The organism is Paenibacillus sp. CH40, assembly GCF_024213605.1.
Lineage (GTDB): Bacteria > Bacillota > Bacilli > Paenibacillales > Paenibacillaceae > Paenibacillus > Paenibacillus polymyxa_B.
In genome coordinates, this window is the sequence record NZ_JANAVQ010000001.1 from 865,074 (window position 1) to 980,416 (window position 115,343).

Here is a 115,343-nt window from a genome sequence, read left to right on the forward strand (position 1 = left end):
AATCAAACCGAATTAGGAATAAGGACAAATTCAGAACGATTTATGGTGATTGCTAGGAAGTAAAACATAAAGGGATACCCGTTTTTGGGTATCCTTTTTTAAGTTTGATGGAATGAGTGAATAAAGATTTTCAGCATCTCCCTCGCTAAATGGCAGATCCATTGGGAATTATGAGACATAATACCCTTCACACTGTTTATAAAATAAACCTGAATCAGTTGCACTAACTTTCACAATGAAAAATTTTCCTTTAGTAAACAGTTCTGAAATTGTCTTTAAATTTGATATAAACAATGTGTCGTTTCTTGTCGATATAGTATCTAATATAAAGAGAACTGAGGAGCGAATATATGAAATTTAACATTCGAACAAAATTGATATTGGGTTTTCTTGCGGTAATAATATTATTGATTGTCATTAGTACAACATCTATCTCAAAAATGAAAAATTTAGGCGACACTTCGATGGCAATTGATAGCCATTGGATGCCAAGTGTGACCATCCTGGGGACCCTAAATGGTGATATATCTGATGTAGAGCGGATTTCATTAAACATTATTGTAGAGCGTGACCCAGAGGAAATGAAGAAGGTTCAGGCCGAATATGATAAGGTTTTAAAAAAGGTTGAGGACGGCCGAAAAACATACGAAAACTTAATTGCTACCCCTAAAGAACGTGAAATGTATGAAGAATTCTCCAAGAATTATACGGAGTATTTGAATAAGTTGCCAGAAATGATTGAAGCGGGGAAAGCTAATGATTACACTCAATCAAGCATCCTTCATCAAGAGTCCTATAAGTTATGGTATAGTTCAAACGATATGATCAGTCAGCTCATTAAATTGAATGCAGATGGATCTAAACAGACTACGAAGGAAGCTGTTGACAACTTTATTTCAGGGAGACAATTGGTCATCGTTTTGAGTATAGCAGCCGTTATATTAGCATTGATCATGGCAATCATCATAGCCCAAATTATTTCTAAACCTATCTTGCGAATCAGTCGTGCTGCTGAAAGTATTGCATCGGGTGATCTTACAAGTGAGGCTATCATTGTGAAGGGCAAGGACGAGATCAGTACGTTGGCACATTCCTTCAATGTCATGGTTGAGAACCTTCGTGAACTGATTCAATCTGTGAGTAAGACGACTGAGTTGGTAACCACTTCCTCAGAAGAATTGACGGCCAGCGCAGAGCAAAATAGCCAAGCGTCTGCACAAATAACCGAAACGGTGCAAGAAGTAGCTACTGGAACAGGAGACCAGGTAGATATGGTGACGAAATCGTCCCAAGCTATTGAGGAAATGTCTATCGGTGTTGAGCAAATCGCCATCCGCGCGCAAAATGTATTCGCATCTGCGCAAGATGCGGCCCATAAATCGGCTGAAGGTAACCAGATGATTCAACAGGCAGTTACGCAGATGAATGCCGTAAATGATTCGATGAATGGATTGGCAGATCTCATGGCTGGATTGGGAGAGCGCTCAGACGAAATTGGCAAGATCATTGATGTTATCACCAATATTTCTAGTCAGACCAACCTTCTTGCCTTGAACGCTGCGATTGAAGCGGCCCGTGCAGGAGAACATGGTCGCGGATTTGCTGTAGTTGCAGGCGAAGTTCGCAAGTTGGCTGAACAATCGGCACATTCTGCTCAACAAATTACGGAGCTTGTGGGATTGATTCAAAAGGATACTACCCATGCTATTGAGGCGGTAGCGTCCAACGGGAAGGATGTCATGACAGGTCGTGAAGTTGTACAAAATGCAGGCGCATCCTTTGAATTAATTCAGGAAACTGTAAATAAAGTGGCCAGTGAAATTGAAGAGGTTTCTGCCGGATCAGAACAAATGTCTGCAAGTACTGATGAGATTGTTGGTTTTGTCAGACAAATTTCAGCGATTGCTGAGGAAGCCGCAGCAGGGACACAACACGTATCTGCCGCAACTCAGGAACAGCTGGCATCCATGGAGGAAATTGCCTCTTCTGCAAGAAATCTGTCCAAAATGGCAGAAGACCTGCAAGGGCAAATTGGTAAATTCAAAGTATAATTCGTATACTGCTTTTTATGTTTCAGAGGGACTAGCTGCTCTATTGTGAGCGGCTTTTTTTCTATTTTTTATTAATATATTATGATTAAAGGGTGGAGATATGAGGAGCCTGTAATTGGAACGATATGATATAATGGTGTGAAATTCTTTGGGTTGGAGTGACATGATGGATAATAAGACTGAACTTAAAGCAAGTGAACTACGTCAGTTAGCGATAGACAAAATCATAGCTACACCATTTTTGAGTGATTTTAAATATCTGAAAAGCAGAAAAGTTTTGAAAAAAGAAACCAAGGAATTTATATTTGAAATTAGTTTTGGTGCGACTAAATATGGTGCATTAAAAGTTTATATTATCGTAGAATCCAAAAGAATAAAACAGAAGTATAGTACTGGCGCTTGTTTTCACAGTGAGTTGATTACTCTCACCAAGAAATATACGGAAAACAGGGATTACCTTGTGTCCACAGAAGCTGAAAGAGAACGAGTGATCCAAGAGATTATTGAAGATATTTACACTTTCGCGTTGCCCTTTTTCAAGCGATTTGAACATGTAGAAACACTAGCAGAACAAGTACATAAGTCAGGCTTTTTACCGCACCGCAAACGCTTTGATAAGTTTAATCCGTTAACGAAAAGATTCATTGATTTTTATTATCAAGGGGAGTAATGTAGCCATCTGGGCCATTTTTATTCTCACCATTGGGCAGTAGATAAGCATTATGATAAGGAGAACGATCTTCATAGAGGGGATATTATCGTTTTTCAAAAGGATGATGTACAATTTGTAAAACGGGTCAATGTACTCCTCAGGAAAAGATGATTTACCTAATATGCTCAGTTAGAGGCGAGTCAGATGTTGCACGGGAGGGTACGATTTTTATATGGAGACAATCGGATGAACAGCACAGAGGCTGTATACACGGGTATATTTCAATGAATAAAGCTATAGGCTAAGTCATCGCATTGAACGGGCTAGTGGTATTAACCCAATTGATTCTAAAGCAAAGGCGGGAATGAGAGCATGTGGAATAGTCTGACTTGGGTGTTCTTCGGCGTGTTGTTGGTGGCATTGGGTTGGATTGTTAAAGTAAGGCGTAGTCGCAGCAGCAACAAACAATTGAATGAACAGCGGGGCAGTAATGTCGTTGAATTTCGTCCTCGTAAGTCCGCTCGACAATCCCGTACCGGTAATGAATCTAAGTCTAAAGTGTCTTTCGGTCCACGCGCAAATACAAAATCAGCAGGTATTCAGGCCCAAACTGGATTTGGACTGTCTGACTCTATCCAGGGCACAGGCAAGCAAAAATGCTCCTTTTGTAAAAAAGAAGACAAATTAACCTTCTATGCGGATGACAATGGATCGCTGTATGGGGTATGCAAAGAGTGTAAGCATAAGGCGGAAAGACAGGATATGTTGCCACTTTAGTCTATACAGACGATTGAGGACCATCATTAAAGAATTCTTTTAATTAATAAAAACTCCCAACCGATGTAGTAAATTGGTTAGGAGTTTTTTGTTTGTATTTTACATTGTTATCTAATTTGCCTGTCAATTAGTTCCTCGAGTGCATCCGCTATGTGATCGGGTCCATAGGAGAGCTCTTCCCGGCTTAAACTCAACCAGGCATGACGCTCATCCATATCAAATGCAGTCTCAAGCCAACCAGATAACCCTCTGCCCCTGCGGTCTACTTCTACAAGCACATGCACACCCTCGGGTTCCAACTGCATAACCAGCTCCAGCTCCTCGATATCACGTGCATATTCTGATCCGGGCGTAAATTCAAATTCCTGTACGTACGGAACGCCGCGTCCCAGCTTAGGATGACGTTCGCAGGTGGAGGAGCGGAATCGGAAGCCCAACAGGTGAACCGCCTCAAACACTGTATTCATATAGGGATGTGGCTCGATTTTGAGTGAATCACGATCGGTCGGGTCCAAAGCCATGCCAATATCTAATGCTGTTTCCAGCCAGACGGGCTGTTTGGCGTGAGTAACAGGAGTTTCCAACGGCAATCTGAAGGAAAAAGGAATTTCAAGCTCCTGTCCTTGTTCTAGTTGAAAGCCGTCAGATACCTTAATCCGTGCAATGCAGCAGGTGCTGATAGTTTTTTTATCATCGTGCTCCACGATATATTCAGTCTTGAGCTCGATGTCAATTTTACCGATTTCCTGATCAATTTTGCCGCCTTTGATGCGCATGATGCCACTAAGTTCTTCCCCAGGCACATATACAGCTTGATCCACCAGCGTATCGACTTTAGCTGAACCGATTCCTGCGCTTGCTAAGATTTTGTTAAAAAAACTCATTATTCCGTCCCCCCAGATAATCTCATGGTCATGATATACAAACGAAAACTAAAAACTTGTACAGCTTAACCGGATATACGGGGCAATGGTTCGATTCGTTCCAAAAAAATGCAAGAAAAAAGTCACTGGTACTCACGTAGGCATATTGCAGCTTGTCGAGCTATCTGTCCACTAATCGCAGTTCACTTTATGAGGAGGTATAAAGCAATTTCGACAACGAGGCTCATAAGCCTCAGAGTCGCCGATCATCACAATAGGTCCCACAGTGGAAGGTTTACCATTTACCATACGTTGCGTAAATACTGCTTCCGAGCTACCGCATACAGCGCAAAAGGAAGTCAGCTTCTCGATGTCATCCGCCATGGCGAGCAGACCACCGACATAGCCGAACTCCTTGCCTCGATAATCCAGATTCAGCCCATCGGCAATTACATGCTTGCCGCAATAAGCTAGCTCTTGTACAAGCGACATAATGTGACGACTGAAAAACTGGACTTCGTCAAAGGCAACCACGTCGGCATCTTTTGTTTCTTGCAAAATACGCTGAACGAGCTCATCTGTAAGTTTTCTTGGGATAGAGATAGCGGGCAGCCGATATCCGATCCGGCTTACTATTTCGTCCTCGGCATAGCGGTTATCTTCAGCGGGTTTGTAAGCTACCACTTTACGATGCCCGTATTGGATTAGTTTTTGACAGCGGCGAATCAATTCGCCGGATTTTTCACTGAACATGGGGCCTGTAATAATCGTAATTCGTCCTGTAGGCAAAGCGAATTCCCCTCTCTGTAACATGTACATAACACTGTAAATCTTCTTCTCCGAAAGAAAACGCCATTATAGATTACCATAACCAGCCGTATACAGACTAGAGAAAATATATTGATTTTCGACATGTTTTTGTATGTCCATTCCTAAAACGTAAATGTGGTCGTCATTGCTCTGCCGCCGCGGGCATGATATGGTGAAGCGTAGTGGAATGAAGGGAAGAGTGAAAGGCATGGACGAAAAAAATACGGATTATAGTGCCAAAAAAGGAGCATTACTGGAGCAAGGGCTGATCAGCCCGCAAGCTCTAGAACTCATCACTGAGCTGGAGACAGAGCTGAACTTTCTGCGCAAGCAAAATGAATCATTTCGCAAGGCGCTGCGAGCCAAATCAGCACAAAGTCCAAGGATGTCTACCAAATTACGAGATGCACTGTATGAATGATATGGAAAGATATCTGGATTAAAGGGTTAGCTTTTTTGTTGCCTATGCCTAAACGCTATATTTTGTACAGTGAAATAAAGAGAGTACAATAAGCTATATATAATCAATTGTTAATGGAGGAGAAACATGACTATACATTGTGATGTCGCTATTTTGGGTGGAGGAACCGGGGGGTATGTAGCAGCCATTCGTGCCGCCCAGCTAGGCAAAGAAGTGGTTATCATCGAAAAGGACAAGCTTGGCGGAACCTGTCTGCACCGTGGTTGCATTCCGAGTAAGGCCTTGCTACGCAGTGCGGAAGTATATGCCACGATTAAAGAAAGTGCACAATACGGTATCGAGACATCGGGAGCACAGCTTGTATTTCCCAAGGTTCAGGAACGTAAGGAAGCCGTTGTGGAACAGCTGCATCAGGGCGTTCAATTTTTGATGCGTAAAAATAAAATTACGGTACTGAGCGGTAAGGGACGCGTGATTGGTCCGTCTATATTTTCTCCAAAAAGCGGGGCAGTTGCCGTGGAACTAGAAGATGGTGAGATGGAAACGATTGTTCCTGCACATCTCATTATTGCAACAGGATCACGCCCGCGTGTGCTGTCCGGACTAGAGCCAGATGGCGAATTTATTCTGAGCAGTGACGAAGCGTTAACGATGGAAGAGCTGCCAGCATCCCTGATTATCGTGGGCGGTGGTGTTATTGGCGTGGAGTGGGCTTCCATGCTAAATGATTTTGGCGTGGAGGTTACGGTGGTTGAAGCTGCGAATCGACTTATTCCCACTGAAGACGAAGACGTTTCGCGTGAAATGCAGCGCTTGTTAACCAAACGTGGTGTCAAGGTGCTGACGGGTTCACAAGTGCTGGCTAAAACATACGGCAAAGATGAGGAAGGTGTGCAGATTGACGTGCAAAAAGGGGAAGAAACCGAAACCCTCAGCGCTTCCAAACTGCTCATTTCTGTAGGGCGTCAGGCAAATGTGGAAAATATCGGGCTGGAAAATACGGATATCCGCGTAGAGCGTGGCTTTATCTCAGTTAATGAACATTTGCAGACGAATGAACCACATATTTACGCCATTGGGGATTGCATCGGCGGCTTACAACTGGCGCATGCAGCGAGCCATGAAGGTTTGCAGGCGGTTCATCATCTGGCAGGCGAAGATTTTCACAGTGTACCTAACCATCTGATTCCGCGGTGTATTTATACACGTCCTGAAGCCGCAAGCGTCGGCTTAACGGAGCAAGAAGCCCGCGAGCGTGGACATCAGGTGAAGACAGGGAAGTTCCCTTTTCAAGCTATCGGAAAATCGCTAGTATACGGCAGTCGGGACGGCTTCGTCAAAGTAGTGGCCGACGAGAAGACCAATGATATTCTCGGTGTACATATGATCGGTACGCATGTGACGGACCTGATCAGCGAGGCGGCTCTTGCGCAACTGCTGGATGCTACGCCGTGGGAAGTCGGACAGCTTATTCATCCGCATCCGACGTTGTCGGAGATTTTGGGAGAAGCGATGCTGGCCGTTGATGGACAGGCGATTGGCATATAAACGTTTCAAATAAATCGGTGCTTTTCTTTTTGGGGAGAAAAGGATTATAATGGGGTTAGTCAGAGTTTAGTACCAGGTTTTAAGACAAGATGGTACTAGGTACTGGAAGTAGGATGTTTGACACTTAAGGAGGTGCCTCAATGAGTTCTAAAGGCGCTGTAGACGCTGGCTTCAGACATGAACAGCTGGGACTTACTCACGGACAAGTTATTGATATGTACAGATATATGTTGCTCGCAAGAAGATTTGACGAGCGCAACATGCTCCTGCAACGGGCAGGGAAAATTAATTTCCACGTTTCTGGCATTGGACAGGAGGCGGCACAAGTAGGTGCAGCTTTCGGTCTTGACCGGGAAAAGGACTATTTTCTTCCCTATTATCGGGATTATGGATTCGTGCTTGCGGTAGGAATGACGCCGCGCGAACTGATGCTGTCGGCATTTGCTAAAGCAGATGATCCCAATAGCGGTGGTCGCCAGATGCCAGGACATTTTGGTAGTAAACGGCTGCGTATTGTGACAGGCTCCAGCCCAGTAACAACACAGGTTCCGCATGCAGTAGGTGTAGCTTTGGCTGCCAAAATGCAGAAAAAGGATTTTGTATCGTTTGTTACGTTTGGAGAAGGCTCCAGCAATCAGGGAGATTTTCACGAAGGCTGTAACTTTGCTGGTGTACAAAAGCTGCCAGTCATCATTATGTGCGAGAACAATCAATATGCGATATCGGTTCCGATTCATAAACAGTTGGCAGGCAAGGTAAGCGACCGTGCTTTGGGATATGGATTTCCAGGGATTCGAGTCGATGGTAATGATGCATTGGCGGTATATGCGGCGGTGAAGGAAGCACGCGAACGTGCTGTCCGCGGTGAAGGTCCTACGCTGATCGAAGCCATGATGTACCGACTGTCTCCTCACTCCACCTCGGATAATGATCTGGCTTATCGGACCAAGGAAGAAGTGGATGAGAACTGGGCCAAGGATGGCGTAGCCCGTATGAAAAGCTACTTGATCGAATGCGGCATTTGGGATGAGGCCAAGGATGCGGATCTGTCGGCTGAGCTGCTGCTCGAAGTCAAGGAAGCGATTGAATATGCAGATAAAGCGCCTTTTCCAAAGCCCGAAGATACGCTGCTGCATGTGTATGCAGATAGCGATGGGGAGGGCCGGTAACGATGGCGATTATGGAATATATTGATGCGATTCGTCTTGCCATGAAAGAAGAGATGGAGCAGGATGAAACGGTTTTTGTATTAGGTGAGGATGTCGGGGTGAAGGGCGGCGTCTTTACAACGACAAAGGGGCTTATGGACCAATTCGGTGAGCAACGTGTCATGGATACGCCATTGGCTGAGTCGGCTATTGCCGGGGTTGCGATTGGTGCGGCCATGTACGGAATGAAGCCGATTGCCGAAATGCAATATTCGGACTTCATGCTTCCGGCGACCAATCAGATTATTAGTGAAGCTGCTAAAATCCGCTACCGCTCTAACAACGATTGGAACTGTCCTGTGGTAATCCGCGCGCCAATCGGTGGTGGGATCTTTGGCGGTTTGTATCACTCTCAGTGTCCAGAATCGATCTTTTTTGGTACGCCGGGTTTGAAAATTGTTGCTCCCTTTACCCCTTATGACGCAAAAGGATTGCTGAAAGCAGCCATTCGTGACCCTGATCCGGTGCTGTTTTTTGAAAATAAAAAATCCTACAAGCTGATCAAGGGTGAAGTGCCTGAGGATGATTATATCGTTCCGATTGGCAAGGCTAATCTATTACGTGAGGGTGACGATATTACGGTCATCGGTTATAGCCAGCCTTTGCATTTTGTCATGCAGGCTGCTGAGGAATTGGAGAAGGAAGAAGGCATTACCGCACATGTTGTGGATTTGCGCACACTCCAACCGCTGGACCGCGAAGCCATTGTTGAGGCTGCACGACATACAGGTAAGGTATTAATCGTGCATGAGGACAACAAAACGGGCGGCATCGGTGCCGAGGTATCGGCTATTATTAATGAGGAGTGTCTGTTCGAGCTGGATGCGCCGATTGAGCGTCTATGTGCTCCTGATGTACCAGCCATGCCGATCAGTCCACCGATGGAGAAGTTTTATATGTTAAACAAGGATAAAGTTAAGGAAGCCATGCGCCGTCTTGCAATGTATTAATATAGGGCAGATTGGACGAAAGCATTCCAAAAGTATAGCGGGGGTAGCGGAAAAACGCGCCCTCCTATGATGTTAAGGAGTTGAAAAAATGTCAGACCAAACACAATGGAACGACGTGACCATGCCACAATTGGCAGAATCGCTCGTATCGGCGACAATTGCCAAATGGCTTAAACAACCTGGTGAAACGGTAGAGCAATTCGAGCCGATTTGCGAGGTTATTACAGATAAAGTGAATGCAGAAATCCCATCCACGTTGGACGGCATTATGGGTGATCTGTTGGCAGAGGAAGGTCAGACAGTAGCGGTAGGAGAGTTGATTTGCCGTATCCAGACGAAGTCGGCTGCACCTGCGGCGGCATCAGGGGCGACACCTGTTGCACCAGCATCTCAAAGTACCGTACAAACACAATCTCAGCAGAGTGCTGGATCGGATCAGTCCATGAGAGGACGTTTTTCCCCAGCGGTGCAAACCCTGGCTGCTGAGCATAATGTGGACTTAAGCCAAGTACCAGGCACGGGCATGGGGGGAAGAATTACCCGCAAAGACGTGCTGAATTATGTGCAGCAGGGCGGTTCTGCTCCTACTGGAGTATCTGGACAGCCGACTGCGACGACATCAGGACAAGGCTCTCCTTTTGCAGGAAGACAGCAGTCTGCCACTCAGCAAGGTACACCGATTCAAAATATGGACCCTGCTATTCCGGTTCGTAACAGTGGGATTCATTTGACGGAGGCTCCAAAAGCCCCTGTGATCGAAGTTGAGGGTGGCAACAATAACAGATCCGAGTATTTTATTGATGTTACACCCATTCGCAGTGCAATTGCTCGCAATATGCGACAAAGCGTTTCCGAAATTCCACATGCTTGGACGACGATTGAGGTGGATGTGACCAACCTGGTGATGCTCCGCAACAAGATCAAAAACGAATTTAAGCAAAAAGAAGGCATTAACATTACGTATCTGGCTTTCCTCATGAAAGCAGTCGTGAATGCAATCAAGGAATATCCGATTATGAATTCGGTCTGGGCAGTGGACAAAATTATCGTCAAAAGAGACATCAATATTTCGCTAGCCGTAGGTACGGAGGACTCCGTTCTAACCCCTGTTATTAAAAAAGCGGATCAGAAAAATATTGCTGGATTAGCTCGTGAAATTGACGATTTGGCACGTAAAACCCGGGAAGGCACGCTCAAACTGGACGACATGCAAGGCGGAACGTTCACTGTAAACAACACAGGCTCCTTTGGTTCAATTTTATCTTATCCGGTGATTAATTATCCGCAGGCTGCAATTCTTACCTTTGAATCCATTGTCAAAAGACCCGTGGTTATTGATGATATGATTGCGGTCCGCTCGATGGCTAATTTGTGCTTGTCGCTGGATCATCGCATTTTGGACGGGGTGATTTGCGGACGATTCTTGCAACGGGTTAAAGAAAATCTAGAAGGCTACACCTTAGATACGAAGCTGTACTAATCATCCGAACAGTGGGGGAAATGTACGGAGAGGAAGTGACAGGCCGTGAACAGACGACCGCTTGATGTAACCTATACGAATAGGATGGAATATGCCCATGCATGGGATGTCCAGAAGGAGATCGTGGGAAAGCTGGATGCAGGAGAGGCAAGAGAAACGCTTATGCTTCTCCAGCATCCGCCGACCTATACGATTGGTTCTCAGCGGCATCCTGAACATCTGCTCCTCACACCAGAGCAACTGAAGGAGCAGGGAATCAGCGTCTTTCAGATTGACCGTGGGGGAGATATTACATATCATGGGCCGGGGCAGCTTGTCGGATATCCTCTACTTATGCTCGGCAACCGGGAGGCGCTGAATCTGCACGGATACCTTCGAAGTCTGGAAGAAGTGATCATCCGGTTGTTGGCATCTTATGGAGTTGAAGGAAGCCGTAAGCCTGAATATACGGGGGTATGGATCGGGAATCTTAAAATTGCGGCCATTGGCGTCAAATTTAACAAGTGTAAGCACCGTCGGGGCTTCGTAACCAGCCATGGCTTTGCCTTTAACATCAAATCAGGGATACAGCATGAGGGCTTTGAGGGTATTGTCCCGTGCGGAATTCAGGAATACGGTGTGACATCATTGGAGGACTGCATACAGAAGCCTATATCGGTGGAGCAGATTGCGAAGGAAATTGTACCGTACTTTGAACAGCAATTTTCATTTGTTGCGCAATGGCAAACGCATTCTTTCCAATAAAGTAAGGCGGGCTATTGTGTATCTACACGGAAGCCCGCCTGTTTGCTTTACGTAACAGCTCGTCCACTTCAAGGCTTCAATAGTGCCTTAGAGCAGCCGGATACCTTGAGCGGTAATTTATTATAGTGGCATAATAAACGGCTCAATTACCATGAACAGCGTAGAACCAATCATAGCTGCGAGCATAATGTAGACGAAAAAACGAACCCATTTTTTGTTCGACATGTGTAACTCCTTTAGGATAGGTTTAAGTCATAGATAAGAACATCTATCCGTATTGTAGCGTAATCGGGAAAGAGAGGAAAGTTTAATGACAGTAAAAGTAGTAAAAGACCGAATCGTACAGGAATTTATGGAACTCGTACAGGTGGATAGCGAAACGAAAAATGAGCAGGAAATATCACGTGTTCTAAAAGAAAAGTTTAATGCACTCGGGCTGGAAGTAATGGAAGACGATTCTCGTGAAAGAACTGGACATGGCTCAGGCAATCTGATCGTCACCTGGAAAGCGGAAGGTGTAGAGCAAGCACCTAAATTGTTTTTTACCTGCCACATGGATACCGTTACTCCGGGTAAAGGCATTAAGCCACAGTTGGGTGAGGATGGCTGGATTCGTAGTGACGGTTCAACGATTCTGGGGTCTGACGACAAGGCGGGAATTGCTGCTTTGTTCGAGGCGATTCGTGTCGTGCGCGAGCAGAATATTCCCCATGGTCAAATCCAATTCGTGATTACGGCTGGCGAGGAATCTGGATTAATGGGTGCACGGGCGATGAAGCCGGAAGTGCTAGATTCTGATTTCGGATATGCTTTGGATTCAAATGGTGAGGTCGGCTCTATTTGTATAGCTGCCCCAACGCAGGCACGTATTGAAATGAAGATAACTGGGAAGTCCGCTCATGCGGGGGTAAATCCCGAAGATGGCATTAGTGCCATTCAGGTCGCTTCTAAAGCAATTTCTAAAATGAAACTAGGACGGATTGATAAGGAAACGACCGCTAACATTGGCAGTTTCGAGGGCGGCGGCGCGACAAATGTGGTATGCGATTTTGTATTGATCCGTGCAGAGGCTCGTAGTATTGTGCAAGAAAAGGTTAATCATCAAATCCAGCATATGCGTGAAGCACTGGAAACCACCACACGTGAATTTGGTGCACAGGGAGAGTTCCGCAGTGAAGTCATCTATCCGGCATTCAGCTTTACGGAGCATGATGAAGTTGTACAGGTTGCTCAGCGTGCGATTCAAAGACTGGGACTGGCAACGCCAACTTTCCATTCCGGTGGTGGCTCAGATGCTAATGTATTCAACGGGCTTGGAATTCCTACGGTGAATTTGGCTGTGGGCTACCAGAACATCCATACAACAGAGGAAAAGATTAAGGCCGATGACCTGGTGAAGGTTGCTGAAGTTGTCGTAGCTCTGATTCAAGAAACCACAAAATAAATTTGTATTATACACTTGCAACATACTGAAAAAAGGTTCAGGTTAAAGACAGGAACAGCGTTCCTTCGTCTTTAGACCTGAACCTTTTTTGGAACAGCTAGCGAAGCGATGGTGGCTGTAGGGCCATGTTCCTTTTGCCATTGACGCAAGAGTGCTTGAATCTGCCAGGCTTTACCAACGATATGGAGGGTGCTTTCAGTACGGTAGCTTTTCATTTCTGCATCTCCTCAGGACAGGAAGTTTGTTATTCTACCACCAGCATATGTACAAAGTGGACAAGTTAGACTAACTTTGGTGATAATTAATAAAGAAAGATAGATATGAAGGAGGAAACTTACCGATGAACGAGCAAACGAACGGACAATTGAACAATCCAACAAACGATGCACATCGCAAGCCTTATTCCAATCCTGCGCTGGAGGAAAAGACCGTGTCCACACAGCCTATCTTTGAGGGAAAGGTCATTACATTACAGGTAGACACGGTAGAGCTTCCCGACGGCTCCACTGGCAAGCGTGAGATCGTAAAGCATCCAGGTGCGGTGGCTGTTTTGGCACTACATGAAGGGAAAATGCTGGTCGTGGACCAGTACAGACAGGCGATGGGGCGCTGTGAGGTAGAAATTCCTGCAGGTAAGCTAGAGCGGGGTGAAGACCCGATGGAAGCAGCGGGGCGTGAGCTGAGAGAAGAGACAGGTTATACTGCTAAGTCGTTGAAGCTGCTGCACTCCTTTTATACCTCTCCTGGCTTTGCGGATGAAATCATTCATCTGTATGTGGCCGAAGAACTGGAGTTAGGTGAGATGGAACCGGATGAGGATGAATTTCTGGAGCTGTTTGAGGTGACGCTGGAAGAAGCACAGACGCTCATTCGTGAAGGACGGATTAGTGATGCTAAAACGATTCTGGCCGTCTATGCATGGCAACTCCGCCAACTTACAGGGAGCTTCTAAGCGTATGGATGAAAATATAGTAGAACTTAACGACTACTTTGCAGACTTGCATATTCATATTGGCAGGACAGAGAAGGGAAATCCGGTCAAAATTAGTGGCAGCCGCGATCTGACCTTTGCCAACATAGCTAAGGAAGCCTCCGGTCGCAAAGGAATTGGGCTGATCGGTATCATTGACTGCCATGCACCTAATGTACAGGAGGATATTCGTACCTATTTACATACGGGTGAAATGAAGGAAATCAGCGGCGGAGGTATCGCATACCGGGATACGGTCATTCTCCTTGGCACGGAGCTGGAAATACGTGCTGAAGGTCGTCCTGAGGCGCACGTACTGGCCTATTTTCCAGATCTGGCGGCGATGGAGGATTTTACCCAATGGCTGGCCCGGCATATGAAAAATGTTAATCTCAGCTCACAACGAATCTATGTACCGCCACGCGAGTTGCAACAGCAAATTTACGGACGTGGAGGCATTATGGTGCCTGCGCACGTCTTTACTCCTCATAAGGGCATATACGGCAGTTCAGCGGCTCGTATGGAGGAACTGCTGGATATGGAGCTCATCAGTGGGGTGGAGCTGGGGCTGAGCGCAGATTCGTCTATGGCCGGTTTGATTTCGGAACTGGATCGCTTCAGCTTTCTCACGAATTCAGATGCCCATTCACTTGGGAAAATCGGACGAGAATACAATAAATTATCACTGGCAAAGTCGTGTTTTGATGAATTCAGAATGGCTTTGGAGCGGCGGGAAGGACGACAGGTGCGTGCCAATTACGGATTAAATCCGAAACTGGGCAAATACCATCGTTCTTACTGTCAAAGCTGCGGTACGATTATTGACGAGCAACAGATGGCGGATGAACGTTGCCCTGACTGTGGTCATACCAAGCTTGTGCGAGGTGTGTTGGATCGAATATGGAGCATTGCCGACCGTGAGCAACCCATGATTCCGCCCCATCGTCCGCCGTACATTTACCAGATTCCACTGGAGTTTATTCCAGGTCTGGGCAAAGCCAAGCTGAACCAGCTATTGGCTGCATTTGGAACAGAAATGAATATTTTACATGAGGTTACACAGGAGGAGTTAGCAGCAGTCGTCGGAAAAGTGCTGGCAGAGCAAATTGTGCTTTCACGCGAGGGGCGACTGTCGCTTGTATCCGGTGGTGGTGGAACATACGGCAAAATAGCTAAGTCCTAGTAAAGTCTTGTCCCTCTAAAGGCATATCAGCGTCTGCTTGTTCATAACCATAAATTATCTATGCCGCTGGCCTGGCACATCATTCGTGATGTTTGATCTGCAGCGAAAGCTACCCCATTTCTAGCCATCAGCCGTCGGATTACGGTTGTTTTTTGGACAAACAAGCAGATGAAAGGGGCAGGACGCCGATGCAATGGTTTCGTCATACGTTAAAGGATCAGACGCCGTATTATGTTTTCTTGGCTGTGCTGTTTCTGGTGGGAGTCGTCTTTGGCGCACTTATGGTAAACGCGCTTTCGCTGGAGCAGTTACAGGATTTGTCCCGTTACCTGAAGGATTTTTTTGTAACGGTCAATCAAAACGAACAGGGCTTCGCTGATTCGCAGGCGGCCTCGACCTTTTGGGATAGCGTATCTTTACATCTGAAATGGGTCGGCCTAATTTGGGTGTGTGGTCTTTCGGTTATTGGTCTACCGGGCATTCTTGTATTGAATTTCCTCAAGGGTGTGCTAATCGGATTTTCAGTAGGTTATATGGTGGGGCAATATTCGTGGAAAGGACTGCTATTTTCTTTGGTTTCAGTTGCTCCCCATAACCTGCTCGTGATTCCGGTACTGCTCGTCTGCAGCGTGGCTGCGATGACTTTTTCCATCCATATGATCAAAACCAAAATACTCGCTACCCGGCCGTCAGACGGAATGCTACGTCCGTTGCTGTCTTACGCAGGATTGACTGCTGTGATGATGGTGCTTCTTATTGGTAGCGCGTCCTTTGAAACTTGGATCACCCCGGTTATGATGCAATGGGTCACTCCTATGCTGACAGCTTCCGTGTCATCTTAATCCGTTTCAAAATGTTTGACTTTATTTGTATAGACCCCCTATAATAATAGGAGTGAAAAAAGTGCAGTAGGCAGTAGCTTTGCAGGGGGAGGGAGACACATGGAAGCACGGATCGAAAAAATTAAGCAGCAACTACAATCCCAGGGCTACAAACTAACGCCTCAGCGGGAAGCCACCGTCAGAGTTTTACTTGAGAACGAAGATGATCATCTGAGTGCGGAAGATGTATTTATGCTCGTCAAAGAGAAAGCTCCCGAAATCGGTCTGGCAACCGTATACCGTACCCTAGAACTGCTAAGTGAACTGCATGTCGTGGAGAAAATTAATTTTGGTGATGGCGTTGCGCGTTATGATTTGCGCGGCGATACAACCAAACATCACCATCACCATTTGATATGTGTGCAGTGTGGCAGTGTAGATGAAATACTGGAAGATTGGCTTGGACCATTGGAGGAGCGCCTGGAACGGGAATATAATTTTACCGTAGTGGATCATCGTTTGGACTTCCACGGTATTTGTTATCGTTGTAAGGCGAAGAACGATACGACCGCTCAGAAATCTTTGGGCAAATCCAAAAAAAACAAATCTCAGGACTAAAAGCTGACTACCCAAGCTCTCACCGACGAAGATGCGTTCGGGAGAGCTTTTTTGGTTCGGGATCTGTTGTTCGGGATTAAGCGGTATAAAAAGGAATAGCTTGTCATACCCTTCCATAGAGAGTCCTAATTAGGGCCATATTCTGGGGAAAAGGCGGCTGATCCACATGGTACTATCGTTGCGGAGAGGACTAAAATGGCTGCGTTTGGTAATCTTGTTCGGGGTACTGGCATGTATGTTCTTTCTTAGCCTCAGGCTGTTTACAGATTGGATAACACCTGTAGATCATTACCGAATACCGGAAGGACATGCAGTTAAGGTATTTGGCGGACAAAAAGTAAATGAAGGGTCCGAGCATCGAATAGCAGTGTTGGAACGTTTACGTTTCTTTTACTGGTATGGTGAATAGTCTAAGTAATCGGTCTTGATGAGCTTATGAAATGAAGGCAGCACACGAAGAAGCAGACGCTGAGACTGAACCGCTGTATGCAGAACAAGGAGACTTTTGGAACTCATGAAAATGTACATTCAACCTTTCGCTCAATATATGGAAGAGGAAAAGGGTTTGTCGCGCAGCACTTTGGAAGCGTATCAACGAGACGTACAGCAGTTTGTCGAGTTCGCAGAAAGCTGTGGTATTGAGCAGCCGGATAATGTCCAACGGTCACATCTGGTACTGTATTTGGGCCATTTGAAGGAACAGGGAAAAGCTGCGGCGACGATATCACGTAGCGTCGCCTCCATTCGCTCCTTTTTTCATTTTCTTATTCGGGAGGGAATTACGATCCATGATCCGTCCGTTCTGCTGGAGTTGCCTAAAGCGACTAAAAAGAAGCCCTCGGTGCTAACGCAGGATGAGATAGAGCGTTTGCTGGCCGCGCCAGATGTGACTGCCCCGCAAGGGGTGCGAGACAAGGCGATGCTGGAGTTGTTATATGCGACGGGCATTCGCGTATCGGAGCTGATTGCCCTTAACGTGCGTGATGTGCGCACCGATCTGCGCTTTGTGCACTGTGGCGGCGAGGCAGGCAAGGAGCGTGTTGTACCGATCAGCCGTGAGGCATCACAGTGGGCACAAGCCTACATGGACGAGCAGCGTCTATTATTGCTGAGATCCGGGCAGGGTGAAGAAGCTCAGGTAGAGCAGGAAGCCATGTTCCTGAACGTATCTGGACAGCGTCTCAGTAGACAGGGCTTCTGGAAAATGATCAAGAAGTACGGCCAGGAAGCAGGCATAAGCGAGGATATCACGCCCCACACGCTGCGGCATTCCTTTGCGGTACATATGCTGGAGGGCGGAGCGGACTTACGCTCTGTACAGGAAATGCTGGGTCATGCTGATCTGTCAACGACGCAGGTATATGCGCAGACGGCAAGACGGAATATGAAGGAAGTATATGAAAAGCATCACCCGCACGGCGGCAACCGCACTTCTCATGAAAGCAAAGATCGAACGTAACGATACTTTACTTTCATAGAAAATGTGATAATGACTATAACTTTACGATTGTACAAGTCAGGAGAGATACTAATGTCAACAGCCAACCAAGCTACAATTCAGGAAGCAGCAGAATATATCCGTGCCAAAAGCGGAATACGTCCAGAGATTGGTCTTATTCTGGGATCGGGTCTCGGTATTCTGGCCGATTTAATTCAGGATGGAATTAGTATTCCTTATCAGGATATTCCCCATTTTCCTGTATCGACGGTAGAAGGTCATGAGGGAGAATTACTGTTAGGCACGATTGAAGGTCGCGCTGTTGTCATGATGAAAGGGCGCTTCCATATGTATGAGGGCTATGGCCCGCAACTGACGGCTTTCCCAGTTCGGGTGATGAAGCAATTGGGGATTCAAAGTCTGCTGGTGACGAATGCAGCAGGTGGTGTAAATACTTCCTACGAAGCAGGCGATCTGATGGTCATCTCGGATCATCTTAATCTGACAGGACAAAATCCGCTGATCGGACCGAACGATGCCGGTCTGGGCGTTCGTTTTCCAGACATGTCGGAGGCGTACAGCCGCCGCTTGCGTGAAATTGCTAAGCAAACGGCTAACCAACAGGGCTTCAGCCTGCAAGAAGGTGTATATGCTGGATTGCTGGGCCCTAACTATGAAACGCCTGCTGAAATCGTTATGCTGCGTACACTGGGCGCAGATGCGGTGGGTATGTCGACCGTATCTGAGGTTATTGTAGCCCGTCATGCAGGTATTGAGGTACTGGGCTTCTCCTGTATCACGAATATGGCCGCAGGCATTCTGGATCAACCTTTGTCCCATGGTGAAGTGATGGAGACGGCAGAGAAGGTACGTGAGCAATTTTTAAAACTTGTGCTAGCGATTATTCCACAAATGTAGATTGGGGATCATGTTCAACCGAAGCGGTGGACATATATCCCAAGAACCCCGTATCCGAACGCCTTTTGTTGGCGTGGGTACGGGGTTCTTTTTTACATACAGCGGTTGAGCTGAGTATGATCTCCTAATGAAGAGGCTGTGTGCTCAATGCAGTTGAATTCGCTTTTTCTGCTACAGCCAGTTTATGTCGTTCTTGCACCTTGATCACAATAACCATAAAAATAATCCAGTAAATAGATAGCGAGTTCAGGAAACGGCTGTCCGTTATATTGTTCAATACGATAAAAAGGAAAAAAACCGCTGCCGTCAGCCATGTATACATATCTGCTTTACCAATTCTGAATTTAAATAAAGTGGTTATGGCAAGTGTAATGGTTGCCAGTAGTCCTGTAAGGCCCACATCGATCCACAGATCTCGGAAACCGCTATGGCTGCTTGTCAGATCAAATCGAATTCCATTCGCATAGATACTGGGTCGGGCTGCCCAGTAGGAGCCGTAACCATGTCCGAACCAGTAATGGCTCTGAATAGCACCACCAATCCCCTGCCAGATTTCCGTTCTTCCAGTTAAAGTTGTTGTTTTTCCAAATTCCGACGCAATCGCATCTCCATAAGTAAAGATGAATACCAAACCCAAAAGAACGAACAAGCAGGAACAGCTAATGAAGAAACCGCGTAATGCAATGCTTCGGATTCTCTTGAATAGCAATATAAACAATATAAATACGAAGAGCGAAGATGTCAGCACCAAAGAGGTGGTAGATTGGCACTCGATGAGCAATAAGGCATTGAGTAAGATGAAGCCAATATGCAAAACTTTATGTTTACCCCTGAAAAAGTAAATAACATGTGAAACAAAACTTAACAGAGAGAGAGTTCCAAGTGTATTTTTATGACCAGAGATGCCCTTCCATAGCCCAGTATGTTCTACGCCACCATGAATAGCAAAGGAGGGAACGAGCAGAACGGCGAGTAGATTGAGTATGCTCAAAATACTTAACGTAACGACTAAGAGGCGAATGCAGCCTTGTGTTGTATAATGGGTGACCAAATAGAGTCCAAAGGTAGAGAAGGCAAGAAATTTGAGAACCATCAGCAAGGAAGAGGTCTGCTCTTGTTCAGCCCATAAACAGGAGGCAGCGATGTACAGCATGAGTAAAGTCAGCAACGGATTGTCGATTAAGGTTGCGATTAATGACTTGAGTGAAGGTAGTAGCATGGTATAGCTGAACAACAGAATAAGCAGGGAAATCGTGATAACTCTGGGGGACAAACCCTGACAAGCATAAGGAATCGAAAAAGCCAGTAAACCAGCTACGGTAAGTACATGTTTCACGATTTCACCACCTAGATACATTATGTATCTATAATATACAAAACGTATCTTCTTGTACAATAATAATAAAATATTTATTTTCATTTTTCTCAAGCCTAGAGCAAGCCCTATTGTGCATATACTCAGTCCATGCTAAGAAAATGAAGAATTCTTCGGCTTGGTTGAAAAGGAACTTTTTATGTTTTTAAACCTGGGGGTGTTCGGGTGGCGGATCATTTTACAGACCGTTTGAAGTTGAATTTGAGTGGTACAGGCAAAGACTTAACGCCGCAGCAATTAAATGAAAATTTTAAAACCATTGAAAAAGAATTCATTGAACGCAGTGTAAACGTAAGTTGGTTTGGAGCTGCTGGTGATGGTATTCAGGATGACACGGCAGCTTTGCAGGAGTTGATTAATAAGACCCCCGATTATTCCATTCTTCACATCCCCAGTGGACGGTACAAAATAACCTCTACCCTACAGATTCGCAAGCAGGGTGTGCGCATTTTTGGCATTCATAAGGGCAGATACCGACAAGGCAAAGGTGTTACGTCGATTGAATATTATGGTACGGGTCCTTGTTTTCAAATTGGAGATGAAAGTCTACCATCGTTTAGCGGATTTCAAAATGTGCAGTTTCATGACTTATCGATCCGGTACGAGGGGGCTGACAGAGCTACATTAAATAATCCGTTTTCGCAGTCGGTGAAGCGTGGATATTATGGCAAAGGTACTTTAGGTATTCAGGATTGGAAGGGCGGCGGAGTTGCCCTAGATAACGTCCTAATTGAGCATTTTGAAACGGCTTTTTGGGGCTACGAAAGTGATGTGAATTTATTTAAATGCACGGAGATTAATTACAATAAAACAGGGATTCACTTACAGAATAGAAGTTCACAGTTTACTAGCATAGCGCTTTTTACATTGGGGAACGATACGGCATTGGATCTGAACAGCTCCAACGGAGCCAGATTTTTGGCTAGCCAGCACATTAAGGATGGGAGTTCCAATGATATTCCCATTCTAATTAATGATTTTATGAACGCTGAATTTATAGGTTGCTGGTTTGAGGGACTAAGCAGAGAGCATAAGATGACAGTGCCTTCTTTTATTCAAATTGGTGCTACCAAAGAAACGAAAAATGTGGCCTTGCGTGACTCCATTTTAGCGATAGCGGACAAATTCGATGACACCCAATCCGTATGTAACTATTTTGTGGATGTGGTCATTGGCAAAAAAGTTTTGGTGGACGAGGTGGGAGGGTATCCCCGTAATCTAAAGCAGCTTATTTCTTTCTCTGGTAGCTCTTCCACACAGCAGGTGACACTTCGCTCACATTTGGATTTTAGCTATAGCAATAATCGTTATGACGAGAACAATGGGACAGGGCAGGCTTTGCTGCTGGTCGAGAAATACTCGAACAACGGGATTGAACATTTGGACGAAACCTTTGTTAAAGCCTACTTGGGAGCAAGGCAAAATCTTCCTGCAGGTAGCTGGCAGAAGGTAAAGTTCAATCAAATCAACCATGATGAGCTGATTGAATTCGACGCGGCGAATAGCCGATGGCGAGCCAAGCGAGCTGGGAAATACAGAATACAAGTTTACATTTCGACCGATCCTCAAGTGGATGGTAATCGCACACGGCTGGCACTTCACCTGAATGATGAGCAGCTTACCGGGAGCTCCGCCTATGCCTATCTCGATGATAGGGTTATCGGCGGACAGAACTATAGTGCATTGAGTGGAGCAATGGAACTTAGACTGGAAGCGAATTCTTTTATTGATATACGGGTGTTTAGTCAAAATACAATGGATATTTTACCGGGTGGCGGTATCACATATCTCACCGTAAGCCGAATTTAAACCATTATTTCACAGACGATAGATGTTCTGTCGTTTTATATATTGGAAAATGCGCACCATGCTGACTCAGCTTGGTGCTATTTGATGTTTTTGTCCATATGGAATATTTTTCTTTCATTCTGACGACAATGGTTAGCAGCACGCGAATAGGCCGGAGGGTTAAGTAAATGGGCTCCGGTGCTTTACGCCAATATGTTGAGGAGGGAACCGATTGTGAAGAAAAAAGTGGTGGCGTTCATCCTGGCTTGCCTGGTAGCCTTGACTGCCGTCCCTGTCGGCGGTTGGGCCGAAGAAAGCATACCTGAAAGCAAAACCAAAGAGGGATCAGCGGCTGAGCTAGCTCCCCAGGCTCTCTCGGCGATCCTGATGGATGCAGATACGGGCACAGTCATCTATGAAAAAAACAGTCGTGAAAAGCTTCCTCCAGCGAGCATCACCAAGATTATGACGATGTTGCTGACCATGGAGGCCATTCAGGATGGCAAGCTTAAGCTGACCGATAAAGTTCGTGCCAGCGAATATGCATCTTCAATGGGGGGCTCGCAAATTTTCTTGGAGCCGGGAGAAGAAATGACGGTCGATGAGATGCTGAAGGGAATCGCGATGGCTTCCGGCAACGACGCTTCTGTGGCGATGGCTGAGAAAATTGCAGGGTCTGAGCAGGCTTTTGTCGACATGATGAACGCCAAGGTGCAGCAGCTCGGGCTTAAGGATACCCATTTTGCCAATTGCAACGGTTTGCCTGTCGAGAATCACTATTCTTCTGCGCATGATATTGCGGTTATGAGCCGGGAGTTGTTGAAATACCCGCAAATTACGAAATATACGGGAGCCTATCAGGACTATTTGCGCAAATCCTCGGTAAAACCCTTTTGGCTGGTGAATACGAATAAGCTTGTCCGTTTCTATACTGGAGCAGACGGGCTGAAAACAGGCTATACGGGAGAAGCAAAGTTCTGTCTTTCCGCTACTGCGAAGCGTGATGGCTTGCGTGTCGTAGCTGTCGTGCTTGGGGAGCCGAATACGAAGATACGCAACAATGAAGTATCTTCCATGTTCGACTATGCGTTTTCTCAATATACAATGAAATCCATATACAAGCCGGGTGAATTGCTGGGTAGTGTAAAAGTTGAAAAAGGCGTATTGCCAGAGCTGAAAATTCAGGCTGAGCGTTCTTACAGCGTGTTGGTGAAAAAAGGTGGCAACAAACAAACGTTGCGTCATGAATTACAACTGGCCCCAAGCCTCAAAGCTCCTGTCCGGGCTGGTGACCCAATCGGTAAGCTGGTCGTCTATCAGGATGGACAACGTCTTAAGGAGTTTAATATCACTTCGCCTGTGGCTATTGAAAAGGCCGGATGGTGGAAATTGTTTAAACGTACCATGTCGAACCTATTTTCTTTGTAGATTTTACGGGGTTTTCTTCTAGTTTTGTCGGAGGGCAGGAATCGTCTGCGGCTACGTAGAAATCCTTGTCCAAGACCGGGAGGAGAGTGAGTAAGCATGAACCTGCAAATTGAAATGGAGCATCACCGGGGGGTACTGATTGTAAGGCTGTCTGGTGAGCTTGATCACCATACGTCGGACATGGTCCGTATGCAAATGGATGAGGCGATTCAGCGTCGGCAATGCGAGCATATTGTACTCAGCCTGAAAAACCTTCAGTTTATGGATAGCTCCGGCCTTGGCGTTATCTTGGGACGGTACAAACTGATCAAGCAAAAGGGCGGGAAAATGGCAGTCTGTGATGTCAATCCGCCAGTACACCGACTGCTGGATATGTCAGGGCTGTTCAAAATCATGCCCATATATGACAACGAGGGAAATGCGCTCACGGAACTGGAGGTAGTGTCATGAGAGAAGGCACGGGTAACAATTTCATGAGCTTGCAGTTTGCTGCCAAATCGGAGAATGAGGCATTTGCTCGTGTGGCTGTCGCGGCATTTATTTCCAGGCTTGATCCCACAATGGATGAGCTAAGTGATTTGAAAACCGTGGTGTCTGAAGCGGTGACAAACAGCATTATTCACGGTTATGACAGCGACCCGTCAGGTGTCGTAACGATCAAAGTCGGGATTGAAGCGGACGTGATTACGTTGGTTGTTGAGGACGCAGGCCGAGGAATTGAGGATCTGGAACTTGCCAAGCAACCTCTATATACGTCCAAACCTGAATTGGAACGCTCCGGCATGGGCTTTACGATTATGGAAAATTTCATGGATGAGTTTGAAGCAGTCAGTGAGCCGGGCGGAGGCACGTCGGTCCGGATGAAGAAAAGGATTGAATCCAAGAAAGCTTTATATAATTAGGAGTTGATCCTATGGAAGCAGGAGGAAAAAAAACTTCGCACAGCTATTTGGAGGATGCGGAAGTCAAGCGGCTTATTGCACTGAGTCAATCCGGTGATAATGAGGCTCGTGAGACACTGGTCAATAGTAATATCCGGCTCGTCTGGTCTGTCGTGCAGCGCTTTATGAACCGGGGGTATGAACCTGACGATCTTTTTCAAATTGGTTGCATCGGCTTGTTAAAATCGGTGGATAAATTCGATCTCAGCTACGAAGTCAAATTTTCAACATATGCAGTACCGATGATTATCGGTGAGATTCAACGGTTCCTGCGTGATGACGGTACACTCAAAGTTAGCCGTTCCTTGAAGGAAACGGCCAATAAGGTCCGCAAAATGAAAGACGAGCTATCCAAACGGCTCAACCGTCTGCCTACAGTCAAGGAAGTTGCTGATGAGCTGGGAGTGACACCGGAGGATGTTGTTTTTGCGCAGGAGGCCAATAAGCCGCCTACCTCCATTCACGAAACGGTGTTCGAAAATGACGGTGATCCGATTACACTTATGGATCAGATTGCTGACGAATCACAAGAAAGGTGGTTCGACAAGCTGGCACTCAATGAAGCCATTGGCGGACTATCTGAGCGGGAGCGGTTGATTGTGTACCTGCGCTATTACCGGGATCAGACTCAATCAGAGGTTGCAAGTCGGCTTGGTATTTCTCAGGTACAGGTATCACGGCTGGAAAAAAAGATTTTACAACTGATCCGCGATCAGATTGCCCAATAATAACAGTCAGGATCTTAGTGAAATCCTTATGCTTACGTATTTATAAAGGGTATTCCAAAGCCATTTTAATGGCCTGGGGTACTCTTTTTTGCGTGGGATAAAAGACAATACACAGAATAGGTTTCCTCGCTTCGTTCCATACTAATCGATAATTACGAGGATAAGGAGGGGATCGGATGACTCATAGTCCGGCTCCTACAGTAGCTCCTATTGTCTACTTGCGGCTCCGCAGCCGTGTCCGCATGATACAAGGGCAGGATTTACATTTGGGTGATGTAGCCCATCTGCTGACTAATCCTGAATGGGAAAAGGATCTGCTTGAGCTTGTTCTCAAGCGCCCGCAGCACCAGGACGGTAATCTGATACTGATAGACATGCTGCAGATCATAGCAAAAATTAGAGATCATATTCCGGGGGTCGTAGTTGAATCTCTCGGGAAGCCACATGTACTTGTGGAACTCGTGGAGAAACCCCGTAAGCCGTCCAAAATACTGTTTGTTTTGGTATGGGTGCTTCTGTTTTTTGGCTCTGCGCTGACAATTATGAATTTTCATGCCGACGTTAGCATGATGGAGGTACAGGTTCGGATTGTGGAGATGATTACGGGACATAAAGATGAACATCCGTACCTGTTTCAAATTGCTTACTCGATCGGCATCGGCTTTGGCATGATCGTTTTTTTTAATCACTTGTTCAAGAAAAATTGGAACGAGGAGCCGACGCCGCTGGAGGTGGAAATGTATCTGTACCAGGAAAATGTGGATCAGTATGTTGTGGCAGAGGAGTATGAAAAGATGGCCCGTTTGCACACAAAGGATAAGAAACCATGATATTTGTACAGGCTGCACTTCAGATTATTTTAGGTATTGCTGGGGGCCTTGCGGTGGGTAGCGGTGTAATTGCTTTTTTTATTGTGCTGGATATCATGCCGCGATTAGCACAACTCACCCGTACGTATAAAAAATCACGTGCATACGAAAAGGCAATGATTATAGGTTCAGTGCTGGGGACTGTGGTCGATTTTTGGAACATCTGCTTGCCACTACCGGGCATATTTACATGGATACCTGGGTTATTTTGCGGAGTGTTTATTGGTTTGCTCGCCGCGGCTTTAACGGAGGTATTGAATCTCCTGCCTATACTCGCCAAGCGACTCCACATGACCGTGTATATGTTTGGCCTATTAATGGCAATGGTGCTTGGCAAGGTGACGGGTTCCTTATTTGACTGGTTTGTATACAACCGTTAACAACGAAAGCGAGGGGGCAAGAAATATGGATCACAGAGCGGATCAAGAGCAACATCAAGACGGGGGAATCGGAAAGGAATATCATACTGACGGAGAAGAGTTGAGTCCATGGAAGGAAAAGCAGGCGCAGGAATCTGCACGTTTTAAACACAAAAAAGAGAGTGAGCGGTCTGATAACGTAGAGGAGTCCGTTCGCTACTGGCAGGCCGAAGATGATATATCGCCGAGGATGAAGGATAATAAGAATACACTTGAAACAGTATTAGGTTTGGGGGAGACCTTTGATGTTGTATTCAGGGAAATGACACTGGGTGGGCGTCATACCGGATATCTGTTCCTAAATACCTTTGCCAAAGATCAGATCATGCTTGAAGTGCTAAAGCGTCTCACCTATCTGACGCCGGATAATCTCTCTTCGGATGGACTACAAGCGTATTTCGAAAATTTTATTCCACATATTCAGGTGGAGAAGACAGATAAGATGTCTGTCGTCATTAACAAGGTGCTGACAGGGATGAGTGCCTTTTTCATGGAAGGCGAACGTTTTTCCCTTATTCTGGATACTCGTAATTATCCGGTGCGTAGTCCGGAGGAACCTTCTTTGGAGCGGGTTGTGCGCGGTGCCCGCGACGGGTTTACTGAAACAATGCTTACAAATGTAGGTTTGGTGCGCCGACGTTTGCGGGATCCAGGACTTAAATTTGAGGCTATGCAGGTCGGACGTCGAACCCGAACAGACGTATGTTTGGGCTACATTGACGATATTGTGGATAAGGTGATGGTGGATACTGTACGAGACAAAATTAAAAATGTTAATTTGGATGGTATTCCTCTGGCCGATAAGCAATTAGAGGAGACGATTATCAATAAAGGTTGGAATCCATATCCATTAGTACGATATTCGGAGCGACCAGATGTCGTGGCTTCGCATATTATGGAAGGAAGGCTCGTTATTTTCGTCGATACCTCACCCAGCGTGATGATCTTGCCTACCACTTTTTTTGACTTGTGTCAGCATGCAGAAGAGAATCGGCAAACTGCTTTTATGGGAAGTTATTTGCGCTGGGTACGTTTTTTAGGCATATTTGCCTCGATGTTTCTGCTTCCCATGTGGCTGCTAATGGTCATCAATCCCGAATTAAAACCGGCGTTTCTCGATTTTATCGGTCCTCAAAAGGAAGCACATCTTCCGCTGATTGCACAGTTTATCATCGTGGAACTAGGGGTCGATCTTATGCGAATGGCGGCTGTGCATACTCCGACACCACTGGCTTCCGCTATGGGCTTGATCGCAGCCATTCTGGTCGGTGACATAGCGGTTCAGACGGGACTTTTCGTGAATGAGGTCGTGCTGTATATGGCTGTCGCTGCCATAGGAATGTTCGCAACACCGAGCTACGAGCTAGGGCTGGCGAATAGACTGATTCGACTATTCCTGCTGGTTGCTGTTGCAATTTTTCACGTACCGGGCTTTGTCGTGGGTACGACACTGATCATTTTGATGCTGACGCTGCATCGGTCATATAATTCTTCGTATTTGTGGCCGTTCATTCCTTTTAATGCCAAAGCGTTAGCTTCCATCTTGTTCCGCATGCCTGTACTAGATGCACCTAACCGCCCGTCATCTAACAAAACGAGGGACAATACGCGTATGCCCCATACGGATGCCGACACAGATTCGAACTCAGGCAATGGACAGGAGCATTAATATAAATGATCTGCATAAAAATCCATTGTTCTTGATGTTTTTTTTGCTATACTGGTGTAAACATTCGATGGAATATGACTAGCTTGTTCCAGAAAGAGAGGCGCCAGAACATGTATTTGCATGGAAGCAGTAAAATTAACAGCAATGGACATTTGGAAATCGGCGGTTGTGATACAACACTTTTGAAAGAGCGTTTTGGCACACCGCTATATATTGTTGACGAACAGTTAGTCCGCCGGCGCTGCCGGGAGTATATAGAAGCTTTTCGTGAAACCGGATTGAAGTTTCAAGTCGCTTATGCAAGCAAAGCGTTTTGTGTTATGGCGATGTGCGCTTTAGCTGCTGAAGAAGGGATGTCGCTTGACGTAGTTTCCAGTGGAGAATTGTTTACTGCGCTACAAGCAGGGTTCCCGGCAGAGCGAATCCATTTCCACGGCAATAACAAAACACCGGAAGAAATTGAAATGGCGTTAGATGCGCAAATTGGCTGCTTCGTCGTCGATAGCGAAATGGAGTTGCATTTGTTGCAGGCCCTTGCCTCCGAGAAAGAACAGCAGGTGAATATCTTACTGCGGGTTACACCAGGGGTTGAGGCGCATACGCATGAATATATGGCCACAGGTCAAGAAGATTCGAAATTTGGCTTTGACATTGGAAACGGTACAGCACGCCAAGCAGTGGAACAGGCTATCAAGCTAGACCATCTTAACCTGCTGGGGGTACATTCTCATATCGGTTCGCAAATATTCGAAGTGAATGGCTTCCAAATGGCTGCTGAACGGGTTGCAGCTTTTTCCAGAGAAATTAAGGAACAGCTTCAGTTTTCTTTCAAAGTGATTAATCTGGGTGGGGGATTTGGCATACGCTACACAGAAGAGGACACACCACTGAAAGTATCAACCTATGTACAGGCTATCGGCGAAGCGGTGAAAACTTATTTTTCAGGACTTTACGATGAACTTCCAGAAATTTGGATTGAGCCGGGACGCAGTATTGTAGGCGATTCAGGCACGACCTTATATACGGTAGGAAGCATCAAGGATATTCCGCAGGTACGTAAATATGTCTCGGTAGATGGCGGGATGACAGATAATCCACGCCCTGCACTGTATCAGGCCAAGTATGAAGCGATGCTGGCTAACCGAGCGCAGGATACGAACGAAGAGACGGTGTCCATTGCGGGCAAATGCTGTGAAAGCGGCGATATGCTGATTTGGGATGTAGAGCTGCCTCGTATAAATAGCGGCGATTTGCTCGCTGTTGCCTCAACCGGAGCCTACAATTACTCCATGGCGAGTAATTATAACCGAATACGTCGACCAGCAGTTGTATTTGTCAGCAACGGTGAGGCCGAGTTGGTAGTGCGTCGGGAAACCTACGAAGATATCGTACGCAACGATGTTGTGCCACAGCGCTTGATTCGTGATCAAGCTAGTCCAGTGGTTCAGCCCAACGCCAAGATTACCGTTTCGTCCTGATTTTAGAATTGTAAGATCAAGCAGGCCATTGAGTCGGTAATAATACACCGGGGACAATGGCTCTTTTTTTGGACAAGACTTTGCTAAGCGCGGCAATTCATAGTAAACTGGAACTTGATGTTATTTAGTTCTCAAAACAGGTTGAAAAGGAGATACAAACAATGAAAAAAGGTAGAATAGATCTTGAAAACGGCGGTATCGTTGAAATTGACTTTTTCCCAGAAGAAGCTCCAAACACCGTTGCTAACTTTGAAAAGCTGGCAAACAGCGGTTACTACAACGGTTTGAGCTTCCACCGTGTCATTCCGGGCTTTGTTGCTCAAGGTGGTTGTCCAATCGGTAACGGTACAGGCGGTCCTGGTTACACGATTGACTGTGAAACAGCTACGAATACAACAAAGCATGCCAAAGGCGTTCTGTCCATGGCTCATGCAGGTCGCAACACAGGTGGCAGCCAATTTTTTATCTGCTACGCTCCACAACCACATTTAGATGGAGTACATACTGTATTTGGTAAAGTAACCAAAGGTATGGAATTCATTGATGCTGTAAAACAAGGCGACAAAATGAAAGAGGTTAAAGTATTTGACGTGTAATTTTACCGTTAATTACATGATCTTTTTCAAATAGCGTTGCACCTAAGCCGTTCTGTCTTTGGACAGGGCGGCTTTTGTTGTCTTTTGTTTGACGGTTTATTGATTTTCGCAATCACGTAGGCATTACAGTGCGTTAGATCACATTCGAAAAGTAAGTGTTGTGATAGCCTTTCGATAAGAATGCATTTTCCATTTATTTTATATGAGTATTCAAACTCAGTAAGGATTGGAAAAGAAGGGGGCTTATCACATTGTCTATTTTAACGAGCACAAATCGACTCGGATTTTTTGAAATCCGGCTGGAATCCATTGGTGGACTCGGCGCTAATCTGGCTGGCAAAATGTTGGCCGAAACCGGGGTGCTTGGTCTGGGGCTGAATGCTTCAAATTTTTCGTCCTACGGTTCGGAAAAAAAGGGAACTCCGGTTAAAAGCTTCGTCCGCTTCTGTGAGCCGGAGGTCGATATTCGGGATCACAGTCCGATTGAGCAACCGCATGTGGTAGGCATTTTCCATGAAACGTTATACAAAACGGTAAATGTAATCAGCGGACTGCCAGCGGATGGGATTGTAGTGGTTAATTCCACGCGTCCAGCAGAAGAAATACGGGCTGATTTGGGACTGGTATCCGGTACACTAGCGGTGGTGGATGCGATGGGCATCGCACTGGAAGAGCGGACCAAACTAAATACGTCCATGCTCGGTGCCTTGTTCCGTGTCTGTGATTTCCTGGACCCGGAAGCGATGAGATCGGTTATACGCAGTACCTTTGAAAAGAAAAATCCACTGTTAGTGGAACCTAATCTCCGTACGTTTAACCGGGGGTACGAGGAAATGGAACTGCACGTATATCCAGTTACTGATGACGCAGAGGATCGGGTCTTTGAACGTCCGCAGCCACTGCTGGGATACGAAACGCAACTACTGGGGGGCGTTATTGCGACTCAGGGCAACAGCATGACGAGAGATGTTAGTGGTTCACGCCAGGGGTATGTGCCTGAATATGAAGCTGATAAATGTACCCATTGTGCCAAGTGTGATTCGATTTGCCCGGATTACTGTTTTGTATGGGAAGAGCAGGCAGACAAACGCGGAAGAATGACGCCATTTTTGCAAGGGATTGATTACCAGTATTGCAAAGGATGTCTGAAATGTGTAGATATTTGCCCATCGGGGGCATTAAGCTCGCGTCGGGAGCAATGGGGATGGGCGGAACAGAATCGAGTTGCTCACCAATTTCCGGTATATGAAGGAGGGCGTGCGTAATGGCAAAACTGGAGGAAGAACTCAAACAGACAGGCGCCGCGCAAGTGACAACGTTCGAATCCGGTAATGAAATGGCAGCTACGGCGGCTGCGCAGATTAATTATCATATGATGGGATATTTCCCGATTACTCCATCTACTGAGGTAGCGCAGTATTTGGATCAGATGAGAACGAGAGGTCAGCATAATATTAAGCTGGTTGCAGCAGACGGAGAACACGGATCGGCAGGGATTTGTTATGGAGCTGCCGCAGCGGGAGCGAGGGTTGTGAACGCCACTAGTTCGCAAGGTTTCCTGTACATGCTGGAGCAGTTACCTGTTCAGTCAGGTACCCGTTTTCCAATGGTTATGAATCTGGTGACACGAGCTGTCAGTGGTCCCCTGGATATTCGCGGGGATCATTCGGACCTGTACTATGGTTTGAATACAGGCTGGGTCATTTTGACGGCAAGTACACCACAGGCTGTGTATGATATGAACATCATGGCACTAAAAATCGCAGAGCATAGCGATGTTCGGCTACCTGTAATGGTTGCATATGACGGTTTTTATACGTCCCATCAAAAACGTAAAGTGCAATATTTTGCAGATGCTGAGACCGTGCGCGGTTTTGTAGGTCCTAACCCGAACTTAAATTATCCGAATATTACTGATTTTGATCATCCTGTTACCGTAGGCGCGCATATGAACGGTGATGACCTGACGAATAATCATGTTCAGCTGTCCGAAGCACTGAAGCTGTCAGAAGGAGTATATGAGCAGGTAGCAGCAGAATATGCCGCTTTATCCGGTCGGGAATACCCGATTTTAGATCTGTATCAAATGGAGGATGCTGAGGTCGCGGTATTCCTGTTGAATTCGGCGGCTGAATCGGCTAAGGATGTGGCGGATCAACTCCGTGCGCGCGGGATTAAAGCTGGTGTGATACGTCCGAATATCATCCGACCGTTCCCAGCCGCACAACTGCGGGAAGCCTTACGTGATGTCAAGGCGCTGCTGGTAGGTGAACGTGCAGACTCGTATGGGGCAGACGGCGGGAATTTAACGCATGAAATTAAGGCGGCCTTGCAGGAGGACCCACTGAATCGGACACTCGTGTTGAGCCGTATTTTTGGCTTGGGCGGCAAGGATTTTTATGCGGAAGATGCAGAGGCGTTCTTCCAGCTTGCGATTGAGGCGGCAGAGGCTGGACGAGCGGAGAAGCCCTTTGATTATTACGGAATTAATCCGGGTTCACCGGACAAAGTGATGCCGCAAGTTATGCAGCCGCCACGTGGCAATGCATACCGTACGGGCCTCATTCAGGTTACGCCGGACGAGGCGACCGGGAAGCTCAAAGTCAAGGTGCCACCCCTGCGGTCGTTGACAACCAAACCACGCCGTCTTACACCAGGTCACGGGGCTTGCCCAGGATGTGGGGCATTGTCTGCGCTGGAACTGTTTTTCAAAGGTATTGAAGGGGATATTGTCGTGCTGTTCCAGACAGGCTGCGTTTATGTGACGACGACAGGGTATCCCTATACATCACACAAACAACCGATGATCCACAATCTTTTTCAAAACGGGGCCGCTACACTTTCAGGAGCGCTGGAAGCTTATATGGAAATGAAGCGCCGTAATGAAATTGAAATGTCGGACGATCCGACCTTTATCATGATCAGTGGTGACGGTGGGATGGATATAGGTATGGGTTCTGCGATTGGTGCGGCTCTGCGTAATCATAAGCTGATCATGTTGGAATATGATAACGAAGGGTACATGAATACAGGTTCACAGCAATCATACTCCACTCCGGTTGGTCACATGACCAGTACGTCGGGTGTAGGGAAAATGCAAAAAGGAAAGCAAGGACATCACAAGGATACCGTGCAAATCATGGCTGCTTGTAACATTCCGTATGCTTTTACAGCAGCTGAAAGTCATCCGCAGGATATGCTGCGCAAAGCAGCCAAGGCTCAATGGTATGCGAACAACGTGGGTACGGCCTATGGTAAGATCCTGTGCGCCTGCCCGCTGAATTGGAAATCCGAAGATAGACTGGGCACCAGCATTGTGGGCGCTGCAGTCGAGTCTTGTTTCTTTCCTTTGTACGAAATAGAGCAAGGCAGTACGACGATTACGTACAATCCGGAAGACAAGGGAAAACGGATTCCAGCTGCTGAATGGTTGAAATTAATGGGTAAAACGAAGCATCTTCTCAAGGAGGAGGCTACGCTGGCTACCTTTGAGCAGGAGATTGAGCGTCGCTGGACTATCCTGAAAAAGAAACATGAAATTTCAGAGCTATAATTACGTTTTTTGCATAATCATCGATTAACATTGTTAGCCGCTGTTACTGTAGTGGTTCAATCAAGATTCTTTGCGTTTATTGCGCAAAGAATCTTTTTTGTCGTTTATGGGTTGAAGCATAAAAAAACAGGTAATGATTTCCGATATAGGAGTGGAGGCCTATAAGAGGCACGTTAAAAAGTTTTCTTCTGAATTTTAAGATGCAATGAGGTGCAGGTAATGATTAAGCTGAATACAGTTGAAATAATCGAAATTATAAAGAAGCAGATCCCTAAGGTTATGAACATCAAGCCAGTGGAGCTAAAGTTTACGGATGATTTTGGACGGGCATCGTTGGCAGCGACAGAACACAAATTCACGCTGACGAACCAGCATTATTCTGCCAAGGTGATGGATTGCGTGTTAGAAACACAGGTACGCCCCATTTTAATGTGCGAAATTATTTATTTTCTGAAATGCGAGTTTATTGACGGACATGTTGATGTGCGACTGGATTATGAAGCATGTTCTGAGGAAGGACGGGGACCGGTTGCTTCAGCCGTAATTACCTTTGATCATGCAACAGAGTTGGGAGTCGAGGAACTGGCCGATCTGATTGACTTGGCGCTTCATATGAATGATAAAACCTGGTTTGAAGAACTCTCCAGCCAATATGTCAAAACCAAAGCAGGAGCTTCTATTAGATAACTTGCTTTTTTTAGAAGTCGGTGCTAATATACGTAACAAGTTTAATGTTAATTCAATTAAATAAGAGCAAGATCCTTCGGGGCGGGGCGAAATTCCCCACCGGCGGTGATGACATGTTTGTGGACCGTTTTTGTGAGAAACAGCATGACTTAGTCCGTGACCCGGATGCTGAATGATCGGCAGAAGGTGGACCTGGTGCAAATCCGGGACCGACAGTATAGTCTGGATGGGAGAAGGATACGAAGCGCATGTGCATGACGTGACATGTGCCGATTTTTAGCATACCCAATTGTGCGTACAGCTTATTTCGTTGTAGGACAGCATCGGGCGATAGCTTGCTTAAGCTTTCTTTTTGATGGGTGTTCTGAGCGTATTTGGTTGTATCCTCAGTCATGCTTTCTATTGGCAAACCTATGATTTCATGTCGTCTTAAGATGCATATGAACTGCGCTTGTATACTACAAATGTGACTCTCATCACCCCCATGACGGATTGAATCCGAACTGGGGGTTTTTTGCGCTTATAGCTGATGAATTAGGGATAAACTGAATGTAGTGGAAAGGAGTGAAGGCATGTTTACCGGATTGGTCGAGGAAGTGGGTCGCATTCAAACTATTTCCAAAAGCGGTGAAGCGATGGTGCTGGGGATTTCGGGTTCCGTGGTGTTGGGCGATTTGAAAATAGGAGACAGTGTCTCAGTGAATGGCGTTTGCCTGACGGCGATACAGATCGGTACGAAAGACTTTAAGGTTGATGTGATGCCAGAAACCTTTCGCAGCAGTAATCTGAAAGAGTTGAGATCAGGCAGCCGAGTCAACCTGGAGCGAGCGATGGCGGCGAGCGGAAGGTTCGGAGGACATATCGTGCAAGGACATGTGGACGGGACGGGAACGATTCGCGGGGTAACATCAGATCAGAATGCAGTTGTGTTCGAAATTGAGCCTAAAAATCAAACATTATTTAAATATATTCTTCTCAAAGGGTCAATCACAATTGATGGTATCAGCCTCACAGTCGCACAGCGTACGAGAGATACCTTTGCCGTATCCATTATTCCCCACACCTTATCCGAAACGGCCTTACAAGCCAAACGTGAGGGAGATACCGTCAATATCGAATGCGATATTTTGGGCAAATATGTAGAACAGCTTTTAAATTACAGAGGTGCAGCGGAGGCGGAGAGAGTAGAAGAAGCTCCTCTCAGTTTGGACTATTTGGCGAAACACGGCTTTGCCTGATATTGAAGGGTAAACCTGTTTAGGAGCATTCGTGGCACAAGACATAAGGAGGAAAGTGTTATGGATAGAGGTAGCCAAACAAGTGCAATGGCAAACGTCATAGAGCATGGCGAGTTGGAACATGACGAAGAGATTCGTTTGGATTCCATCGAAGAAGCGTTGGAGGACTTAAAAAACGGTAAAGTCGTTATTGTAGTGGATGATGAACAGCGCGAAAATGAAGGCGATTTTATCGCTTTGGCTGAAAAAGCGTCGCCTGAGGTCATTAATTTCATGATTACAGAAGGTCGTGGGTTGGTCTGTGTACCAATCACACGACAAAGAGCCGAGGCCTTGGAATTGCATCCTATGGTAGAGCAAAATACAGATTTCCACGGTACTGCCTTTACGGTATCGGTAGATCATATGGAGACAACAACGGGTATTTCAGCGGCCGAGCGCTCCTTGACTGTACGCGCCTTGGCAGACGAAGCAGTCACAGGCAGTGATTTCCGCAAGCCTGGTCACATGTTCCCGCTGATTGCTCGCGATGGTGGTGTATTGCAGCGTGCTGGTCACACTGAAGCGGCTGTTGATCTGGCCCGACTCAGTGGCTTCAAGCCTGCTGGGGTCATTTGCGAAATTATAAAGGAAGATGGCTCAATGGCCCGCTTGCCTGATCTGGCAGTGGTCGCCAAGCGACATCAATTGAAGCTGATCAGTATTCAGCATTTGGTGGACTACCGTCGTCGTTTGTCATTGTAAAAATACATCTCGGTTCCAAGTAAATCTGAAGTATTGTCCGAAGTCCCTAAATAATTAAACTAAGAGAGGTTGATTAAACATGGCACGTTTTCTAGAAGGTAATCTCGTATCGAACGGTTTAAAATATGGTATTGTGGTAGGTAGATTTAATGAGTTTATTACGAGCAAGCTGTTAAGCGGCGCAATTGACGCACTTCAACGACATGGTGCACAGGAAGATGAAATTGATGTAGCTTGGGTTCCGGGTGCATTTGAAATTTCACTGATTGCACAAAAAATGGCTGCAAGCGGTAAATATGATGCCGTAATTACGCTGGGTACGGTCATCCGTGGTTCTACTTCACATTATGATATCGTCTGCAATGAAGTGGCCAAGGGTGTGGCAGCGAGCAGCCTGAAAACGGGAGTGCCCGTTATTTTTGGTGTAGTGACTACAGAAAACATTGAACAGGCTATTGAACGAGCAGGTACGAAGGCTGGTAATAAAGGTTGGGATTCTGCATTGGCTGCGATTGAAATGGCCAATCTCGGCAAGCAATTTTAATTATAGGTATAGCTGAATAGAACGCTATAAACTGCAAGGTGAAAAAGGGATTGGATTGTTAAGCAAGGCGATGACGTATATACTACAGAAAGAGGGATTGATAACGTAGAGCATAAGTGCTATAGGGAAAGGTATTGTTGAATGATGATTGGAGTAAGGCAGGGGGAAGCACATTGACAGTCGTAAATTACAAGCTGGAAACATTCGAGGGTCCGCTGGATCTACTGTTGCATCTGATTGATAAAGCCGAGATCGACATTCAGGATATCCCGATTAGCGATATTACTGATCAGTATATGGCTTTTTTGCACAGTATGCAGGAGCTGGAACTGGACATTACGAGCGAGTTTCTGGTGATGGCGGCGACGCTCTTATCTATTAAGAGTAAATTGTTGCTTCCCAAGCCACCTGTGATGGAATATGACGATTTGGATTTTTATGAGGAAGAGGATTATGATCCACGTGAGGAACTGGTCCGCAAGCTGGTGGAGTATCGTAAATATAAAGGGATTGCTCGCCATCTAAGTGAACGTGAGTGGGAGCGGAGTCTAATTTATGGCAAGGAGCCAGAAGATCTAAGCGCATTCCTGCCTACTGAACCCGTAAATCCGGTGCATGGGCTGCATGCAAGCGATTTGGTCGCGGCCTTTCAGCGTGCTTTGCGCAAAGCAGAACGACGTACGACGGTAACTCGTGTTCATCGGGACGAAATTTCAGTCAAGGACCGTATCCGGCAAGTTATCGGAGCTTTAGAGATGGTGGGGAATGGAGGGCGTCTGCTGTTCTCCAAGCTGATGCATGAGGATATGTATCGGCATGAAGTGGTTGTGACCTTTTTGGCTATCCTTGAACTGATGAAAATGAAACAAATTTTCTGTTATCAGGAGAAGCTTTTCGATGATATTGTAATGGAGTGGAGAGGGGATTTACGGGTTAATGGATTATCTGAAGCTGAAATCAATTATTGAGGGACTGCTGTTTCTCGCAGGAGAGGAAGGGTTGTCCACCAAGCAGATCGCCGACATTGTAGAGCAGCAGCAAGAGCTGGTTGAACAGTGCCTGGAAGATATGAAGCAGGACATGGAGCAGGGAGGAAGAGGCCTGCAACTTGTCCGTATTGCCGGTCATTATCAGCTTGCAACTTTATCCGAACATGCACCTTACTTTGAAAAGCTCGCATACTCTCCGGCACGTGCCTCACTGTCTCAAGCTGCTTTGGAGACGCTGGCCATTGTGGCCTACCGCCAGCCCATTACAAGAGTTGAAATCGAAGAGATTCGGGGTGTCAAATCCGAGCGGGCCATACATACACTGGTCAACAAGGAGCTCATTGAAGAGAAAGGTCGAGCTGAAGCCATCGGACGGCCAATATTGTACGGAACGACGAAATCATTTTTGGATTATTTCGGTCTGGGCTCTTTGGCAGATCTACCACAACCGGAGTTGTTCGAAGATTCGGACAATTTGGAGGAAGAGACTCAATTATTGTTCGAGCGTCTGGAGAGCAGCCAGCCTGCAGCCAACGATCTGGATCTTGAATCCCAATAAAGTTCATCCGGATCTTGCAGCTCACTTATGTATAATTTCAAATAGACAGCCAGTCCTCAAGTAGTTAGGGGCTGGCTGTTGGTATTTTAAGATGCATGATTTTCCGGCGAACGGTCATACTATTTTTGCCATGATATTTATAGCAAAAAGGTAGGGAGGACTCGCCAGTGTGGAAATGGATCAGTATCGCCATCATCGTCGTTATATTACTTGTGCTGGCTATTCTGCTCTCTCGTATTCGATTGAAGCTGGATATTGCCAAACATGACAATGATGATCGGGCGCATCTAGAGATCAGATTTCTATACGGGATGATTAAAATAAATTACGATGTTCCGGCCATTCTCATAACAGGTTTGAAAAAAGGGCTTCTCTATCGGCTTGATCGCAACAAAAACATACATAAAACGGATGCTTCCGTGGATAGTGGTAATATTGATACAGAAAAAATCAAGCAATTTATATATGATATACGGGTTTTGCTCAAGGGAACGAAATCCTTCAATCGATGGTTGCGACATACATTGGCACATGTGACGATGTCCAAAATGGAGTGGTCCACCAACATTAGTCTTGCTGACGCGGCTTATACAGCTACCTCAACCGGTATTTTGTGGGGATTAAAAACGACCTTGATCGGTTTTGCTTCCAGTTTTGTGCGCATGGATTGTACCCCTAAGCTGTATGTTGTGCCGTATTGGGTGGATCGCTTGCGTTTTACCACCACTTTGAACTGTGAAGCAAACGTATCGCTCGGCTATTTAATTTTCTCCATGCTTATCTTATCTTACCGCATATGGCGCGTTCCGGGTGGACCCGAGGCATGGAAGCGGGTTTTTTTCAAAAAAAATGAAGATCTTCAAGCTAACAATGAAAGATAAACAATGAAGTGTGGTGAAACTTAATCTTTCTGAACTTTGGGATTTCAGTGTCCTCCAGATTAATGCATAGCCGAATCGATGACATACATATTTCCTTGAACTCCTGCGCACAATAGCGAAAGAAAAGGCAGTCTACGCTTGAGATAAGCAGAGGAGGAATTAATCATGTCAGATCACCCGATTCAAGGGCTCATGCAAACCGCAATGGAAAACATTAAAGCCATGGTAGACGTGAATACGATTGTGGGAGACGCGGTGGAAACACCCGATGGTTCCGTTATTTTGCCAATCAGTAAGGTAGGATTTGGTTTCGCTGCCGGGGGAAGTGATTTTAACGTAGACGAAGAGGCACTTCATACTTCCTCGGCTTCGGGTAACCATAGCGGGAAGGAAGGTCATCCTTTTGGTGGCGGTAGCGGTGGTGGTGTATCTATTCATCCCATTGCTTTTCTGGTTGTTGGCAAACAGGGGGCACAAATCGTTCCATTGGACAACCAAACGCATCTGATTGAGAAACTCATTGACTCCACCCCATACCTGATTGATAAGGTTCAGTCTATCTTCCGGAATGCAGGCGACAACGTGCAGACTCCACCCCCACAGGTACCTGTAGATATTAATATTGATCAAAGTAATTCTGGACCAGCTTACTTGTAAAAGTCATTGGAAATGAAAAGCGTTCTCTCAGGAAGGTATCCCAAAGCCGAGTATAGGCTAAGGAATACCTTCTTTTTTGCTTACACTTGGCCCTATCCCCGAATATACTGCCTTCCCCCAATGACAGCATGTATACAATGACTGTATTCCTGGTGATACAAAGTATGCAGCGACAATTCATTTTTTCGATTTCCTTCGGTAGCGAACTGCGATAAGTAGATGAAGTCCGGATAGACCACTTCATTCGTCAAATAAGCAGATACCGTGGCTTCCGGCCGACGATGTTGATTCAGGGAATCGATAATACCCTTCGCCGGCAAGATGCCAATCCCATGTCCATAAAACAAGTCTTCCTTCAGCTTAACGACATTTTCTCCTTTCCATTCCAATGTTTCAGATGACACATCTGGATTGTTGAAATACAGAATATCGCCAGGAGCTGCTTTATGACTCCCTTGCTGCTGTATGAGCCTGAGGTCACTGTCATAATGCCAGTCATACAGCAGCATATCTGCAAAAATCCGATTAAACTCACTTTCCAGAATGGAATCCAGCACTCCTTTGTACAGCACAATAACCATAGCTGTTGCACATTCAAAAGCGTATTGATGACCGTTTAAAAAAATGTCTCTGATCCCCTCTGCCGGAGTGACACCTGCTTTAATCTGAAAACCACCCTTTTCCGTTAAATCCCAAAATTGCTGGTTGCAACGTGCGGTAGCAAAAGTGGCAAAGGATACACCGCTTCGATGCAATGCTTCTGCGGACTCTACAATCCGTGATCTTAAAATCATTTCAAACTGGAGACGCAGCATGATGTAACCCCCGATCCATATTTAACTTTGCTAACTAATATATATGTACTTGGGAGGGCAAGTTGCTTGGTTTATGCAGAAAGAGAGCAAAAAGAGAGTAAAAAGAGAGCGGCTAATGGCTGTCCCGTAAAGGAATTTTCTGTTATAAAGGTGGACATACTTTGAACAGCTTGGACATAGAATGGTACAAGACTTGCTCAAAACCGGAGGAATCCAAATGTTTAAAAAAAAGCAACACATTCACGCGGACCGCAGCCATTTCTTGAATAAGGCACGCGCATTTGTTTTGCCGCTGGTGCTTCTGCTTATTTTGTCATTGCCGCTTACGTTGCTGAGTCCACGGCCCGTTCTGGGAGCGATAAAAACAGAAGCAGCGCCGCCCGCATTAGGAACCCATGCACAGGCTGCTTCTTTAATTGATGTCACATCAGGAAGAATCATTTATTCTACCGAGGGTGACCGGGAGCTACGTATTGCCAGCCTGACCAAGATTATGACTGCAATCGTGGCCATTGAACATGGACGCTTGCAGGACCGGGTAAAGGTGAGTCCAACCGCGTATGCCAAAGAAGGGTCCTCGCTTTTTCTGCAAATGGGTGAACAAATGTCGCTGGAAAATATGCTGTACGGCTTAATGCTCCGTTCTGGTAATGATGCCGCTTCTGCCATTGCTGAGCATGTGGGGGGGACGGAAGAGGGATTTGTCCATTTGATGAATGACAAGGCGGTTCAGCTTGGGCTAAGCCACACACATTTTGCTAATCCTCACGGGCTGGATGCCGAGGGACATTATTCCTCAGCCAATGATATGGCCCGACTTACTGCTTATGCGCTGCATAATCCAACTTTTGCCCGTATCGTAAAAACAGAACTGAAAAAAGCACCGAATCCCAACGATTCTTGGGACTACTCATGGCACAACAAAAACAAAATGCTGCGGCTGTATGAGGGAGCTGACGGTGTGAAAACAGGCTTTACCAAAAAAGCGTTTCGCTGTCTGGTCAGCTCTGCCACGCGGGACGGTCGCCAGCTCGCTGCCGTTACCTTGAATGACGGGGACGATTGGAACGATCATGCACGTATGCTTGATTACGGATTCCGATATTATCCGCTCATTTCGATTACGGACAAGCAGCAACCTATCGATGGTTACCCACTATTAACAGGTACAAGCTTTGCCTATCCTTTACATGATGGTGAGAAGACCCAGTTGCACAAAAGACTGGTGTTGTATAAAAATTCTGCTTCTGCAGACAGAGCGGACGTATCTTTTGGCTTACGAGGGCGGGTCGAATTCCTATTGGAAGGTAAACTTATCGGTTCTGTTCCTGTGTATGAAAAAGGTAGTAAGCTGCCTGCTCAAAGTACCGTACAGCCACAGCAAGAGGCTCCAACTGCACAAGATCCTGCGAACAATACTCAGCAACAAGGTTGGACGAGCAGATGGAACGAAATCCTAAAAAATTTGTTTGGAGCCTAGGGCAAGCTGGAAATTAGAGCTGGGACGTGTCACATCATTGGGAAAAGGAGGAATCAGCCATGATTCATCTCATATGGGTGGCTTTGATTTGTATAGGATTTGTATTTGCAGCCGCGCAGGGAAATATAGAGGTGGTGACGAAGGCGGCTTTTGACGGCGCAACTACGGGTGTTACAGTATGTTTTGGACTGATAAGTGTGCTGGTGTTTTGGATGGGCATGATGAGGCTGGCTGAAGATGGTGGGCTCTTACAGAAAATATCCAAGCTGCTTTCTCCTTTGGTTGCCTTTCTCTTCCCTGATGTTCCGCGTAATCATCCCGCTATGGGTTACATTTTGTCCAATATGAGCGCCAATTTGCTGGGTCTAGGGAATGCAGCCACACCGATGGGAATCAAGGCTATGCAAGAGTTGCAGACGCTCAATCCAGATAAGCAAACCGCCACACCAGCCATGTGTACGCTGCTCGCCCTGAATACAGCCAGTATTACGCTTATTCCTACGACGTTGATCGCGATACGGCTTAATTTTCATTCCGCACATCCGGCAGAAATCGTCGGTACGACGCTGGTAGCGACCGCAATAGCCACCTTTGCCGCAATTGCGGCGGACCGTTGGTACCGTAGTCGAGAATTGCGCCGCCGTCCTCCAGCGATTCCGCCGTCCCAGACATCCTTGGCACCACTCACCTCATCAGCACCAACATCTGCTGCCTCTTCAACGACGCTGCCCGTATCTTCACCTGCCGTTCCGCGAACGGGAAACACGGCTGCCAAGGGCAGTGACACCACTTGGAAAGGATGAGGGAGGCATGCTTAATTTTATAAACCTCGTATCGACTTGGGCCATTCCGGTTATTCTCGCTTTTATTCCTTTATATGCATATGCTAAAAAGGTACCTGTCTACGATTCTTTTGTGGATGGAGCCAAAGACGGCTTTTCTACCGCCATCAGCATTATTCCTCATCTCGTAGGTATGATGGTGGCGATTAGCATTTTTCGAGCATCCGGCGCTTTAGACTATTTTATCTCCTGGGTAACCCCATGGATTAAGCACTGGGGTGTACCCGGTGAGGTACTGCCTTTAGGCTTGCTTCGTCCATTGACGGGCACCGGTTCACTTGCGTTCACGACGGATCTAATTCGCACTTATGGCCCGGATTCCATGATCGGTCGGATCGCCTCAACGATTCAGGGCAGCACAGACACGACGCTATATGTGCTAACTGTATATTTTGGTGCGGTAGGTATCCGCAATGGACGGTATGCTTTGAAGGTAGGACTATTTTCAGATGTGGTTGGTTTTGTGGCAGCCATTGCCATTTGCCTGCTTGTATTTTAAATTCTGCATCGTTTTTTGAACGGGGGTTGTGATTTTGCTCATGGATGGGTATCATTAGCATGAGGTGAATTAGCGAACATGGAAAGATTGCAGAAAATATTGGCCCAAGCTGGTGTAGCTTCCAGACGTAAATGTGAGGAGCTTATTCAGGCGGGCAGCGTGGAAGTGAACGGGGTTGTCGTAACTGAACTGGGAACGAAGGCAGACCCTGATCAAGATATGATTACGGTAAAGGGACGCCCGATCAAAACCGAGAAAAAAATCTATCTGATGATGAACAAACCTAAAGGAGTCATTACGAGTGCTTCCGATCCGGAAGGCCGTAAAATCGTGTCAGACTATCTGAAAGGCGTTAAGGAACGCGTATATCCGGTAGGGCGTCTCGATTACGACACCGAAGGACTGCTGTTGCTTACCAATGATGGCGAGTTCGCCAATCTGCTCACCCATCCCAAGCATCATGTGCCCAAGACATATGTGGCAACTGTCAAAGGCGTTCCGCATGGTACTGAGCTGGACAAGCTGAAAAAAGGAATCGTGCTGGAAGATGGCATTACTGCACCAGCCGAGGTAGAATATAAAGATGTAGATCCGAATGGTAAGGAGTCTGTGATCCAGATTACCATTTATGAAGGCAGAAATCGCCAGGTAAGACGGATGTTTGAGGCCATTTCACACCCGGTCATCAGACTCAAGCGGATTGCCTTCGGTGATCTTTTGCTACAAAACTTGAAGCGCGGTCTGACCAGACCCTTAACCAAGGACGAAATCAACCGTCTCATTCAACTTGCCAAATCAGACAACACGAAAAAGAAACGGACAGGACGGGGGTCATAACCCCGGCCTTTTTGGTGTAAAGAGACTGTTGGATGAGAGTAAAGTTTGACCAAGCACGGGAAAATAGTAAAATAGAGAGAATGGTTTTTTTAGCGAAGGGGCTGGGAATATGTCAGAACAAAGCAACCGCATATTAATTGTAGATGATGAAGAACGCATTCGCCGCCTTCTGCGGATGTATCTGGAAAAAGAAGGATATGTAATTGACGAAGCTGAGGATGGTGAGATTGCCCTCCAAAAAGCGACTGCAAGCGATTACAGCATTATTTTGCTCGATGTGATGCTTCCGGGGATGGATGGGATTGAGGTGTGTACACGGCTGCGTCAGACTAAATCTACACCTGTAATTATGCTGACTGCCAAAGGTGAGGAAGTGAACCGTGTACAAGGCTTTGAAGTCGGAGCCGATGATTATGTGGTTAAGCCCTTTAGCCCGCGAGAAGTCATTTACCGGGTGAAGGCGATTTTACGCCGTTCGTCTGAAACTGCCTTTTTAACGAAAGAGGCGGTACCAAGCAATAGTATTGTTTTTCCGAATCTTATCATTGAGCATGATGCGCACCGGGTAACTGCGGGCGGGATTGAAATCAGTCTCACGCCTAAAGAGTACGAGCTGTTGCACTATTTGGCGGTGTCGCCAGATAAAGTCTTCTCGCGCGAAGAACTGCTGAAAGACGTTTGGAATTACGAGTTTTTTGGTGATCTGCGCACTGTGGATACGCATGTGAAACGGCTTCGTGAAAAGCTGAATAAAGTATCGCCAGAGGCAGCGGCTATGATTACGACCGTGTGGGGCGTAGGTTATAAGCTGGAGGTTTCAAAATAACGTGAACTTCTGGAGATCGCTGGTAGGCAAGCTGTGGATCACCATCATTTGTCTTGTAGGCTCTGTGCTTATTTTTCTAGGGCTTTTTTTATTGCCGTACATCAACAGAAATTTTGCGGCGTATGAATCGACGGAAATTAAGCATTTGTTCACCTATACATGCATTGTCGGATTTTTATTGACGACCTTTTTTGCCTTATTCCTTTTTACTAAAATCACACAGCCTATGCAGCTGTTGATTCAGGCGGCGAATGCGATTCGTGAGGGAAGGTATGATACTCGGCTTTCGCTGGTGACCAGTGACGAAATTGGGGAACTGGCGAAAACTTTTAATCATATGTCTACGGAACTGGAAGCAACGATCCGCAGTCTGAATGAGGAGAAAAACCATTTATCCAGCGTACTGCGAAGCATGTCTGATGCCGTAATCACCTTCGACAGAAGCGGACAAATCATCTTGACGAATCCGCCGGCACAAAGTCTGTTGGATATCTGGAAAAAGCTGGAGTGGCAGGAGCGTGATCTGGAGGAGTTTGGAGCTTCTGTACCTGAGCCTTTGCAGTCTCTGTTCCATACTGTTATGGACAGGGGAGAGGATGTCGGAGACTATATCCATGTCAAGAAGGGCTCCTGGTCGGTGCAGATGGCGCCTCTGTATACGGATAATGCAATCCGCGGTGCAGTAGCTGTGCTTAGAGATATTACGGAAGAAGTGAAGCTGGAGAAGATGCGGAGCGATTTTGTGGCCAACGTATCTCATGAAATCCGTACACCTTTATCTATGATGCAGGGCTACAGTGAGGCGTTGCTGGATGGCATGGCGGGTTCCCCTGAAGAATCCGAGGAGCTGGTACAGGTCATCCATGATGAATCATTACGCATGGGAAGGTTAGTCAAGGATCTGCTTGATCTGGCCCGAATGGAGGCTGGTCATACAGACATGCACCGACAGGAAGTGGATGTGAATGAGCTGATCGAGCGTGTTCACCGTAAATTTACGGTACGTTCAAAGGAACAGGGACTGACACTCGATTACCATGAGCAAGGCCAACGTTTACTGCTGCCTGAGGCAGATGAAGACCGACTGGAGCAGGTATTGACCAACTTGCTGGATAATGCTTTCAGACATACACCCGGCGGGAAAAAGGTTACTATTGCGGCGGATCGAATTTTGGGAGAACGGCATGAGTTAATCCGTATTCGGATTAAGGATGAAGGTGTAGGCATTGCCAGCGAGGATCTACCTTATATTTTCGACCGCTTCTACAAGGCAGATAAGGCCAGAGTACGTGGTGAGGATAAAGGGACTGGTTTGGGGCTTGCTATTGTCAAGAACATTGTAGAGGCTCACGGAGGCTCTGTCTCTGCTGCCAGCGTATTGGGGGAAGGGACGGAATTTATTATTTTGCTGCCGATCTCCAACAAAACAAAGCTGGGTCTGTAACAGAATTATAAGCCCCAGCTGATATACCCCGGTTTGCAGGCATCCTCGGAAGAGGGTGCTTTTTGTTGAAAAATCAACATTTATCTTGTTCAACGTGGAACATCCTGTTTCATGCATGATGATTGCTCTCATGACAGATATCGGTATAAGAGAAAAAGACGCCTGGGTAGCCAGGCGCCTCTCTTTATTATAAAACCATGGACTTCTCAATATTGTCTGGAACTAATTTAACACTACTTCTTGGGCAGTATTTAGTTCTGGCAAACCAACGAGTTGAATCAGCACGTCTTTTGGTACAGCTTTATCAACGGTCAGGATCATGATGGCTTCACCGCCGACAATTTTACGCCCTACTTGCATGGATGCGATATTGACGCCGTTCTCACCAAGCAAGGTGCCAACACGGCCGATAATGCCTGGTTTATCATTGTGGGAGATGAGCAGGAAATGAGCTTCCGGTGCTACATCTACCGGGAACTGGTTCAACCGAACGATCCGTTCGCCATAGCCTGCCAGCAGGGTGCCAGATACACGTTGCTCTTCGCCGCTCTGCGTTTTGAGTGTAACGGTAATCAGATTGGTAAAACCCTTGGTGGCGGGCGCCTGAGATACGACAAGATGGATGTCACGTGTTTTGGCCAGATGTACAGAGTTTACAATGTTCACATCGCTGCCCAGATGACGGCTAAGTACACCTTTCAAAATATACCGTGTCAGCGGCTGTGTATCCACAGAGGACAAATCGCCAGCGTAATCTACCTGAATTTCACGTACAGCCTGATTCGTGATCTGAGCGGCAAAGCTGCCCAGCTTTTCTCCAAGCGAGAAATATGGCTGCAATTGCGTCATGACGTTGGATGGTACTGGAGGCATGTTGACCGCATTTTTAAAAGGCTCATCACGCAAAATATGCAGCACTTGCTCGGACACATCGATAGCTACATTCTCCTGAGCTTCGACAGTCGAGGCACCCAGATGTGGTGTGACGATAATTTTCGGATGACTCAGGAATGGGTGATCCTGTGCTGGCGGCTCTGACTCGAATACGTCAAAGGCTGCACCGGCAACGATACCTTCATCAATGGCTTCAACAAGAGCCATTTCATCGATAACTCCGCCCCGGGCACAGTTGATGATGCGCATTCCTTTTTTCATCACTTCAAACTGTGGACGAGCAATCATATGTTTCGTTTCCGGTGTTAATGGTGTGTGTACGGTCATAAAATCTGCGTTGCGTATAATTTCGTCCACGCTCGCCAGCTTAATGCCCAGCTTCTCAGCGCGTTCTTCCGTTAGAAATGGATCATAGCCGAGGATGCTCATGCCAAATGCTTTAGCACGTTTAGCCACCTCACTGCCGATACGTCCCATGCCGAGGACTCCAAGTGTTTTGTTACGCAGTTCGACACCGAGGAATGTTTTACGATCCCATGTACCGCCAATGGTTTTGGCATATGCCTGTGGAATATGCCGTGCTAGAGCCATCATCATCGCAAAAGTGTGCTCACAAGTCGTAATCGTGTTGCCGTCAGGAGCGTTAATAACGATAATCCCGCGTTGTGTTGCTGCTTCGAGGTCGATGTTGTCCACTCCGACCCCAGCTCGCCCTACAACCTTGAGGTTCTTACCTGCCGTCATGATGCGTTCGGTTACCCGAGTTTGGCTTCGAACGAGTAATGCGTCATAGTCACCAATAATTTGAACCAATTCATCCTCGCTGAGACCTGTGTTCTTGTCCACCGTGACATCGTCTGCATCCATCAGCTGCTGGATGCCCAGGTCACTGATCGGATCGGATACTAACACTTTAAACATTTGGTTTCCTCCTCAAAGTTAACTTCTTTTATGGACAGGATGTACTTCAAACTGAAATACATTCCATAAAGAACATGAAAAAACTTGAAATGCTTCTAAAAGTACAGGAGAGCGGTGTAAAATACTAGTGTGATAACGCATTGACGCAGAAAAGGGATAAAATAGTATTATGCACCAAACTGACGATCAAAAGTCTTACGCAGAGGCGCTTTGCGGTTTTCGGGCATCAAAAAAACCCCCGAATCACATACTATCTCCATAGTAAGGGACGAGAGTTATCGTGGTACCACCCTAATTCGCAGCCATTTCGCAATGGACTGCCTTCAGCGGTCATAAAATGACCGAAAGGATAACGGTTTTCTGCCGATTGCATCTAATGCCGGGAAGTATTCCACAGACCTCGGTGCAATAACTCAGGAGCGCTGAAAGTAGTTACTTCGTCACCGGCTTCCACCCAAGCACCGGTTCTCTGAGGACGAAATCAATACCTTTTCTCCATCATTGTTGTTGTCGCTAATAATTTTTTCATAATGTATCATGGCTTACATGGGCATGTCAATAGGACATGCGACATGTGTGGATAGCCGTCTAGATATATAGCTACAGAATGCGGAAAATTAAGATTTAAGTCTTCTTGAATCCGCCCGACTTTTTGGCTATGATGCTAAAGAAGACTATGCAGAGGACTAACTAACTATGAAAAAGCTTAAAGTGAAATGGAAAAGAGCGCAAATTCATGAATTGAACGACCGCTTGCTGCTTTACAATTTGTATCTAACTCAGGGGCTGACCCTGCTGATTGGCGCAATCTGGATATTTTTTCAGAAAAGAAATGTGTTAGAACTATTTGCATTGCCGAACACTCTGCACGTCTTATGGTGGGGATTGGGATTGGCCGCCGCTATGTTACTTGTGGATCTGTTGCTATCCCGGATTATGCCTGAGGATGCTATGGATGACGGTGGTATTAACCAAATGCTGTTTCAAAATCGTCCGGTGTGGCATATTATTTGTATAGCAGCTATCGTCTCTATCTGTGAGGAACTCTTGTTCAGAGGTGCAATTCAGTACAGCTTTGGTCCTTATTGGACAAGCGTTTTGTTTGCGGTGATTCATATCCGGTATTTACGGCATTGGATTCCCACTGGCTGGGTTTTTCTTAGCAGTTATGGATTGGGCTACATATATGTGCAGACCGGTAGTCTGTGGGCACCGATCATTTGTCATTTTGTGATTGACCTTATATCTGGCTTAGCGTTACGTTTTCGGAGGTATGAAGAATGAATCAGGAACTCAGCAGAGTGCAGACCTATGGTAGCCGTCGAAATGGTCGCAAAGGCAAGGAGGAGGACAGGTCAAAATCTAAACCGGTTCGCTCCCGTGCTTCACGGCCCGTGCCAGAATTGGCTCACGTTGCCGCTGTACCAGAAGTTGCTGTGACGATGGAGGATGATACTCCTGCCAGTGAGTACCGAACGCGGGCGGAAATGTTTCCGTCCCGCCGTATTCGGGTAAGCAAGTGGTTTTTAAATTTTTTGAGTACTCTTTTTGTGCTGATTACTGCAGCGTTACTGTGGTGGGGCATCAAGGGTGCACCACCCATCAGTGAAATGCTTTGGTAATATAAAGTAAGTATGGACGTCTGTGCTTAGGTCAAGGCGCGTAATGATACGGTAAAAAGGCCTCCGTCTCCGCATGAATAGCGGAGACGGAGGCCTTTATTGCATCATCTACAGTTAAGACTGAGTATACGCAAGTGTCTATTTGCTAGCAGGAACCTCAATGCTTTGAGGATCAACAAATTGGTAACCCTTTTGCTCGAGGCGTGTCAATAGACTGTCCAGAGCCTCAGCTGTCCATGGCAGTTCATGCATCAAAATATTGCTGCCTGGATGAAGTTGTTCCGTTACGTTTTTGAGAAGTGCCTCTGTTTTATTAGGCTGATTCTTTTTCATTGTCCAGTCCAGAGAACCGACGGACCATGTCATGTATAGGAGACCGTTTTCCTTAGCGACCTTGCGACCTACGTCTCCGCCGGCACCATGAGGGGGACGGAAGAATACTGGTGCTTGTCCTGTAATGTCCTTAACAACTTTTTGTACCGATTCAATCTGTTTTTTGACCTCAGACTCAGATTTATTCTTCAGCACGATGTGATCCCAGCTATGGTTGCCGATGGGCTGTCCACGGTCATGGATAAGCTTAAGCAACTCAGGATGCTCTTTTACACGGTAACCGTTTACGAAGAAAATCGCTTTCGCTTTGTGTTTATCGAGTACATCTATGATTTTGTTGATCATGGCTGCTTCCTTAGGACCATCATCAAAGGTCAGTAACACGACTTTTTTTTCGGTACCTTGTTGGTTAGGGATTACATTGTAGGCTTTGTTCAAGTGATACATTTTGTTATTGGTAGTTGCAGATGTCGCAGCTCCTATTTCGTTGCTTTCGCTGGTTTTATTATTTTGTGCATTGGTTTTACCCGCTGAATTATGATCATCACTGCCTGCTTGCTTACTGCTGCTTTTTGGGGAAGAGACGCTACTCTGATCTTTGGCGCTGTTACTTGAGTCAGACGCTACTGAATCCTGCTGGTTGCTTGTTGCCGCAGATTCCGGCTTGGTTGCAGTGCAAGCACTAAGCAGCAGACATGCTGTGAACAAAATGGCTGCTGTTTTTGTACCCATTATTTCATCTCACCTTCCTGTATTTTATACCGTATGAGTTTGTCACTACTGACGAACACTATGTTTGATTCTACCACAAAGGGAGGTTCTAATTGTGAAAACATCTTCATTTTTCATGGGAATCGTCTTGGGCGCTGTCGCAAGCTCTTTGATCTCCCGCAACCGCAACATGTTGGGCTTATCCATGGATATGGGTGGAAAAAAAAGCGGCAATTTAGTGCAGAAAGCCCGTACTAAAATGATGGACGCGGCATTCCCCGGAATGGGCGAGATAACACTCAATAAAGAAGACACCCATAAGGATCAAGACCATCATTCACCAACAGATAAAACCGCTCATAACGCCCATATCGCCAAGAACAAAGAAGAGAATATGAAGTTGATTAAAGACTTCATCAGCACAAGTCCCGATGTTAAACGTGAGGTCGAGCAAATTTTGAAAGAAACTCATACAGCCGTACCGGGATTGTAACCCAGAAACCTTTATTCCGAATCATTTTGCGGCTTTTTTGTAAAAGCCGTTCAAATGATTCTTTTTTTTATCTTTTTATTGCGTGCATTTACGATTATAAAATGATAACATGATTACATAGAACCATTTTCATCACAGGCATCATAATTGCATCATAATCTGTTAATAACACTCGGCTGCCAGGAGGAGGGTCCAGTATGAAAATAGAAAGATTAAGTCAGGACAAGATACGGATTTTCCTTACCTTTGACGATTTGAGCGAACGCGGTATTCAAAAAGACGATATGTGGCAAGAAATTCCAAGAGTTCATGAGCTGTTTACCGAAATGATGGATCAGGCATACAGCGAACTGGGCTTCGACGCCACGGGACCGTTAGCTGTCGAAGTCTTTGCGCTTCCTGCTCAAGGAATGGTTGTTATCGTCACCCGGGGAAAATACGACCATCAACAGTATGGTTCGGGTCCCGATGAGGAGCTTCCAGAGGAAGTCTACGAAATGGAAGTCACGCTGGAGCATAGCGATTCCATCGTTTACGCATTTAGCGATTTCGAAGTACTCATAGAAGCGGCTCATATGCTTCGTAGTAACACTACGGAAGCAGGTAAGCTGTATCATTATAGAGGAAAATGGATTCTGCACTTGGAACCAGAAGAAGTAGAGGAGTCCAAGCTTGCGGCTTTAATTGCGGTTCTTGCTGAATTTGGAGAAGGCTCATCCGTTACACCAGCTATGTTGGAAGAGTACGGCAAGCTGGTCATTCCTGAGCAGGCAGTTGCTGTCATCTGCACTCATTTTGACAGCCGTTCTTGATTCGTTTTATCGAAAGTGATATCGAAGTGAATTTGTCGGCTCTGCGCTAAAAGCAGGGCCGACTCATTTTTATGGAGGGATGATCGGTGCTTCTGTTTTCGGTTTTAGCGGCAGCCACAGCGCCGGGTCTCGCCTTATTGATGTATTTTTACTTGAAGGACAGGTATGATTCGGAGCCACTGCACATGGTTATTAAAGTGTTTTTGCTCGGTTTTTTGGTGGTTCTTCCTGTCATGATTTTTCAACGCGGGCTGCTGCTTTGGCTAGGGGATCACACGTTAATCCAGGTGTTCGGCATTTCAGCCGGAGTGGAAGAGTTTTTTAAATGGTTTCTGTTGTATCACATCATCTATAATCATACCGAGTTCGACGAGCCTTATGATGGTATTTTGTATGCGGCCGCAGTCTCACTCGGATTTGCAACGGTTGAAAATCTGTTATATGCCTGGGCGGGCCATGCTTCGATTAGCATGATGCTGATGAGATCATTGCTACCGGTATCCGGTCATGCGATGTTTGGTGTAATGATGGGCTACTACATGGGGAAGGCCAAGTTTTCAGAGGGCTTGAGGAGCAAATACATGTTGCTGCTGTCATTGGTGCTTCCATGGTTCTGGCACGGAGTATACGATTTGATTTTAACGAAATTTTCGCATGACTGGATCTGGTTTATCATTCCACTTATGGCATTTCTATGGTATGGAGGAATGGCAAAGATCAGTCGAGCTAATAACCGTTCTCCTTTTCGTTTGTTAAAACGGGAAGAAAAGGTTAATATGTAACGAAATGGGACACACTGATCTGACAAACCTGTTAGAGAAAGAGGTGTCTTTTTTTTGCGTATAAAAGTAAGAATTCATTGTAAAAGATGTGGGGAACGTTTTGTGCTGAGAGGACGTATAGAGCAAGGACAGATTCAGACCGGTTTTAAACGCTGCATTTGCGATAACTGTGAGTTTATTGTTGAAGTCATGGAAAACCATGCATAAGAGAGCATTCTTCTTGTCACACTATCGGTAGTGTACTTGAAGAAAGGAGACTCCCAATATGTATAAGCGACTTAGTGCCGTATTGTTCCCGGTGGTTACCCTGATGATGATAGGAGCATTTGTGTGGGGTTATCAACAAAGCCAGATGAGAAAAGAGGTGTCTCTTCAGGCAAATAGCATGTCGATAAAAGCGGAAAATCAATACCAGCGTGCGTTTCACGATTTGTCGTTTCATATGGATCAGCTGCATTCTCAACTCGGGAACGCGGTTGCTGTCCATAATACTTCACACGCGATGCACCGCAAATGTTTGATGAACGTGTGGAGGATTGCAAGTGAGGCCCAAAATGAGGTTAATCAGTTGCCTCTGAATGTAATGCCTTTTAATCATGCCAAGGATTTACTGTCACATCTATCCGCGTTTTCGTATCAGACCGCTGTCCGTGATCTGGATCACGAGCCTTTAAACGAGAAAGAAATTTCGAACCTGAAAACGCTATATAACAATTCCAAAGAAATTTCGAAAAACATGCAGGAAGTGCAGCAAAAGGTCCTTAGCAAAAATTTGCGATGGATGGATGTAGATATGGCGGCAGGTTCGCAAACTGGTCCGAAGGACAACACCATTATTGATGGCTTTAAAACCGTGGACAAAAAGGTGGAAAACTACAAGGAGCTGGATTGGGGACCGTCTGTAGCCAGTATCTATGATAAACGCTCTGTGAAAAAATTGAGTCTCCCGGCAGTGAATGCAGAACAAATTAAACGAAATGCCGCTGAATTTACAGGAAAACCGGAAAGTCAGATCCGTGTGAACGAAAACGGTAAAGGAACGGAATGGGCATCTTATACAGCTACCCTGCTAAATAAGAAGCAACCCGTGGCCAGTATGGATTTTACGAAAAAAGGCGGCAAGCTTATTTCTTATCATGACATGAGAGCAGTAGGCCCTAAAAAAGCAACACGTAATGAAGCGATTCGCTATGCTAGTGAATACCTTGAACAAAAAGGTTACAAAGGAATGAAGCCAGTTGCGTATGATGAGAGCGGGAATTTAGCTAATATTACATTTGCGAGCCAACAAGGGGACGTGATTATCTATCCAGAAAAAATCACAGTCAGATCAGGCCTTGATAACGGACAAGTGATCGGTTTTCAATCCAGTGATTATGTGTATGAGCATAGTCATCTCCGCCGCATTCCGCAAGCGAAATTGAATTTGAATGCAGCACGAGCAAAATTGAATCCTGAGTTTCGTGAAACTTACCACCGTAAAGCCTTAATTGAAAATGAACTTTCGAATGAAGTTCTGTGTTATGAATTTGGTGGTAAAATCAATGGTTCCGTCTACCGGATATATATTAACGCCAATACGGGGATGGAAGAAACGATTGAAGAGGTTAAAGATTCAGATGAACCTCAGGTTACTGCAAGTAATGCGTAGTTGATTACATGAAAATGAATCAATAGTCACTCTAAACCTCCTTCATGAAGGAGGTTTTTTGTGCTTTAGTCATAGATCGAACAAATAAAATGCTTAATATAGGCACAAAGTCGTGGTATTATATACCTTAATTAGAGCTTTTAATGGACAAGGATGGTGGATCATTTGTTTCCCAAAATTAATGATGTGTTATACATACAAGTGGCTGGTACTGACCATAAGGACGAGATTTTTGAATTTAAGTCCCGTATTGCAGAAGAGGAGCCACAGAACTTTTTAATTGAAATTCCTATGTCACAAACAAGTGGGCATTTAAAAAAATTGTTTCTAGGGGAAGAACTGTCTATATTTTTTATGAGCGAGGGTGGGATTAAAAATTATTTTAATACCCACGTTACGGGTTTTAAAGAGGATATCCTCCGGATGGTTCGTATCCACAAACCTGATCCAGACAGCATCAGCAAAATTCAGCGCCGCAACTTTCTTCGGGTTAAGGCCAACTTGGAAATTGCAGTAAAGCATGGTGCGAACGAGTCCAGATTTGTAGCAGAGACACATGATGTAGGAGGCGGGGGTGTTTCTTTTCACACCCAGGGAACTCATCATCTTGAAGAAGGAGAATCATTGTCTTGCTGGATTTTAGTTCCATATAAAAACGGTACTCAGGAGCATGTTCCGTTCCAATCTGAAATTGTGCGCATTCAGCAGATGGAAAACGGTCGCAAACTCATTATGCTGAAATATGAGGAAATCGCTGATCAGGAGCGCCAAAAACTGATTAAATATTGCTTTGAAAGACAGCTGGAATTCCGGGGGAAATCTTAATCATCCGAAATTTTTCTTTTTTAGTAAACCTGTCGCTTATTTTGCATCGCCTATAAATGTGTGGTATAATTTTCACGTCGCAGGCAATGCCTGCTTTTTTCTTGAGGTTAGGTTAGGAGGAATTCCCTGTTGGCAAGGCAACATGTATCTTCAAGTAACAAAATAAATGTAGCCATTGATGGACCTGCTGGTGCAGGGAAAAGTACAGTGGCCCGCCTGGTGGCGAAAGCACTTTCTTATGTATATGTAGATACCGGCGCCATGTACCGAGCAGCAACGTGGTACATGATGTGTAAGGAAATACCTGCAGAAAATGTACAAAAAGTGCTTCAACATGTACCTGAGCTGGTGATTGAATTAGTACCGGACCCCACAGGCCAAAAGGTTTATTGTAACGGGGAAGATGTAACCACTGTGATCCGTTCGATGGAAGTGACTAGCAACGTGTCACAGTATTCAAGTATTGCCGGTTTACGTACACGTTTGACTGAAAACCAGCGTGAAATGGCTGCGCGCAAGGGTGTCGTTATGGATGGTCGTGATATTGGAACAACTGTACTTCCCGATGCGGAAGTCAAGGTGTTCATGACCGCAAGTGTTCAGGAACGTGCCTCTCGCCGTTTTAAAGAACTGAGCGAAACTGATGATATCACTCTGGAGCAACTGGAACGTGACATTGCGGCACGTGACAAGCTTGACGAGGAGAGGGAGGTATCCCCGCTTCGTTGCAGTGAGGACGCCATCGTGCTCGATACGACCCATATGGGCATTCAGGATGTCGTTGATACGATCGTATCTTATTGCTTAACGGAGAAGGATGGAGAGATCAGCCAATGATATATACTGTATGCGCCAGTATTTTGCGTCTTATTTACCGCGTTCTGTTTAGACTTGAGGCGGTAGGCAGGGAAAATGTTCCTGCCGAGGGCGGAGTGCTGTTGTGTTCTAATCATATTAGTAATCTTGACCCTCCTACAGTCGGTATTTTGCTGAAGCGAAAGGTTCACTTTATGGCAAAAGCCGAGCTATTTAATGTTCCTGTACTGGGTCCACTAATTGGGAAACTGGGAGCTTTTCCAGTCAAACGCGGTGGTGTAAGTAAGGAATCCATTAAGCTGGCATTGAACATTTTGCGTGATGGTAAGGTTATGGGGATCTTTCCCGAAGGCTCCAGAGGAGCTGGGGGAATCGGTAAAAAGGGTGCTGCAAGCTTTGCGCTACGCAGTGGAGCGGCTGCCGTTCCGGTCGCCATTATTGGTGATTACAAGCTTTTCCGTAAAACGAAAGTGTTATACGGTAAACCTGTTAATTTGGACGCTTACCAAAAGGGTGCCGATATCGAAGGAGATCCGCTTGAACTTGCAACAGAAGCAATTATGTCTCGTATTCGCACGATGAAGGAAACAGGTAAGCCTACGAATAACTGAAAGGCTTGCATGAATTGTGTCTAAGCTCGGAAAACTAGAACAAAAGTTTATTTATGTTTTGAACTCTGCCATGCGCAGGTTTAAATAAATGGTTTTTTTTGAATTGAGGAGGGTATTGACATGTCGGAAGAAATTAAAAATCAAGAAGCTGCTGAAGCGGCAAATCAAGACGAGCTCGATCAAATCGTCTCCCTGAAAAAAGGTGACACCGTTAAGGGTACAATCGTGAAATTGGAAGATAACCAAGCGGTAGTAAGCATTGGATATAAATACGATGGAGTTATTCCAATTCGCGAGTTGTCTTCTGGTTTGGATAACGCAGAAGAAGCAGTACAAGTAGGCCAAGAGGTTGAAGCTAGAATTATCAGCATTGACGATGGCAAGGAAAAACTTGTTCTGTCCAAACGTGCAATCGACAGTGAAAATGCTTGGGAAAAGTTGGAGCAACTGTTCGAAAGCAAAGAAGTATTTGAAGTTGTTGTGAATGATGTCGTTAAAGGCGGCATCGTGGTAGACGTGGGTCTGCGCGGATTCATTCCTGCATCCATGGTAGAACGCCACTTCGTTGAAGATTTCAGTGATTACAAAGGCCGCACATTGCGTGTTGTTGTAAAAGAACTGGATCGTGAAAATAACAAAGTGATCCTTTCTCAAAAAGACGTTCTGGAAGCAGAATTCGAAGCCAACAAGCTTAAAGTAATGGCTGAGCTGAAAGAAGGCCAAGAAATCGTAGGTACGGTTCAACGTCTTACTCAGTTCGGTGCTTTCGTAGATGTTGGCGGCGTGGACGGTCTGGTTCACGTATCTGAAATTGCTTGGACTCATGTCGATAAGCCTTCTGATGCAGTTTCTGAAGGAGATCAAGTGAAAGTGAAAGTCTTGAAAGTAGATCCTGAAAAAGGGAAAATCAGCCTGAGCATGAAAGCTGCACAGCCTGGTCCTTGGGAATCGGCTGCTGGACAATTCAACAACAATGACATCGTAACAGGTGTTGTAAAACGTCTGGTTAACTTCGGTGCATTCGTTGAAATCGCTCCTGGCGTGGAAGGTTTGGTTCATATTTCCCAAATTTCCCACAAACACATTGGAACTCCACAAGAAGTTCTGGAAGAAGGACAAGAAGTGAAAGTTAAAATTCTTGAAATGAATCCTTCCGAAAAACGTGTTAGCCTGAGCATTAAAGAAACTGAGGAAGCTCCTGAAGCTGCTCCTAAAGCAGAAAGAGCACCACGTGCATCTCGTGCACCTCGTGAGGAACTGAATAATCCTAACGTTTCCCTCAATAATTCCGGTCTGAGCATTACGCTCGGCGAGCGTTTTGGCGATAAGCTGAACAAATTTAAATGAGTTTAAATCAATACATTTTATAATAAGCATAACGTACACCATCGGCGGACCCAGAGGGTTCGCCGATTGTTGTTACGTGACCATATCGCTAATAGGTATATTTTTTGCTATGATGATAGCGGAAGAATTGACAGGAGGAGTGAATTTATGGCAAGACCCGTTGTGGCTATCGTTGGTCGTCCGAATGTGGGTAAGTCCACTATTTTTAATCGGATTATCGGGGATCGTTTGTCCATCGTGGAAGATAAACCCGGAATCACTCGTGACCGTATATACGGTATATCGGAGTGGAATGGTAAATCCTTCAGTATTATTGACACCGGCGGCATTGAGATTGATGGTGAGGATGTCATTTTGAAATCCATCCGTATGCAGGCCGAACTTGCAATAGAAGAAGCAGATGTAATTGTATTCATGAGTGATGCGAAAGCAGGAATTACACAGTCAGATGAAGAGGTAGCTCAAATGTTATATCGTTCGGGTAAACCGATCATCGTAGCTGTAAATAAGGTGGACAACCTCAGTCGCGCCGATCTGATTTATGAGTTTTATTCTTATGGATTTGGTGATCCAATTGCTGTTTCTGGTAGTCATGGCACGGGGATAGGCGACCTGCTAGATGCCATTACGTCCAATTTGCCTGAGCTGGAAGAAGATCACTATGATGAAGACGTTATTCGTGTTGCCTTGATCGGCCGCCCGAATGTAGGTAAATCTTCACTGGTTAACGCCATTCTGGGAGAAGAAAGGGTTATCGTTAGTGACATTGCGGGCACGACGCGTGATGCAATTGATACACCTTTTGAAAAAGACGGTCAAAAGTATGTGCTGATTGATACGGCAGGTATGCGTAAACGTGGCAAAGTATATGAAACGACCGAAAAATATAGTGTAATGCGTGCCATGCGTGCCATTGAGCGTGCAGATGTTGTACTGGTCGTTATTAACGGCGAGGAAGGCATTATTGAGCAGGATAAGCACATTGCTGGCTATGCTTATGAAGCGGGTAAAGCGTCGCTGTTTGTCGTTAACAAATGGGATGTCGTGGACAAGGACGATAAAACGATGCACCAGTTTGAAACGAAAATTCGCGATCACTTTCTGTTTATGACATATGCTCCGATTGTGTTCTTGTCTGCAAAAACGAAGCAACGCCTGCAAAAGCTGCTTCCTGTTGTACAGCATGTGGCACAGCAGCATGTATTGCGTATTCAGACACATTTGCTGAATGATGTAATTTCCGACGCGGTTGCCATCAATCCTCCACCAACAGACAAGGGACGTCGTCTGCGTATTAACTATGTGACCCAGGTTGCTGTTAAGCCGCCTACGATGGTTGTATTCGTAAACGATCCAGAAATAATGCACTTCTCGTATGAGCGTTATCTGGAGAACAAAATTCGCGCCGCCTTCAATTTTGAAGGAACTCCAATTCGTATCTTTACACGGCGCAAGTCTGACGAAAGTTAGGAGCGAATAGGTTGATTTTACAAATCGTTGCCATCGTACTCAGTTACTTGCTCGGCTCTGTCAGCTTTAGTTTGCTGTATGGAAAATTAAAAGGAATCGACATTCGCCAGCATGGAAGCGGCAATGCCGGTGCGACGAATACGCTGCGTGTGCTTGGAAAAGGCCCAGCTATTCTGGTACTGCTGCTGGACGTACTTAAAGGGGTTATTGCAGTGCTAATAGGGCACTGGTTAGGTGGAGAATCATCCTGGGTATCGGGTTTGTGCGGCATTGCAGCGATTGCGGGTCATAACTGGCCGATATATTTTCACTTCCGTGGAGGAAAAGGTATTGCGACTGCTATTGGTGTATTGGCATCGCTTGCCTTACTGCCCGCACTATATGCCGGAATCATTGCGATACTTGCAATCGTAATGACGCGTTACGTATCCTTGGGATCGCTCATATTTGTCATTTTGACTCCCTGGATATTACTCGTTCTTGGTTTTGCATGGCCGTTATTCTGGACGGCTCTAATCATTTGTCTGTTCGCTGTGTGGAGACACCGTACCAACATAGTCAAGCTGGTACGTGGGAATGAGAACAAGCTTGGCTCCAAAGGAGGAGATCGTCTTGTCTGAGAAAATAGCTGTGCTGGTCGCGGGGAGTTGGGGAACAGCCCTGGCTTCCGTTCTTGCGGCCAATAACAACGATGTCTCTGTCTGGACGAGAAACGAGCAGCAAGCAGCTGAAATCAATGAGAAGCATACGAATGAGCATTATTTACCAGGCTCCATTTTGTCTGACCGCATTTCAGCTACAACTGATATGCAAACTGCGGTATCTGGTGCTAAAGCAGTGATTATCGTATCTCCTTCGGCTGCTGCTCGTCAGGTAGCACGTAGTCTGAAAGCTCATTTTAGCAAGGATATGCTGGTAGTGCATGCCATTAAAGGTTTTGAAACTGAAACGCTTAAACGTATGTCCACGGTGATCTCGGAAGAACTGGAAGTCGCTGAGGGTGATATTGCTGTGCTGTCTGGTCCGAGTCATGCGGAAGAAGTGGTGAGGAAATGTCCTACAACGGTCGTTGTAGCTTCCTCCAATGAGAAGGCTGCACAAGCCGCACAGGGGCTGTTCATGAACTCCTATTTCCGCGTCTATACAAACCGTGATTTGCTCGGCGTGGAACTGTCCGGGGCGCTAAAAAACATTATCGCATTGGGTGCGGGAATGTCAGATGGACTTGGTTTCGGTGATAATGCCAAAGCGGCTTTATTGACCCGTGGATTGGCTGAAATTACCCGTGCCGGAGTTGAGATGGGTGCTAACCCACTAACCTTTGCCGGCCTGGCTGGTATTGGCGATCTAGTGGTCACTGCAACGAGTCGTCACAGTCGCAACTGGCGTGCAGGGTCACTATTGGGACAGGGCCAACAGCTTGATGCTGTGCTGGAATCTATGGGCATGGTCGTAGAAGGTATTCGAACGACAAAAGCGGCATACGCCATCTCTCAAAAATTAGGTGTTCAGATGCCTATTACAGAGGTGCTGTATGGAGTACTGTTTGAAGGACGTGACGTCCGTAAGGCCGTTGAGGCGCTGATGGGTCGCGATCCTAAGACGGAGATGGAAGTCATGCCACTTCAAACTTGGGAGCAATGGCATTCTTAAGGGCTCGGATGAGCTTTAATAATATAAAGGCTGTCTCATGGTAGATTTTTTCTATAATGAGATAGCCTTTTTTAGTTAGGCGTTTGGCATGTCTTATGTATGCTTAATCACCTTTTGTCTCTGCCACTCATAGACTGAGTTGAGCAATGGCGGAGGAGGGGAGATTGTGAATAAAAACTTTCCGAAAGATGCATTGAAGGCCATTAACAAAAAAGGCGGCAAAAACATATCCGAAAATGCAGTGAAAAAGCTGGCAGGCACGGTAAAGGCGGACACGCTTCAAAGCGAAGCGCAACTGCGTCAGCTTATCAAGCAGGTGTCTGCGATGGCTAACATTCCGGTGTCGGAAGATACAGTAAGGGATATTGTTGGTGCCGTCAAAAAGAGCGGAATGAATCCTTCCAATATGGAAGCGTTGATGAAAATGATGATGAAAAAATAGACCGCTGGCCGCACGCCAGTTAGTATTATTCACCGTGAACCGGGAAGGTTCGCGGTTTTTTTTGTATTTTGGAGTAGGTAATCTCTTTTTCAGTACACAAAATATCGAACTGCCCTGTCGAACATGTTATAATGATGCCCATCAGGAAACGGAAGGAAAGACGGAAAAGGAGGCAATAATGTTGAAGGAGGCAATATCATCAGTGTTAGTAGACAGGCTTCCTCACAATCTGGCAGTTGTGCTGAGTAGCTTGGCAGAGAGCTGGTCAACAGTGTCGGTTCCGTGGATGCTGGGCGGGAGCTGTTCACTACTTGTGCAAGAAGTTGAATTGGATCGCCTGCCTCGGGACATTGATATTTATGCGGATATTCATGCCGCAAAGCAGCTTCATTCGCACCCCCTGGGTATGAGTATAGATCGGCAGCAGGTTGACCGTAGCGGCTCTTACGTTTCATTGCTGAGCCACTATGATCTGGAGGGATTTCCAGTCGAGTTGGTGGGAGGATTTGAGGTATTATGTGGCGGAGCGTTATACCGCTTAGAGATCGAGCGACTACTTTGGTCGACTGGTGTTCAGCTTGAGCTGGGGAGTGCTTCACTGCGTCTGATGCCGCTCAGTCATGAACTTTTATTCAATATATTGCGAAATCGACCCGACCGGTACAAAGCGATTGCAGATGTCATGAAGCGCGACCCGCGACGTCATATAATTGTACTGAAGCAGTTACTAGTCAGTAATATTTGGAATGAGGAGCAATTGGACAAGCTTGCAGAACTTCTGCCTTGGCCAGAGTTGCACTCTGTCATCCAGAAGGGCAATGAAGTATAAGCTGTGTGTATTAGGAGAAAGACGACTGGAGGACCATTCATGAATGTGCAGATTACGTTCAAGCCGTCAGGCAGGCGCGTACAGGTCGGTCAGGGTACGTCATTGCTTCAGGCTGCTCGTAAAGCGGGTGTATATATTCCCACTCGTTGTGACGGAAAAGCAGCCTGTCTGATGTGTAAGGTACAAATATCACCGGAATGGGCTGAATTCGCAGGTCAACCCAGCGATGCAGAGCAGCGGAAGCTGGGACCTTTACTGGATGAAGGAATACGCTTATCCTGCCAGGCCCGTGTCCAAGGCGATATGGAGGTAACCATACCGGAGGATAAGCTCAAGGCGGCTATCAGGCGGCAACTGGAGCGTCAGGCGATGGATGATGAACTGTGGTAATGCCGATTATGTCAGGAGAATAAAAAAAGGATGGTTTCCGACGACTCTAAACAGTCAGGAGAAACATCCTTTTTTTATTTAGTCTAGCGACAAAGTCATGGGAGAGCCTTGCCCCGCATATATTAGGTGAGTGGACCCAAACGTAAAATATCGTTTCTGCAATGATCGCTCTGTCGTAATCTATTTTTCAAAAAACTAAACATATTTTACGGAGGGGATACATATGATGGTATCAGTCCAAATGCATGTACGAGTTTACGCCGTTTCGCCGATTCCATCAGTCTCCTGAATCTCGGCGGCGGACGACTTCCGGGCATTTTAAAGGCTGTTCTGCCGCATCTGGGATCAAGCAGTTGGTTGAACACGAAGCGGATGCTCTTTAAGCATTTTTCCTTCGGAGACTTTTGAGGAGGGGATTTCATTGGAGAAAGTGGACATTTTTAAAGACATTGCCGAACGCACCGGAGGAGACATTTATCTTGGGGTCGTCGGCGCAGTCCGAACAGGAAAATCAACGTTTATCAAGCGGTTTATGGAGACGATTGTTCTGCCAAACATTACAAGTGAGGCGGACCGTGCCCGCGCCGTAGACGAGTTGCCGCAAAGTGCGGCAGGCAAGACGATCATGACGACGGAGCCTAAATTCGTACCGAATAATGCCGTCCAGATCAAAGTAACGGAAGGACTGGATGTGAATGTACGTCTGGTTGACTGTGTAGGATATGCAGTAGAAGGAGCAAAAGGTTACGAGGATGAAAATGGTCCGAGGATGATCTCCACACCATGGTTCGAAGAACCTATTCCTTTTCAGGAAGCGGCAGAAATTGGTACACGCAAGGTTATTCAGGAGCATTCGACGCTCGGTGTGGTAGTCACTACAGACGGCACGATTGCGGAAATCCCGCGCAGCTCTTATGTAGAGTCCGAGGAACGCGTCATTGAGGAGTTGAAGGAAGTTGGCAAACCATTTGTTTTGGTTATCAACTCCACGCATCCGCGCAGTGATGAAACACTCCAGCTTCGCAGTGAGCTGGCTGCCAAGTACGATATACCCGTTATGACACTCAGCGCGGCGACTATGACGGAAGATGATGTTACAGGCGTACTTCGTGAAGTATTGTATGAATTTCCGGTGCATGAGGTGAATGTAAACCTGCCGAGCTGGGTCATGGTACTGAACGAAGAGCACTGGCTGCGTAGCAATTATGAAAATTCCGTTCGCGATACAGTTAAAGATATTCGACGCCTGCGTGATGTAGATCGAGTGGTTGGCCAGTTTATGGAATATGAATTCATCGACAGGGCCGGGTTGAGCGGGATGAATATGGGGCAGGGCGTAGCTGAAATTGATCTGTATGCCCCCGATGAGCTGTACGATCAGATTTTGGTCGAAGTCGTCGGGGTAGAGATTCGCGGCAAGGATCATTTGCTACAAATGATGCAGGATTTTGCTCATGCCAAACGGGAGTACGACCGCTTCGCTGAGGCGCTGGAAATGGTCAAGACAACGGGATATGGCATTGCCGCGCCGTCGTTGTCCGAGATGGCACTAGACGATCCGCAGTTGATTCGTCAGGGTACAAGATTTGGTGTGCGGCTCAAGGCAACAGCACCTTCCATACACATGATTCGTGTCGATGTGGAATCGGAATTTGCTCCGATTATCGGAACAGAGAAGCAAAGTGAGGAGCTTATGCGCTATCTGATGCAGGATTTTGAGAATGACCCAATCAAAATTTGGGAGTCAGACATTTTCGGACGTTCGCTGCATTCTATTGTACGGGAAGGCATTCAAGGTAAAATCGCCATGATGCCGGACAATGCACGCTATAAGCTGCAGGAAACGCTGGGTCGTATCATTAATGAAGGTTCAGGCGGTCTCATTGCTATTATTCTTTAAGGCTAAGCCAGACCCAAAATGTATAAGGAAATACCGTGGAGAGCAATTTGCTCTCTACGGTTCAAGTGGAGGCATCATGGAAGGGAATTGGAAGCATTGCCCAACTGTTAGAGCGAAGTTCTCCGGTAAAGCAGTGCTCCAAAGAAGTAGATGTGAGCGTCCTCATATTTAAAATAAACAAACAGAATTGTATCTTCGGACTAGGATACGCCTTGATTTCAAATTTAAGCAGCAACCGTTTTCCGGTATTCAATCGGGGGGCGGTTGTTTGTTGTGTTTTGGCTTTAAAACCGGAAATTTTTCTATATTTCATAAAACCTATTTACATACTTGGTTTAAAGCGATATATTAAGTATCAAATTTGAATCATTTTGTGGATTGAACGAGGGGGAAATGAAATCATGAATATCCAAAAAGCGCTCCAAAGAAACAAAAAGCTAGGGCTAGGGGCTATCATGCTACTGGTGCTGGTTTTGCTGGTTACTGCATGCGGCGTGCCGAAAACAGAGAGCGGCACTCAAGGGACAAGCACTGCGGGATCGAATACAACAAACGGAAAAACGGACATTTTAAATCTAAAGGGTAAACGGGTTGCGTTGATCATGGAGTTTAACACGGGCACATTTTCGCAACAGTATGTTCAAGGCGTGGAAGAGGAAGTTAAGAAATTTGGCGGTACGCTGACTAAGTTTGTGGCAGATAACGATAAGGCTAAAATGGCTTCTCTGCTTGATAGTGCGATTAACCAGCAGTTTGATGTCATTTTGACTGATCACGGTGATGCATTGCTGGAGACAGGGCTGAAAAAAGCAATTTCTCGCAATATTCCGGTTATCGTGTTCGATGCTGCCGTCAATGTTCCGGGTGCGGTAGTGCTCTCACAGGATGACCAAAGCATGGCTGAGTTGACGCTGGAGCAAATGAAAAAGGATATCGGCGGCAAAGGTAACATTGTGAAAGTATGGGTTGCTGGATTTGCACCGATGGAACGTCGTCAGGTTGCTTATGATGCATTTTTGAAATCCAATCCGGATATTAAAGAAATCGCGACTTTTGGTTCGGCTCAGAATCCTGCATTAGATACGCAAGCCAAAATGGAAGCTGTATTAAAGCAATATCCTAAGGGCGAAATTACAGCCGTCTGGGCTGCTTGGGATGAATTTGCCAAAGGGGCAGCCCGTGCGATCCAACAAGCGGGACGTACGGAAATTAAGGTCTACGGCATTGACATGAGTGACGAAGACTTGCAAATGATCCAGGACCCGAAAAATCCTTGGGTGGCCTCGGCAGCCGTTGATCCAACAGATATCGGGCGCGTACAAGTGCGCTATGCATATCAGAAGCTGCATGGGGATAATCCGGAGGAGAAAGTCGTATTGAAGGCTGTATATGTGCAACGCGAAGCGCTGCCAGATAAGCAAATTTCCACATCCGAGCTGTCCCAATATGTGGAGGGATGGGGTCAAAGTGAGCAGGGATATAAGGATTGGATGAAGGAATATGAAACGTCTAAATAAAATGTTTGCATCATGCAAAAGGCGCGCTTCGGCGCGCTTTTATCATAAGCAGGCGTGAGGGGGCACCATGAGTTCACAAGTATATACATTGGAGATGAAGAAAATCAGCAAACAGTTTGCTGGTGTAGATGCGTTGCGAGCCGTGGATTTTACGGTGCAGGGTGGCGAAATTCACGCTCTGCTGGGTGCCAACGGGGCAGGGAAAAGCACATTGATGAAGATTTTGTCCGGTGCGTATCGTTCCGATCAGGGAGTTATCATAGTTGGTGGCAAGGAACTAAACATTAGTTCACCGTGGGAGGCCAAAAGGGCGGGAATCCACTGTGTGTATCAGGAGGTTGATTCAGCGCTTGTGCCTCAGTTAACCGTAGCTGAAAACATTGTAATGGACGATTTGTCTGCACCTGATGGTCGATGGTGGGCTGCGCCGGGGGCTATGCGCAGACGAGCGCGTGAGGCATTAGCACGTCTAGAGGTAGATATTGACGTACGACGATATGTGTCTGAACTGACGTTGGCAGAAAAACAACTTGTACTTATCGCACGTATTCTGACACAGCAAGCAAATACGATCATTTTTGATGAGCCTACGGCGCCGCTCAGCGAGGAAGAAACGCGACGTTTGTTCCGTACAATCCATACACTCAAGGATGAGGGGGTTGCATGTATTCTCATCACACACCGATTGCCGGAGGTTATCGAACACAGTGACCGTGTTACGGTGATGCGTGATGGTGAGCGCGTGTTCACGGGGCCTGCTTCTGATTTAAGTGTAGGCGACATCGTTACGCATATGCTTGGGAAAACATTTGAAGAGGAATTCCCAAAAACAGAGGTACCTATTGGTGAAACGATATTGGAAGCAAAAGGGCTTCACAAAGGATTACGAGTGCACGGCATTGATTTACAGGCCCGACGTGGTGAAATTCTCTCTATTGTGGGTCTGGTTGGTGCAGGCAAGACGGAGCTGTCACGACTTCTTACAGGAGCAGACAAGCCGGATAAGGGAGAGCTGACCTTTAAAGGTCGCTCCATTCGATTGAGAGAGCCAGCGGATGCGGTAGCTCAAGGAATTGTGTCCATACCCGAGGAGCGACGTAAGCAGGGGGTGTTGATTGAGGAGAGTGTGGAAAGAAACCTCAGCCTTCCGCTTTTGGACAAGCTGAGTGTCCTTGGTTTCATCAGTCGGCGTAAAGAACGAAATAACGGTAATGGGATTGTCGCCTCTCTCGGTATTAAGACGCCATCGCTCCGTCAGAATGTTAAATATTTGAGTGGCGGGAATCAGCAAAAAGTTGCGATTGGGAAATGGCTGCATTCGGGAGCGGATGTATTTGTTTTTGACGAGCCAACCAAGGGTGTGGATATAGGGGCAAAAAGTGATATTTTCCGTATCATTGGCCAGTTGGCGGAGCAAGGAAAAGCAATCATCTATCTAACCTGTGAATTTGCTGAAGGGATTGGCATTGGTGATCGGATTGCAGTGATGTATGATGGCAAAATTATAAAGGAATTTGCGCGGGGCGAAGTGGAACAGGAACAGCTTCTGTTGTATGCCAGCGGCGGTGAAGAGGTGCATTCATGAAGGAAAAATGGTTAAACGTCTCATTTCGTTACGGTGCCGTAGTTGTCATTATAGGTGTATTGGCGTTTTTTTCATCTACATTACCTTATTTCTGGACTTATGATAATTTAATGGATATTCTAGGATCTATTGCCATTGTTACTTTCGTTGCCATTGGTGTGACGTTGTCACTTATCGTGGACGGTTTTGACCTGTCGGTGGGAGCTACAGTATCTTTGACAACGGTCGTTTCAGCTTCTTTGATGGTCTGGTATGAGCAGCCTGTTGCGGTGGTCATTATTGTGTCTCTGATTGTCGGCGCTTTGGTAGGACTGTTAAATTCATTATTGATCATTAAATTGCGTATTCCTGATTTGCTCGCAACCCTTGCAATCATGTATATTGTAAGCGGGATTCACAAAACGTACGCTCAGGGCTATACCATATACAATCATATGCAGTTTCCCGATGGCAGCAAGGCGCCGGGGGAGATATCTCCTGCATTTCTTTTGCTGGGGCAAGGTAAATGGTTGGGTATCCCGATTTCGGTTATTTTACTGTTACTGGCTGTGGCGGCGGTGCATGTTTTCTTGACCTATACAAAGCATGGGCGTCAAATGTATGTAACGGGTGGAAATGAGGAAGCTGCTCGTCTGTCGGGCATACGGGTAAAAAAAGTCCGTACTCTGGCCTATGTTGCTTCAGGCGTATTTGCGGCGATTGCCGGAATTTTGTATGCCTCGCGAGTAGGCTCAGGCCAAATTGACGCAGGTTCCCCTTTGCTCATGGAGGCGGTAGCTGCAGTATTTGTCGGTTTTTCGGTCTTTGGTGCTGGTAAACCCAATGTCATTGGTACATTTATTGGTGCGGTATTGATCGGTGTGTTGGTTAATGGACTAACGATGATGAATGTGCAATATTTTGCCCATGATATTGTCAAAGGAGTAGTGCTGGTACTTGCGCTGGCCGTTACTTTTTACGTGTTAAACCGTCGTCGTACTTGAAATTGTCTGTGGACTGTATTACTATAAACCTTGTTCCACGCAAGAAGGGTGCCATAAAACGCCAGTTTCGGCCTATATTGCGGAGGTTAGGTATATTCTATGTATATTTAACGACGAAACGGAAACAGATGATAACATTATGGAAGGCAGTACGCCGCCCGGGTTATTTTATACAGGCGACCTCATATCGGTCATTAACACCGATAACCTTAATGCTGGACTACACTTGAATTGGGAGGTGAATATTATGAATAAAACGGATTTGATCAATCAGGTTTCTGAAAGCACTGAATTGTCCAAAAAGGACGTAACCAAAGCAATCGATGCAGTATTTGAGGCGATCTCTGGAGCGCTGCAAAGCGGAGATAAGGTGCAACTGGTAGGTTTTGGGAACTTTGAGGTTCGTGAACGTTCCGCACGTAAAGGACGTAACCCGCAAACAGGAGAAGAAATCGAAATCCCTGCGAGCAAAATTCCGGCATTTAAACCGGGTAAAGCGCTCAAAGACGGAATTAAATAAGATTTCTTACATATTCCCAATGCGCTGAAAAGACCGTGAATTTGATTCACGGCCTTTTCTTTTTGCCCTGTTTACTTCGTGGTAGAGGTGCTATGGTCTGAAGAAGAGGAAGCTGTTCTGGCGTTTCGCGAGGCATAAGCGATCAGCACCAGGGGTTCACCCGTTAGCTCAGCAAATTCATGCTCTAGCTGTTGAAGCCGTTCGATTTGGGCAGGGCTGAGATTGGCGGGAAGATAGTTTTTCATCAGATCCGTTCCTTTCTTTAATGGATGGGACTGCACGGATAGTATGGCTCGGGACACGCTAATTGTTGCAGGTAGCTCGGGAAGCATGTAGTTGACAAAACTAGCTTGAATCTCCATCATAAAAAGTATAGCTTCGGCTCTCAGGGAGGAAAAGGACATGGAAGATAACGTGACGGGTAGCAGTGAGTACGTCGTAATTAAAGCGAAAAGCAACGGATGTCAGGTTTTTGGTCTGACTAGAGGTCAGGATACACGCTTGCATCATTCAGAAAAATTGGACAAGGGCGAGGTACTGATCGTCCAATTTACGGATCATACTTCTGCTATTAAAATTCGCGGCAAAGCCGTTGTGATGACTAAGCACGGGGTAGTAGATACGGAGGATTAAAATGCAGGCATAGCCTGCTTTTTTTTGTTGTAGAATGAGAGTGAGGACCTTTACTGTAGCAAGCCCACATTATGAAGTAGAGGTCAGGGGAGGCTCTGATGAAACCTTGGATTGTATTCGGTGGCTCCATTCTCATAACCATCGCAGCAGCTGTGTTGCTGCCGTCCTTACAGGTGCTGGACTCAGGAACCGCAGCAGTTCGTGAAACACAGGCGACGATTTCGCCTCAGCAACGGGTGCTGCTGTCGGATGACAATCTGGTGGATACGCTGAACGAGCTGCCGTTGACCACACCGATTGCAAGCGCAAGCTGGGAACATTCAGTCCTGACCCTGGATGTCAAGCTGTCCAAGGAAGAAACTGCCCCACTAGAGATTTATCAAAACATGGCGGAGCTTGCCGCTTTTAGCTTTTACGGAACGACGAATGTACGGCAATTGCTGCTTCGGGTGGTGACGCAGGACGAATGGTCAGGAGAACGGCATTTGCTGCTTGCATCCGATATACGCCGCAACGAGTGGACGAACGAGGCATTGGAACAGCTGAGAAGCCGGGAAGGCGCGGAATTGCCAGAGGATTTGAAATCCCGTTTCCGCATTACAGTAACGCCCATGTGGCAAAACAGGTTTAACGGTGTATATACAGATTAGATGTTTCTGCCGGTGGACCTACAGTACTTTAGTCGCGAATCATTTTAAATTGTGATATAATATAAGGCATTGCAATTATTTGAGTATAGCAGAAAGTCATGTCTCGGAGGCTTAGGATGAAACCGTATCGCGTACCCCAATTAGCAAGGAAATATGTGGAATACGACATGATTCAACAACATACGGAAATGCCGGCTTTTCCTGACAGCCGTACCCGTTTGATGTTTGTGTTTTTGAACCGGAATGCGCAGGAGCTGCATGCCAGTGAGGACGAACTGTACGCATTGGTAACCTCACTTGTGCAGATGGGGCTGGATACGCATGATATGATTGATACTTTATCCGGTATACGGAGCCCGGAGGAGATGCGTTCCAGACAGCTGAAAGTGTTAGCTGGGGACTATTTTAGCAGTCGTTTTTATCAGCTGCTTGCACTGGCAGGCCGCATCACGGCCATTTCGAAGCTGAGTGATGCTGTATGTGAAGTGAACGCAGGGAAAATGAGTTTGTACTGGGGAATGAAGCAATTCCGATTGGATGCAACTCAGTATTTAACTCAGATGGTTCGTTTCAAAAAGGAGCTTTTTTTATCATTCACTTCACTTGTAGCAGAACAGGATCAGGAAATTTGGAAGCAGCTTCTCAACAAATTTGCCCTCTGTGATACCTTGGTGGAGGAATGGGGGAAGCGGACAGAACCGGACAAGTCCCGTTTCGGATATATGTTCTGGCATATTTATGGTAACGGGGACCGGAACGAGCAGGCATTGCTTTCAGATAGTGGTACTGACACTGAAGCATGGCGTAAGCTTGTTCTGAAATACAAAGCCGAGGATGCGATACTGGACAAGCTTCGCACGGCTGTTACACACATCCGGCAGATCCTGTCAGATGATCAAAATACGGGGATCGAGGAATTTGAACGCATGCTTGAGCCTTTCCTGAAGCTGCTAAATAGTCCGCACCCAGTTGTGAGGGAAGGTTAGGTGAACGTGATGGGACCAAGCGACACCAAGCCGAAAGAACAATTCGTTCATGGCGTGTTTGAAAGTATAGCAGGTAAATACGATTTGATGAACGATATACTGAGCTTTCGCAGACATAAGGCTTGGCGGAAATTTACGATGAAAAAAATGAACATGCATCGCGGCGATACGGCAATCGATCTTTGCTGTGGCACATGTGACTGGACGCTTGCGATGGCGCGTGCAAGTGAAAGTGGTCACATCGTAGGACTGGATTTTAGTCAGAACATGCTCAATGTTGGCGAGCGTAAGATTACATCAGAATCCCGTGAAAAGCAAATTAAGCTTGTTCAGGGCAACGCGATGGAACTACCTTTTGAAGATAATTCATTTGATTATGCGACGATTGGTTTCGGTCTGCGCAACGTGCCTGACCTGCGCCAAGTGTTACAGGAGATGCAACGAGTCGTCAAACCTGGCGGGCAGGTCGTATGTCTGGAATTGTCCAAACCTACTTGGCAGCCGTTCAAGGGGATTTACTACACATATTTTCAACACATCTTGCCCATGCTCGGCAAATTGTTCGCCAAACGTTATGAGCAGTATAAATGGCTCCCTGATTCGTTGGCGCTTTTTCCAGGAAGGGATGAATTGGCTGGCATCTTCCGTGAAGTCGGATTGAAGGATGTCCAGGCTCATTCTCTCACCGGAGGCATTGCGGCATTGCACATTGGAATCAAGGAGAGTCAGCATGTTTAAGAAAATTGCTATTTTTTTGGAAATGATTAAAATTGAACATACGTTATTTGCGCTCCCATTTGCATTCATGGGGGCTGTATTGGGGTCTGTTGTCGTGACAGGCAACCTTCCCTCCTGGCCGCAGATCGGCTGGATCCTGCTAGCTATGGTTGGCGCACGTAGCGCGGCTTTTGGCTTCAATCGTATGATTGACCGGGTGATTGACGGGAAAAATCCGCGCACAGCAGGACGCGCTATCCCGGCGGGGTTGCTCAAATCGAGCGAAGTGGTGATTTTCATTATCGTCAGTTTGGTGTTGTTATTCTGGGCATCATTCAAGTTAAGTCCGCTGGCGTTCAAGCTGTTTCCGCTGGCCTTTTTTATGCTCGTTTTTTATTCTTACACCAAGCGTTTCACTTGGCTTTGCCATATTGTACTTGGTCTGACCATTGGTTTGGCGCCACTAGGTGCGTGGGTTGCAGTAACGGGACAAATAGATCTGACCGCTATCGTACTATATCTCACGATTGCATTTTGGACGGCGGGATTTGATGTGATTTATGCTTGTCAGGATATAGATTTTGACCAAAACGAAGGAGTTTATTCTATTCCTGCCCGTTTTGGTGTAGCAGGTGCGCTGAACATCGCTCGGGCATTCCATGTCATTACGGCGATCGGATTTATTGTACTGTTCTTTATTGCAGATTTAAGCTGGTGGTATCTGGCGGGCATGATTATTTCGTACATTATTTTATTTTATGAACACTATATCGTATCTCCAAAAGATTTGAGTCGTTTGCAGACGGCATTCTTTACTATGAACGGTGTACTTAGCACTGTCGTATTTGCCTTTACACTGATTGATTTGGTGGTGCGTCAATACTAATGAATAATCAGGTGAGCGGACATCAAGGCAAACGAATCGTTATTGGCATTACAGGCGCGAGCGGAAGCATTTATGGTGTGCGACTGGTAGAGACTTTGCTGGACTTGCAATACACAGTTCACCTGATCGTTTCCAATGCTGGCTGGCGGGTGTTGAAAGAGGAGTTGGGCTGGAATGTGACTGACCGGGAAGGGGCTTTGAATGAACAATTCGGAGGCCGTCCCGGTTCTCTTGTATACCATCCGTTCACAGATATTGGAGCTTCGATTGCGAGCGGCTCTTATTTGGTGGATGCGATGATTATCATGCCATGCTCGATGGGGACATTGTCAGCAGTGGCACACGGTTCGTCCGATAATCTCATGGCGAGGGCAGCGGACGTGATGATGAAGGAAGGTCGTCCGCTGATCCTTGTGCCTCGTGAGACGCCTCTACATGCCATTCATTTGGAAAACATGCTTAAGCTTGCGAGACTCGGCGTCAAAATGATTCCGGCTATGCCGGCTTTTTACTTTCATCCCAAGACGCTGGATGATATTGTGCTGTTCCTCGTAGGCAAAGTATTGGACAGCTTGCGTATAGAACATCAACTGTTTACGAGATGGGGGGATTCCGATGCCGACACCGGACACCAAGACAATCACAATCGGAAAAATTAAATATACAAACGCTTGGCCTATTTTTCATTTTTTTAATCCTTCTAAGCTTTTCCATTCGGCGGAGATGGTTTCTAAAGTTCCGGCTGAATTGAATCAAGGTATGCTGAATGGGAGTTTGGATATTAGTGCGATGTCCTCCTTTGCGTATGCATCGGGTGCTGAGGAAATGCTATTGTTGCCAGATTTATCCGTCAGTGCAGATGGTCCTGTGCAATCCATTTTACTATTTTCACGCAAGCCGCTGGACGAAATCAAAAACGGAACCATTGCACTTACGAATACGTCTGCTACATCCGTGAATTTGTTGAAAATTTTGATGCAAAAGGCATGGGAAGGCCATCCTTCCTATTTTGACTGTGAACCGGATCTTGACTTGATGCTGGAACAGGCAGATGCAGGGCTATTGATTGGAGATCACGCGATTAAGGCATCTTGGCGAAGTGAAGATCTGTATGTTACGGACCTCGGAGAAGAGTGGAAGCGCTGGACGGGCTACAGTATGACTTTTGCTGTATGGGCAGTACGACGTGCTGTTGCTGCTCAGAATCCTGCCGCGGTGGCTGAAATTGCGAGTGCGTTCCGCGCAAGCAAGCAGCGTAGTCTGTCGGACCTGACGCCTGTTATTTCTGAAGCATGCGAGGAAATTGGAGGTCTGCGAGATTATTGGGAGCGCTACTTTACTAATCTGTGTTATGATTTTGGAGAGAAGCAACAACAAGGTTTAGAGCTTTATTTTCAGTATGCGCATGAACTGGGGCTGCTTGACCGACGAGTGAAGCCGCTTCTCTGGAGTGACAATACGCTGACACGGGTGAAAGAATGAAACGATTGGATTTGTTTGGTTTATTAAAGAAGGATATGAACTTTATAGAAGAAGAGTTGTACCGCAGTATCGACAGTACGGAGCCGTTGATTAATGATACGTCGCTTCATCTGCTTAAAGCAGGGGGCAAGCGTTTGCGTCCCGTATTTGTATTGCTGGGAGGCAAGTTTGGAGAATATGATCTGGACAAGCTCAAGCGTATAGCGGTACCTCTAGAACTGATTCATTCTGCCTCTCTCGTTCACGACGATGTGATTGACGATGCGGAAATGAGACGCGGTCAACCCACCGTGAAGTCCAAATGGGACAATCGGGTGGCTATGTACACCGGAGACTACATATATGCACGTGCGCTGTCTATTGCTGCTGGACTGCCGAATCCCGATATTCACCGGGTACTGTCTAAAGCGCTGGTGCAGATGTCCATTGGTGAAATGGAACAGATTCGTGATTTTTTTAATGTGGATCAGAGTGTGCGTAATTATTTGCTTCGCATACGGCGCAAAACAGCATTGTTGATTGCGGTTAGCTGCCAGTTGGGAGCTATGGCTGCAGGGGCACGGGAAGGTATCAATTCCCTGCTGTACAGCTATGGCTATAACGTAGGTATGGCTTTTCAAATTCAGGATGATCTGCTCGATCTGTGTGGCACGGAAAAAAAGATTGGCAAGCCGCCGGGCAGCGATATGAGACAGGGGAATATTACGCTTCCAGTGATTTATGCGCTCGAACAGCCTGAGCTGCGTGCAGATCTACTGGCTGAAATCCGCCGCATTCAGGATGGGGATGGGCAAGGAGATGCACGCAAAGCGGTGGATATGATCAAAAAAAGTGAAGGAATCGCTAAAGCTGAAATTCTCGCCGACCGATATATTAATAAAGCGCTAAACGCGCTGGACTTACTACCGGATGTCAAAACAAAAAAGACGCTACGCGATATTGCTCATTTTGTAACACGCCGCTCCTACTAAAGTTGTGTTTTGGGTTTGCTGTGACAAAATACTTTAACCGTTTCCAAGCTTTCTGTTACAATACAGTTTAGTACTGTATAAATACATTAGATTGGATTGGGAGTGAGCCGATGGATCGTACTTTTTTGATGGTTAAACCGGATGGTGTACAACGTGGACTGATTGGACGTATCATCAGTCGTCTGGAAGACAAAGGCTTCAAAATGACGGCTGGCAAGCTTGTGCAAGTATCAAGAGAACAGGCAGAACGGCATTATGCAGAGCATGTGGGCAAGCCTTTTTTTGAAGAGCTTGTAGGCTTTATCACATCAGGCCCTGTGTTTGCTATGGTATGGGAAGGGGATAACATCGTTACGCTCTCCCGCTTGTTGATTGGTAAAACACAAGTAACCGAAGCTCTTCCGGGCACAATTCGTGGAGACTTTGCAGCACATACACCGTTTAACCTCATTCATGGTTCAGATTCACCGGAGAGCGCAGAGCGCGAGATTGCAAATTTTTTCCTGCCGGAAGAATCCGTTCGGTATGAAAAAAGTGTGGCGACCTGGGTATAAGTTTAATTACGTATGAAGAAGGATGGTAGCATGACGGATATGGAACTGGGTCAGACGGACCCCGATTACACAGCGTTTATCCGCAAAATCAAGGACAGCACAGGTATTGATCTTGCACAATACAAAGAAGCACAGATGAAAAGGCGGTTAACTACGCTTCGCAACAAAAACGGGTTTCCCAGTTTTGTTTCTTTTTATGATGCCATGATGAAGGAAAAACCTCTATTCTATGAATTTCTGGATCGGATGACGATCAATGTTTCGGAATTTTGGCGAAATCCCAATCGGTGGGAAGTGCTGCGGGATACAATCTTGCCACAACTGCTTGTAGGAAAGCAGAAGCTTAAGCTGTGGAGTGCGGCCTGCTCGACTGGTGAAGAGCCTTATAGCCTGGCTATGGTTCTCGACGGTAAAGGGATTTTAGGAAATTGCTCCATTACAGCTTCCGACATTGATGATGGTGCATTGGCAAAAGCCAAGGAAGGTAAATATTTGGAGCGTTCGCTCAAGGATGTACCTGAGCAGGTAGCTAGCAAATATTTCAAGCCGGATGGTGCGATGTATCGAATTGATGACCGTTTGAAACAAGCCGTGAAATTTCAAAAGCAAAACTTGCTGCTGGATCGGTTTGAGGATGGCTATGATCTCATTATCTGTCGAAATGTAATGATTTATTTTACAGAAGAGGCCAAACATACGTTGTATCAAAAGTTTGCAGCCAGTCTTCGTCCCGGCGGTGTGTTATTTGTCGGTAGCACAGAGCAAATCTTTTCTCCTAACCAATATGGTCTGGAATCGACGGAAACCTTTTTTTATCGCAAAAAAGCATAAGCCTGCGTATATCATCCAAAGTTTTGTAGGAACTTATTTATATCTTTGAGTAATTGATGGTTGGCTTATCAGCAAAGCACGTCCTTTAGCCCCTTTGGCTAAGAGGCGTGTTTTTGTTTATCCGCATACACGTGGCTTTTCTTGTCAAAGAAAGGTGCGTATACTATAATGAAGCACAGTTAAAGATTTTAGCGATGCACAGTTTAACAGTTTAAAGGGGGAACGCGTCATGAGTTTACGTTATTTAACCGCGGGGGAAACGCATGGTCCCCAGCTAACTGCCATTGTAGAGGGTATGCCGAGCAATTTAAAATTGGATTTTGAGGAATTGAATTTTCAGCTGCACCGTCGTCAGAAAGGATATGGACGGGGTCGGCGTATGCAGATTGAAAAAGATACGGCGAAAATTGCCGGAGGCGTACGTCACGGCTATACCACGGGTGCACCGATTGCGCTGGTTGTGGAAAATAACGATTGGAAGCACTGGCAGAACATTATGAATATTGAGCCTATTGAAGGCAGTGATGAAGAAAAACGTCGGGTTCACCGACCACGTCCGGGTCATGCGGATTTGAATGGCGGAATGAAATACAACCTGAAGGATCTTCGTAACGTGCTGGAGCGCTCCAGTGCACGCGAAACAGCAATTCGTGTGGCATGCGGCGGTTTGGCCCGTCAATTGCTGGCTGAGTTCGGAATCAAGGTGGCAGGTCAGGTCATCCGCATTGGGGAAATCGAAGCTCCTTACCGTGATCTGCCGATTGATGAGCTGATTGCCGTGACAGAAGCCTCCTCGGTGAGAGTAACCGATCCAGAAACCGAAAAGAAAATGGAAGCATATATTGATCTGATCAAGCAAGAAGGTGATTCAGTCGGTGGGGTAGTGGAATGTATTGTAGAAGGTGTTCCGATTGGTCTGGGCAGTCATGTACAGTATGATCGGAAGCTGGATGCACGTATCGCACAAGGCGTCATGTCGATTAATGCATTTAAAGGCGTGGAAATCGGCATTGGCTTTGAAGCAGGAGAATTGCGCGGTTCACAGGTGCATGACGAGATCCTATATGATGAGGAACGTGGATATCACCGTCGCACCAATCGTTTGGGTGGTTTTGAAGGTGGCATGACGAATGGAATGCCAGTTGTGGTTCGTGGCGTAATGAAGCCGATCCCTACACTCTACAAGCCTCTGCAAAGCGTCGACATTGATACAAAGGAAGCGTTCACTGCACAGGTTGAGCGTTCGGATGCATGTGCAGTACCCGCGGCTAGCGTAGTTATGGAGCATGTGGTAGCTTGGGAGATTGCGAAAGCTTTGCTAGAAAAATTCGGCGGGGATTCGATTGAAGAGATTCGTGCGAATATTGCATCCTACGAAGAACAACTGGGGCGGTACTAAGATGAGTACGCTGACGGTACAGCTTGGGGAACGTTCTTATCCTATTCATATCGGACGAGGGCTGCTACATCGAGCCGGAGAGTTGTTGAAGGAACGAGGAATTGCGCAAAAAAGCCCATTGTTGATTGTTTCTGACGAAAATGTAGCGGGATTCTACTTGGCAACATTGGAGAGCAATCTTCAGGCATCTGGCTACAAGACAGTGTCCTTTGTCGTTAAGCCCGGTGAAACCTCCAAGTCGCTTGCTGTATTTGAGCAGGTCATAACAGCAGCCATTGAGGGCGGCTTGGATCGCAATTCAGCCGTTATTGCACTTGGTGGTGGTGTGGTGGGCGATTTGGCTGGATTTGTGGCGGCTTCTTATATGAGAGGTGTCAAGTTTGTACAGATCCCCACTACGATCCTTGCCCATGACAGTAGCGTGGGCGGTAAGGTTGGCATCAATCATCCTTTGGCGAAAAATATGATAGGAGCCTTCCATCAACCGGAACTTGTGTTGTATGACGTAGATACGTTGTCAACATTACCTCCTCGTGAGGTATCTGCGGGGCTTGCTGAAATGATCAAGCATGGCTTGATCTGGGATGCTGATTTCGCCCAGTGGTGCCGTGACCATGCGACTGATTTACTTGCGCTGGATGCGACAGCTCTGGAGTACGGTCTGGAAAAGGGATGTTCCGTAAAAGCCGAAGTGGTGTCGCGCGATGAACGAGAAAATGATTTGCGCGCTATTCTAAACCTAGGTCATACGATTGGTCATGCGATTGAAGCCATTGCGGGATACGGTGAGTTTTTACACGGGGAAGCCATTTCTATTGGTATGGTCGGCTCCGCACTTTTGGGCGTGAAGCTGGGGGCAGATCCTTCTTTGGTAGATGAAACGAAGGAGATGTTGTCTTCGCTACGGCTACCGACCTCCCTTCCGTCACATCTCGATACAGATCGGCTGCTCGACGCGATGATGCATGACAAAAAGTTCAAAGAAGGCAGCATTACTTTTGTCGTCCCACGTAGCATCGGGCACGTGGAGGTTGTGAAGGATATTTCCGTCTCTTACATCCAACAAGTTATTGAACAGTTAAAAGAGGGGGCGTAACGATGTACAATCGGGGAATTCGTGGCGCGACGACCGTAGTGAATAATGAAGAAAACGAAATTTTGGAAGCAACATGCCAACTACTGGAGGAAATTGTATCCTACAATGAAATTCAGCCGGAGGATATTAGTAACGTATGGATTACGGTGACCCATGACCTGGATACTGCCTTTCCAGCCAAGGCCATTCGTCAGCTTGATGGCTGGGATATGGTTCCGCTCATGTGTGCATTAGAAATTCCTGTGGCAGGCAGTTTACCCAAGTGCATTCGTTTGATGGTACAGGTGAACACCGATAAATCCCAGCGTGAAATTAAACATGTATATTTGAACGGAGCGCAGGCGTTAAGACCGGATCTGGCTTCCCAAGGGAAATAAGCGCCCGTTTTTAAAGTTGATGGTTGCCAAAGTAACATCCCATGAGATATAGTGTGTGTAGCAGAGTTAAGTAGAGTAGAGTTAGCCAGAGACAGAGTTGAGATGAGAAGAGTGCAGCCTTAGCCAATTCCATATGAGATTACAGAGACCGGCGGTAGCAGGTAAGCTTTTGTCTATGAAGAGATATTCTTCTACAGAGAAGCTTATTTGAAGCAACCTGCGTGTTTATACAAAAGGGATGAGTGTATACTTATCTATTTGCTGTAGTCATTTACATATGGAGCATTCTTATAATTTCAATAACTGACAGCCTCTACCTTACCGGTAGAGGCTTTTTTATATTCTCTCCTATGGTTCTGCGCCAATTTGGAAAGGAAGTGATCTCATGTTAACGCCGCATGTGGAGCAAGTGATAACGATGGCGAATGAATTTAACCTGATTCCTGTGTACAAAAAAGTGCTGGCTGATATGGAGACGCCGATTCGGATTTTCCGTCGGTATGCCGAGCGGGACCGTGCCTTTCTGCTAGAGAGTGTAGAGGGAGGCGAACAGTGGGCGCGACATTCATTCATCGGTACAGATCCGTTTCTAATGGTCTCGGGTAAAAAAGGACGTTTGATATTGGAACAACACGGTAAACGGCAAATATTAAACGACAAGCCGATTGAAGCGCTCAAAGCATTGCTTCGTAAATACCGTAGTCCGAAACTGAAAGAAATGCCTCCATTTACAGGCGGGGCTATCGGATTTTTTGGATATGACCTGCTTCAATATTATGAAAAGCTACCAGAGCATTCGGTAGATGATTTGAATATGGATGATATTCGTTTTATGTTCTGCGATCAAGTCATTGTTTTTGATCATGTGAAGCAGCAAATTTTGCTGGTCGGCAATGTTCATGTAGGCGAAGGGTTCCGCGATGAGGACATTCGTGCTGCTTATGCTGACGTGGAACGCAAGTTGGAGAACACGGCGCAGTATTTGCGCAAGCAGGCCCCACCGGAGCGATTAGGATCAGCCTCCATTCCTGATGATGTGGAACTGGGTGAGATCCAATCCAATGTGACGAAGGAACAGTTTATATCAAATGTAGAGCAGGCGAAGGAGTATATCCGCTCCGGTGATATTTTTCAGGTTGTACTATCCCAGCGTTTTCACATTGATACAGAGGCTTCACCTTTACAGGTATACCGCGTGCTGCGCACGATGAACCCGTCGCCATATATGTATTATTTGAAAATGGATGACGAGATCATCGTAGGCACTTCGCCTGAGGCACTCGTCAAGGTGGAAAACGGCCGGGTAGAGACCCGTCCTATTGCAGGAACGAGACCGCGTGGGGTAACGGAGACAGAAGATGTGGCACTTGCTGAAGAACTGTTAAACGATGAAAAAGAGCGTGCAGAACATCTGATGCTGGTCGATTTGGGAAGAAATGATTTGGGCCGTGTATCACAGTTTGGCACAGTCAAATGCGATACGTTTATGGAGATTGAACGCTATTCTCACGTCATGCACATTGTATCCAATGTGTCGGGTGAGCTACGTGAGGACAAAGATTTTTTCGATGCTTTCCTGTCTTGTCTGCCAGCCGGCACCGTATCGGGGGCTCCGAAGCTACGAGCCATGGAGATTATTGCTGAGTTGGAGCGGGAAGCACGCGGACCCTATGCAGGGGCGATTGGATATTTAGGCTTCTCAGGCAATATGGACGCTTGCATTACGATTCGCACGATTGTGTTTAAAAAGAACCGGGCCTATGTCCAGGCAGGCGCTGGAATTGTGTGGGACTCGGTTCCGGAAAGCGAGTATCAGGAGACGGTGAACAAAGCGAAGGCATTGCTGAAGGCAATCCGTACGGCAGAAGTGATGTTCCCGGCAACGACACAGCCCTATAACAGCGTCATCAACCAGGATTATTTGTACACTCCGTAACACACAAAAATCTGATTTTGAGGAGGAGACGACAATGGAACGACATGACATGATGCAAGTGGGGTTAAGCCGGATCATTGAGGGACAGCATCTTTCGCGTACGGAGGCCCGTAGCGTAATGGAAGAGATTATGAGTGGAAGTGCTACACAGGCACAAATTGGCGGGCTGCTGACGGCTCTTCGCCTCAAAGGGGAAACGGTAGATGAAATCACTGGTTTTGCCGAGGCTATGCGTAGCTACGCTAGTCCAGTGCAAGCTGAAGAAGGCAGCGGTCGTCTGCTGGACACATGTGGAACCGGAGGTTCAGGGATTCACAAGTTTAATATTTCCACGATATCCGCGATCATCGCAGCTTCGGTGTCTGTACGGGTAGCAAAGCATGGCAATCGTTCTGCAAGTGGCCGTGCCGGGAGCGCTGATGTCCTGGAGGCATTGGGAGTCAACATTCATTTGACGAGTGAGCAGGCTAGGTCATGTCTGGACCGAATCGGCATCTGCTTTTTATTCGCACAGCTGTATCATCCGTCTATGAAGCATGCCGCCGCGCCGCGCCGCGAGCTGGGTGTGCGGACGGTATTCAATATGCTAGGTCCTTTGACGAATCCGGCTGGTGCGGATCGGCAGCTGTTGGGCATTTATGACGCCAACAAAACGGAAGTCATTGCCGAGGTATTGAAGCAGCTCGGCTCCAAACGGGCCATGGTTGTCAGTAGTCTGGATGGGCTAGATGAAATTAGTATTTCAGCTGCGACACGAGTATCCGAACTGAAGGACGGCAAGGTTCACACGTTCGAGCTTCATCCGTCGGATCTGGGCTTGCAGACGCATTCTCTTGATCAGGTGCTGGGCGGCGACGCACAGGTTAACGCAGATATCATACGACGAATTTTAAACGGAGAGCATGGAGCTTATCGGGATGTTGTGTTAGCGAATGCAGGAGCGTGCATTTATGTATCAGGTGCAGCGGCTACCTTGACGGACGGAGTAGCACGAGCGGCAGAAGCTATTGACTCGGGACTGGCACTTTCTAAGCTGGATCAATTAATACAGGCAACGGGGGAATATCAATATGTATCTTGACAAAATTGTGGTGACGAAGCGACAAGAAGTGGAGCAGCTTAAGGAGCATTTTCAAATAAGTAAAGCCGAACGATTAATTGCTGATTTACCTGCGACGAGAGGATTCGAAAATGCGATCGCGAACAGACGCAATCGTCCGCTCGGACTGATTGCTGAGGTGAAGAAGGCTTCCCCATCCAAAGGGCTGATTCGACCGGATTTCCATCCGGTGGACATTGCACGTGCATATGAGGGAGCAGGAGCGGATTGCATTTCTGTACTGACAGATGTGACGTATTTTCAGGGGAGCCCTGAATATTTACAGCAAATTCGCGATCAGGTGAAGATTCCGCTGCTGCGAAAGGATTTTATCATTGATGAACGGCAAATATATGAAGCTCGTCTGCTGGGAGCGGATGCGGTGCTATTGATTGCCGCTATCCTGGAACCCCGTGTATTAGGGTCTTTTTTACAGATTGCCAAGGACCTCGGGCTGGACGCGTTGGTAGAGGTGCATGACAGTGAGGAGCTTAAAGCGGTGCTGGAGCTGGGGACAGCAACCTTAATTGGCGTAAATAACCGAAATCTGCGGACATTCGAGACTCGTCTCCAGACGACAGAGGAGCTGATCTCACTAATTCCTAAAGGGGTTACGTTCATCAGTGAGAGCGGAATTGCGGGACCGGAAGATGTTAATTATCTGTATTCGGTAGGTGCACACGGTATCTTGGTGGGGGAGCATCTGATGCGCAAGGAAGATGTAGGACAGGCTGTAGCCGAATTGATGGACGGGGTTAAAGCATGAACAAAACGGGCGTAAAAATTTGTGGACTTCAAAGCGTTGAAGTGCTAAAATCTATGGTAAACTTACCGGTCGATTATATAGGTTTTGTGTTTGCTGACAGCAAGCGCCGGATTAACGGCGTACAGGCTGGAAAGCTGCTTCGCGTATTAGATGAATGGACCTCAGGCAGCAGACCGCGCAGCGTGGGTGTATTTGTGAACCCTGGTGATGCACTGTTAAATGATGTGATGGAGAAAGCACCCTTGGATGTCATACAGCTGCATGGACAGGAGAGTCCGCGGCGCTGTCGGGAAATTAGGGAGCATTTTGGTATACAGGTATTCAAGGCATGGTCTGTGGACAGTCAAGGACAAACAGAACGCTCGGCGGACGAATTGGATGCCTATGTCGGGACAATTGACGCTTTATTGCTGGATACATACGATCCCCTGTATGGCGGCGGCTCCGGAAAAACGTTTGCGTGGGATCGAATTCCTGCCTATCAGGCTTGGACCCATCAACATGGAATTCCTTTGTTTGTAGCCGGCGGGTTGACTGCCGATAATGCGGAAAAGCTGGTTCATGAGTATCATCCCGATGGGCTGGATGTATCCAGCGGTGTAGAGACGAACGGAGTCAAGGACATTGCAAAAATCACAGCATTTGTGGAAAGGGTGAAGCAGGCATGACACAATTACCTGATAACAACGGACGTTTTGGAACATTTGGAGGACGTTTTGTACCGGAAACGTTGATGAACGCACTGATTGAATTGGAGGAATCCTACCGTAAGTACGCGGATGATCCCGAGTTTAAAGCAGAGTTGAACGGGCTCCTTAAGGACTATTCTGGTCGGGAAACGCCGCTTTATCATGCGGAGCGTCTGAGTCAGCATTTGGGCGGGGCTAAAATTTACTTGAAGCGCGAAGATTTAAATCATACCGGTGCCCACAAAATCAATAATGCATTAGCTCAGGGACTGCTGGCGAAGCGTATGGGGAAACAGAAGGTCATTGCTGAAACAGGCGCAGGACAGCATGGTGTCGCGACAGCGACTGTGGCTGCGTTGCTCGGATTGGAATGCAAGGTGTTTATGGGCGAAGAGGATACTGTGCGCCAGCAGCTTAACGTCTTTCGGATGCAGCTTTTGGGTGCAGAGGTCATTCCGGTGACATCAGGTACACGTACACTTAAGGATGCAGGGAATGAAGCTTTGCGTTACTGGGTCAGCCATGTCCATGATACGTTCTATATTTTGGGTTCAGCTGTCGGCCCGCACCCGTATCCGATGATGGTGCGGGACTTCCAACGTGTGATTGGTGATGAAACACGTCGCCAGATTCTAGAGAAGGAAGGCAGACTTCCGGATGTCATCGTGGCAGCGATCGGTGGCGGAAGCAATGCCATCGGCATGTTTTATCCTTTTATTGAGGATCAGGGTGTCGCTTTGATTGGCGTGGAGGCCGCTGGAAAAGGTGTCGAAACGGAATTCCATGCAGCTACGATGACCAAGGGAACACAAGGGGTCTTCCAAGGCTCTATGAGTTATCTGCTTCAGGATGAGTACGGACAAGTGCAACCTGCGCATTCCATCTCGGCTGGATTAGATTATCCAGGTGTTGGACCGGAGCATTCATACCTGAAAGATATTGAGCGGGCCAAATATGTTCCGATCACGGATCAGGAAGCGCTGGACGCGCTTCAGCTCCTCTGCCGTACCGAAGGAATACTTCCTGCATTAGAGTCGGCACATGCTGTTGCGCAGGTCGTCAAGCTGGCACCTACGTTGACGGCAGATGATATTATCGTTATTTGTTTGTCTGGACGCGGGGATAAAGATGTGGACTCCATTATCAAGTATTTGGGAGGAAATCCGTCATGAATTTAATTGATCAGGCGTTTGGTCGCCTTAAAAATGAAGGCAAAACGGCATTAATTCCTTTTCTGACGGTAGGCGACCCGGATGTGGATACTACAATAGAGATCATTCGGCAGTTAGAGTCGGCCGGAGCCGACATATTGGAACTGGGTGTACCCTATTCCGACCCGCTGGCTGACGGTCCTGTAATTCAGCGCGCGTCTGAGCGTGCGCTGAAACGGCAAATTTCCATCCGCACGTGCATGGAGACAGCTTCTCTGGCTAGGGCGGCAGGTTCAAGCCTGCCTTTTATTCTGTTCACGTATTATAACCCTGTATTACAGATGGGTATGGATACTTTCTTTGCAGGCTTGCAGGAGCACGGTATCAGCGGTCTGATTATTCCAGACCTTCCGCTTGAGGAAGCGGAGGAGCTGGGAGGACGGGCAGCAGAGGTGGGTGTGCATCTGATTCCTCTGGTGGCTCCAACTTCTGAACAGCGGATCGAGCGAATTGTCCGTCAGGCCCGAGGATTTGTATACTGTGTATCCTCGCTGGGTGTAACTGGGGAAAGAGCCTCCTTTTTTGAAGGTATAGAGGGCTTTATCGCGCAGGTCAAACGGCATACGGATATTCCGGTAGCGGTCGGTTTTGGGATCTCTACTCAAGAGCAGGTAGCCCGGTTTTCAAACATTTGCGATGGAGTTGTGGTCGGCAGTGCTATTGTACGTCAGGTGGAAGAAGCCATTCCATTGCTGAATGATTCTGCGCGCAGGCAAGAAGGTCTTTTGCAAATTCATAATTTTGTGGCACAATTAAAGCAGTAATGGCTGTCAAAATAGAAAGTAATAAATATGTTCTGATTGGATAGAGGAGGTAGGGGCATGCAACCTAAACCGCATATTGTACATTTGCCAGTATATCAGCCCGGTAAACCGATTGAAGACGTAAAACGTGAGCTGGGACTCGATGAAGTCATCAAGCTCGCTTCGAATGAGAATCCGTATGGTAGCTCTCCCAAAGTGTTGCAGGCCATTCAGCAGGAGTTTGCCAACATTAGTGTATATCCTGACGGAAGTGCCGTAGCTTTGACACAGGCACTAGCTAAACGGACGAGTTTAAAAGAGGAACAGTTTATCTATGGCTGCGGATCTGACGAAATTATTGCGTTGATTACGCGTGCTTTCCTCCTTCCCGGGGAAGAAAGCATTATGGCCGATCAGACATTTTCCGTATACAAAAGTAATGTGGAAATTGAGGGAGCGGTTGCAGTTGAGGTGCCTTTGCGTGACGGTGTACATGATTTGGATGCTATGCTGTCTCACATCAATGACCGTACAAAAATTATTTGGATCTGTAATCCAAATAACCCGACGGGCACGATTGTACCTGAAGCAGAGCTAATTGCGTTTTTGGACCAAGTACCAAAGCACATCATGGTTGTTCTGGATGAAGCCTATGCCGAGTTTGTGACGGATCGCTCGTATCCCGACGGCATTCGTTTGTTGCCAGCGTATGAAAACCTGGTTGTACTACGCACCTTCTCCAAAATCTATGGGCTTGCTTCGCTGCGCATTGGTTATGGTATGGGAGCCGAGTCAATCATTCGCTTGATAAATCAGGTTCGTGAGCCGTTTAATACATCACGGGTAGCGCAGGCTGCGGCCATTGCTGCCTTGGAAGATCAGGAATTTGTTCAAGAATGCCGAGATCGTAATGCAGAGGGCAGAGCTTATTTGCAAAATGAGCTCAAGCGTCTGGGGCTGGAGTCTTTCCCAGCACATGGTAATTTTATTATGTTGGATGTACGTCGCCCATCCGGTGAGGTATTCCAGGAGTTGCTTCGTAAAGGTGTGATTATTCGCGCAGGTCATCACAAATATCCGACATATATTAGGGTGTCGGTTGGATCACAGCCGCAAAATGAGTTGTTTATTCGTGTGCTGGAACAGGTCCTGGGGGCGGAAGCGGCGAAAGTACGTCTATAATTTCCGCAGATGGGATTTGATAATTGATGAAGATTGCCATTTTCGGCGTGGGACTGATTGGTGGGTCCCTCGCACTTTGTTTTAAAGGGAAGCCGGATATTACTGTTGTTGGTCATGCTCATCTCCCTGAACTGATGGAACCGATGTTAAGCCGTGGTGTCGTGGACACCGCGACTCTTTCGGTTGAAGAAGCGGCAGAGGATGCCGATTTTATTTTTTTATGCGTACCTGTGGGCTTATTGGAGCATTATCTCGAACTGTTAAGCAAGCTACCGCTTAAAACGGGTTGTATTATTACTGATGTAGGCAGCACGAAATCGGCAATTGCCAAAAAAGCATCAGAAATTTCTTTGCGCAACGCTTACTTTATCGGTGGTCATCCGATGGCCGGTTCGGAGCGTTCCGGTGTAAAGGCTGCTTCCGCATTGTTATTTGAAAACGCATATTATGTGCTTTCCCCGGCAGAGGGTGTGCCTGAGGAAGCATACAGTTCACTGGAACGTTTATTAAAATATACTAGTGCTCATGTTGTGCGTGTTCAACCTGATATGCATGATGATATTGTCGGTGCGATTAGCCATCTTCCGCACATTATTGCAGCGGCGCTGGTGAATCAGGTGCGAAAGCACAATGATGAAAATCCGTTGTACCGTACATTGGCTGCGGGCGGGTTCCGTGATATTACACGGATAGCCTCTAGTGATCCGGTTGTGTGGCGGGACATCTTACTGAGCAATCGTGAAGTTTTACTAGGCCTGTTGGAAGAATGGAACGGACAGATTGAGCGTTTTACCCATTTACTGAGAATACAAGACGGTGAGGGAATCGCTGACGAGTTTTTGACAGCTGGGCACTTCCGCAGTGAACTGCCAGAGCGTCGCAAAGGAGTCATCGTCTCCACGTTTGATCTGTATATTGATGTACCGGATACCCCAGGGATTATCGGGCGAATTGCTATGGAACTGGGGAATCACAGCATTAATCTGAGCAATATGCAAATCATTGAAAGCCGGGAGGATGTCCCAGGCATCATGCGGCTTTCCTTCCGTCAAGAGCAGGATTGGGAGCGTGCCAAGACTCTGCTGGATTCGATGGGGTATAAAGTGGTGGTTTAGAAAGGAAAATGTGTGTTGTGTAAGGAGACCGCTCCGCGACTCATTTGATCTTACGATCGCTGTTGCCTGCGGATTTTCTGAATATATGTTCTGATTGCCTATAAAACAACACACACTTTCCGGGAGTGAAGTAGTAGAAAAGATTTAGAGCGGACGAAGGGTTTCTTCGTCCGCTTTTTTAAAGCTCCTGTTTTTAAATAAAGGCTATGTTAAATGTTATTGTTGATATTTGATACTTAAGAACTAATGTTCTGTAATAAGGGTAATATCACTGTTCAGAGATGATTTACCTATGGATTTAAAGGAACTGAAGAGGCATGCTGGTACATTGGATGATAACGGTAAGCGGGAGCTTATCTACTTTTTGCAGTCCCGAATCAAGGGTGTGGCGGTTCCAGTTCGTGCGATTTGGGAGTTTAGAAAAGGGGTATCTACGTAATTTTATTACATAAAACGATCTTATTAAGGTAATAAGGAGATGAAAATTATGGCAAAAAACATATTACTAAGAATGGACAATGTTGGCATCGTTGTAGAATCCCTTGATGACGCAATCTCTTTCTTCGAGGAGATTGGCTTGAAGCTCGAAGGGCGAGCTACTGTCGAAGGTGAATGGGCTGGTCGCGTAACCGGGCTGGGTTCACAGTGTGTAGAGATTGCTATGATGGTTACCCCAGATGGCCACAGCCGACTTGAACTTTCGCGATTTCTCACCCCACCTATTATATCCGATCACCGAACTGCTCCTGTAAATGCCCTCGGTTATCTACGCGTCATGTTCACCGTTGAAGACATTGACGAAATGGTATCCAGACTCACTAAGTATGGTGCTCAGATCGTTGGCGAAGTGGTTCAGTACGAGGACTCGTATCGGCTCTGCTACATTCGTGGAATTGAAGGACTACTAATCGGTTTGGCGGAACAACTCGGTAATAAATAAGTGACGTTTAAAAGAAGACTTAACTGAAATATACATTACTAGAGTAAAAAATAGAAACAAAAAAAGCAGTGTGAAAGTATTCGAAGAAGTCGGGTGTGTATCAATCATATAAACACCGCATTCACACTCGGGGTCTGGGTGACCCTCGGTCCCGAAAACTAGGAACGAGGAAGTGATTGCCGGGACACATCCGCACCGACTAACCGCATCGCGGCCGGTAGCAAGCTGCTTCAACTCGGTGGGACATCGTGATGAATGAACTTTAACGGAAATCAATGCAAAACCAAATTAAAGGGACTCAACTAACGGGAACGATAGCACAATAAACCGCCTTTTCACCAAGGCGGTTTTCTTATGGTCAAATATCAACATTAGAATTTAACATCGCCTAATAAAAAAAGACCACCCGGGTAAAGCCCCGGGTGGTAGCTACTTTTAGTGAAGTAGCTGAGTAGGATAGGAGTGGAGAGAAACCATACTGTACTTTTATTATATGTATACGTTTTCATTTTGTCAATAATTTTTTTGAAGCGTTTTCTTTTTGCGTATTTATCCTTATTGGTGCATTTGAATAGAATATTTTCAATGGGTTTGTCATTTAATCTTGAAAAAATTTAAAATCCTCTGAAAAGCTGTATAAATGAATCAGGTACCAGCGTTAGGGAGGCATTGATAGAAATCGTGGGGATTTTGGACTTTTTTACTGATGGACATTTTGTGGTACAATGGGTAAGTCCATTTTGGATGTTGAATATTGTTGGGGATAGCACCGTTAATGTTGGCACTACATAGGGTAAGAAAATAATAAATGTTCCATGATGCTGTTTCATCCATTTGCGCAGAGGGCGCAACTTTTTTTGACCTGTTCGGTATATATAGACAGAATCGAACGGGAAAACAGCACATGTATGGGCGAGGAGGGTCTCACTCGGATGATGACAGATTCCCAGATGATTCAGGAAATCAAACAAGGTAATGTTGAGGTTTATTCAGAATTAATGAGGCGGCACCAACGTAAAATTTTAGCTTTTGTTTATCATATGCTGAAAAGTTCGAACCTGGAAATGATTGCTGAGGACTTGTGCTCAGAAACGTTTTATAAAGCGTATCGGAGCCTGCACTCTTTTCGCGAGGTAGACGCATCGTTTTCCACTTGGTTATATACGATTGCACGCAATACGGTGCTAAGTGAGCTTCGCAAGCACCGTAGCGGTCAGGTTCCATTGGAGGAGAGCGGTTATGTACCGGTAGCTCCATCGGATGTAATTCCGGAGCAGGCCGTCCTTCGCGGTGAGAAGGTAGAGATGGTTCGTGAAGCGATCAATAGATTGCCTGAGAAGCAGCGATCTGCGCTGATTTTGCGTGAATATGAGCAATTGGATTATCAGGAGATTGCGACTATTTTAGGACAGACGGTCAGTGCAGTGAAGTCATTGCTTTTCCGGGCAAGATCCAGTGTGAAGACGCAGTTGGAGCCTTATTTTTTTGAGCCTCTCTATGAGGAAAACGAAGGGATGAGCAGCCAATGAAATCCAGGGACACTGAGGATTTGTTCGCTACAGGCAAAAATGTATCGAAACAAGACTCGGAGCGCAGACGGGCCAAAAGCTCGTCTGCTGGGTGGGAGCATGGTTCGGAAGAAAAAGAGTGGAATTTGTCAAAAGAAAATCGGTCCGCCATTCGTGATATTTCCTTTGAAATAACAGATGATAAGCTAGAGGCAATGAATCGCAGAGTCATGGATCGAATTTATGAAGAATCACCGTGGCTTGTTCCGGGCGAGCATCGACGTGCGCGTGTGAACCCAGCAGCCCGTAAGTATATGTCTGTATGGATCGCCGGCTTCTTGGCCGTATTTTTATGTAGCTTTTTGTTTTTGAACTGGAACGGAAGCTCCTCTCAGGAAAATCCCCCTCAAGCAGCTCCTGTCATGGACACAGGTATTTTACCGACAGGCCTGTTGGAAACTACAAGTACATCTCCACAATATCAATACCACATTAAAGATGTGAATAGTGGCATTATGGACCCGCTGGTTGCTAGCATTGTTCCTACTTATCCGCAATACTGGATGTTGTTGTCTGTATTGGCACTTGCGCTTGCTTTATTTTCTCTGGGCTGGATCCATCGGGCGAGAAGGGTCAGAAATTAGCAGGACAGCTGGGCTCCAATATGAATTCATAACAATGCCTGAATAACAAAACAGCGGAGGAAACGACACGATGCTTATTGGCTTGATCAGACATGGATTGACGGATTGGAATGCGGTAGGGAAAATCCAGGGTCACAGTGATATTCCCTTGAATGAGGAAGGGCGTCGGCAGGCACGCTTGTTGGCAGAACGATTAAAGGAAGAGCCTTATCATTGGGACGGGCTTATTACAAGTAGTCTCTCCAGAGCGAAAGAGACCGGGGAGATTATTGCTTCTGCTCTGCATCTCCCGTTGTTAGAGCCTGATGATCGACTAAGAGAACGTGCTTATGGTCAGGTCGAGGGTATGACCCAGGCCGAGCGTGAAGAGAAGTGGGGAGTCGACTGGCATCTGCTGGATCTAGGGCAGGAAAGTGATGCGGATCTTCAGCTTCGCGGGCTAGCTTTTATGGAAGCCATTTGGACGGAAAATCGGGACAAGAATCTGCTGGTCGTTTCCCACGGCGGTTTTTTGGCTAATTTGTATAAGGCTCTGTATCAGGAAAAATTCACGGAACGAATCGGCAATTTGTCACTTAGTGTACTCCAGCGTGAGGATATGGATTGGGCACCACTTTTGTATAATTGCACGAAGCATTTGCAAGAGAAAAGTGACTGTAACTCAAAAAGTTAGTAAAAGACCAAGGCTTCTACTTATCGTAGGAGTCGTGGTCTTTTTTGTTTTTTTAATTATACCTTTGCAAAAAAGAGGTTTAGAGTCTGAACAATCCGTCAAAGCTGTGGGTACAACAGGTAAGAATCAATTCCGGATGACAGTCCAGTGACGAGGCGATGGAACAATGAATCTGGCGGATATGCTGACATTTGCGGATATTGTGCATTTGAACAGAATCGCGGTGTATTACGATTGTGACTGTAAACCTAATTCCAAACATGAGTTGATCCAGGGGATTTTGACGAAGCTCGGCAGCAGTAGTTTTTTTGAGACGCAGGTCAAGGAGCTGAGGTTGTCAGAGGTAAGGTTTTTGAACGCGTTGCTGTTCGATGACCGACCGTATTTCAGCATGGAGGAATTGATTGCAATAGCCAAACAGTCTGTTGAGGAGGACGAGAATCCTGGTGAGCGGCCAAGGGATATTGTGACCCGTCTGCGTTCTAGTGGCTGGTTGTTCAACGGTTCGACGCACAATACGAGGTATTTGTTCCAAATTCCGTTGGATATGAAGGAGCGCTTTCGACGTGTTATGGTACATGACTTCCAAAACGGAATGACCCGGGTAAGCGAACCGTCGTCGTACCGGGATGAAGGGCATCTGCTGGCAGAGGATTTACGGCTTTTCCTTCAATACATGGGGCAGCATGAGGTTCCGCTAAATCCCGAGGGAGCTTGGTATCGTCGCAATCAGCAGCAGCTGATGGAACATTTGCACATTGCGGAGCCGCTTTTGGGTAAGGGAGGATGGCGTTTCGGGTATGGCTCCTCTTTTAAGTTTTATCCAGACCGAATGGCACTACTTTATGATTATGCCCGTCACTCCAAGTACATTGAGGAGAAAGGGGACCAAGTTGTGCTGACGGCAAAGGGAGAAGCGCATCAGGAGCATACAATTGAGGAAGAAATGATACAGCTATTCAGGTTTTGGTTAAGATTGTATAAAGGAGCCGTTCCTAATTTGCTGTCTCTAGTCTACTGGATTGGAGAATGTGCCAGGCCCTGGACGTCCTCAGAGTCGCTTTTTGTACATATCGGCCCACTGATTCGACCGTTTTACTATGATACGCCCCGTTCGGTCTTTGATCAGAGGATTATACGAATGATGCTTCACTTGGGTATGCTTCGTCAGGGTGAACATTCGACGGGACCATCTGTACAGATGACGGCCTGGGGACTGAAGTTGGCGGGAGAGTGCCGCATTGGGCGGAACGACTCGGGCATACGGCTCCATTGACAAGCAGCACACATGTTGATAGAATTTCACCCAAAATGAGAGGGTGAAGTTGTTGCTGATTCACTATAACGGAAACATGCCACAGCTCCATTCATCTGTCTATATGGCAGAAGGAGCAAAAATTGTCGGGAAAGTAACGATCGGTCAAGATTCCTCTGTATGGTTTAATGCCGTACTGCGCGGAGATATGGCGCCTATCATCATCGGTGAACGCTGCAATATTCAGGACGGTGTCGTGGGACATGTGAACACGGATCAGCCCCTGTTGCTGGCGGATGATATTTCGGTAGGTCATGCTGCAATAATCCACGGTTGTACGGTAGGCAAAGGCACTTTAATCGGTATGGGGGCCATTGTACTCAACGGAGCGGAGCTTGGTGAATATGCTTTAATAGGAGCAGGGTCGGTCGTTACGGAAAACACCAAAATACCACCCTATACTCTTTCTCTCGGTACACCTGCCAAAGTGGTGCGCGAATTGACAGATGCAGATTTGCAGCGGATGTCACGAACGGCACTCAGCTATGTGGCGAAAGGAAAAGAATATAGGATCTCTTAAACTCATGTTGGAGGTGCATCCTATGGATAAAATGAAGGTTACTTATGAAGTAATGTTGGGCCTGTCTGCTGAAATGGTTTTGGACGAGGCATTACGTAAACACCGGAGTGAAAAACTCTACAAGGATATTGATGAGGCGCTAGCCTCCGGAGATGAAGTAGCTTTTCGTCATCTTACGGATGAGCTGAAAGCAATGAGTTAGTACAATCTTAGGAATCCTAAGTTGGATTTCAGACGAATCTTTAGTTCAAGATTATAATCATCAAACCTGACTGTAGCGGCGGTCAGGTTTTTTTGATACGCTTGTATATGATATAGTCTTTGTAGGATGGGACCTGTACAAGGCAACTGTCGTATGAACGGAGGATGAAGGACGTGTCGTTATCTTATTTGTGGAGCCGGTCGTTCTTGACGAGCCGGCCTTTTTTGTGGCTGCTGTTCTGGTGTAATCTGGTCGGAACGGTGTATGGGTACATATGGTATGGGGGGCAGTTGGAATATACACTAAATTATCACCCAATGTGGCAGATTGTATTTGTGCCTGATAGTCCGACGGCGAGTCTGTTTTTTACGATCTCTATAGCATTTTTGCTCTATTCTCCGCGTCTCAAGAGCTTGAAGGTCATTCGCCAGATCATCGAGGCGTTGGCTGTTGTCACGAGTGTAAAATATGGCATCTGGGCTTCAGCTATTATTTTTTGGGGAGTTGCGCAGGGGGGACATATGATATGGCAGGATTGGATGCTGGTGGCATCTCACACGGCAATGGCGGTCGAAGCACTGCTGTTCGTGCGTTTTTTCACCTGCAAATGGACTGCTTTGTGCCTAGCCACACTCTGGACATTGTTAAATGATACGATGGATTATACATTTGGCATATATCCGTATCTTCCGAAGACGCTAACGGATGATGTACCGCAAGTGCGTGCTTTTACCTATATGCTGACCCTTGTCAGTATCATAGCGGCATGGCTTGCCATGTTTGCGCGCAATCGAATGGGAGTAGAAGTGGAGAAATAGAGATGAACATTGTTATAAACCAAAAAGAATATATATTTAAAAAAGGAATCCGTGATGATCATAAAATAAGAAAGAGCTTTAATCAATTAGCTAAACAAAGCTTTGGTTTTGATTTTGAAGCTTGGTATCAATGGGGCTTTTGGAATGATAAATATATCCCTTACGTACTTTTAGATGGGGAGGTTGTTGTGGCTAATGTATCTATAAGTCTGATGGATTTTTGTTTGTCGGGTGAAATGAGAAAGTGTATCCAAATCGGAACTGTCATGACGGATACCAACTATAGAAATCAAGGGTTGAGCCGGTTTTTATTAGAACGCGTATTAGAAGATTGGCAGGGCAACTGTGATGTTATGTATTTGTTCGCAAATGATAGTGTGAAGAATTTTTACCCTAAATTCGGGTTTGTTTTGGCACAAGAATATCAATTAAACCGGAAAGTAACCGCAAACAACGTAGACATTAAAGTTGAGAAATTGAACATGGAAGAGCAGTCGGATTTAAATTTACTGAAAAATAAAAGTGCTAGATTAAATCCGTATTCACTTTTTGCTGCGAAAAGTAGTGAATGGCTGGTCTTATTCTATGCCATCTCGTTTTTTAAAGATAAATTTTGGTATATACCTCAATACGATACGATTGTGGTTGCAGATTTTGAAGGGGATACGATGAATTGTTACGATATTTATGGAACGGGCGAAATTCCTATGGATATCATACTGTCAGCGGTAACGAAACAAGAAACGAAGAAGGTGGTTTTTGGCTTTACACCAAGAGAACAAGAAGGCTGCAATATTTCTCTGTTGAAACAGGAAGATACGACGCTAAACTATAAAACTAAAGATCAAAACACATGTAAAGAAAACCAACGAATGTTTCCTATTTTGTCCCGGGCATAACCCGGCTCCAAACGATTCGGCCTAAAGCAAGTTCTAGTCCTGGTAACCTTGCCATACAGTAAGGTGAGGAGGGATGTCCCATGATTAGGGGTCAGGCGTTTCAAATTATGATACGTATTGTTTCGAGTGTTGTTTTATCTATGGTCCTGCTGCTGTCCGTCTGCGTCCCTCCAGGTGTGGCAGAAGCGCGTGATCAGTCAAAACCCGTAGGAAATACAAAAGAGATTGAGGAACTGGATCATGCAGCTGCGATACTGTACCGAGATGTGATGGACGGGAACATTGAAAAAGCGCGCGCGGATGTAGCCGAAGTGAGTCGATGGTTTGGCACTGGACAGGTGCAGGCAGCGTTATCTGTAGAGGCCATTCATGCTTTGTCCGGCAGCATCCTTGAGGTGCAGCAAGCTACACAGTCCGTCCAAGCATCACCGGATGAATGGGTGAAGGCTGCGGCCAATTTACGACTTGCTACAGATGCGCTTGCACATCCGCGTCAGCCCTTATGGCAGCAGTATTATAAGATTTTAAAAGAAGATGTTAGTGGCTTGAACAGCCAGTTTGCTAAAGGCAACATGAAGGGTTTCAAAGCTGGAGCCGCAGTGCTGGAGGACCACTATGAGACGATCCGTACAGCAGCATTGATTCATGGCAGAACAAGTGAAGTTGTCCGGACTGATTCATGGATTTCCTACGTCAAAGGATTGGGGGATCAGCAAAATGCAGATGCCTCAGCGATTAGAGGAGCGTTGGATCAGGGAAATCCGACGTTTAATGCCTTGTTTGGACGTGAAAAAGACGCCACTGCCCTGGCGCCATTTATCCCGCGTGAAAGTGAGCGCCGGGCAGAATTGGCAATCGGCATGATTGTTCTGCTGGCGCTGGCCTATGCAGGTTATCGTAAATATCGAGCTGGTTTCTCTGGATAACGATGCAAAATTCGAATATTCGTGTCGTTGGCTGCTGAGCCATCCATATAGGTTAGCCCATCGCCCGGGTTTCCGGGCTATTCCTCTTTGAACCCCTCCCCATGTACATCATGCACATCCTGTATGATAATAAACGCCTGTGGGTCAACCGATTTAACAATTTGGTGCAAACGTCGTATTTCCTGACGAGGCACGACACAATAGGCAACATGCTTGGCCTGCTTGGAAAATGCACCTACAGCCGGAATAATAGTAACTCCGCGATCCATGTCCCTAATAATAATATCCGCAATGTCCATCGTGTGGTCGCTGATAATCATAAAGGCTTTGGCAGAATAGGCCCCTTCTTGTATAAAATCAATAATTTTGGACGCGATGAACACGGCGACTAATGTATATAGAATTTTTTCTTTTGGTATGTAAAGTAGTGAAGCACCGATAATGACGATATCAATGACCAGCAGAATCCTTCCCATACTCCAGCCAAACTTCCGGTTTAGAATACGAGCGATTATATCCGAGCCGCCCGTGGTGCCGCCAAAGCGGAACACAATACCTAATCCGGCCCCAAGCGTAACCCCCGCATATAATGAAGAAAGTATAAAATCGTGTTCAGTTTGAAATGTTCCCATCCATCCGAAATGAATCATTTTTTCATACAACCACAGAAAAAAAGTGAGCGACCCGATACCTACTCCTGTATATAGAATTTGCTTGCCCCCAAGCATTTTCCACCCAATTAAAAATAAAGGAATGTTCAGCAGCAATGTGGAGAGAGAGGGTGAAATCGAAAAAGCATAATTGAGCAGCAGGGTGATCCCTGTAATACCACCTTCCATCAGTTTACTGGGTATTATAAAATAAAGCAGACCGAATGCATAGATGGCGGTCCCGAGCACAATGGGTAAAATCAGTTTAAGCTGTTCCATGGACTTGGATATCTTCATATGATCCCTCGCAGTAGCAGTTTAAGGAAGAACGACATCATGATGATTTTGCTAAATCGCAGTTCCTTATATGTAGTATACCTTTTTACGGTAGCTTTAAAAGACTGATGACTGTAAGTTGGGATCATAAGTACACAATTAAAAAAAATTTGTTTTAAAATGTGCTTTACGATAACATATGAATAAACCTGCACATGGGGGGATTGCGTGTTTCATGGAAAAATCATTAGATGAAATTCAACGTGAGGTAGACCAGTATATATCTCAATTTAAGGAAGGGTATTTTAGTCCTTTGGCGATGTTGGCCCGGATGTCTGAGGAAGTCGGGGAACTGGCGAGGGAAGTCAATCACTCCTTTGGCGAGAAACCGAAAAAAACGGATGAGGCGGACAATTCGATTGAGCTGGAGCTGGGAGACATTTTGTTCATCACAGTTTGCTTTGCGAACTCGCTAGGTATAAATTTGACCGAGGCTCATGATAAGGTCATGCAAAAATTTAACACGCGTGACGCGAATCGCTGGACCAAAAAGGACACCGATTAGGCGTTTTGTACATATGCTGTACCAAACCGGTTACCCGGAGGTGCAGTGTCATGAAGGCGGAGGAATACGTTCAGAAAGCTTATCAGTGCATTTTGCAGAACGATTTTGAGCAGGCCGTGGAATGGTTTGAAAAAGCAATTTCAGCCCAGCCTGATCATGCGGAGCATTATTTCCGGTGCTCGGTTACCTATGCTCGTAGTGGTCGTTTGGAGCAGGCTCTCGCATATGCAGAGCATGCGGTTCGTCTCGCTCCACAGCAGGATGAATATGTTCTCCATCTGCATGCGCAGGAAGCCAGGCAGCATACGGAGAAGGCCAGAAAAATGCTGGATGTCGACAGAGCTACGCCACAGGTGCGTCAGGATGCGATTTTGCTATTGGAACGAGCAATAGCCCTCGATCCGTTATGTGGGGATGCTTTTTTGCTGCTCGCATTGATTTATGATGAATTGAATGAGTATAAGCTAGCTGTGCAGGCTGCTCGCGAGGCGGCTGCACTGTTTCCTCACAATGTGCAGCTTGCCAACCTCATGAAGAAGTTATGCCAGCAGATGAATGAACAGATCTAACACAAATGGATGCATAAGGAGTTGTAGGGATATGTCAGAACCAATAAAAGTGGCTGTTGTAGGAGCAGCAGGGCGTATGGGCCGTGAAGTTGTCAAATTGGTTCTTCAGGATGAGGAACTACAGCTTGTGGCCGCAGTGAACAGAACACATGCCGGCAGTGATGCCGGCCTTCTCGTCGGATTACCGGAAGCGGGTATCGCTATTGTGGAGGACGTGGAGCAGGCTTTACTGGATAGTCGAGCGGATGTCATGGTCGATTTTACGGGGCCGCGTTTTGCGTACGCACATACAGCGCTTGCTATCAAGTATGGAGTACGTCCGGTTATCGGAACGACAGGGTTTACCCCCGAACAGATTAATGAACTGGACAAGCAGTGTCGTGAGCAGCAAATTGGTGGTCTGATCGCGCCGAACTTTTCGATTGGAGTCATTTTGATGATGCGGTTTGCGGCTCAGGCAGCGAAATACTTCCCACATCTGGAAATCATCGAATATCATGGTGACCAAAAATTGGACGCGCCATCGGGCACAGCCATTAAGACCGCAGAGTTGATCGCCGAACAGCGTGAAGAGCTACGACAGGGTAACCCGGAAGAGGAAGAAACGTTAGAAGGATCACGGGGGGGGTACTATCAAGGGTTCCGTGTTCACAGTGTCCGTCTTCCCGGTGTGTTCGCACAGCAAGAAGTAATCTTCGGAGGGTTTGGACAATCTCTGAAAATTCGTCAGGATTCTTATGAACGAGCGGGCTATATGCCGGGTGTTAAAATCGGTATTCAGAAGGTCATGGAGCAGCCAGGGCTTGTGTATGGATTTGAGCATTACATCGATTAAGAATACGCGAATGATTTGACGAACGAAATTATAGAATGAGGCAGGAGGAACTTTGAATGTTAAAGATTGCATTTATAGCGCATGACCGAAAAAAGGATGAAATGGTAAATTTCATAACGGCCTATGAGCATGTTTTTACAGATCACCAGTTATTTTCAACAGGTACAACAGGTCTGCGCATTATGGAGCAAACCAAGCTTCAAATTCACCGTTTCATGTCCGGGCCGCTTGGAGGAGATCAGCAAATCGGGGCTATGGTTGCACAAAATGACATGGACTTGATTATATTCTTGCGTGATCCGCTTATGGCCCAGCCACATGAGCCGGATATTAGCGCCCTGTTACGTCTGTGTGATGTACAAGGGATTCCTCTGGCAACCAACGTTGCAACTGCTGAAATACTGGTTAAGGCGCTAGACCGTGGCGATTTTGCTTGGCGTGAGCTGGTACATAAATATAAACCGGGGATTGACCAGCAAGGTGATATAAAATGACACTGGACATCTTGATTTTCGGAGCCCATGCCGACGATGCAGAAATAGGAATGGGAGGCACGATTGCCAAGCATACAGCCGCTGGTTTAAAGGTGGGCGTTTGCGATTTGACGCGGGCTGAAATGTCATCTAATGGTGATGTGGATACTCGTATGGCAGAGGCAGAACACGCTGCAAAAGTACTCGGACTTGCCGTGCGGACGAATCTAGGTCTGCCGGATCGTGGATTATATGTAACTCCAGAACATGTAGCTGCAGTTACAGCAGAAATACGGCGCCATGCACCGAAAGTCGTATTTGCTCCTTATTGGGAGGATCGGCATCCAGACCATGTCATGTGCAGTAAATTAGTGGAGGAAGCGGTATTTAACGCCAAGTTGCGACGTTTTATGCCAGAAAATCCTGCGGTACAGGTAGAGCAATTATATTTTTATTTTATTAATGATATTGGCAGAACGGATTTGATTGTGGATATCACCGAGCATTATGAAGCCAAAGAACGGTCTTTGTTGAGTTATGCTTCGCAATTTCAGGCAGCACCTGGAAAGGATACAGTATCCACACCCTTAAATCAGGGATATGTGGAACGCGTAAAAGCTCGCGACTCGTTGTTGGGTCAACGCAAACTGATTTCGTATGCAGAAGGCTTTGCGTCCAAAACGCCATATCTGGTTAAGCTATTCACATAAGAATTCTATACTTGAGCATTTTGCAGAATGTTAAAATAAATCGGCAGGAAAGTTATCACTGATGAGCGGAAGGAGGCAGCTTAGCTTGAATGACAAATTGAAAATTGGAATTACCTGTTATCCGTCGTTGGGTGGCTCCGGGGTAGTGGCTACTGAGTTGGGTAAGTTGCTGGCAGAAAAAGGGCATGAGGTCCATTTCATTGCCAATAGCATTCCGTTCAGATTAGGCGGGGCGTTTCAGAAAAATATTTTTTATCATGAGGTTGAAGTTAACGATTATTACGTGTTTAGATATCCACCCTATGATTTGTCACTGGCGACCAAAATGGCCCAAGTCGCACAAATGAAGAATTTGGACGTACTCCATGTTCATTATGCGGTACCCCATGCAGTATGCGCTTACTTGGCAAAGGAAATGGTGGGTGATCATCTGAAGGTGGTAACCACCTTGCACGGTACGGACATTACAGTGTTGGCACAGGATGAGTCGTTGAAGGACCTGATTCGGCTGGCTATTAACAAAAGTGACGCTGTGACAGCGGTTTCCAAGGATTTGATTCGGGAGACGATAGATGCGTTGGAAATTACACGACCTATTGATTTAACCTACAATTTTGTAGATAAACGGGTATATTATCCACGAGATGCCGCGGCGCTTAGAAGAGATTTTGCCCAACCGCATGAAAAAATAATGATGCATATTTCCAATTTCCGTCCTGTCAAAAGGGTGGGAGATGTGCTGGATATATTTGAAAAAGTGCAACGTAAAGTACCTGCGAAGCTGCTGTTGGTGGGAGAAGGACCGGATCTTCCAAAAATCCGTTGCAAAATCGAGAATCTAGGTCTGCAAGATAAGGTCTTCTTTTTAGGTAAGCAGGATCAGATCGCAGAAGTGATTTCTATGGCGGATGTGCTGCTGCTTCCCTCGGAAAAAGAAAGTTTTGGTCTGGTTGCACTGGAAGCAATGGCCTGTGGAGTGCCGACCATCGGTTCTCAGGCAGGGGGAGTACCTGAACTCGTTGTGCATGGAAGTACGGGGTATCTTGCTGAAATCGGTAATACTGAGGCAATGGCTGATTATGCAGTAGAGCTGTTGTCCGATGAAGCGATGGCGGAACGTTTCCGTGAAGCGTGTCTGACCCGCGCCCGTACCGTTTTTTGTGATGAGCTGATTACCCGTCAATATGAAGAGATATATTACCGTGTGTTGGGACGCGAGGTGCCGGATCTTAAACCGATCAGCGTTTAAGAGGGCGGACTCGCGTCCGTTTTTTATATTGAATACTTGCAAAGGGGGAAACCCTATGAATACAAATACTTGGCAATATGCTGACCAAGAGATGGCATTTCATGGAAGAGAGGTCATACATACACTAACCGCAGCAGGCCACGAAGCCTACTGGGTCGGTGGCTGTGTGCGGGATGAGCTATTAGGAAGAGCCATTCATGATATGGATTTGACTACTTCGGCTGAGCCTGAACAGGTCATAGCGCTATTCCCTCACGTCATTCCGACAGGAATTCAGCATGGGACGGTTACAGTCATGCAGGGTGGCCATGCGTTCGAGGTAACCACTTTTCGAACAGAAAGTGGTTATGCCGATCACCGCCGTCCAACGGAAGTTGCCTTCGTGAAGGATATCCGTGAGGATCTGATGCGACGGGATTTTACTATGAATGCGATTGCGATGGCAGAACACGGAGAGCATGTGGACCCATTTGGAGGAGAAGCCGATTTACGAGCCGCTCTCGTTCGTTGTGTAGGCCGAGCCGAGGAACGTTTTGAAGAGGACGGATTACGAATGCTGCGTTGCATCCGTTTTGCCTCTGTGTTTCGGTTCCGTGTTGCTTACAACACCTGGAAAGGCATGATTCGGCGCAAAGAGGGACTTCGTTACATAGCCATGGAACGTGTGCGGGTCGAGCTGGAAAAGATGCTAGCGGGCCCTGACCCTTTACGTGGGTTGGAGATGCTGAGCCGTAGCGGATTGCTCGGTTGTACGAAGGTTCCGGTTCCTTGGGAACAATGTGAAGCATGGGCGCTCAAGGGGATCGTTCAACTGCAAGAAGAACTGCGGTGGGGCCTGCTCTTAATGTCTTGTAGACTTACCTCAGAGGCAGCGGACGAGCTACTAAGAGCTTGGACCTTTTCCAACGCGGTACGACTTCGGCTGGTTCATCTGCTGGAATGGGAGACCGAATTAATCTACAGTGCTGGTGCCATAGCTGGCGATTCCGATCCCGGGGAGTCTGGCATTGTCAACGATGAGGCACTGCGTCGTAGCTGGATTCGTCTGCTAATTAGACTGGGAAAAGATACAGCTTCAGACTGGCTTGATCTTTACAAGACACTGCCTGCTTCATTCCGCGGATTACCGCCGTGGGTAGAAAAGCATGTGGCGAAAACAGCCGAACTGGCAAGCTCGTGGACAAAGCAGGCTGTAGTCGTTCATATCAAAGATTTAAATATTACAGGAAATGAACTGGTTCAGGCGATAAATCGACCAGGCGGACCTTGGCTGGGTCAGATGATGGAACAGCTTTTACAAGCTGTTGCCTGCGGAGATATTCCGAATGAAACAGAAACATTGCTTCAGGAAGCGAAACGGGTGATGAGTAGTGAATAATCATGAAAGATTGTTAGGCATACTGGAGGAAGGTACATCCGATTACGTATCAGGGGAGGAAATCAGCCGACGCCTCTCGGTTAGCCGAACAGCAGTATGGAAGCAGATCAACAAACTGCGTGAGTTGGGCTACAACATTGATGCCTCCTCGCGTCGGGGCTATCGGTTGATATCCCGACCGGATCGGCTGCAAGTCTCCAAATTGGCCGATATGTTAAATACTCAATCGTTTGGCCAGCGTATCGTTGTACTGGATTCGACGGTTTCCACTCAGCAAGATGCCATGCGCTTGGCAGAAGAGGGCGCGCCAGAGGGGACAGTAGTGCTTGCAGAGGAACAAACGGCAGGTCGGGGACGTTTGGGACGGAAGTGGTATTCCCCTCGTGGCAAAGGAGTCTGGATGAGCATTGTGTTGCGTCCTACCCAGCCCTTGGCTTTTACCCCCCAGCTAACGCTACTTACAGGTGTAGCAGTGTGCAGGGCCATTCGTCGGCTGACGGGTGTGGAGGCTGGTATCAAATGGCCAAACGATCTGCTGATTCATGGTCGCAAAGTATCCGGTATTCTGCTGGAATCTGCAACAGAGGATCAACGGGTTCGATACTGTATTGCAGGGATTGGCATTGATGTGAATTTAAATAAAGAAGATTACCCGGAAGAGTTATCGCAGGTGGGAACGTCCTTGAAAATAGAAGCAGGGCGTGAAATTGACCGTACTGTGCTGATCGCCTCAGTGCTGGAAGAGATGGAACAGCTAAGTAAGTTGTATGCCGAGCAGGGGTTTCAGCCTATAGCCATGCTGTGGGAGGCTTTGTCCGTGACTATGAACCGTAGCATACGGGCACATACCGGACAAGGGGTAACTGTAGAAGGCACAGCTGTTGGCTTGGACCCTTCCGGGGCACTCGTAGTAGAAACGGATCAGGGAGAGCGAATTCAGGTCATTTCAGGGGATATACAATTGTAGAAGCAACCCTAGCTATGAAAACGACCAAAATCGTTCTATTCCCTGTGCAAAACTTCACGTGAAAAAGCTGATGTTTTTTGTTATACTGTGCAGGAGGCGGCATCGGACGGTCCGAGCTGCACTCCAGGGGCACATGCTCTACTTTAGCAAGTTTGTAAGACCATCATAACTTCATTTGAAGGTTACGTTGGATTCTGCTCTGAGCCGAACAGGACCGAGACAGAAGGGACGATCTCAAAATGAGTGTCTTTTTTGGCTGTTCGGACCTTTTGTTGACGCAGATGTACAGGCGTTCATAAAAGGTTATTTTTTGTGCCAAAAAAAGATGGAAGGGAGCCATTTACAATGGCAGGAAAACAAGCACTGAATATTGTGAAAATGAAAAAAATGAAGCAAGAGGGCATTCCGCTCAGTATGCTGACCGCCTATGATTATCCATCGGCTAAAATAGCCGAGGAGGCAGGAATTGACATGATTCTCGTGGGTGACTCGCTGGGTAACGTAGTTCTTGGTTACGATTCAACCATCCCTGTAACCTTGGATGATATCGTGTACCATTCCCGGGCAGTCGCAAGAGGCGCGGAACATACATTTATCGTAGCGGACATGCCTTTTATGACATATCACAGCAGCGTTTCAGAAAGTCTTCAGGGCATCCGCCGTCTGATGCAGGAAGGACATGTGCATGCTGTTAAATTGGAGGGCGGAGCTGAAATTGCTGATGTTGTAAAAGCAACTGTTCAGGCAGGTGTGCCTGTATTGGGACATATCGGGCTTACTCCGCAATCGGTTAATCAAATTGGCGGCTATCGCATTCAAGGCAAGGACGAAGCGGACGCACGCCGGTTAATGGCGGACGCCAAGGCGCTGGAGCAGGCGGGTGCTTTTGGCGTTGTACTGGAACTGGTAACTGAGGAAGTGGCAGCAGCGATTTCTAAAGAGCTTTCCATTCCAACCATTGGAATTGGTGCTGGACGTGGATGTGACGGTCAGGTACTCGTTTATCACGATCTGATTCAGTACGCATCGCCTTATTTCAGCAAACGCTTTGTTAAAACCTATGCCGATGTAGGCGGCTTGATCCGCAGCAGCATTGAGCAGTATGTGAGTGATGTAAAAGGGCGGGCATTTCCGGCCGCGGAGCATGTGTTCAGCGCGGATGACCGAGTTGTGGAATCCCTGTATGGTAAGGCAAAAGGACAGACACAGGAACAAGCTAAGGAAAAGGTGGAATCACGATCATGATCATCGTTAGGGAAGTGGCTCAGCTGCGTAAGATTATTGCTGAACGTCGGCAGCTTGGGACAAGCGGAACAAAAAAGGTACACGGTTCTACCTCTTTACAGCAACATAAAGTCGGCTTTGTACCAACAATGGGATACCTGCATGAAGGGCATGCGAGCTTGATGCACAAGGCGCGTGAAATGGCGGATACGGTGGTGCTTAGCATTTTTGTAAATCCGATTCAATTTGGACCGAATGAAGATCTAGACAGCTATCCTCGCGATGAAGCTCGTGATTTGGAGGTAGCGCGGCGCGAAGGCGTGGATATTGTTTTTTTGCCAACTGTAGCAGAAATGTATCCACAACCAACCCAAACCAAAATTCGTGTATCCGGTTTGACAGATCGTTTGTGCGGTGCTTCCCGTCCAGGCCATTTTGATGGTGTGACTACGGTGGTAGCCAAGCTTTTTAACATGATAGGTCCTGATTTGGCTTTCTTTGGAATGAAGGATGCGCAGCAGGTTGCTGTGCTCCAGCAGATGGTGACTGATCTCAATATGAACGTGATTATCGTACCTTGTCCCATCGTCAGAGAGGCGGATGGTTTGGCCCTCAGCTCCCGTAATGTGTATTTAAGTGCAGAACAGCGCGAGCAGGCGTTGGTGCTGTCTCAGTCACTGCGTAAGGTGCAAGAAGTGAGCGAAGATATAGTAACAAACACAATTACGATTCGTCAGCTACATCAAATGGTGGAGTCCACCATTACTTCCTCTCCTTTAGCAGACATTGATTACATTGAAATATTAACTTTTCCCGGTCTGGAGCCCCTTCTTCCCGAGCAGCGGCTATGTGATGTTCAGGAAGACGTCATCGTAGCGCTGGCTGTGAAATTTGGTAATACCAGACTGATTGACAATATAAGAATACAGAATGCGGAGGTGCTTTCCCATGTTTAGAACCATGATGAAATCCAAAATTCACCGCGCTACGGTTACGGAAGCTAACCTGAACTACGTGGGGAGTATCACTATAGATGAAGATCTCATGGAGACATCGGATTTGTTGGAGAATGAAAAGGTTCAAATTGTAAACAATAACAATGGAGCTCGACTGGAAACCTATGTTATCCCCGGACCGCGTGGGAGCGGCGTAATCTGTCTCAATGGTGCGGCAGCCCGTTTGGTGCAGCCTGGTGATACAGTCATTATTATTTCCTATGCTTCCATGTCGAATGAAGAGGCCAAAACATACAAACCAACAGTGGTATTTGTTGATGAACATAATAAACCAGCCCAAACGATGAACAAAGAAGTACACGCGACGATCATGTAATGAATGGGAGTGCGGATGAAACCCGTCTTTTAAGCGAAAAATGTGAGTGTATTAATCCATCTTTCATAAGGGCGGGATGCACATGTTCCAGCATGTATTCGCAGAAATGAACAGCATGTTAGATGATATCGTGAAGCATTACCCATCAGCCCAGGGCTCCCGCAGGCAGGAGCTGCTACAGCACTGGAGTCTGCTGCGGAGAATGAGTGACGGAATTATGGATGAGTGGCTGGCCTTTGAGGAAAAAATGGTTTGCCTGCGTGCGGCCGGGTTTTCCGCGGAGACCGATATGTCTGACACGGAGCTGCCTGAAAAAGAGCTGCCAGCTTTTAATCGGGGGCAAGGGTATTATCGATTACTCATGTACCCTGAGGCGATCCAACAATTTGAGCAGGTACTACAGGATTTTCCGAACAGCTGGCAGAGTCGCATGTATATGGGAATGGCCTATTTTCAACTAGATGATCCAGCAGAGGCTGTATGCCATTTTCAGAAGGTGCTGGACCTGACTGAGCAGGCAGGACTGAAGGCGGTCATCTATAATGCGCTAGGCTGTCTGTTGGCAAAGCAGGCTGACGTAGAGGAGGCGCAAAAATGTTTTGCTCTCGCACATCAGTTCGATCCTGCGTTACCCGAGCCGCTGCACAATATGGAAGCCTGTCTGTCCGGTACCGAAAAGCTTCGATACGACAGCTCCATGATGACCTGGATGTAGTTGTCAGACACCGAGCAAGACGATGCATGCCCACCTCTCAGGCGGCGTGTGCATCGTCTTTTTTGGCTGTCTTAATTTCCAAACAGGCGATCTTCTGCTATGCTAATATACAGAGTTATTATTTTTGTAAGTGTCATAAGAAAGGATTAGCCCGAATGAAATTTGCGGTATTGGATTTTGAAACGACAGGCACCCAGTCCGCGGATGATATCATTCAAGTCGGACTTGCAATTATAGATCATGATAACAGCATTTCCCGTGTTTACGGCTCTTATGTAAACCCTGGCAGATCTATTCCCCCTTTTATCACCGGGTTGACCGGAATTACAGACGATGACGTCAAGGATGCTCCTGCACTTGAAGAAATGATGATGGAGCTCGTGCCTATGCTGGACGATGTTGTACTGGTCGGTCATAATGTGGCGTTTGATTTTAATTTTTTGCAAAACGCTCTGGATCGGTGCGGATATTTGCCGTTTAGCGGAAGAATCTTGGATACAATGGATTTTCTGAAAATTATGTTTCCATCGCTATCTTCTTATCAGTTGGGTTTTGTGTCTTCTGAGTTTGGGCTGGCGCATGATCGCCCTCACCAAGCAGACAGCGACGCGTTGGCTACGGCTGAGGTGTTTTTAAAGTGTCTGGGTGAGCTTCAAGCATTACCTTTGATAACGATACAGCGGCTTAGCGATTTGTTTGCAGAGGAAGACAGTGACCTTGGATGGTTTCTTGATGGGGTGCGTGAAGAGAAAGAGCTTGATCCTATTCAGGATCTGGAGGGACATCAGTTTTTTCGTCAGCTTGCGCTAAAAGTGGAAGATTGGACGGAGCTAGCTGCTCCGCGTAGAGAAGATGACCCGAATCCACTGTCAGGTGTTTCCTTTGAGGAGTACATGGATGATGTGCGGGACAATTTGCGTTCATCCTTGAGCCAATATGAGGAGCGCGAGGCGCAGATACAGATGATTGAGGGTGTAAATCAGGCACTGAGTGAAGACAAGCATCTACTGATCGAAGCAGGTACAGGAACAGGGAAGTCCCTCGGCTATTTGCTCCCATCGCTGTATCACAGTGTGAAAAAAGGACAGCGAGTTATGGTAAGTACACATACGATCAACCTGCAGGAGCAATTACGCGAGCGCGACATTCCGATGCTAACCAAGGTGATTCCGTTTCCGTTCCGGGCTGCTATTTTCAAGGGTCGGGGACATTATTTGTGTCTGCGTAAGTTTGAACATAAAATAAATAGAAGAGACTTCGCGACACCGAAGGAAGATTTAATTACAGCTGCTCAGATGATCGTCTGGTTGACGCTAACAGAAACCGGTGATGATGAAGAACTGAATCTGAGCAACCGTGGTGGAGATTTCTGGGAAACGGTGGCGAGTGATTCAGAGTCCTGTCTTGGTCGTTCTTGCCCATGGTTCCGCAAATGCTATTATCATCGTGCACGCCATGAAGCAGGGATAGCGGATGTTGTTATTACGAATCACTCTAAGTTGTTTACAGACGTCAAAGCTAGTCACCAGTTGTTGCCAAGCTATGAACATCTGGTGATTGATGAAGCCCATCACCTGGAGGAAGTAGCTGGTAAGCACCTAGGTATGCATATGAAATATTTCACACTCGTGCATACACTGACGCGACTGTTCAAAGACAGCAAGAATGGACAACTGCCTTCACTTCGTCAACAGTTGGCGAAATCGGGGCACGAGAAGTCGACAGATTGGGCCTCAACCATCGATCAGATGTATCCGCTCGTGTTAGAGGTTAAGGAAACTTGGGACCTGCTAAGCGACAAGCTGTTTGGCATGTTGCCAGAGCGAAGCGATGCGACACCGGGTGAAACAGGACAGTTTTCTTCCCGTCTCAAACCTTCAGCCAAGCCTGCAAAGTGGGATCAGGCGGGGGCTTTGGAAAATCAGCTATATGTAACGATGAGTGAAATTTTGCGCAAGGGCGACAAGCTGATGCTGGACGTCAAGGAAGAGCATGACGATTATGCGGCGGATAGCCTTATTACAGATATCACGGGTCTGCTCAAGGATCTGGCGGGGATTCGAGAAAATTTGCGCTTTTTTATGCGACTCGATGATGAAACAACCGTATACTGGCTCGAAGCGAGTGGGCAATTCCGCAGTAAATCATTACAATTTTATGCGGTGCCTGTCGATGTGAGCCGCCAGTTGAAAGAAATGTTTTTTGACAAAAAAAGAAGCATTATTCTGACGTCTGCTACCTTATCGGTAGATAAGTCGTTTCAGTACATGATCGATCAGCTCGGCTTGCAGGAAGCCGCAGATCAAGAGCGGCTGATGACTTCGCAGCTCCCGTCACCGTTTAATTACAGGGATCAGGTGTTGCTGGTCATTCCACGGGATTTCCCAAGCGTGAAGGGCAGTGTAGGAGATGCACACTTTGTAGATATGCTCGTTAGCTCTCTAGGAGCGACTGCTCAGGCGACGCGGGGGAGAATGCTCGTTCTGTTTACTTCCTACCGGATGCTCCGGCAAGTGTATGAGCCGCTCAAAGAGGCCTTAGCATCCAGCGAAATTACTGTGCTGGGACAAGGTGTGGACAGTGGGAGTCGCAGCAAGCTAACCCGCCGTTTTCAGGAAGCCAAAGCTTCTGTATTGCTGGGAACCAGCAGCTTCTGGGAAGGCGTCGATATTCCGGGGAAGGCTCTGACTTGTCTAGCCATTGTTCGCTTGCCATTTCAACCGCCGAATCACCCGTTGCTGGAGGCAAAAAGCGAGCTGCTCCAGCAGCAGAAGAAGAATCCATTTATGAAGCTGTCTGTACCACAAGCGGTCATTCGCTTCAAACAGGGATTTGGTCGGTTGGTTCGTACAGCGAGCGACCACGGGGTCGTTATCGTTTACGATACGCGTGTGATCGAATCCTATTACGGAAAGCACTTTTTGTACTCGTTACCGGGACCAAAAATGGAGCATATGCCATCGGAGCAAATGGTGCCCCGCATCGCCGAATGGCTCCAATCCGCCCCGGAGACCGAGGCATAACGGACGGACACTAAGTATGTTCGTTACAATTAGGGGGAGCAAGTATGAAATCAGATAAAATTTCAGAGGCTGTCGTACGGAGGTTACCCGTATATTTACGTTATCTGAATGCACTTCACAAACGGGAGGTGGCTACGGTCTCTTCTCAAGAGTTGGGACAGAGGCTAGATTTGAACCCGGCCCAAATCCGTAAAGATCTCGCCTATTTTGGAGATTTTGGTCGGAAGGGTATCGGTTATGATGTTTCTTATCTAATTGAGAAAATACGCCATATCCTGAAAATCGATCAGCAAATTAATGTAGTATTGGTCGGAGCGGGTAATCTGGGGCAAGCCCTTTCGAATTATAACGCTTATTTAAAAGACAATATGAAGATTGTAGCGGTATTTGATGCGTTTCCGGATAAGGTAGGGACCAAGATCAATACATTGGTCGTGCAACCGATGGATGAACTGGAAACGACTGTGAAAGAAAAAAACATTCGAATCGGGATTATTACCGTACCTGATTTTGAAGCACAGCACGTGGCTGACAGGCTTATTGAGAGTGGAATTGGAGCGATCCTGAACTTTGCACCGACTACTCTCAAAGCACCGGCTAACATTCGGATTCATGCCACAGACTTTACAACTGATTTGCTTAGCCTCGCTTATTATTTGGAGGACGGAAAGGAAGAAACACAATATGACAGTGAATAAATGGATGATTAAAAACGGCTCTTTTGCCGTAAATGGACCAGAAGCTGGGGTAATCCATGGTTTTATGATTGTGGAAGATAGCCGCATTACTTACATTGGCGAGACTTTGCCTTCGGGTGAGGAAGAGACGGAAGCGATCGATGGTAAGGGGCTTTTGTTTTTACCTGGTCTGATTAATACTCATGGTCATGCGGCGATGTCTCTGCTGCGTGGGCATGGAGATGACTTGGCACTTCAAGTATGGCTTCAGGAAAAAATGTGGCCTATGGAAGCCAAGTTTACATCTACGGACGTGTACTGGGGTACGTCATTGTCTGTGCTGGAAATGCTGAAAGGTGGTACAACGACCTTCCTGGACATGTACGATCATATGGATGAGGTGGCTCGTGTAGCTGAAGAGTCAGGTATTCGTGCAAGTCTGATGCGTGGAGCAATTGGACTATGTTCGGAGGAAGAACAGCGAATCAAGCTGGCTGAGGCCGTGACTTTTGCGCGTAACTGGCATGGTAAAGCAGACGGGCGTATTACAACGATGATGTCACCGCATGCGCCATACACCTGTCCACCTGCGTTTATTGAAAAATTCGTACAAGCTGCGCATGATCTGGATTTGCCGCTGCATACGCACATGTCTGAGACGATCGCCGAAGTGGAGCAAAACGTACGAGACTACGGTTTGCGTCCAGTTGCACACTTGGATAAGCTTGGCTTTTTCTCCCGTCCTTCGCTTGTTGCCCATGGCGTTCATTTAAACGATGAAGAAATAGCTTTACTGGCTGAACGTGGTGTAGCGGTTTCGCACAACCCAGGTAGCAACTTGAAGCTGGCAAGTGGTGTGGCAAGAGTGCCTGAATTGCTGCGTGCAGGGGTTACCGTTTCTCTCGGAACGGATGGTCCTGCCAGTAATAATAACCTGGATATGTTCGAGGAAATGCGTCTGGCAGCACTTATTCACAAGGGTGTATCTGGTGACCCTACGGCAGTTCCTGCAAGTGAAGCGCTGCGTCTGGCAACAGAATACGGTGCAAAGTCAATTGGTTTAAAAGAAGTAGGAGCGTTGGCAGCAGGCAACAAGGCTGACTTTATCGCGCTGGATCTGAATCAGGCACATTTCTTGCCGCGTACAGATCTTATTTCACATGCGGTATACTCAGCAAGCGCCAAAGACGTGGTTCACGTATGGGTAGACGGTCGTCAGGTTGTGAAAAACGGCGAATGCCTGACTATGGACGAGGAACGCATCAAACATGAGGCACAAGCCGCCTTTGAGGGGCTGCTGTCGCGCTAATTCAGGTGTCACATCCCCTTAGAGAGGAAGCACGGGTTTGAAAAATAAGAAAAAGTGGATAGCGGTCGCCATTTTGGCCGTAATACTGATCCTGGTCAGCATTTTCTGGTATTATTCCTATGTTACTCAAGACCAGGTGGCTGAGAAAAATGCCGCTATCATTAAGGCCAAGCAATCAGGTGGTCTGGTTAGCACGACTCAAACATGGAAGTCTGTGTGGGATCAGGTATATTGGGTGGTTCAAGGGAAAAATGCACAGAATGAAAATATAATGGTGTGGGTTCCTTTTCAAAAAGTGGAAGGACAACCTAACGTACCTGCCGCAGATAATAGCGGTGTTCACACCGAACTGCTGAAGAATGGAGTCGATGAGCAAAAAATGACGGCAATAATTCAGCAGCAGCTTCCAGGTGCAAAAATTGTAAGGCTTCAGCCGAGTGTGTTCAATGGCGAATATGTGTGGCAGTTGTTTTACGATGATGGAAGTCATCATTACTACACCTTTTATCGTTTCTCAGATGGGGTAGCGACGGGTGTAAAATATACTTTGCCCAATAACTGAGCTGGTTGAGGATTAGCAGATGTGGAATGAATGACTAGTAAATAATTGAAAACTCAAGAAAAAGGCGTAAATGCGATGGAAATCGTATTTACGTCTTTTAGTCTTGCTATGCCGTAAAATGGGCTAAAAGCCAGTGAAGCATCTTTACCTATCCATCTTCTCTCCTAGGGCAAATTCATCTTTATGCGGGCAGCACGGAGTGGAGGATTTGAATTTGGAGAAGCAGAGCGTTCGCCTTTGCCGCCGGATTTAAGAATATAATCGAGAAAAATCGGGTGGCAACAGCGATCGTAAGATCAAATCCTACGCTCAGCGTCTCGCCTCCACCTTAACCAAAGATTTTGCCTCATCACAACTCCTCCACACATTGCCTTCGATATTAGATATACGTTATGATATACTATATTTTATAAGTGATAGACAAAAATGATAGAAAAAAGAATTGCTGATCGCTGTAAGATCATGCAATTTGGTTGTTTGTTGACATTCGTCCCGTTTCTTCTGTGTTTTACATTTTGAGAGGAGGATGTTGTTTGAAATTGCGTGCAGTTCCTATCGTTGTGGCGGCAGTTTTGGCAGCTTTGCTGCTATTTGGGGGATGGTTCATTTACCGTCAGGTTACAATGCAAAGTCCTCTGGAAAAACTGGTTTCTCAATATCCAGGCGTGACAAGCGCTCAAATAGATATTAAACAGGATCAGGTTGTATTGAAACTAGATCTCAAACCGCAGGCGGATGTGGCCGGATTAGTCGATGTGGTTAAGCAAAAAGGACAATCCATCATTGGCAGCCGTACCATTAAGCTGGATATTGAAGATCGTTCCAATTCAGCACTGAATCAATGGTGGTCTGAGGCTATGTTTCCTGTAGCCGAAGCGATGGAAAATAAAAAGTATACTCAAATTTCATCTACAGTTGAGCAGATGAAAAAGAAAAAGACGGGTATCAAAGCTGATACCGACATGGATTCGAACAATGTCTATATCCGACTCAGCGAAGGGAAAGCGACCAAGTTTATCGTATTGCCACGTCAATCTCAGCAAATGGGGGTATGGCCTAATGCCTAGATGGATCAAGGAAACATTAATCGGCATAGTGCCGGTGACTATTATATTTCTCGTTTTTATTGGGGTGAATATTATCCCTCTTCTAGTTGCTGGCGTGATGCTCAG

At 46.5% G+C, this 115,343-nt stretch carries 124 protein-coding genes, 1 pseudogene, 1 riboswitch and 1 other annotated feature (2 of these 127 cut by a window edge); of the genes and pseudogenes, 115 read left to right on the forward strand and 10 right to left on the reverse strand.

Translation table 11 applies throughout. The features are described 5' to 3' along the window. The 4 genes from NLX73_RS03645 to NLX73_RS03660 form a co-directional block, all read left to right on the forward strand. Positions 1–63: the final stretch of a class I SAM-dependent methyltransferase gene (locus tag NLX73_RS03645; RefSeq protein WP_254325381.1), read on the forward strand. 687 nt of this gene lie to the left of the window's left edge; 63 of the gene's 750 nt are visible here — the last part of the coding sequence; its start codon lies off the left edge, out of view; it ends in the stop codon at positions 61–63. Positions 64–350: 287 nt separating this feature from the next. Then, positions 351–2,051 carry a methyl-accepting chemotaxis protein gene (locus tag NLX73_RS03650; protein WP_254325382.1) on the forward strand — a complete coding sequence of 567 codons (1,701 nt, stop codon included), beginning with the start codon at positions 351–353 and terminating at the stop codon, positions 2,049–2,051. A 163-nt stretch (positions 2,052–2,214) separates the two neighbouring features. Next, entirely contained in the window at positions 2,215–2,721 is a 507-nt protein-coding gene (locus NLX73_RS03655; protein WP_254325383.1) for a hypothetical protein, read from the forward strand. Positions 2,722–3,075: 354 nt separating this feature from the next. After that, positions 3,076–3,480 carry a hypothetical protein gene (locus tag NLX73_RS03660; protein WP_069289845.1) on the forward strand — a complete coding sequence of 135 codons (405 nt, stop codon included), beginning with the start codon at positions 3,076–3,078 and terminating at the stop codon, positions 3,478–3,480. 107 nt (positions 3,481–3,587) lie between these two features. On the opposite strand, the gene NLX73_RS03665 is transcribed toward NLX73_RS03660, so the two are convergent. Together NLX73_RS03665 and NLX73_RS03670 are read right to left on the reverse strand one after the other, a co-directional pair. Beyond that, positions 3,588–4,364: a sporulation protein gene (locus NLX73_RS03665; RefSeq protein ID WP_254325384.1), complete on the reverse strand. Its 777-nt coding sequence runs from the start codon at positions 4,362–4,364 to the stop codon at positions 3,588–3,590. A gap of 171 nt (positions 4,365–4,535) precedes the next feature. After that, a complete protein-coding gene (locus NLX73_RS03670; protein WP_023989232.1) occupies positions 4,536–5,132 on the reverse strand; it encodes a thymidine kinase in 597 nt (198 codons plus the stop codon). Positions 5,133–5,340: 208 nt separating this feature from the next. On the opposite strand from NLX73_RS03670, the gene NLX73_RS03675 reads away from it, so the two are divergent. From NLX73_RS03675 to lipB, 6 genes are all read left to right on the forward strand, one after another. Then, a complete protein-coding gene (locus NLX73_RS03675; RefSeq protein ID WP_013310799.1) occupies positions 5,341–5,574 on the forward strand; it encodes a hypothetical protein in 234 nt (77 codons plus the stop codon). A gap of 126 nt (positions 5,575–5,700) precedes the next feature. Beyond that, the gene (gene lpdA, locus NLX73_RS03680) at positions 5,701–7,122 is read left to right on the forward strand and encodes a dihydrolipoyl dehydrogenase (protein WP_134904810.1); all 1,422 of its coding nucleotides are present in this window, start codon (positions 5,701–5,703) and stop codon (positions 7,120–7,122) included. A gap of 140 nt (positions 7,123–7,262) precedes the next feature. Next, positions 7,263–8,291, forward strand: a complete 1,029-nt coding sequence (locus NLX73_RS03685; protein ID WP_025723034.1) for a thiamine pyrophosphate-dependent dehydrogenase E1 component subunit alpha — start codon at positions 7,263–7,265, stop codon at positions 8,289–8,291. A gap of 2 nt (positions 8,292–8,293) precedes the next feature. After that, positions 8,294–9,280 carry an alpha-ketoacid dehydrogenase subunit beta gene (locus NLX73_RS03690; RefSeq protein WP_039270974.1) on the forward strand — a complete coding sequence of 329 codons (987 nt, stop codon included), beginning with the start codon at positions 8,294–8,296 and terminating at the stop codon, positions 9,278–9,280. Positions 9,281–9,368: 88 nt separating this feature from the next. Further along, positions 9,369–10,760 (forward strand): dihydrolipoamide acetyltransferase family protein, encoded by a 1,392-nt coding sequence (locus tag NLX73_RS03695; RefSeq protein ID WP_254325385.1) that lies wholly within the window; start codon positions 9,369–9,371, stop codon positions 10,758–10,760. A 45-nt stretch (positions 10,761–10,805) separates the two neighbouring features. Next, positions 10,806–11,504 carry a lipoyl(octanoyl) transferase LipB gene (lipB, locus tag NLX73_RS03700; protein WP_039270978.1) on the forward strand — a complete coding sequence of 233 codons (699 nt, stop codon included), beginning with the start codon at positions 10,806–10,808 and terminating at the stop codon, positions 11,502–11,504. A 120-nt stretch (positions 11,505–11,624) separates the two neighbouring features. On the opposite strand, the gene prli42 is transcribed toward lipB, so the two are convergent. Continuing rightward, the gene (gene prli42, locus NLX73_RS03705; RefSeq protein ID WP_023989226.1) at positions 11,625–11,729 is read right to left on the reverse strand and encodes a stressosome-associated protein Prli42; all 105 of its coding nucleotides are present in this window, start codon (positions 11,727–11,729) and stop codon (positions 11,625–11,627) included. A gap of 85 nt (positions 11,730–11,814) precedes the next feature. Here prli42 and NLX73_RS03710 point away from each other — a divergent pair, with 85 nt between their 5' ends. After that, positions 11,815–12,948, forward strand: coding sequence for a tripeptidase T (locus tag NLX73_RS03710; RefSeq protein WP_039270980.1), 1,134 nt, complete (start codon positions 11,815–11,817; stop codon positions 12,946–12,948). 71 nt (positions 12,949–13,019) lie between these two features. Here the strand turns inward: NLX73_RS03710 and mciZ are convergent, their stop codons facing one another. Beyond that, positions 13,020–13,163, reverse strand: a complete 144-nt coding sequence (mciZ, locus tag NLX73_RS03715; RefSeq protein WP_076159536.1) for a Z-ring formation inhibitor MciZ — start codon at positions 13,161–13,163, stop codon at positions 13,020–13,022. Positions 13,164–13,288: 125 nt separating this feature from the next. On the opposite strand from mciZ, the gene NLX73_RS03720 reads away from it, so the two are divergent. From NLX73_RS03720 to NLX73_RS03750, 7 genes are all read left to right on the forward strand, one after another. Beyond that, entirely contained in the window at positions 13,289–13,900 is a 612-nt protein-coding gene (locus tag NLX73_RS03720) for an NUDIX domain-containing protein (RefSeq protein ID WP_061829249.1), read from the forward strand. 4 nt (positions 13,901–13,904) lie between these two features. Then, positions 13,905–15,101 (forward strand): endonuclease Q family protein, encoded by a 1,197-nt coding sequence (locus tag NLX73_RS03725; protein ID WP_254325386.1) that lies wholly within the window; start codon positions 13,905–13,907, stop codon positions 15,099–15,101. A 188-nt stretch (positions 15,102–15,289) separates the two neighbouring features. Further along, positions 15,290–15,943 carry a stage II sporulation protein M gene (spoIIM, locus tag NLX73_RS03730; RefSeq protein ID WP_023989222.1) on the forward strand — a complete coding sequence of 218 codons (654 nt, stop codon included), beginning with the start codon at positions 15,290–15,292 and terminating at the stop codon, positions 15,941–15,943. 99 nt (positions 15,944–16,042) lie between these two features. Next, on the forward strand, positions 16,043–16,540 hold the full coding sequence (fur, locus tag NLX73_RS03735; protein ID WP_039270985.1) for a ferric iron uptake transcriptional regulator: 498 nt from the start codon (positions 16,043–16,045) through the stop codon (positions 16,538–16,540). 166 nt (positions 16,541–16,706) lie between these two features. Continuing rightward, the gene (locus NLX73_RS03740) at positions 16,707–16,949 is read left to right on the forward strand and encodes a YqzK family protein (protein WP_061829247.1); all 243 of its coding nucleotides are present in this window, start codon (positions 16,707–16,709) and stop codon (positions 16,947–16,949) included. Between the two features lie 105 nt (positions 16,950–17,054). Then, complete coding sequence (gene xerD / locus NLX73_RS03745) at positions 17,055–17,999, forward strand: site-specific tyrosine recombinase XerD (RefSeq protein WP_254325387.1); 945 nt, start codon at positions 17,055–17,057, stop codon at positions 17,997–17,999. 72 nt (positions 18,000–18,071) lie between these two features. Continuing rightward, on the forward strand, positions 18,072–18,896 hold the full coding sequence (locus NLX73_RS03750) for a purine-nucleoside phosphorylase (RefSeq protein WP_209947348.1): 825 nt from the start codon (positions 18,072–18,074) through the stop codon (positions 18,894–18,896). Between the two features lie 124 nt (positions 18,897–19,020). On the opposite strand, the gene NLX73_RS03755 is transcribed toward NLX73_RS03750, so the two are convergent. Continuing rightward, complete coding sequence (locus tag NLX73_RS03755) at positions 19,021–20,232, reverse strand: O-antigen ligase family protein (RefSeq protein ID WP_254325388.1); 1,212 nt, start codon at positions 20,230–20,232, stop codon at positions 19,021–19,023. Between the two features lie 204 nt (positions 20,233–20,436). On the opposite strand from NLX73_RS03755, the gene NLX73_RS03760 reads away from it, so the two are divergent. The 20 genes from NLX73_RS03760 (at position 20,437) to ytfJ (ending at position 40,039) form a co-directional block, all read left to right on the forward strand. Then, positions 20,437–22,080, forward strand: coding sequence for a glycoside hydrolase family 55 protein (locus NLX73_RS03760; protein WP_254325389.1), 1,644 nt, complete (start codon positions 20,437–20,439; stop codon positions 22,078–22,080). Between the two features lie 213 nt (positions 22,081–22,293). After that, a complete protein-coding gene (locus tag NLX73_RS03765) occupies positions 22,294–23,487 on the forward strand; it encodes a D-alanyl-D-alanine carboxypeptidase family protein (RefSeq protein WP_061829243.1) in 1,194 nt (397 codons plus the stop codon). Between the two features lie 96 nt (positions 23,488–23,583). Continuing rightward, entirely contained in the window at positions 23,584–23,937 is a 354-nt protein-coding gene (gene spoIIAA / locus NLX73_RS03770; protein ID WP_013310782.1) for an anti-sigma F factor antagonist, read from the forward strand. Further along, positions 23,934–24,389, forward strand: coding sequence for an anti-sigma F factor (gene spoIIAB, locus NLX73_RS03775; RefSeq protein ID WP_013310781.1), 456 nt, complete (start codon positions 23,934–23,936; stop codon positions 24,387–24,389). Before spoIIAA ends, spoIIAB begins: the two co-directional genes overlap by 4 nt. Before the next feature lie 11 nt (positions 24,390–24,400). Beyond that, positions 24,401–25,156, forward strand: a complete 756-nt coding sequence (gene sigF, locus NLX73_RS03780) for an RNA polymerase sporulation sigma factor SigF (RefSeq protein ID WP_023989213.1) — start codon at positions 24,401–24,403, stop codon at positions 25,154–25,156. 176 nt (positions 25,157–25,332) lie between these two features. Continuing rightward, positions 25,333–25,986: a stage V sporulation protein AA gene (locus NLX73_RS03785; protein WP_039270998.1), complete on the forward strand. Its 654-nt coding sequence runs from the start codon at positions 25,333–25,335 to the stop codon at positions 25,984–25,986. Then, complete coding sequence (locus tag NLX73_RS03790) at positions 25,983–26,405, forward strand: stage V sporulation protein AB (RefSeq protein WP_039271000.1); 423 nt, start codon at positions 25,983–25,985, stop codon at positions 26,403–26,405. Before NLX73_RS03785 ends, NLX73_RS03790 begins: the two co-directional genes overlap by 4 nt. Before the next feature lie 25 nt (positions 26,406–26,430). Further along, complete coding sequence (locus tag NLX73_RS03795) at positions 26,431–28,113, forward strand: spore germination protein (RefSeq protein WP_254325390.1); 1,683 nt, start codon at positions 26,431–26,433, stop codon at positions 28,111–28,113. A gap of 110 nt (positions 28,114–28,223) precedes the next feature. Further along, the gene (lysA, locus tag NLX73_RS03800; RefSeq protein WP_254325391.1) at positions 28,224–29,591 is read left to right on the forward strand and encodes a diaminopimelate decarboxylase; all 1,368 of its coding nucleotides are present in this window, start codon (positions 28,224–28,226) and stop codon (positions 29,589–29,591) included. 161 nt (positions 29,592–29,752) lie between these two features. Beyond that, entirely contained in the window at positions 29,753–30,187 is a 435-nt protein-coding gene (locus NLX73_RS03805) for a peptidylprolyl isomerase (RefSeq protein WP_013310775.1), read from the forward strand. Positions 30,188–30,438: 251 nt separating this feature from the next. After that, entirely contained in the window at positions 30,439–31,452 is a 1,014-nt protein-coding gene (locus NLX73_RS03810; RefSeq protein ID WP_254325392.1) for a 2-oxoacid:acceptor oxidoreductase family protein, read from the forward strand. Next, positions 31,452–33,740: a thiamine pyrophosphate-dependent enzyme gene (locus tag NLX73_RS03815; protein ID WP_103048709.1), complete on the forward strand. Its 2,289-nt coding sequence runs from the start codon at positions 31,452–31,454 to the stop codon at positions 33,738–33,740. Before NLX73_RS03810 ends, NLX73_RS03815 begins: the two co-directional genes overlap by 1 nt. Positions 33,741–33,959: 219 nt before the next feature. After that, complete coding sequence (locus tag NLX73_RS03820; RefSeq protein WP_013310772.1) at positions 33,960–34,427, forward strand: IDEAL domain-containing protein; 468 nt, start codon at positions 33,960–33,962, stop codon at positions 34,425–34,427. Between the two features lie 68 nt (positions 34,428–34,495). Continuing rightward, positions 34,496–34,669: riboswitch (FMN riboswitch) on the forward strand. 330 nt (positions 34,670–34,999) lie between these two features. After that, complete coding sequence (gene ribE / locus NLX73_RS03825) at positions 35,000–35,665, forward strand: riboflavin synthase (protein ID WP_165177259.1); 666 nt, start codon at positions 35,000–35,002, stop codon at positions 35,663–35,665. Positions 35,666–35,725: 60 nt separating this feature from the next. Next, positions 35,726–36,409 (forward strand): 3,4-dihydroxy-2-butanone-4-phosphate synthase, encoded by a 684-nt coding sequence (gene ribB, locus NLX73_RS03830; protein WP_029517303.1) that lies wholly within the window; start codon positions 35,726–35,728, stop codon positions 36,407–36,409. 79 nt (positions 36,410–36,488) lie between these two features. Then, positions 36,489–36,953 (forward strand): 6,7-dimethyl-8-ribityllumazine synthase, encoded by a 465-nt coding sequence (ribH, locus tag NLX73_RS03835; RefSeq protein ID WP_023989205.1) that lies wholly within the window; start codon positions 36,489–36,491, stop codon positions 36,951–36,953. A gap of 173 nt (positions 36,954–37,126) precedes the next feature. After that, positions 37,127–37,921, forward strand: a complete 795-nt coding sequence (locus tag NLX73_RS03840; protein WP_029517304.1) for a segregation and condensation protein A — start codon at positions 37,127–37,129, stop codon at positions 37,919–37,921. Beyond that, a complete protein-coding gene (gene scpB / locus NLX73_RS03845; RefSeq protein ID WP_013310766.1) occupies positions 37,890–38,501 on the forward strand; it encodes an SMC-Scp complex subunit ScpB in 612 nt (203 codons plus the stop codon). The genes NLX73_RS03840 and scpB overlap by 32 nt, the downstream gene beginning before the upstream one ends. A 167-nt stretch (positions 38,502–38,668) precedes the next feature. Continuing rightward, the gene (locus NLX73_RS03850; RefSeq protein WP_250268716.1) at positions 38,669–39,382 is read left to right on the forward strand and encodes a DUF2953 domain-containing protein; all 714 of its coding nucleotides are present in this window, start codon (positions 38,669–38,671) and stop codon (positions 39,380–39,382) included. A gap of 165 nt (positions 39,383–39,547) precedes the next feature. Next, positions 39,548–40,039, forward strand: coding sequence for a GerW family sporulation protein (ytfJ, locus tag NLX73_RS03855; protein WP_254325393.1), 492 nt, complete (start codon positions 39,548–39,550; stop codon positions 40,037–40,039). A 92-nt stretch (positions 40,040–40,131) separates the two neighbouring features. On the opposite strand, the gene NLX73_RS03860 is transcribed toward ytfJ, so the two are convergent. Continuing rightward, entirely contained in the window at positions 40,132–40,854 is a 723-nt protein-coding gene (locus NLX73_RS03860; RefSeq protein WP_254325394.1) for a protein-glutamine gamma-glutamyltransferase, read from the reverse strand. 217 nt (positions 40,855–41,071) lie between these two features. Between NLX73_RS03860 and NLX73_RS03865 the strand changes: the two genes are divergently transcribed. From NLX73_RS03865 to NLX73_RS03890, 6 genes are all read left to right on the forward strand, one after another. Then, positions 41,072–42,334, forward strand: coding sequence for a D-alanyl-D-alanine carboxypeptidase family protein (locus tag NLX73_RS03865; RefSeq protein WP_254325395.1), 1,263 nt, complete (start codon positions 41,072–41,074; stop codon positions 42,332–42,334). Positions 42,335–42,393: 59 nt separating this feature from the next. Next, positions 42,394–43,137, forward strand: coding sequence for a nucleoside recognition domain-containing protein (locus tag NLX73_RS03870; protein WP_254325396.1), 744 nt, complete (start codon positions 42,394–42,396; stop codon positions 43,135–43,137). A gap of 7 nt (positions 43,138–43,144) precedes the next feature. Next, positions 43,145–43,675: a spore maturation protein gene (locus NLX73_RS03875; protein WP_254325397.1), complete on the forward strand. Its 531-nt coding sequence runs from the start codon at positions 43,145–43,147 to the stop codon at positions 43,673–43,675. Between the two features lie 78 nt (positions 43,676–43,753). After that, positions 43,754–44,512, forward strand: a complete 759-nt coding sequence (locus NLX73_RS03880; RefSeq protein ID WP_023989197.1) for a pseudouridine synthase — start codon at positions 43,754–43,756, stop codon at positions 44,510–44,512. A 109-nt stretch (positions 44,513–44,621) separates the two neighbouring features. After that, a complete protein-coding gene (locus NLX73_RS03885; protein ID WP_254325398.1) occupies positions 44,622–45,338 on the forward strand; it encodes a response regulator transcription factor in 717 nt (238 codons plus the stop codon). Between the two features lies 1 nt (position 45,339). Then, positions 45,340–46,782 (forward strand): ATP-binding protein, encoded by a 1,443-nt coding sequence (locus tag NLX73_RS03890; RefSeq protein ID WP_254325399.1) that lies wholly within the window; start codon positions 45,340–45,342, stop codon positions 46,780–46,782. A 222-nt stretch (positions 46,783–47,004) separates the two neighbouring features. Here the strand turns inward: NLX73_RS03890 and serA are convergent, their stop codons facing one another. Next, positions 47,005–48,597 carry a phosphoglycerate dehydrogenase gene (gene serA, locus NLX73_RS03895; RefSeq protein ID WP_039271025.1) on the reverse strand — a complete coding sequence of 531 codons (1,593 nt, stop codon included), beginning with the start codon at positions 48,595–48,597 and terminating at the stop codon, positions 47,005–47,007. A 261-nt stretch (positions 48,598–48,858) separates the two neighbouring features. Beyond that, positions 48,859–49,108, reverse strand: a binding site (T-box leader). Between the two features lie 185 nt (positions 49,109–49,293). On the opposite strand from serA, the gene NLX73_RS03900 reads away from it, so the two are divergent. Together NLX73_RS03900 and NLX73_RS03905 are read left to right on the forward strand one after the other, a co-directional pair. After that, positions 49,294–49,881 (forward strand): type II CAAX endopeptidase family protein, encoded by a 588-nt coding sequence (locus NLX73_RS03900; RefSeq protein WP_254325400.1) that lies wholly within the window; start codon positions 49,294–49,296, stop codon positions 49,879–49,881. Then, on the forward strand, positions 49,878–50,219 hold the full coding sequence (locus NLX73_RS03905) for a hypothetical protein (protein ID WP_039271029.1): 342 nt from the start codon (positions 49,878–49,880) through the stop codon (positions 50,217–50,219). The genes NLX73_RS03900 and NLX73_RS03905 overlap by 4 nt, the downstream gene beginning before the upstream one ends. 138 nt (positions 50,220–50,357) lie before the next feature. Here NLX73_RS03905 and NLX73_RS03910 read toward each other — a convergent pair whose 3' ends face one another. After that, complete coding sequence (locus NLX73_RS03910; RefSeq protein ID WP_254325401.1) at positions 50,358–51,284, reverse strand: polysaccharide deacetylase family protein; 927 nt, start codon at positions 51,282–51,284, stop codon at positions 50,358–50,360. Positions 51,285–51,378: 94 nt separating this feature from the next. On the opposite strand from NLX73_RS03910, the gene NLX73_RS03915 reads away from it, so the two are divergent. The 19 genes from NLX73_RS03915 to NLX73_RS04005 all read left to right on the forward strand — a co-directional run bounded on the left by NLX73_RS03915 (position 51,379) and on the right by NLX73_RS04005 (position 69,889). Beyond that, on the forward strand, positions 51,379–51,756 hold the full coding sequence (locus tag NLX73_RS03915) for a hypothetical protein (protein WP_254325402.1): 378 nt from the start codon (positions 51,379–51,381) through the stop codon (positions 51,754–51,756). A 197-nt stretch (positions 51,757–51,953) separates the two neighbouring features. Continuing rightward, on the forward strand, positions 51,954–52,568 hold the full coding sequence (locus NLX73_RS03920) for a genetic competence negative regulator (protein ID WP_013310751.1): 615 nt from the start codon (positions 51,954–51,956) through the stop codon (positions 52,566–52,568). A gap of 86 nt (positions 52,569–52,654) precedes the next feature. Further along, entirely contained in the window at positions 52,655–53,350 is a 696-nt protein-coding gene (prsW, locus tag NLX73_RS03925; protein ID WP_039271035.1) for a glutamic-type intramembrane protease PrsW, read from the forward strand. Between the two features lie 265 nt (positions 53,351–53,615). Beyond that, on the forward strand, positions 53,616–55,001 hold the full coding sequence (gene ypeB / locus NLX73_RS03930; RefSeq protein WP_061829227.1) for a germination protein YpeB: 1,386 nt from the start codon (positions 53,616–53,618) through the stop codon (positions 54,999–55,001). A 165-nt stretch (positions 55,002–55,166) separates the two neighbouring features. Next, entirely contained in the window at positions 55,167–55,826 is a 660-nt protein-coding gene (locus NLX73_RS03935; RefSeq protein ID WP_254325403.1) for a flagellar brake protein, read from the forward strand. A 129-nt stretch (positions 55,827–55,955) separates the two neighbouring features. Then, a complete protein-coding gene (gene cmk, locus NLX73_RS03940; protein ID WP_023989187.1) occupies positions 55,956–56,663 on the forward strand; it encodes a (d)CMP kinase in 708 nt (235 codons plus the stop codon). After that, the gene (locus NLX73_RS03945) at positions 56,660–57,253 is read left to right on the forward strand and encodes a lysophospholipid acyltransferase family protein (protein WP_013310746.1); all 594 of its coding nucleotides are present in this window, start codon (positions 56,660–56,662) and stop codon (positions 57,251–57,253) included. Before cmk ends, NLX73_RS03945 begins: the two co-directional genes overlap by 4 nt. Before the next feature lie 120 nt (positions 57,254–57,373). Then, the gene (gene rpsA / locus NLX73_RS03950) at positions 57,374–58,600 is read left to right on the forward strand and encodes a 30S ribosomal protein S1 (protein ID WP_013371699.1); all 1,227 of its coding nucleotides are present in this window, start codon (positions 57,374–57,376) and stop codon (positions 58,598–58,600) included. 147 nt (positions 58,601–58,747) lie between these two features. Then, complete coding sequence (der, locus tag NLX73_RS03955; protein ID WP_013310744.1) at positions 58,748–60,070, forward strand: ribosome biogenesis GTPase Der; 1,323 nt, start codon at positions 58,748–58,750, stop codon at positions 60,068–60,070. Between the two features lie 11 nt (positions 60,071–60,081). Next, the gene (gene plsY / locus NLX73_RS03960; RefSeq protein WP_254325404.1) at positions 60,082–60,690 is read left to right on the forward strand and encodes a glycerol-3-phosphate 1-O-acyltransferase PlsY; all 609 of its coding nucleotides are present in this window, start codon (positions 60,082–60,084) and stop codon (positions 60,688–60,690) included. Next, positions 60,683–61,723, forward strand: coding sequence for an NAD(P)H-dependent glycerol-3-phosphate dehydrogenase (locus tag NLX73_RS03965; RefSeq protein WP_039271042.1), 1,041 nt, complete (start codon positions 60,683–60,685; stop codon positions 61,721–61,723). The genes plsY and NLX73_RS03965 overlap by 8 nt, the downstream gene beginning before the upstream one ends. A gap of 166 nt (positions 61,724–61,889) precedes the next feature. After that, entirely contained in the window at positions 61,890–62,165 is a 276-nt protein-coding gene (locus tag NLX73_RS03970) for a stage VI sporulation protein F (RefSeq protein WP_013310741.1), read from the forward strand. A 178-nt stretch (positions 62,166–62,343) separates the two neighbouring features. Continuing rightward, positions 62,344–62,994 (forward strand): hypothetical protein, encoded by a 651-nt coding sequence (locus tag NLX73_RS03975; RefSeq protein ID WP_254325405.1) that lies wholly within the window; start codon positions 62,344–62,346, stop codon positions 62,992–62,994. Positions 62,995–63,033: 39 nt separating this feature from the next. Next, positions 63,034–63,384 (forward strand): 2Fe-2S iron-sulfur cluster-binding protein, encoded by a 351-nt coding sequence (locus NLX73_RS03980; protein ID WP_039271045.1) that lies wholly within the window; start codon positions 63,034–63,036, stop codon positions 63,382–63,384. 421 nt (positions 63,385–63,805) lie between these two features. Next, positions 63,806–65,284 carry a stage IV sporulation protein A gene (gene spoIVA / locus NLX73_RS03985; RefSeq protein WP_023989182.1) on the forward strand — a complete coding sequence of 493 codons (1,479 nt, stop codon included), beginning with the start codon at positions 63,806–63,808 and terminating at the stop codon, positions 65,282–65,284. A gap of 401 nt (positions 65,285–65,685) precedes the next feature. Further along, positions 65,686–66,801, forward strand: a complete 1,116-nt coding sequence (locus NLX73_RS03990; protein WP_254325406.1) for a sugar ABC transporter substrate-binding protein — start codon at positions 65,686–65,688, stop codon at positions 66,799–66,801. Positions 66,802–66,868: 67 nt separating this feature from the next. Further along, on the forward strand, positions 66,869–68,386 hold the full coding sequence (locus NLX73_RS03995) for a sugar ABC transporter ATP-binding protein (RefSeq protein ID WP_254325407.1): 1,518 nt from the start codon (positions 66,869–66,871) through the stop codon (positions 68,384–68,386). Beyond that, positions 68,383–69,369 carry an ABC transporter permease gene (locus tag NLX73_RS04000; protein WP_165177228.1) on the forward strand — a complete coding sequence of 329 codons (987 nt, stop codon included), beginning with the start codon at positions 68,383–68,385 and terminating at the stop codon, positions 69,367–69,369. Before NLX73_RS03995 ends, NLX73_RS04000 begins: the two co-directional genes overlap by 4 nt. 247 nt (positions 69,370–69,616) lie before the next feature. Then, the gene (locus NLX73_RS04005) at positions 69,617–69,889 is read left to right on the forward strand and encodes an HU family DNA-binding protein (RefSeq protein ID WP_013310732.1); all 273 of its coding nucleotides are present in this window, start codon (positions 69,617–69,619) and stop codon (positions 69,887–69,889) included. A gap of 71 nt (positions 69,890–69,960) precedes the next feature. On the opposite strand, the gene NLX73_RS04010 is transcribed toward NLX73_RS04005, so the two are convergent. Next, positions 69,961–70,254, reverse strand: coding sequence for a hypothetical protein (locus NLX73_RS04010; RefSeq protein ID WP_250261099.1), 294 nt, complete (start codon positions 70,252–70,254; stop codon positions 69,961–69,963). A gap of 37 nt (positions 70,255–70,291) precedes the next feature. Here NLX73_RS04010 and mtrB point away from each other — a divergent pair, with 37 nt between their 5' ends. From mtrB to NLX73_RS04170, 32 genes and pseudogenes are all read left to right on the forward strand, one after another. Beyond that, positions 70,292–70,522 (forward strand): trp RNA-binding attenuation protein MtrB, encoded by a 231-nt coding sequence (gene mtrB / locus NLX73_RS04015; protein WP_013310730.1) that lies wholly within the window; start codon positions 70,292–70,294, stop codon positions 70,520–70,522. 98 nt (positions 70,523–70,620) lie between these two features. After that, entirely contained in the window at positions 70,621–71,172 is a 552-nt protein-coding gene (locus NLX73_RS04020; protein WP_023989175.1) for a hypothetical protein, read from the forward strand. 116 nt (positions 71,173–71,288) lie between these two features. Beyond that, positions 71,289–72,158, forward strand: a complete 870-nt coding sequence (locus tag NLX73_RS04025; protein WP_250268705.1) for a heptaprenyl diphosphate synthase component 1 — start codon at positions 71,289–71,291, stop codon at positions 72,156–72,158. Positions 72,159–72,167: 9 nt separating this feature from the next. Beyond that, the gene (locus NLX73_RS04030) at positions 72,168–72,896 is read left to right on the forward strand and encodes a demethylmenaquinone methyltransferase (RefSeq protein WP_254325691.1); all 729 of its coding nucleotides are present in this window, start codon (positions 72,168–72,170) and stop codon (positions 72,894–72,896) included. Then, positions 72,889–73,761: a UbiA-like polyprenyltransferase gene (locus NLX73_RS04035; RefSeq protein ID WP_061829215.1), complete on the forward strand. Its 873-nt coding sequence runs from the start codon at positions 72,889–72,891 to the stop codon at positions 73,759–73,761. The genes NLX73_RS04030 and NLX73_RS04035 overlap by 8 nt, the downstream gene beginning before the upstream one ends. Then, positions 73,761–74,420 (forward strand): UbiX family flavin prenyltransferase, encoded by a 660-nt coding sequence (locus NLX73_RS04040; protein WP_061829214.1) that lies wholly within the window; start codon positions 73,761–73,763, stop codon positions 74,418–74,420. The genes NLX73_RS04035 and NLX73_RS04040 overlap by 1 nt, the downstream gene beginning before the upstream one ends. Then, positions 74,377–75,243, forward strand: coding sequence for a menaquinone biosynthetic enzyme MqnA/MqnD family protein (locus NLX73_RS04045; RefSeq protein ID WP_254325408.1), 867 nt, complete (start codon positions 74,377–74,379; stop codon positions 75,241–75,243). Before NLX73_RS04040 ends, NLX73_RS04045 begins: the two co-directional genes overlap by 44 nt. Beyond that, positions 75,240–76,214, forward strand: coding sequence for a polyprenyl synthetase family protein (locus tag NLX73_RS04050; RefSeq protein WP_254325409.1), 975 nt, complete (start codon positions 75,240–75,242; stop codon positions 76,212–76,214). Before NLX73_RS04045 ends, NLX73_RS04050 begins: the two co-directional genes overlap by 4 nt. Before the next feature lie 110 nt (positions 76,215–76,324). Then, positions 76,325–76,768 carry a nucleoside-diphosphate kinase gene (ndk, locus tag NLX73_RS04055; protein WP_254325410.1) on the forward strand — a complete coding sequence of 148 codons (444 nt, stop codon included), beginning with the start codon at positions 76,325–76,327 and terminating at the stop codon, positions 76,766–76,768. Positions 76,769–76,798: 30 nt separating this feature from the next. Continuing rightward, complete coding sequence (locus NLX73_RS04060) at positions 76,799–77,599, forward strand: CheR family methyltransferase (protein ID WP_023989169.1); 801 nt, start codon at positions 76,799–76,801, stop codon at positions 77,597–77,599. 229 nt (positions 77,600–77,828) lie between these two features. Beyond that, entirely contained in the window at positions 77,829–78,998 is a 1,170-nt protein-coding gene (gene aroC / locus NLX73_RS04065; protein WP_013310720.1) for a chorismate synthase, read from the forward strand. A gap of 1 nt (position 78,999) precedes the next feature. Continuing rightward, positions 79,000–80,094, forward strand: a complete 1,095-nt coding sequence (aroB, locus tag NLX73_RS04070) for a 3-dehydroquinate synthase (protein ID WP_254325411.1) — start codon at positions 79,000–79,002, stop codon at positions 80,092–80,094. Positions 80,095–80,096: 2 nt separating this feature from the next. Further along, the gene (aroH, locus tag NLX73_RS04075) at positions 80,097–80,471 is read left to right on the forward strand and encodes a chorismate mutase (protein ID WP_013310718.1); all 375 of its coding nucleotides are present in this window, start codon (positions 80,097–80,099) and stop codon (positions 80,469–80,471) included. A 385-nt stretch (positions 80,472–80,856) separates the two neighbouring features. After that, complete coding sequence (gene trpE, locus NLX73_RS04080; protein WP_254325412.1) at positions 80,857–82,407, forward strand: anthranilate synthase component I; 1,551 nt, start codon at positions 80,857–80,859, stop codon at positions 82,405–82,407. A 34-nt stretch (positions 82,408–82,441) separates the two neighbouring features. Then, entirely contained in the window at positions 82,442–83,488 is a 1,047-nt protein-coding gene (gene trpD, locus NLX73_RS04085; RefSeq protein ID WP_254325413.1) for an anthranilate phosphoribosyltransferase, read from the forward strand. Then, entirely contained in the window at positions 83,478–84,272 is a 795-nt protein-coding gene (gene trpC, locus NLX73_RS04090) for an indole-3-glycerol phosphate synthase TrpC (protein ID WP_254325414.1), read from the forward strand. Before trpD ends, trpC begins: the two co-directional genes overlap by 11 nt. Then, positions 84,269–84,940, forward strand: a complete 672-nt coding sequence (locus NLX73_RS04095; protein WP_254325415.1) for a phosphoribosylanthranilate isomerase — start codon at positions 84,269–84,271, stop codon at positions 84,938–84,940. Before trpC ends, NLX73_RS04095 begins: the two co-directional genes overlap by 4 nt. Continuing rightward, positions 84,937–86,133, forward strand: a complete 1,197-nt coding sequence (gene trpB / locus NLX73_RS04100; RefSeq protein ID WP_013310713.1) for a tryptophan synthase subunit beta — start codon at positions 84,937–84,939, stop codon at positions 86,131–86,133. The genes NLX73_RS04095 and trpB overlap by 4 nt, the downstream gene beginning before the upstream one ends. Then, positions 86,130–86,936 carry a tryptophan synthase subunit alpha gene (gene trpA, locus NLX73_RS04105; protein ID WP_025723082.1) on the forward strand — a complete coding sequence of 269 codons (807 nt, stop codon included), beginning with the start codon at positions 86,130–86,132 and terminating at the stop codon, positions 86,934–86,936. Before trpB ends, trpA begins: the two co-directional genes overlap by 4 nt. A 57-nt stretch (positions 86,937–86,993) precedes the next feature. After that, the gene (hisC, locus tag NLX73_RS04110; protein WP_254325416.1) at positions 86,994–88,097 is read left to right on the forward strand and encodes a histidinol-phosphate transaminase; all 1,104 of its coding nucleotides are present in this window, start codon (positions 86,994–86,996) and stop codon (positions 88,095–88,097) included. A gap of 26 nt (positions 88,098–88,123) precedes the next feature. Further along, complete coding sequence (locus NLX73_RS04115; protein ID WP_069289822.1) at positions 88,124–89,212, forward strand: prephenate dehydrogenase; 1,089 nt, start codon at positions 88,124–88,126, stop codon at positions 89,210–89,212. A gap of 292 nt (positions 89,213–89,504) precedes the next feature. Next, positions 89,505–89,636: pseudogene (locus NLX73_RS04120) on the forward strand (IS1595 family transposase); the annotation flags it as partial. Between the two features lie 63 nt (positions 89,637–89,699). After that, complete coding sequence (locus tag NLX73_RS04125; RefSeq protein WP_250268698.1) at positions 89,700–90,152, forward strand: VOC family protein; 453 nt, start codon at positions 89,700–89,702, stop codon at positions 90,150–90,152. A gap of 932 nt (positions 90,153–91,084) precedes the next feature. After that, on the forward strand, positions 91,085–91,681 hold the full coding sequence (locus tag NLX73_RS04130; protein WP_172828252.1) for an RNA polymerase sigma factor: 597 nt from the start codon (positions 91,085–91,087) through the stop codon (positions 91,679–91,681). Then, positions 91,678–92,304, forward strand: coding sequence for an anti-sigma factor (locus NLX73_RS04135; RefSeq protein WP_254325417.1), 627 nt, complete (start codon positions 91,678–91,680; stop codon positions 92,302–92,304). The genes NLX73_RS04130 and NLX73_RS04135 overlap by 4 nt, the downstream gene beginning before the upstream one ends. A gap of 70 nt (positions 92,305–92,374) precedes the next feature. Then, entirely contained in the window at positions 92,375–92,977 is a 603-nt protein-coding gene (locus NLX73_RS04140; protein ID WP_068941607.1) for a histidine phosphatase family protein, read from the forward strand. 166 nt (positions 92,978–93,143) lie between these two features. Further along, positions 93,144–94,253 carry a hypothetical protein gene (locus tag NLX73_RS04145; RefSeq protein WP_061829200.1) on the forward strand — a complete coding sequence of 370 codons (1,110 nt, stop codon included), beginning with the start codon at positions 93,144–93,146 and terminating at the stop codon, positions 94,251–94,253. Between the two features lie 52 nt (positions 94,254–94,305). Further along, positions 94,306–94,812, forward strand: coding sequence for a gamma carbonic anhydrase family protein (locus NLX73_RS04150; RefSeq protein ID WP_023989153.1), 507 nt, complete (start codon positions 94,306–94,308; stop codon positions 94,810–94,812). Between the two features lie 22 nt (positions 94,813–94,834). Further along, a complete protein-coding gene (locus NLX73_RS04155) occupies positions 94,835–95,014 on the forward strand; it encodes an IDEAL domain-containing protein (RefSeq protein WP_013371655.1) in 180 nt (59 codons plus the stop codon). A 173-nt stretch (positions 95,015–95,187) separates the two neighbouring features. Beyond that, on the forward strand, positions 95,188–95,832 hold the full coding sequence (locus NLX73_RS04160; protein WP_013310701.1) for a DUF1405 domain-containing protein: 645 nt from the start codon (positions 95,188–95,190) through the stop codon (positions 95,830–95,832). Between the two features lie 2 nt (positions 95,833–95,834). Beyond that, positions 95,835–96,731, forward strand: a complete 897-nt coding sequence (locus NLX73_RS04165; RefSeq protein ID WP_254325418.1) for a GNAT family N-acetyltransferase — start codon at positions 95,835–95,837, stop codon at positions 96,729–96,731. Positions 96,732–96,811: 80 nt separating this feature from the next. Further along, entirely contained in the window at positions 96,812–97,657 is an 846-nt protein-coding gene (locus NLX73_RS04170; RefSeq protein ID WP_254325419.1) for a sporulation protein YpjB, read from the forward strand. Between the two features lie 77 nt (positions 97,658–97,734). On the opposite strand, the gene NLX73_RS04175 is transcribed toward NLX73_RS04170, so the two are convergent. Then, positions 97,735–98,604, reverse strand: coding sequence for a YitT family protein (locus NLX73_RS04175; protein WP_250261115.1), 870 nt, complete (start codon positions 98,602–98,604; stop codon positions 97,735–97,737). A 214-nt stretch (positions 98,605–98,818) separates the two neighbouring features. Here NLX73_RS04175 and NLX73_RS04180 point away from each other — a divergent pair, with 214 nt between their 5' ends. The 18 genes from NLX73_RS04180 to NLX73_RS04265 all read left to right on the forward strand — a co-directional run. Next, positions 98,819–99,148, forward strand: coding sequence for a nucleotide pyrophosphohydrolase (locus tag NLX73_RS04180; protein WP_023989148.1), 330 nt, complete (start codon positions 98,819–98,821; stop codon positions 99,146–99,148). A 50-nt stretch (positions 99,149–99,198) separates the two neighbouring features. Then, positions 99,199–99,717, forward strand: a complete 519-nt coding sequence (locus NLX73_RS04185; protein ID WP_013310696.1) for a tetratricopeptide repeat protein — start codon at positions 99,199–99,201, stop codon at positions 99,715–99,717. A 31-nt stretch (positions 99,718–99,748) separates the two neighbouring features. Next, a complete protein-coding gene (gene dapB / locus NLX73_RS04190; protein ID WP_069289816.1) occupies positions 99,749–100,552 on the forward strand; it encodes a 4-hydroxy-tetrahydrodipicolinate reductase in 804 nt (267 codons plus the stop codon). A gap of 56 nt (positions 100,553–100,608) precedes the next feature. Further along, positions 100,609–101,046, forward strand: a complete 438-nt coding sequence (gene mgsA / locus NLX73_RS04195; protein WP_013310694.1) for a methylglyoxal synthase — start codon at positions 100,609–100,611, stop codon at positions 101,044–101,046. Further along, positions 101,043–101,735, forward strand: a complete 693-nt coding sequence (bshB1, locus tag NLX73_RS04200; RefSeq protein ID WP_061829194.1) for a bacillithiol biosynthesis deacetylase BshB1 — start codon at positions 101,043–101,045, stop codon at positions 101,733–101,735. The genes mgsA and bshB1 overlap by 4 nt, the downstream gene beginning before the upstream one ends. An 85-nt stretch (positions 101,736–101,820) precedes the next feature. Next, positions 101,821–102,984 carry an N-acetyl-alpha-D-glucosaminyl L-malate synthase BshA gene (gene bshA / locus NLX73_RS04205; protein ID WP_061829193.1) on the forward strand — a complete coding sequence of 388 codons (1,164 nt, stop codon included), beginning with the start codon at positions 101,821–101,823 and terminating at the stop codon, positions 102,982–102,984. Positions 102,985–103,039: 55 nt separating this feature from the next. Beyond that, positions 103,040–104,362, forward strand: a complete 1,323-nt coding sequence (locus NLX73_RS04210) for a CCA tRNA nucleotidyltransferase (RefSeq protein ID WP_250268697.1) — start codon at positions 103,040–103,042, stop codon at positions 104,360–104,362. Beyond that, positions 104,355–105,329, forward strand: coding sequence for a biotin--[acetyl-CoA-carboxylase] ligase (locus tag NLX73_RS04215; RefSeq protein WP_250261117.1), 975 nt, complete (start codon positions 104,355–104,357; stop codon positions 105,327–105,329). The genes NLX73_RS04210 and NLX73_RS04215 overlap by 8 nt, the downstream gene beginning before the upstream one ends. Before the next feature lie 345 nt (positions 105,330–105,674). Beyond that, positions 105,675–106,574 (forward strand): 3-methyl-2-oxobutanoate hydroxymethyltransferase, encoded by a 900-nt coding sequence (gene panB, locus NLX73_RS04220; protein ID WP_250261118.1) that lies wholly within the window; start codon positions 105,675–105,677, stop codon positions 106,572–106,574. Further along, positions 106,571–107,509: a pantoate--beta-alanine ligase gene (gene panC / locus NLX73_RS04225; RefSeq protein ID WP_235309602.1), complete on the forward strand. Its 939-nt coding sequence runs from the start codon at positions 106,571–106,573 to the stop codon at positions 107,507–107,509. Before panB ends, panC begins: the two co-directional genes overlap by 4 nt. After that, positions 107,502–107,885 (forward strand): aspartate 1-decarboxylase, encoded by a 384-nt coding sequence (gene panD, locus NLX73_RS04230; protein WP_013371641.1) that lies wholly within the window; start codon positions 107,502–107,504, stop codon positions 107,883–107,885. The genes panC and panD overlap by 8 nt, the downstream gene beginning before the upstream one ends. An 82-nt stretch (positions 107,886–107,967) precedes the next feature. After that, the gene (locus tag NLX73_RS04235) at positions 107,968–108,600 is read left to right on the forward strand and encodes a tetratricopeptide repeat protein (protein ID WP_254325420.1); all 633 of its coding nucleotides are present in this window, start codon (positions 107,968–107,970) and stop codon (positions 108,598–108,600) included. Between the two features lie 155 nt (positions 108,601–108,755). Then, the gene (gene dinG / locus NLX73_RS04240; protein ID WP_061829187.1) at positions 108,756–111,623 is read left to right on the forward strand and encodes an ATP-dependent DNA helicase DinG; all 2,868 of its coding nucleotides are present in this window, start codon (positions 108,756–108,758) and stop codon (positions 111,621–111,623) included. Between the two features lie 44 nt (positions 111,624–111,667). Then, positions 111,668–112,321, forward strand: a complete 654-nt coding sequence (locus NLX73_RS04245) for a redox-sensing transcriptional repressor Rex (RefSeq protein WP_061829186.1) — start codon at positions 111,668–111,670, stop codon at positions 112,319–112,321. Beyond that, positions 112,308–113,609, forward strand: a complete 1,302-nt coding sequence (locus tag NLX73_RS04250) for an amidohydrolase (protein WP_069289812.1) — start codon at positions 112,308–112,310, stop codon at positions 113,607–113,609. The genes NLX73_RS04245 and NLX73_RS04250 overlap by 14 nt, the downstream gene beginning before the upstream one ends. A gap of 37 nt (positions 113,610–113,646) precedes the next feature. Beyond that, entirely contained in the window at positions 113,647–114,171 is a 525-nt protein-coding gene (locus NLX73_RS04255) for a cell wall elongation regulator TseB-like domain-containing protein (RefSeq protein ID WP_061829184.1), read from the forward strand. A 533-nt stretch (positions 114,172–114,704) separates the two neighbouring features. Then, the gene (locus NLX73_RS04260; protein ID WP_254325421.1) at positions 114,705–115,238 is read left to right on the forward strand and encodes a hypothetical protein; all 534 of its coding nucleotides are present in this window, start codon (positions 114,705–114,707) and stop codon (positions 115,236–115,238) included. Beyond that, positions 115,231–115,343, forward strand: the start of a protein-coding gene (locus NLX73_RS04265) for an AAA family ATPase (protein ID WP_254325422.1). Its footprint extends 1,390 nt past the window's final position; only the first 113 of its 1,503 coding nucleotides appear in the window; the start codon lies at positions 115,231–115,233; its stop codon lies off the right edge, out of view. The genes NLX73_RS04260 and NLX73_RS04265 overlap by 8 nt, the downstream gene beginning before the upstream one ends.

Bases quoted from the DNA above. Each gene is read 5' to 3' on its own strand.
- dinG (WP_061829187.1), top strand. From the start codon at position 108,756: ATGAAATTTGCGGTATTGGATTTTGAAACGACAGGCACCCAGTCCGCG.
- spoIIAA (WP_013310782.1), top strand. From the start codon at position 23,584: ATGAACCTGCAAATTGAAATGGAGCATCACCGGGGGGTACTGATTGTA.
- NLX73_RS04050 (WP_254325409.1), top strand. From the start codon at position 75,240: ATGAAACGATTGGATTTGTTTGGTTTATTAAAGAAGGATATGAACTTT.
- ribB (WP_029517303.1), top strand. From the start codon at position 35,726: ATGGATAGAGGTAGCCAAACAAGTGCAATGGCAAACGTCATAGAGCAT.
- prli42 (WP_023989226.1), bottom strand. From the start codon at position 11,729: ATGTCGAACAAAAAATGGGTTCGTTTTTTCGTCTACATTATGCTCGCA.
- NLX73_RS04125 (WP_250268698.1), top strand. From the start codon at position 89,700: ATGGCAAAAAACATATTACTAAGAATGGACAATGTTGGCATCGTTGTA.
- NLX73_RS04005 (WP_013310732.1), top strand. From the start codon at position 69,617: ATGAATAAAACGGATTTGATCAATCAGGTTTCTGAAAGCACTGAATTG.
- NLX73_RS03805 (WP_013310775.1), top strand. From the start codon at position 29,753: ATGAAAAAAGGTAGAATAGATCTTGAAAACGGCGGTATCGTTGAAATT.
- der (WP_013310744.1), top strand. From the start codon at position 58,748: ATGGCAAGACCCGTTGTGGCTATCGTTGGTCGTCCGAATGTGGGTAAG.
- NLX73_RS03795 (WP_254325390.1), top strand. From the start codon at position 26,431: ATGGATCACAGAGCGGATCAAGAGCAACATCAAGACGGGGGAATCGGA.
- NLX73_RS03820 (WP_013310772.1), top strand. From the start codon at position 33,960: ATGATTAAGCTGAATACAGTTGAAATAATCGAAATTATAAAGAAGCAG.
- ypeB (WP_061829227.1), top strand. From the start codon at position 53,616: ATGTATAAGCGACTTAGTGCCGTATTGTTCCCGGTGGTTACCCTGATG.
- trpD (WP_254325413.1), top strand. From the start codon at position 82,442: ATGGAACGACATGACATGATGCAAGTGGGGTTAAGCCGGATCATTGAG.
- NLX73_RS04130 (WP_172828252.1), top strand. From the start codon at position 91,085: ATGATGACAGATTCCCAGATGATTCAGGAAATCAAACAAGGTAATGTT.
- NLX73_RS04060 (WP_023989169.1), top strand. From the start codon at position 76,799: ATGACGGATATGGAACTGGGTCAGACGGACCCCGATTACACAGCGTTT.
- NLX73_RS03685 (WP_025723034.1), top strand. From the start codon at position 7,263: ATGAGTTCTAAAGGCGCTGTAGACGCTGGCTTCAGACATGAACAGCTG.
- NLX73_RS03875 (WP_254325397.1), top strand. From the start codon at position 43,145: ATGCTTAATTTTATAAACCTCGTATCGACTTGGGCCATTCCGGTTATT.
- NLX73_RS03790 (WP_039271000.1), top strand. From the start codon at position 25,983: ATGATATTTGTACAGGCTGCACTTCAGATTATTTTAGGTATTGCTGGG.
- NLX73_RS03665 (WP_254325384.1), bottom strand. From the start codon at position 4,364: ATGAGTTTTTTTAACAAAATCTTAGCAAGCGCAGGAATCGGTTCAGCT.
- NLX73_RS04170 (WP_254325419.1), top strand. From the start codon at position 96,812: ATGATTAGGGGTCAGGCGTTTCAAATTATGATACGTATTGTTTCGAGT.
- NLX73_RS04250 (WP_069289812.1), top strand. From the start codon at position 112,308: ATGACAGTGAATAAATGGATGATTAAAAACGGCTCTTTTGCCGTAAAT.
- trpA (WP_025723082.1), top strand. From the start codon at position 86,130: ATGAATTTAATTGATCAGGCGTTTGGTCGCCTTAAAAATGAAGGCAAA.
- NLX73_RS03675 (WP_013310799.1), top strand. From the start codon at position 5,341: ATGAAGGGAAGAGTGAAAGGCATGGACGAAAAAAATACGGATTATAGT.
- spoIIAB (WP_013310781.1), top strand. From the start codon at position 23,934: ATGAGAGAAGGCACGGGTAACAATTTCATGAGCTTGCAGTTTGCTGCC.
- NLX73_RS03870 (WP_254325396.1), top strand. From the start codon at position 42,394: ATGATTCATCTCATATGGGTGGCTTTGATTTGTATAGGATTTGTATTT.
- NLX73_RS03980 (WP_039271045.1), top strand. From the start codon at position 63,034: ATGAATGTGCAGATTACGTTCAAGCCGTCAGGCAGGCGCGTACAGGTC.
- mgsA (WP_013310694.1), top strand. From the start codon at position 100,609: ATGTTAAAGATTGCATTTATAGCGCATGACCGAAAAAAGGATGAAATG.
- NLX73_RS04095 (WP_254325415.1), top strand. From the start codon at position 84,269: ATGAACAAAACGGGCGTAAAAATTTGTGGACTTCAAAGCGTTGAAGTG.
- NLX73_RS03710 (WP_039270980.1), top strand. From the start codon at position 11,815: ATGACAGTAAAAGTAGTAAAAGACCGAATCGTACAGGAATTTATGGAA.
- NLX73_RS04235 (WP_254325420.1), top strand. From the start codon at position 107,968: ATGTTCCAGCATGTATTCGCAGAAATGAACAGCATGTTAGATGATATC.
- NLX73_RS04185 (WP_013310696.1), top strand. From the start codon at position 99,199: ATGAAGGCGGAGGAATACGTTCAGAAAGCTTATCAGTGCATTTTGCAG.
- sigF (WP_023989213.1), top strand. From the start codon at position 24,401: ATGGAAGCAGGAGGAAAAAAAACTTCGCACAGCTATTTGGAGGATGCG.
- NLX73_RS03905 (WP_039271029.1), top strand. From the start codon at position 49,878: ATGAATCAGGAACTCAGCAGAGTGCAGACCTATGGTAGCCGTCGAAAT.
- NLX73_RS03695 (WP_254325385.1), top strand. From the start codon at position 9,369: ATGTCAGACCAAACACAATGGAACGACGTGACCATGCCACAATTGGCA.
- ndk (WP_254325410.1), top strand. From the start codon at position 76,325: ATGGATCGTACTTTTTTGATGGTTAAACCGGATGGTGTACAACGTGGA.
- ytfJ (WP_254325393.1), top strand. From the start codon at position 39,548: ATGTCAGATCACCCGATTCAAGGGCTCATGCAAACCGCAATGGAAAAC.
- NLX73_RS04040 (WP_061829214.1), top strand. From the start codon at position 73,761: ATGAATAATCAGGTGAGCGGACATCAAGGCAAACGAATCGTTATTGGC.
- NLX73_RS03865 (WP_254325395.1), top strand. From the start codon at position 41,072: ATGTTTAAAAAAAAGCAACACATTCACGCGGACCGCAGCCATTTCTTG.
- NLX73_RS04210 (WP_250268697.1), top strand. From the start codon at position 103,040: ATGAATACAAATACTTGGCAATATGCTGACCAAGAGATGGCATTTCAT.
- spoIIM (WP_023989222.1), top strand. From the start codon at position 15,290: ATGCAATGGTTTCGTCATACGTTAAAGGATCAGACGCCGTATTATGTT.
- aroB (WP_254325411.1), top strand. From the start codon at position 79,000: ATGAGTACGCTGACGGTACAGCTTGGGGAACGTTCTTATCCTATTCAT.
- panD (WP_013371641.1), top strand. From the start codon at position 107,502: ATGTTTAGAACCATGATGAAATCCAAAATTCACCGCGCTACGGTTACG.
- NLX73_RS04180 (WP_023989148.1), top strand. From the start codon at position 98,819: ATGGAAAAATCATTAGATGAAATTCAACGTGAGGTAGACCAGTATATA.
- NLX73_RS03910 (WP_254325401.1), bottom strand. From the start codon at position 51,284: ATGGGTACAAAAACAGCAGCCATTTTGTTCACAGCATGTCTGCTGCTT.
- hisC (WP_254325416.1), top strand. From the start codon at position 86,994: ATGCAACCTAAACCGCATATTGTACATTTGCCAGTATATCAGCCCGGT.
- NLX73_RS04000 (WP_165177228.1), top strand. From the start codon at position 68,383: ATGAAGGAAAAATGGTTAAACGTCTCATTTCGTTACGGTGCCGTAGTT.
- NLX73_RS03750 (WP_209947348.1), top strand. From the start codon at position 18,072: ATGTCAACAGCCAACCAAGCTACAATTCAGGAAGCAGCAGAATATATC.
- aroH (WP_013310718.1), top strand. From the start codon at position 80,097: ATGTACAATCGGGGAATTCGTGGCGCGACGACCGTAGTGAATAATGAA.
- NLX73_RS04245 (WP_061829186.1), top strand. From the start codon at position 111,668: ATGAAATCAGATAAAATTTCAGAGGCTGTCGTACGGAGGTTACCCGTA.
- NLX73_RS03900 (WP_254325400.1), top strand. From the start codon at position 49,294: ATGAAAAAGCTTAAAGTGAAATGGAAAAGAGCGCAAATTCATGAATTG.
- NLX73_RS03995 (WP_254325407.1), top strand. From the start codon at position 66,869: ATGAGTTCACAAGTATATACATTGGAGATGAAGAAAATCAGCAAACAG.
- serA (WP_039271025.1), bottom strand. From the start codon at position 48,597: ATGTTTAAAGTGTTAGTATCCGATCCGATCAGTGACCTGGGCATCCAG.
- aroC (WP_013310720.1), top strand. From the start codon at position 77,829: ATGAGTTTACGTTATTTAACCGCGGGGGAAACGCATGGTCCCCAGCTA.
- NLX73_RS04020 (WP_023989175.1), top strand. From the start codon at position 70,621: ATGAAACCTTGGATTGTATTCGGTGGCTCCATTCTCATAACCATCGCA.
- scpB (WP_013310766.1), top strand. From the start codon at position 37,890: ATGGATTATCTGAAGCTGAAATCAATTATTGAGGGACTGCTGTTTCTC.
- NLX73_RS04045 (WP_254325408.1), top strand. From the start codon at position 74,377: ATGCCGACACCGGACACCAAGACAATCACAATCGGAAAAATTAAATAT.
- NLX73_RS03690 (WP_039270974.1), top strand. From the start codon at position 8,294: ATGGCGATTATGGAATATATTGATGCGATTCGTCTTGCCATGAAAGAA.
- NLX73_RS04035 (WP_061829215.1), top strand. From the start codon at position 72,889: ATGTTTAAGAAAATTGCTATTTTTTTGGAAATGATTAAAATTGAACAT.
- NLX73_RS03975 (WP_254325405.1), top strand. From the start codon at position 62,344: ATGTTGAAGGAGGCAATATCATCAGTGTTAGTAGACAGGCTTCCTCAC.
- NLX73_RS03860 (WP_254325394.1), bottom strand. From the start codon at position 40,854: ATGCTGCGTCTCCAGTTTGAAATGATTTTAAGATCACGGATTGTAGAG.
- NLX73_RS04145 (WP_061829200.1), top strand. From the start codon at position 93,144: ATGAATCTGGCGGATATGCTGACATTTGCGGATATTGTGCATTTGAAC.
- NLX73_RS03880 (WP_023989197.1), top strand. From the start codon at position 43,754: ATGGAAAGATTGCAGAAAATATTGGCCCAAGCTGGTGTAGCTTCCAGA.
- NLX73_RS03990 (WP_254325406.1), top strand. From the start codon at position 65,686: ATGAATATCCAAAAAGCGCTCCAAAGAAACAAAAAGCTAGGGCTAGGG.
- NLX73_RS03920 (WP_013310751.1), top strand. From the start codon at position 51,954: ATGAAAATAGAAAGATTAAGTCAGGACAAGATACGGATTTTCCTTACC.
- NLX73_RS03655 (WP_254325383.1), top strand. From the start codon at position 2,215: ATGATGGATAATAAGACTGAACTTAAAGCAAGTGAACTACGTCAGTTA.
- trpB (WP_013310713.1), top strand. From the start codon at position 84,937: ATGACACAATTACCTGATAACAACGGACGTTTTGGAACATTTGGAGGA.
- NLX73_RS04140 (WP_068941607.1), top strand. From the start codon at position 92,375: ATGCTTATTGGCTTGATCAGACATGGATTGACGGATTGGAATGCGGTA.
- panC (WP_235309602.1), top strand. From the start codon at position 106,571: ATGATCATCGTTAGGGAAGTGGCTCAGCTGCGTAAGATTATTGCTGAA.
- NLX73_RS04010 (WP_250261099.1), bottom strand. From the start codon at position 70,254: ATGATGGAGATTCAAGCTAGTTTTGTCAACTACATGCTTCCCGAGCTA.
- NLX73_RS04030 (WP_254325691.1), top strand. From the start codon at position 72,168: ATGGGACCAAGCGACACCAAGCCGAAAGAACAATTCGTTCATGGCGTG.
- NLX73_RS03740 (WP_061829247.1), top strand. From the start codon at position 16,707: ATGGTACTATCGTTGCGGAGAGGACTAAAATGGCTGCGTTTGGTAATC.
- NLX73_RS03815 (WP_103048709.1), top strand. From the start codon at position 31,452: ATGGCAAAACTGGAGGAAGAACTCAAACAGACAGGCGCCGCGCAAGTG.
- NLX73_RS03720 (WP_061829249.1), top strand. From the start codon at position 13,289: ATGAACGAGCAAACGAACGGACAATTGAACAATCCAACAAACGATGCA.
- trpC (WP_254325414.1), top strand. From the start codon at position 83,478: ATGTATCTTGACAAAATTGTGGTGACGAAGCGACAAGAAGTGGAGCAG.
- panB (WP_250261118.1), top strand. From the start codon at position 105,675: ATGGCAGGAAAACAAGCACTGAATATTGTGAAAATGAAAAAAATGAAG.
- dapB (WP_069289816.1), top strand. From the start codon at position 99,749: ATGTCAGAACCAATAAAAGTGGCTGTTGTAGGAGCAGCAGGGCGTATG.
- NLX73_RS04155 (WP_013371655.1), top strand. From the start codon at position 94,835: ATGGATAAAATGAAGGTTACTTATGAAGTAATGTTGGGCCTGTCTGCT.
- NLX73_RS04115 (WP_069289822.1), top strand. From the start codon at position 88,124: ATGAAGATTGCCATTTTCGGCGTGGGACTGATTGGTGGGTCCCTCGCA.
- NLX73_RS03650 (WP_254325382.1), top strand. From the start codon at position 351: ATGAAATTTAACATTCGAACAAAATTGATATTGGGTTTTCTTGCGGTA.
- NLX73_RS04175 (WP_250261115.1), bottom strand. From the start codon at position 98,604: ATGAAGATATCCAAGTCCATGGAACAGCTTAAACTGATTTTACCCATT.
- ribH (WP_023989205.1), top strand. From the start codon at position 36,489: ATGGCACGTTTTCTAGAAGGTAATCTCGTATCGAACGGTTTAAAATAT.
- lpdA (WP_134904810.1), top strand. From the start codon at position 5,701: ATGACTATACATTGTGATGTCGCTATTTTGGGTGGAGGAACCGGGGGG.
- NLX73_RS03785 (WP_039270998.1), top strand. From the start codon at position 25,333: ATGACTCATAGTCCGGCTCCTACAGTAGCTCCTATTGTCTACTTGCGG.
- rpsA (WP_013371699.1), top strand. From the start codon at position 57,374: ATGTCGGAAGAAATTAAAAATCAAGAAGCTGCTGAAGCGGCAAATCAA.
- NLX73_RS03885 (WP_254325398.1), top strand. From the start codon at position 44,622: ATGTCAGAACAAAGCAACCGCATATTAATTGTAGATGATGAAGAACGC.
- lysA (WP_254325391.1), top strand. From the start codon at position 28,224: ATGTATTTGCATGGAAGCAGTAAAATTAACAGCAATGGACATTTGGAA.
- mtrB (WP_013310730.1), top strand. From the start codon at position 70,292: ATGGAAGATAACGTGACGGGTAGCAGTGAGTACGTCGTAATTAAAGCG.
- NLX73_RS03660 (WP_069289845.1), top strand. From the start codon at position 3,076: ATGTGGAATAGTCTGACTTGGGTGTTCTTCGGCGTGTTGTTGGTGGCA.
- trpE (WP_254325412.1), top strand. From the start codon at position 80,857: ATGTTAACGCCGCATGTGGAGCAAGTGATAACGATGGCGAATGAATTT.
- ribE (WP_165177259.1), top strand. From the start codon at position 35,000: ATGTTTACCGGATTGGTCGAGGAAGTGGGTCGCATTCAAACTATTTCC.
- xerD (WP_254325387.1), top strand. From the start codon at position 17,055: ATGAAAATGTACATTCAACCTTTCGCTCAATATATGGAAGAGGAAAAG.
- NLX73_RS03725 (WP_254325386.1), top strand. From the start codon at position 13,905: ATGGATGAAAATATAGTAGAACTTAACGACTACTTTGCAGACTTGCAT.
- NLX73_RS04025 (WP_250268705.1), top strand. From the start codon at position 71,289: ATGAAACCGTATCGCGTACCCCAATTAGCAAGGAAATATGTGGAATAC.
- NLX73_RS03945 (WP_013310746.1), top strand. From the start codon at position 56,660: ATGATATATACTGTATGCGCCAGTATTTTGCGTCTTATTTACCGCGTT.
- NLX73_RS04135 (WP_254325417.1), top strand. From the start codon at position 91,678: ATGAAATCCAGGGACACTGAGGATTTGTTCGCTACAGGCAAAAATGTA.
- bshB1 (WP_061829194.1), top strand. From the start codon at position 101,043: ATGACACTGGACATCTTGATTTTCGGAGCCCATGCCGACGATGCAGAA.
- fur (WP_039270985.1), top strand. From the start codon at position 16,043: ATGGAAGCACGGATCGAAAAAATTAAGCAGCAACTACAATCCCAGGGC.
- NLX73_RS04165 (WP_254325418.1), top strand. From the start codon at position 95,835: ATGAACATTGTTATAAACCAAAAAGAATATATATTTAAAAAAGGAATC.
- mciZ (WP_076159536.1), bottom strand. From the start codon at position 13,163: ATGAAAAGCTACCGTACTGAAAGCACCCTCCATATCGTTGGTAAAGCC.